This is a genomic window from Agrobacterium sp. SORGH_AS 787, from assembly GCF_030819035.1.
Taxonomy (GTDB): domain Bacteria; phylum Pseudomonadota; class Alphaproteobacteria; order Rhizobiales; family Rhizobiaceae; genus Agrobacterium; species Agrobacterium larrymoorei_B.
This window is the reverse complement of the sequence record NZ_JAUTBG010000002.1, coordinates 170,076-280,111: the sequence shown is the minus strand read 5'-3', so window position 1 is coordinate 280,111 and position 110,036 is coordinate 170,076. Positions and strand designations below refer to the sequence as shown.

The following is a 110,036-nucleotide window of genomic DNA, read 5'->3' as shown; positions in this document are numbered from 1 at the left end:
ACGAAGAGGTCAAGCTTATGGCCGTCCGTGTTGACGATTTCGAGCGCATGCAGGCCAGCGACCGAACGCTGTTGCGCTGGAAACAACTGCTTCGCTTTATCCTTGCCCTCACGCGCTAAGACCTGTGCTGCCTTTGGAACCTCGGCATCGAGGCGGCGGCGTAGTGAGCGCTCGGAGGCGATCGGTTCAAGCTTCTGATCCTGGGCAATCATCATCATGCGGCGGTAGCAGCTGCTGAAAGATGGACGCTCGGGACGAAGGAAATCCGATTTCAGGATGTTCCACGCGTCTGGATGACATGCGCCGATCTCGGCAACTTCGCCATCAGCGCTGGAGGAGAAGGAAGGGGCAAGCGCTGCAAGCCAGTCCTGACGGGAATGGCCGTCCGTGAGCTTGCGCCACTCATAGAAGGTTGCGGGAGCGATATCGGCTTTGCGAGTGACGTGCGCTACGGCGTCCTTCATGCTGATGTTGGACGCGCGCAAATCCTCGACATCCAGAAGCACTTTAAGGCGAGCTTTGCAGATCTCTTTATGGGCGGTCGAAAGGGCTTCAAACCGCTGCCAAAGCATCTTTGAGGCCTTCGAGCGGCGGTTATCGTCCGGCACTTCCGTGTTCAAAAACACGAGCTTCGCCTGCGCTGAAGGCGGCAGGAATGAAAAGTGATATTCAAACCCGCCGCCGAGCCCGACACGCTGTCGAGCGTGCGGAGTAGAACGAACGCCAGAACGGGCAATGAATTGCTCAATCCCTTGGCGAGTGCCGGGGACGCCCGGCAAAGCCGCCTGCGCCAGTTCGGCAGATGTGAACCACTCTTTCTTCATTTGCGACCCCGCCGAATGGTGACAGGTGTCGCCTGTAGAACCTTGAGTTCCTGCGCGAGAAGCCGTTGCTCCTGACGTATACGGGCGATCTCTGCCAGGCGCGCTTCGTCGCCTTCGAGGAGCAGCAAGCCGTCATCGGAAACGACGACATCCCAAAGCCACGGCGCGCTGGTGGCGCGGACGAAGGCCTTGAACCTCGGCATGCTGATATCGTGGGTGGTTTTGCTCTCTGCCGTGTAGGCGTCGAGCGCGGCTTTCGAAACCTTGTCGAGCCCGAGATAAAGCGCCATCCGCGCCGCGATCGTGTCGCGGTCGAAAGGGCATTCGCGGATGGCTCGGGCCATTTCTCGTTTCAGGTTCGACCGGAAGCGATCGAGATCAAGTGTTTCCGAAGCCGTGCGCGTCGGGAAGACTGCCTGATTGAAGAAATCCATTTGCTTGGGGTGGCGTTTCATGCGGCCTCCTCGCGGATCGCCTTCATGAGAGCGTCGGGCTTGTCAGACATGCCGATCTGTTGAAGGAAGGCGTCGCGTGTTTCCTCGCTCGCCTCGTCCCAGGCGGCGATAAGATTGGAATAGATGGTTGATTGAGATTTTGGCGCGACCGTCGGAACGATCGCTGGCGGTTTCGTGAAACTCAGAGCCAGCTTGACGTCCGGGTTCACCTGGAGCGTCTTCGCGACCTTGATCTGATCTTCCGGTGGCAGTTTTGCGAGTTGGAGTAGCTGAGATTGATCGTTCTCGGCTGTGGTCCCGCGAACCGCTTGGCGTAGCTGAGGATCGAGATTTTTCCCGATGCGTGATACGAGCTTGTAGGTTTCTGCACCAAAGCCAAAGCGCTCTTGAACCTTCTCTGCCAGGGAGCGGCCCTTAGCGAAAATTGGGTAATCGTTACCCTTTTCAGCCGCGTATCTGCCTTTCGTTATCTTGCCGTGCTTCTCTTCCCAAAGCTCACGGTACTTCATGACGAAGATCGCGCGATCAAGCGCGTTCAAATCGTTGCGATAAAGGTTTTCAGAGATCTCCAGCAGCTGCGCCTCGACGCCGTCAGCCTTGACGACAATGGCGTCGATCTCGGTCCAGCCGAGCAGCTTGGCGGCAGTCGTGCGATAACCACCGGCCACGAGCGTGAAGGGCGTACCCTTTTTGGCGGGGGTGCGGCGGATCATGATCGGGCTGATCTGCCCATGTTCGGACATCGAGGCGGCAATGGCCTCGGCATAATCATTATCGATCGGGCGCAGGCGCTCGCCGATGAAGATTTCGGAAATGGTGGCGCGGACGAACTCAGCCATTACGCCGCGCCCCGCTCTTCGGCCGCTTCGTGCAGCGCAGCCATGAAATTGTCTTTAGCGCGGGCGCCGATGCGCTCGTAAGCGCGGTCGAAAAGCGTTTCAAAGCGGCGCTCTTCGACAGTGCGAACCGCCTGCATGACCGTCCAGCGCGCTACGCTGAGCAGCGCGACGAGGCGACGACGCGGTACGCCGAAATCGATATGAAGCACATAGATTGCCACCTGCCGCGCCAGTTTGGCGTCAAACATGTCTGCGGGCGGATTGATGACGTGACGAAGGGGAAGATGGTTGAAGTGGGCGCGGCTGGCGCGAAAACTCGCCGAGATCATCGCCTGCAGTCGTTCTTCTTCGGAATATGGGTTGATCATAAATTCACTGGCTCTGCTGCTGGAAGAAGATGTTGGGGTGATGCCGGGGCGAACTGGAGGGGATGGCTCGTCCCGGCATCTGGCATCGCTCCCTGGGGGCGCGAAGCGATGTTCTCAATCGGCTGCGGGAGGCGGACGCCGCGCCAGTGAGCGGCAAAGCGCGGGCTGCATATCCATGGTCAGGACATCGAGCAGGTGGTGCAGCTGTTCGTCCGTGGCCCGATCGATAAGAATGGCGTGGGCCGCATCGATTGCATTCGAAAGCGAGTTACTGAAAAAGCCCGGCCCATCGGCTTCGAGCAGCTGCCGCAACGCCTCCGCGACGATCGTGTCCTCTGTCATCAAAGACAACGGGCTGTAACCGGCCGCAAGTTTCGCCTCGAATAGACGGTCTGCCGCTTCGACGATGGCGCGGGCATGTTTCAGCCCGTCGAGATCGGACGCGGTATTATCGACTGCGAGGCCCACGCCCATGGGCTGCTTCACTACACTCGGTCTGGTCTTGCGGCTATCGACTGCGGCGGCAACGATCGCTTCCGAGAAGTGCGGCCGCTCGATCAATCCATTCTTGACGCGGGCATACCAGTCTTCGAACTCCGCGTGCGTCGGGCCTTCAATGTCCTTAGAGCGAAGCGTGTTGTTGAACTGCGTAAACGCCTCTTTCAGCGTCCAGGCCTTGTCGACGATGTTGTCGAAAGTTGCGAGGACAGCAGCTTTGCCGCGCGGTGGAACGCGGTCAAAAAACGGAACGACGGCATGATTGAGAACAGCATTCATTGATGGGCTCCAATGCGGTTGATGAGGAGGAAAAGGGCGGCCGAAACGCCTGCGAACGCAGGTACAAAAATCAGCAGTGCTTCGGCCCACCGGCACAGCGAACACCGCGCCGGAATGAAAATTGGGGTGGTAAATTTGGCATCACGTTTGGTCATTGTGCGCGCCCGGCCGATCAGCGATGGTCGGGGTGTGGCGCGGATCGGAGATTGGGTCTGACAGCCGGGACGGTCGAACGGTCTTGCACTCAGGTGCGGTAGGCTAGGGTCCAAACCCAATCAAATTGTTGATGAGATTGGCTATCTATGATTCACTGCCTGTAGAAGCAGGAGTGTTTGACCATGGCGGGCGAATTTTGGCTTGATGACGAACAGTGGGCAGTGATTTCGCCGCTGCTTCCGACCAACCAACCCGGCGCTCATCGTACTGATGATCGCCGGGTTATCAGCGGCATCATCCACGTCTTGCGATCCGGTTGCCGCTGGCAGGATTGTCCATCCTGCTACGGGCCTTCGACAACGATCTATAATCGCTTCCATCGCTGGTCTGCAAAAGGGATATGGCGGCGACTGTTTGAGTCTCTGGTGCAAACGACCGATCGCGACATCCATATGATCGATAGCACAACCGCAAAGGCACACCGTTCTGCCGCTGGTGGAAAAGGGGGGCGGATGCCGAAGCAATTGGTCGATCGAGAGGCGGCAGATCGACAAAAGTCCATGCTGTTGTCGATGGTTGTGGCCGTCCAGTCGCGTTGCGAATAACGCCTGGGCAACGTGGTGATGCACCCATTGCCATCCCGCTCCTTGATCCCCTGCCTCCGACACGTCTGTGCGCCGCAGATACGGCTTACGACAGCGACGCCTTACGCAGCTTCCTGACAGCACGCGGCACGCAACCAGTCATCCCAAACAATCCAACCCGAAAGAGGATCAGACCGTTCGACCCGGTCGCCTACCGAAGACGGAATATAATCGAGCGGACATTCTGCCGTCTCAAGGACTGGAGACGTGTCGCGACGCGATACGACAAGCTCATGATAAACTTCGAGGCAACGTGCTACATTGCAGCGATCGTCACATGGTGGATCAATTGAGTCTGGAGCCTAGAGCAGCGATCGCGATCCGTGCCACGCATTATGCGGCGTCCTGATGAGAGGATTCGCGGCTAGCAGCGCGTCGCTGTTCCATGGTCGGGAGGCGTGCGTAATTTTCAGGCGGCTGCGGAGTTTTCCGTGTCCCATCCGAAAAGTAACGGCTGCGCCAAAGGAGGTGGGGGCGGGTTTTGAGAGCGGCGGCTATAGCTCGCTCACCTTTAGTGTTGGGCTCTAAGAGCGTCCTGCCCGCAATGCCGGTCGGCAGGCCGTACATCCTATCCACATCCCTGAGCGTTAATCCTGCATCAAAGAGGCGATCTTTGATGCGTTTTACTTCCTTGAGGCGTAGCTTCGCCATTGCCGTTGACGACCCGGTGTCACGGTGCATATTTGGTCCTTAAAGTTGAGGGGAAGGCTGGCAGGCCTTCTTTTTTGATAAACGCAAATTCTTTATCTAAAGAAAGAGGTATCGCAAAATATGGTGATTTACAATGGGTCAATCGCAAATAATTGCGTTATCTCGCGATGAGCTTGGAGTTTGATTATCCGAACGTCATCGAACGTATTTTGACGTTCAAAAAGGACGACGAAACCGAGGGGCAATTCGCGACGCGTCTGGGAATTTCAGCAAACACCTGGACTGCCTACAAGCAGGCCAAGCGATCATTCGGTCTCCACGAAATCGCAAAAATTTGCGATGAGTTAGGCGCTGATGTCCATTGGGTTCTTTTCGGACATTACTCCACGCAAGTGATCGATAAGGCGATAAATTCCGGGCTGATAATAGCCGACCTAGTGATGCTGCCTATGTACGATGTTCAAGCCTCGCTGGGGAACGGCCTAATTCCGGTGGAATCCTTGCCTTCTAGTGAAGTGGGATTCCAACGGCAGTTCCTGTATAATATTGGCGGCAGCCCTGATCATTGTTACCTGTTGGAGGCGCGTGGGGACTCAATGTGGCCGACAATCCCAGATGGCGCGATTCTAATTGCCGACAGGTCTCAAACGGAAGTAGATGACGGTCGGATTTACCACTTCAATGTCAACGATAGAGTTGTCGTCAAGCGAGCAAGATGGCGCATGGACGGGAGGTTATACCTCACATCTGACAACGTCGCCGCTGGCTATCAAGACGAGAGCTTCGCCGTTGATCGAGTTGATGATCTTGTTGTAGGGGGCCGCATAATTTTTGTCGGTCATGCTCCGCTACCCATGATGTCGCGTCTCTGAGGTCGCTGATGGAGCAAATTATATCAGCGTGGAGCTTCCTGGGGGATTTGAAGCCAGCTCAAGCGACAATCGTCGGTAACGCTGTCGGTGTTTTTCTCGGCTTTTTCTCGCTGGTGGCCGGCGCATTAATAAATGCGAGCCTCAACAGAAGGCGGGATCGATACCTGCATGAGTTCGAGCAACTGAACGTGCTAAGAGCGATTGTCATTGAGCATGCGCAAATTTCCACCATTCTGCGCAAGCAAACCCAGAGGCTCCGGGATTTCAACGGGACAGACGATTTTGTGACGGTGTTGAACCCGTCGTCGTTAACGATAGTGCAACAGAACAATCTTTCAAAATTACAGAGTTTTACCGGGAACTACCATCGGGCCAATCACCACATTCTATTACGGGCTGAAAGAGCATGAACATAACGTCCAGGCTAACGACATGGAATTGGTCGCTAATGCTGACGGAACGTTCAAATCGATAAGCCTTCATCGGTCAAAAATTCCAGACATGATTAGGCTCAACGAGAAGTTAGATCGTCATCTCGGCGACGGTCTGGCTTCGTTGTATCCGGTTCTTGTGGAACTGGAGAGTCGCTTCGGTACAAAGCTCAAAAAGCCATTTCAGTTGGTAGAGTAGCGGCTAGGGAGCCGCAGAGGCCGCTTGCAGGTGCATGCGGCGGCGATCTCCCTGCTATCGTTTTGATTATTCAGTAGAAATTAAGTTTTCATTGGCACATGCAACACGCTTGCATGTTGGAATTGGTAAAATAATCATCGAGACGCCGCTCTTCTCCCCCTGCAGAGAACAACGACCATTTTCCAAATCCCTTGATTTCAAGGGTTTGAAGGGTTCTTAAACGGTAGCGGAGGGGCTTTCGAAGGGCTCTTGAGGAAACCGCGCTTTGATCGCAAAATTTGCCATCGGGCAGCTCTTCAGCGCATTGATCGTGTCAAATTCGGTTCTGGTGGCTCCCGTTTGAACAGCCGATTTTCCCTTTGTTTTCAACGGCTCTCACCAATTCCCGGCTGTTCCCACATATTCCCATAAATTCCGGTACGTGGTGTCAGCCTACATTCGGTTTGATCATACGACTTTTGGGCCGCTAGTATATTCCAAGATCAAACCAGCAGCGATACTTGCGAATGCATATAATGCGCGGAATATTTCATCTTGGCCGCCTCGTTTTGCGCACAAATTTCGTTGATAGTGTCGTTTTAATGAAATCGACACTTCACCGGTGGCAATTACAAATGTTAGTGTTCCCTTAAATTGCCCGTATAGGCATTACTGCCTAGGATATGTGCAAGCGGTCTGCGCGTCCTGGGTTCGGCGGGCTGTGATCTGGATTTGGAGTGGGAAATGGATTGCCTGTTGGGCAGGGACCCAAGTGAGGTCGGTTATCATACGTGGGACATCATCGAGAACCGGTTGTCGCTCGATCGCGTCTGCGCAGCGCTTTGCGGCGTGCCTGAGGTGGAGGCGGCGGAGGGGCTTCCGATCGAGGTCTTTCTGATGAAGATCGACCCTGTCAACCGAGAGCGTGTGGCAAAGGCGATCCATGACAGCCTTCTCTACGGCAATTTCTATCAGGAAGAATATCCCGTTGAATATGAGCCGGGCCGATTCAGGCTCATACGTGTCGGCGGACGGCTGATTTACGACCGGGACGGTGTGCCGTTCAGGGGGATCGGCTGGATGGTGGATGTCAGTCCTGAGAAGGTGCTCGGCGAGGGTGTGACCCGCCAGTAAGGCGACTTGCCCACAAATAAACGGGCCGCGCGTTGCGCAGCCCGTTGTCGACGATAATTCTATTGGGTCGGACTACCAACCCTGGCGACCGTACCAGCTGTCGACGTCACCCTTAACGCGATCCTTTTCGACGCCGTAGCGCTCCTGAATCTTGCCTTCCAGCTGGTCGCGCTTGCCTGCGATCTGGTCCAGATCATCGTCAGTGAGCTTGCCCCACTGCTCCTTGATCTTACCCTTGACCTGCTTCCAGTTACCTTCAACGCGGTTCCAGTCCATGGTGGTGTCTCCTCTATTATGTTGTGTTAATATAACGGCGGCATGACACTGTGGTTCCAATAAATGAGTGATTGATAATTCGTTAAAATCTGATTCGACATCTGATTCGATCGGGTGTAGAAATTAACTGTTCACAGAAATTAACATCGTTTGTCAGCATGTTACGGGAGGATGAGCCTTGTCCTACGCGGCATTTCAGCGAGTCGGCGGCCAGTTGTCGCCCCAGCAGGTCACAGATCTGCAGACTATCTTTGACGGTGTTTGTTTCGAATGCTTGGAGGATCGCAGCAGTCAGGTGGCGAATGAGTGCGCCGCCGTGCTGATCAGAAGCGCCCAGCGCGGCATTCTTGATCACGACATGCTTCGGGACATCGGCCGAGCAGTTTTGCGGCGGCACTAGTCAATTCAACCGATATGAGGCAGCGCCCGGTCTTGGCCGGGCGCTTTGTCGTTTTAAGGCATCGTCCGCGCAAACTTGTGCGGCGGTCTTGCGATAGGGGTACGTCGTAAAACAGACGGCTAAAGCGCAGCGATTCAATCTGAAAGATCGTATGAGGCTTTAAAAATTTGTCGCGATCTTTCAGATTCGCTCACACGCTTTAGGTCCTTGTTTTATCGCATGTCGTTATCGCAAAACTGCTGCACACTTTCGCTTGGACCGTGCTTTAGGCCTTTTCCTGCACGTGGGCTTCGAGGAACCAGAGCGACTTGTCGAGATCGCGAGATGCGGCGGTGAAGATATCCGCCGTGCTGGCATCGCCCGCCTCATCCGCCTCATCGATCGACTTGCGCACGAGATTGGCGACATCGCCATAGCGCTCGATCAGTTCTGCCAGGTGATCCTGAATCTTGTAGATATCGGTCGGATACGCCTTGAGCTTGGTGGTGGAGGAGACCGCCTGAAGGCTGCCGAGCGCGGTGCCGCCAAGCTGGACGGCGCGCTCTGCGATGATGTCGGTGTGGTTGTCGATCAGCTTGCGGAAGCTGTCGAGAAGCTCATGTACGGCGATGAATTGCGGACCCTTGAGGTTCCAGTGCGCCTGCTTGGTGAGGAGTGCCAGATCGATCATCGAAGCCAGTGCCTCGTTCAAAAGCCCGATCACCGTGGACTTGGTGTTGGAGGGCAGGTCGTTTCTGGTCTTGTGCGTCTTCATCTTCTTCTCCTGGACAGTCACGGCCGTGCGCCGCTTCTCGTGTTCAGGAGAGGAACGGGTAGCGGCCTATGATGTTCCTCCAGCTTCGGGGGGCGCTGTAAAAATTGTCCGGGGAGGTGCGGGCAGTCATTGCTCCGGGTAGTCGCTGATAATCTCCCGCCTCAGCAAGGTGAGCGAACGATCAGGCTCGATGCGGTAGGTTTCCAGTGCGAGGCGCCCGTCACCCGTACGAAAACTGTGGCTCATGGTGGAGCCGGCGGGCGCTTTGGTCAGCTTGGTGTGTGGTTGCCCACCATAGGTGATGCTGCCAGGAATAGGTTCGACGCCAGCGCTGGCCGAAGTGCAGGAGGCGAGGGCAAGGACGATAAGGAGGCTGAGTTTTCGCATGTTGGCTCCGAGGATATCACAGAAGCAATAGATGAGTGTCTAACTCAGACTTATCCTCCTCTGTTCCCCGCCAGCCATGCTGCGCTCTTTCACATCTGCGCGCAAAGCCTGATGTTCTGTTTAATATGGTTTTCGCAAACCGGTGACGACGATCGCACGTGAAGCAAAAAAGCCCCGCATCACTGATGGATGCGAGGCTTTTCGCCTTGGGAGGCATTTCTACGTCTGTTTAGTCTTCATTCGCGGCAAGCTGCGTCAGTACCTGGCCGCGGCCGCGAATGCGCATGATCAGCGGAACGATGAAGGCGGCGGCTGCCACGAGGAAGAGGCCGACGGCGATGGGCGAGGTGAAGAGAACGCTCGGATCACCCTGGCCGATGGCCAGCGCACGGCGCAGCTGCTGTTCGGCAAGTGGGCCGAGGATGAGGCCGACGACGGCCGGCGCGATCGGATAGCCGAAGATGCGCATGATATAGCCGAGGATACCGAAGGCGAGCAGCATGCCGAGTTCGAAGACCGATGGGTTTGCGCCAATCGTGCCGAGCGTCGCAAACAGCAGAATGCCGGCATAAAGCCATGGCTTCGGGATGGTCAGCAGCTTCACCCACAAGCCGATCAGCGGCAGGTTGAGAACCAGCAGCATGAGGTTGGCAATGAAGAGGCTGGCGATCAGGCCCCAGACGAGCTGCGGATTGGTGGCAAACAGCAGTGGACCGGGCTGCAGGCCATATTGCTGGAAACCGGCCAGCATGATCGCAGCGGTTGCCGTGGTGGGCAGGCCAAGCGTCAGAAGCGGAACAAGCGTACCGGCAGCCGAGGCATTGTTGGCCGCTTCCGGACCGGCAACGCCTTCGATGGCGCCTTCGCCGAACTCTTCCGGATATTTGGTCAGCTTTTTCTCCGTCGCATAGGAGAGAAATGTGCCGATCTCCGCACCACCGGCAGGCATCGCGCCGATCGGGAAGCCGATCAGCGTGCCGCGCAGCCAGGCCTTCCAGGAGCGAGCCCAGTCCTGTGCGCTCATCCAGATGGAGCCCTTGACCGCTTCGATCTTGTCCTGGCCGGTCTGGCCCTGTGCAACGATAAACAGCGTCTCGCCAATCGCGAACATGGCGACCGCTAGCGTGGTGACTTCGACGCCGTCGAGAAGGTCCGGGACGCCGAAGCTCATGCGGGTCTGGCCGGTCAGCTGATCGATGCCGATAATGGCAAGCGTGAAGCCAATGAAGAGCGAGGTGAGGCCGCGCAGCGCCGAATCGCCGAAGGCGGACGATACGGTGACGAAGGCGAGAACCATCAGCGCGAAATATTCACGCGGGCCAAAGACCAGTGCCAGCTTGACGATGTAAGGCGCAACGAAGGCAAGCGCGATCGTGGCGATCAGACCGGCAACGAAGGAGCCGATGGCGGCGGTGGCAAGTGCGGGGCCACCACGTCCCTTGCGGGCCATCTTGTTGCCTTCGAGTGCCGTGACGATCGAGGCGCTTTCGCCGGGCGTGTTCAAAAGGATCGAGGTGGTCGAGCCGCCATACATGCCGCCATAATAGATACCGGCAAACATGATGAGCGAGCCGGCAGGGTCGAGCCTGTATGTGACGGGCAGAAGCAGCGCGACCGTCAGCGCCGGGCCGATGCCGGGCAGCACGCCGACGGCCGTGCCCAGCGTCACGCCGATCAGCGCGTAGAGCAGGTTCATCGGTTGGGCTGCAACCTCAAGACCGTGCAGAAGGAATTCGAATGTGCTCATGGACAGATGTCCCCCTGTCGGGCGAGGCTGCTCCGGCTCAATGCGCCCGCGTCCTCAGACCCCAACTCATGTTGTTCTTTAAAGCCGAGATCAGATGAAAAGCTGCTCGAACGGGCCAGCCGGAAGAGAGAGCTGCAACAGCCGCGCAAAGATGAACCACACAACGAAGCTGATCGCGATACCGAGCGGGATCGAATAATGAAGCTTCTTCTTGCCGAAGGCGCGTGCGGTGAAGGCAAACAGCAGGCCGGTGGCAATGGAAAAACCCGCAACTTTCAACAACAGCATCTGTGCGGCAAGGCCCGCAACGACCCAAACGACAGGGCCGACTTCCTGATGGTCGCGTTCGGGAAAATCCCCGCGCCAGGCTTCGATGGCCGTCCAGATTGCCAGACCGATAAGACAGAAGCCGATGGCGTAAGGCACGGTTGCCGGGCCGACCGGCGAATAGCCGGTGACGCTGGCCAGACGACCGGAATCCCAGAAGATGACGGCGGCGATGGCGACCAGCGCCACTGCGATGAGGAGCGCCGCCCAATCAGGGCGGCGTTTTGGTGTTTGTGAGGGGGTGATACCCTGGCTCATTTTACAAGTCCGATGTCTTTGAGAATGGTTTCGGTGGACGCCGTGTCCTTGTCGAGCTGCGCCTTGAACGCATCACCGGCGAGATAGGTATCCATCCAGCCCTTGGTCTTCAGCGTTTCCTGCCACTTGGCGGATTTCACCAGCTTCTCGATATCGGCATTGACGGCCTTTTCCTGCTCCGGCGTCAGGCCGGGAGGGGCGGCAACCATGCGCCAGTTCTGCACGACCACGTCGAGGCCGCTTTCCTTCAGCGTCGGTGCGTCGACGCCTTCCAGCTTCTGTTCGCTGGAGACGGCGAGAAGACGAAGCGTTCCAGCCTTCACCTGGCTTTCGAATTCGCCATAGCTGGAAATGCCGGCGGTCACCTGCGCGCCGAGGATGGAGGCAAGCGCTTCGCCGCCGCCGGAATAGGCGATATAGTTGATCTTGGTCGGGTCGATGCCCGCTGCCTTGGCAATCAGGCCAGCCGTGATGTGGTCGGTGCCGCCAGCCGAACCGCCGCCCCAGGAAACGCTGCCCGGATCCTTTTTCAGCTGCGCGATCAGATCATTGATGTTCTGGATCGGCGAAGAGGCGGGAACCACGACAGCTTCATATTCGCCGGTCAGGCGGGCAATCGGGGTGACCTCCTTGAGCGTAACGGGCGCCTTGTTGGTGAGGATGGCACCCACCATGACGTAACCGCCGACGATCAGCGCATTGGGGTTGCCCTTCTGCTGGCTTGCGAACTGCGCGAGACCGATCGTGCCGCCAGCGCCTGGAACGTTTTGAACCTGCACGCTCTTGGAAATGCCTTCTTCCTGCAGAACCGTCTGCAGCGAGCGGGCCGTCTGGTCCCAGCCGCCGCCCGGATTGGCAGGCGCGATGATGGTATAATCAGCGGCTGCTGCAGGAAGAGCGATGGCGCCAGCCAGAAGCGAGGCGAGGAAAAAATGCTTCAACGTAAGTCCTCCTTGAATGCCATTCGGCATTGTTGCGATATGACAACGGAAGGAGCACGCAAAGCGACCGACATGGCGCGAAGACGCTGCCAGTTGAACGGTATGATGCGATGAGACTTTCCTCCCGCTTCTCCGGCCGCCTCCACGGCATGAAGAAGAATTGCAGAGCACCACACAAAGCTGTCATCTAACTGACGCGGTGTGAGGGTTGCGGCGTTTATCGGCTGTTAATTTTTACGAGAGGGTGTTTTGCCAGTGCCTGCAGTCCCTTCGGCTGCTCACATTCGGTATTGCACTGCCTCACGACATAGAAGTTCTTTGGTGCACTGTGTAAAACCTATCTAAATTTCCAGCGTTGTGGCGTCGATGAACGTCAGCAACATCGGTTGGGACAGTCCTATGATCGAGGGCGAAAACCTATCGTTCGTCATCCTCGCCCTTGAGGCGAGGATCCATAAGGCTTTGACGCTAGTGGAAAACGTGGATCCTCGGCTCAAGGCCGAGGATGACGGGGAGGAGGGGTCCCTCATCATCGCGAGGTCGTGTGCGAGGGAACCCCCAAACTCACATGAGAGAGTACACGGCCGAGGAATCATTTGAGCCATGTCCTGCCCTGTGATGATCCCAGGCCAGGTCCGCGGACGAGATTGATGGCGGCGATAGTGGTTGGTTACTGAGACCGCAACGCCTCGTTCCAGCGCTCTATAATCCGGGCGCGCTTGACCTGATCGAGATAGACCATCAGGCCGGGGCTGACGGGGACGGGGCGCAATTGGGCGCCGTGGATGGCCTGCATGGTGTTGGCGGTGTTTTCGCCGGCCACTTCCGGGCTGACGGCGGGGATTTGCAGTTGGCGCGCCATGATCGTCTGGCCTTCCTTCGACATGAAGAACTGCAGATAGCGGCGGCCAAGCTCGGGGTTGGCGGCGGCCTGCGGCACGAGGCCGATGCGCGACATGACGACGGTATAGTCGCTTGGCAGCATGATGCCGACATCCGGGTGGCGGGCGGCCCAATCTGCGGCGTAGGAACCAAGGATGTTATACCCCAAGACGAAGCGGCCATCGGAGATGCGCTCCAGAATCGCGGAGCTGGTGGAATAGACTTTTACGCCCGCAGCACCCATGGCCTTGATGACATTCCAGATGTCGCCGAACTGCTCCTGATCGCGCGACATGAAGAGAAAGCCGACGCCCGAGCGCTCTATGTCATAGGTGGCGATGCGGCCGTGTACGTCCTTGGCGTGGCGCTCGAGATAGTCGACGAACTCGGCGCGGCTTGCCGGTGGCTTCTCGTTGACGAAGCTCGGCTTGTGATAGACGAAAACGGCGGGCTCGAAGGTCAGCGCGTAGGCGGTATTGCGCCAGTTGGCCCATGCGGGCCAGAGCGCGCTGCCGGGCAGGTCGGAGCGTTGGGCATAGCCGTCATTGCTCAGCTTCACCTGCAAATCCATGGCGGAGGAGAAGGCGAAATCGGCGGTCTTCCTGCCACTATCGGTCTCCTCCACGATGCGGTCGTAGATCTCGCCGGTCAGCATATCCTCATAGGAAACGGCGACATCCGGGTTGGCGCGCTGGAAACCCTCGATCATCGGGGTGGCGAGCGGTTCATCGAGCGAGGAATAGACCACCAGCGTCTGAGCATCCTTCTTGCCAGAAAGTGCGGGAAAGAGCATCGGCTGCGCGTGCGAGACGGCGCTGCCGAGAAGGACAAGACAAAGAGCTAGGGTGATACGCATGGGCGTGATCATGCAGCAGGCCGTTGTCCTTCACAAGCGGGCTTCATAAGCGATCCTTTGAGAACGGCATTCACAAGTGCGAACGACTTCGCTAGAGCGCCGTGCGTCCTATTGGACGCACAAAGGACGCTCTATCTTCTTTGATCTACGCATCGTGCTTTCCGAAAATCGATTCCGATTTTCGGGCCGATGCTGTAACGTCCTGACGCGAGGGGGATTTCACGTTTGCGCATTCTGCTGGTGGAGGACAATCAGGTTCTGTCGGAAGGACTGTCGGCGCTATTGCGCGGCAGTGGCTATGCCGTGGATGTGGTGTCGGATGGCAATTCCGCGGATGCCGCGATTGCGGCGGAGAATTTCGACCTCGTCATCCTCGATCTGAACCTGCCGGAAAAGGATGGCATCGACGTGCTGCGTTCGATGCGCGCGCGCCAGGACAAGGCCGCCGTGCTGATCCTCACCGCCCGCGGCACGCCGGAGGAAAAGGTGAGGGGGCTCGACCTCGGCGCTGACGATTACATGATCAAGCCCTTCGATATTGCCGAGTTCGAGGCGCGGGTGCGCGTGCTTTTGCGCCGCAATGCGGGCCTACGCTCCTCTCTCGTCAGTTTCGGCAATGTCTCCTTCGATCTCACATCGCGCACTTTTTCCGCAGGCGGTCATCCGCTCGATCTGCCGGCGCGCGAAGTGGCGCTGCTGGAGGTTCTGTTCATGCGGGCGGGCAAGGTGGTGGCGAAGGAAGCCATCGTCCAGTCGCTGACGGGCTTTGACGACGAGCTTTCCGGCAATGCCATCGAGCAATATGTCAGCCGTCTGCGCAAGCGGCTTGCGCCCCACGGGCTGACGGTGAAGACCGCGCGCGGCATCGGCTACTATCTCGAAAGGCTGGCCGAGGCTGCCGAATGAGGAAGGTCGCCTATTCGCTTCGGCGCAGGCTTCTCGGCTGGCTGCTGGTCTCGACCGCGATCATCGGCTGCGTGGCGTTGGCGGATACCTATCGCGAGGCGATCAACACCGCCAACATCGTCTCCGACCGGGTGCTCTCCGGCTCGGCGCTGGCGATCGCTGAACGCGTGGTGGTGGCGGAAGACGGCACGCTGGAAGTCGATATTCCCTATGTCGCGCTGGAAATGCTGACCTCTGCTGCGCAGGATCGCGTTTTCTACCGGGTCGATGGGCCGAACGGGCAATTCTTGACCGGCTATCAGAACCTTCCCACGGTGAGCGGTCTGCAAGGCGACAGCCCGCGTTTTCAGGACGCGGTGTTTCGTGGAGAGCCGATCCGCGTTGCGGCCCTGCGCCGCTTTGCCTCCACCGGCATCAATTCCGTGCCCTTTACTGTCACAGTGGCGGAAACCACCATCGCCCGCAGCCGGCTTGCCCGCGCCATCATCCTGCGCTCGGCACTGCGCCTGCTGCTGATGATCCTGGGTGCCGCGGCGATCGTCTGGGTGGCGGTGACCCTGTCGCTGCGCCCGCTCTACCGCTTGAGCGAGGCGATTGGCGAGCGAAGCCCCGACGATCTGCATCCGATCCGGCAATCCGTGCCGGTCGAGGTCGAGAACCTCGTCGAAACCGTGAACTCTTTCATGGTGCGGCTGCAATCGGCGCTCGACGCGCTGCGGCATTTCACCGGCAATGCCAGCCACCAGTTGCGCACGCCGCTTGCCATCATTCGCACGCAGCTGGCGCTTGCTGCCCGCGCCCAGACGCTGGAAGAGGCCAAGGCGGCAGCAAAGAAGGGCGACGCCTCCGTTGCCCATGCCGAGCATATTCTGGCGCAGCTTCTGCGCATGGCCAATATCGATGCCGCAGGGTCCGGCGAAAAGCAGAGCCTCGTTGCCGTCGATCTCGTCTCGCTCGCCCAATCGGTGACGGCGGATTTCGTGCCGAGCGCGGCAGAAGCCGATATCGATCTCGGTTTCGAGGAGGTGGACGCGGCGACCGTCCAGGCTGAACCGCTGCTGCTTCGAGAACTTCTCGGCAACCTCATCAGCAATGCGATTGCCTATGCCGGACGCGGCTCGGAAATTACCGTGCGGGTGCTTAAGGTCGACGGCAGGGCTTGTCTTGAGGTTGAGGATAATGGCATCGGCATCCCAGCGGAAAAGCGCGCCATCGTGCGCCAGCGCTTTGCGCGTGGTGAGGGGAATGTGGCGCCGGGGGCTGGGCTGGGGCTAGCGATCGTCGAGGAAATCGCAACGCTTTTCAAGGCGGCGCTTGTTCTCGAAGATGGTGCGGGTGGACGCGGGCTGAAGGCGTCGATCCGGTTCTGATCGATCAAAACGAAAGGGCAGGGCAGCGCATCGCCACCCTGCCACATCCAAAGGCTTAATCGTTCATCTTGTCGATGAGCTGCATCATGATGTCGGCGCAAGCCTTCATCGGCTCATCATCGGCGCATTTGACGTCGATCTTGGTCTCACCGCTCTCGATGCGGAAATGCGCACCCTTGGAGGGCGGCGGCGGGGGAGGCATGTGGCCACGTGGGCCGTCCGGGCCTGGACCGTCTGGACCGGGGCCGCGCTCCATAGGACCACGAGGGCCTGGCGGCGGCGGCGGAGCGTCGGGCTTTGCCATTCCATCGGCCGGCGGTGCCGGTGGAGGCGGCGGTGGTGGCTGCTGGGCGAAAGCGGTTCCGGCCGCGATGAACACTGCGGCGCCGGCGATAATCAGCTTTTTCATGAGGAAGCCTCTTGGTTGGACTGCGCAACAGAAACGGCGCGGAGCGTCGTCAGTTGCTTATGATCCAAAATTAATTTTGGCTTCCCCGGGATGTCGCTGCCTAAGCCGCGGCATCGGTCTGCGTTTTAGCGACCAAAGAGAGCCTGTAGCCCAAAGCATCGGCCACCTTGCTAATGGTGCCGAGTTCTGGATTCCCTTCTCCGCTCAACGCCTTGTAGAGTGTCTGCCGGGACAGGCCGGTCTGCTTGGACAGATCGGTCATGCCCTTGGCGCGGGCGACGACGCCCAAGGCATAAGCAATCTCTGCCGCGTCGCCGCTCTCGGTGGCGTCAGCGAGATAAGCGGCAATTGCCTCTTCGCTATCGAGATAACGTGCTGCGTCGAACTCACGAGTTTCCACAGCCATGGCCTACTCCTTCAACGCCTTGGCAAGTGCCTTGGCTTGTGAAATGTCCCGGCTCTGCGAGCTCTTATCTCCACCGCAGAGCAACACGATAATGAGCTTACCCTCCTGAATGAAATAGACCCGGTAGCCGGGACCGTAATCGATCCTCAGCTCACTGACGCCCTCGCCAACCGGCTTGACATCTCCGGGATTGCCCCGCTGGAGCCTATCGACCCGCCGGACAATTCGCGCTCGCGCCTGAACGTCTTTAAGCTTGGTCAGCCAGTTCGAGAACTCCATTGTTTCGCGAACGGTAAACATCTGAAGTGTAAACTATGGTTGTCTATTTGTCAAAGATTGATGGTGGGCGGAACGTTATCCCATCCGCTCGGACGCATAGGAGCCTGGGCTTGGCGGGAAGACGACGGTGCGGTTGCCGTTGATGAAGGTGCGGTGGTGGATGTGGGCGTGGATGGCACGCGCCAGAACCTGGCTTTCCACATCGCGGCCGAGCGAGACGTAATCGTCTGCCGATTGGGCGTGGGTGATGCGCACGGTGTCCTGCTCGATGATCGGACCTTCGTCGAGATCGGCGGTGACGTAATGGGCGGTGGCGCCAATCAGCTTCACGCCGCGCTCATAGGCCTGCTTGTAGGGGTTGGCGCCCTTGAAGCTTGGCAGGAAGGAGTGGTGAATGTTGATGATCTTGCCGGACATCTTGCGGCACATGTCGTCGGAGAGAACCTGCATATAGCGCGCCAGAACCACGAGTTCGGTGCCGGTGCTTTCGATCAGGTCGTTCAGCTGCGCTTCCGCCTTCGGTTTATTTTCCTTCGTCACCTTGATGTGGTGGAAGGGAATGTCGTGGTTGACGACAACCTTCTGGTAATCGAAGTGGTTGGAGACGACGCCGACGATATCGATCGGCAGCGCGCCGATCTTCCAGCGATAGAGCAGATCGTTGAGACAATGACCGAAACGCGACACCATCAGCAGCGTCTTGGTGCGCTCGCCATCACTGAAGATTTCAGCCTCCATCTTGAAGCGCTCGGCAACCGGCTTGAAGCCTTCCTTGATGTCTGAAAGCGACACGCCTTCTTCCGAGATGAAGGAGACGCGCATGAAGAACTTGCCGGTTTCGAGGTCGTCGAATTGCGAAGAGTCGACGATGTTGCAACCCTTGTCCGCGAGATAACCCGAGATGGCGGCGACGATGCCGCGTGTGGATTTGCAAGCTACGGTCAATACATAGGTCGTCATCTGGTCTTACCCCTCGCGATCTTCTTGGTGCCTAATAGCGCAAACGTGCCTGGGCGCAAGTCCTCCACCGCACTGCTTCTGCGCTTCAGATCAATGTGTTGAATTCATACGGCAGAGGAAGGGCGGGGAACATGCCGGGAGCGACATCGGATGTTCAAAGCAGGAGTGCGGATAGGGCTGCCGCGATGCTATCATTCGGCAGCCCGGGCTTCATCACCGTCAGGCGCGAAAGCTGTCGCGCAATGCCTCGAAGCGGGCGACCTGAGGGGCGAGCAGCTCCTTCTGCGCGTCGCGGCGCACGAAGATCTTGAACATGGCGCTGCCGCCCGCATTCATGAACCAGACCGAGAGCGAACGGCGTCCGTGGAATGTGCGATCGACAAAGGCAATGGAGACGCAAGCCTCCTTCTTGATATGCCCGCCAATGGGGCTATCGCCGTGGATGTTGAACCAGCCATGACCCTCGCTGCCTTCCGGCAGGGTGCCTGCCACTTCGAAGACGATATCCGGCGTCTGGACGATCATCAGGATTTCGCCCCAGCTGCGAAGCTCGTCCCAGATGGCGTTGAAGCTTTCGGCGGGCGCCGGGATGGCGGCACCGGGCGGCAGGATCGCCAGAATTTCGGCAGGGGTCACCTCAGCCTTGCCGGCAATGGCTTCCACGACACCGTCGGGTTTTTCGGCCAGCGCCGCTTCCGCGCGTCTGCGTCGCTCACTGGCCTCGTCTGTCATAACAGCGTTCATCGTCATGCAGCGACCGAGCGGGTCTCGCCGTTCTTGTCTTCATGGATGATCACGTCGAAGCCTTCGAAATGCGGGCCGGAGAGATATTCGACCTTGCCGCGATTGTTGCCGGCATTGGCATGGGCCGCGCGGAACTGTTCGGAGCGCGTCCAGGCGGTGAAATCGTCCTTCGTCGCCCAGACGGTATGCGAGGCGTAGAGCGTGTGATCCTCAGCGCTCGGGCCTTTCAGCATGTGAAATTCAAGGTAGCCCGGCATCTCGCTCAGATGGCGCTTGCGCTCGCGCCAGATGGTCTCAAAGGCCTCTTCATAGCCCGGGACAACGCGGAAGCGGTTCATAGCGATAAACATTTGGGTCTCCATTAAGTGGTATGTGCTGCTCAGGATATTGAGCGAGTGCAAAAATGAAAAGGGCAAAATCAAAAAGATAACGCCGATACTCCACTTTATCGGATTGTGCGTATTTTAAAGATGTGTAAATAACTCAACTTATGTGCGGCAGTCCTGCCGCGCCGTTCGATAGCAGGGTTATCACATGCCGGTTTCAATCCGTTACGCTCTCCTTGGTCTTGTTTTACCAGCGCTTGTCGCCCTTACGCCGCTTCAAGCGACGGCTTCGGACAAGGGCAATCCGGAGGCCAAACGGATTGTGGCCGTGGGTGGCACGATTACGGAAATTCTCTATGCGCTGGGTGCGGGTGACCGCGTGATTGCCCGCGATTCCACCAGCACCTATCCCATCGAGGCGACCTCCAAGCCGGATGTCGGCTATATGCGGGCGCTGTCTTCCGAGGGCGTTCTGGCACAGAAGCCGGATTTGATCCTTTCCGAAGACGGTGCCGGACCGCCGGATGTCATCGGCATCTTGAAAGCCAGCGAAGTGCCGATGGTGACGGTGGATACGCCACCCGACGCCAGGGCCATCGCAAAGAAGATCGAAGACGTTGGGGCGGCGGTCGGTCTGGAAGACAAGGCGAAGGTGCTGGCCGACAAGGTCGATGCCGATCTTGCTGCCCTTTCCAAGGATGTTGCCGCCGTCGGAGACAAGAAGAAGCGGGTGCTTTTCGTGCTGTCCATGGCGGGCGGGCGCATCATGGCGGCGGGCAAGGAGACCGAAGCGGCGGCGATCATCGAGCTTGCAGGCGGTGTCAATGCAGCACCCGAGATCACCGGCTACAAGCCGCTGACAGATGAGGCGGTGATTGCCGCAGCACCCGATGTCATTCTCACCATGCAGCGCGGCAACCATGCGGCAAAGCCAGAGGACGTCTTTGCGCTGCCCGCCTTCCAGTCCACACCTGCCGCTGCGGCGAAGGCCCTGATCAGCATGGACGGGCTTTATCTGATCGGCTTTGGCCCGCGCACGCCAGACGCCGGTCGTGAACTGGCATCGAAGCTTTATCCGGAGATCGTCAAGCCGTGAGCGCCGTGGCGATGAATGCAGCCGCGGGGCGGGTGCCGGGCGATCGATCCCGCAAGGGTCTGCTCACACTCGTCGCGCTTTGCATCATTCTGTTTCTCGCCTGTCTCGTATCGCTTTCAAGCGGCCCAACCGGGGTCGGGCTTCATGAGCTTTGGCTCTACTTCACCGGCGGTGCAGCCACGATGGAGGCGCGCGATCGCGTCATTTTGGAGGCCGTGCGCCTGCCGCGGACGGGGCTCGGTTTGATGATCGGCGCGGCACTTGCCGTCTCCGGCGCCATGATGCAGGGGCTGTTTCGCAATCCGCTGGCCGATCCCGGCCTTGTCGGCGTTACCTCGGGTGCCGCGCTTTTCGCTGTTGCCGCACTGGCGCTGGGTGGCGGGCTTCTTGCGCCGCTTTCGGTTTTTCTCGGCGTGCACTTCCTGCCGGTCATGGCTTTTGCCGGAGGGCTGATCAACACTTTCCTGCTTTACCTCATCGCCACACGAAACGGGGCGACCTCGACGACGGTGTTAATCTTGGCCGGTATCGCGGTGGCTGCCTTGAGCGGTGCGCTGACCGGCCTGATGATCTTCCTGGCGGATGACCGGGCGTTGCGTGACATCACCTTCTGGAGCCTTGGCTCGCTCGGCGGAGCCACCTCCACCAAGGTGCTGGCGACGCTGCCTTTCGTGCTGGCGATCCTTGCCAGCATTCCCTTCGTCTCCAAGGGGCTGGATGCGCTGATCCTTGGCGATGCTGCCGCCTTTCACATGGGCATTCCCGTGCAAAGGCTGAAGCGCATCGTTATCGTCGTGGTGGCGGCCGCCTGCGGCGCGAGTGTCGCCGCGGCTGGCTCTATCGGCTTTGTCGGCATCGTTGTGCCGCATCTGCTGCGCCTCGTCATCGGCTCGTCGCATCGCTTCCTGTTGCCGTCCTCGGCGATTGGCGGGGCGGCACTTCTGCTGCTCGCGGACAGTTTTGCCCGCACGGTTGCCGCACCCGCTGAACTGCCGATCGGGGTGGTGATGGCGCTGATCGGGGCGCCGGTCTTCCTCTTTCTGCTGCTTGGCAGGAACGGTCTTGGGCTGAGGAGCGCGACATGATCTCGGCACGCAATATCACCGTTACGCGCGGCGAGCGGCATCTGATCCATGACGTGTCGATCAGCCTTGCGCCCGGTACCTTCAGTGTCATCATCGGCCCCAATGGTGCGGGCAAATCGACGCTGATGAAAGTGGTGTGCGGCGAGCTGAAGCCGGACCGGGGCAGCGTGGCCTATGGCACTATCGACCTCTCGGTCTTTTCGCCCGTGCAGCTCGCCCGCCTTCGCGCCGTCCTGCCGCAAAGCACGGTGCTGGCCTTTCCCTTCACCGCGCTTGAAATCGTGCGGATGGGCGCCGTCGCACAAGGCTCGCGCGCGCCTGATGAACAGGCACGCCGTGCACTTGCCAAAGTGGGCTTGAGCGGCTTCGAGGGGCGGGCTTACAACATGCTGTCCGGCGGAGAACAGCAGCGGGTGCAGTTTGCCCGCGCGCTTGCGCAGGTTCCTTATCCGGTGGAGAACGGCGAAAGCCGCGTGCTGCTTCTGGACGAGCCGACCTCCAGCCTCGACCTCGGTCACCAGATTTCCGTCTTGGAAACGGCCAGAGACTTTGTTGCGGCTGGCGGTACGGTGCTGGCTATCCTCCACGATCTCAATCTCGCGGCAGAGTTCGCCGATCAACTTATCGTCATGCACCGAGGGGCTGTGACCGCTTGCGGATCGGCGCTCGAGACCATCAATGACGAGACGATTGCACGCGTCTATGGCGTGGGGGGCGCGGTGGGGCGTCTGCCGGCCGATCATATCGCCTATGTGCTGCCGCAGGCGCGGCATCGCTAGGCCGCGGCTTCACTCCTGGGGCGGCGATGGACGCGTGACGACGAAGGTCCCGGCGCCAATCATCACGAGTGCGACGATCAGCATCTGAAGAGCGGGCGGTGCCAAGATGACGATGTAAATCAGGTAACTCATTGTCATCAAAGAGACTGCGGCGATCTTGGCGCGCCGCGGAATGGCGCCGTGTTCGCGCCAGTTGCGCAGGGATTTGCCGAAGCGTGGGTGGTTCAGCAGCCAGGCTTCCAGCCGGGGTGATGATTTGGAAAAGCACCAGAGCGCCACCAGCAGAAACGGCGTCGTCGGCAAGATGGGCAGAAACGCGCCGACCACGCCGGTGGCGACCATCAGACAGCCGAGACAGAGATAAAAAATGCGCATATCTGCGGGTAACACGGGCGTGCCACCCTGACAAAGGAAAAGCGTGCCTGAGCCGCGTTCTGCGCCAAGGGGTTGAAATATCGGTGTTACCGCTTTATCTGGCTGCCGAAATGCCGGGGTACAACCGGCACAACAGGATGAAGGAAAATACGATGGCGAAGTTGATCCACTCGATGGTCCGTGTGCTGGACGAAAAACGTTCGGTGGATTTTTACAAACAGGCTTTTGATCTCAACGTTGCGGAGCGCTTCGAGTTCGAGACCTTTACGCTGATCTACCTCAGCAATCCCGAAGGCGATTTCGAGCTGGAATTGACGGTCAACAAGGGCCGCGAAGTGCCTTACGCGCTGGGAGATGGCTATGGCCATATTGCCGTCAGCGTCGAAGATGTGGATTCCGAGCATGCGCGCCTGACCGAACTCGGCCTTTCGGTTGGCAAGATCATCGAGGCGGATTACAAAGGCATGCCATTCGCCAAGTACTTCTTCATCTGTGATCCGGATGGCTACAAGATTGAAGTGCTGCAGCGGGGCAACCGCTTCAAGTAAGCAACTTACAGAGGACGGCTCACCATGGCAGAGGCTGGCGTAAAACTCGAAGAGAGCTGGAAACAGGCGCTTTCGGGTGAATTCGACAGCCAATATATGCAGAAGCTCAAAGGCTTCCTGCTGGCCGAAAAGGAAGCCGGCAAACAGATCTTTCCCAAGGGGCCGGAGTATTTCCGCGCGCTCGATCTGACCCCGCTCAACGAGGTCAAGGTCGTCATCCTGGGGCAGGACCCGTATCATGGTCCGGGCCAGGCGCATGGTCTCTGCTTTTCCGTGCGCCCCGGCGTGCGCATCCCGCCCTCGCTCGTCAATATCTACAAGGAACTGCAAAGCGATCTCGGCGTCCATCCAGTCAAGCATGGCTTTCTGGAAAGCTGGGCGAAGCAGGGCGTTCTGCTTCTCAACAGCGTCCTGACGGTGGAGCAGGCGCGTGCCGCCTCGCATCAGGGGCAGGGTTGGGAGACGTTCACCGATGCCGTCATTCGCGCCGTCAACGAGCAATGCGACCATGTCGTCTTTCTGCTCTGGGGCTCCTACGCGCAGAAGAAGGCGTCCTTCGTTGACCAGCGCAAACATCTGGTGCTGAAATCGGCCCACCCATCGCCGCTCTCCGCCCATAATGGCTTCTTCGGCAACCACCATTTCTCAAAGGCCAACGCCTTCCTCGTCTCGCATGGACGAGACCCGATCGACTGGCAGTTGCCGGAGGAGGTGTAAGCGCTGTGCTCATCAAGGGTCATGAAGAAACCCGCAGCGCTGAATAAGCACCTGCGGGTTCCGACGCGACCGTCCGATCGGTCTCAGCCTTTAACGTCAATCACCTGACGACATTGATCTCGGCGACACCATCTACCACCACGCCGTCCTTGTATGAGTTGCGGACTATAACCTTGTCACTGCCGATAAAACCCTTTTTCGAGGTGTAGTAAGCGGAGGTCCCTTGCACGTCTTTTCCGGTGCATTTTGCATAGGTCCCATGGAATCTCCCGTCTATCTTCTCGTGGACGATGTCGACGGTGCCGTGTTGAGGCGCCTGAAGAATGCGCAGTTCCGGAATGACGCGAGCGCTGCAATCTCCCTTCACGGCCACTGCCCAATCGATTTTGGTGCGCTCTCCGCTAAGGGCGTTCTTCTTATAAGTGACTTGCTTGATGCCTTCGGCATTCGTCGTCACACAGCTCGATACTGCAGTGGTAATAAGTATTGCGGCAGAAATTTTGACAAGGATTTTGTTCATGGTGGTTGTCCAACCGAGGAATTTACACGCGAAATCTAGAATTGCCGGTAGTACAGTCAAATTAAATTTCGTTTAGAATTGCGCATGTATTTCAGTTACTTGAGATGTAACGAGAATAGGCTTGCATCGAGCCATTTGAGTGATTCAGTCAAGCTATTGACAACAGGCAGGCAGTCCAAAACTGTTCGCAGAAAAAGCACGATCCGTTCTGATTGTTCACTCTATGCGCCAAGGCCAATCTGCACCATCTTCAGCCCATCACACACGGGATGCGCTTCTGAGATGAAGCCCCGTTGAACCACAAGGGGTTTATCATGTTGAACCAGATCAAGGGCCTGCACCACGTCACCTCCATGGCTGCGAGTGCTTCCGGTAACAACCGTTTCTTCACCGATACGCTGGGCCTGCGCCGCGTGAAGCAGACCGTCAACTTCGATGCGCCGGATGTCTATCACCTCTATTATGGCGATGAGGTCGGTTCGCCGGGCTCGGTCATGACCTATTTCCCCTTTCCGCATATCGCCCGCGGCCGGCCGGGGACCGGGGAAGTCGGCACCACGCTGTTTTCCGTGCCGGAAGGCTCACTCGGCTACTGGCAGGATCGTCTTTCCAAAGCGAATGTCGAAGGACTGAAGGCGGATGAAGCCTTCGGCAACAAGCGCCTGCATTTTGCCGGTCCGGATGGGGATGGCTTTGCACTGGTTGAAGTCAAGGATGACAGCCGTGTGCAGTTTACCGGCAATGGTGTGGGTCAGGATCAGGCGATCCATGGTTTCCAGGGCGCCTCGCTACGGTTGCGTGACGAAGGTGCGACGGCAGAGCTTTTGAAGTTCATGGGCTATCAGGAGATTGACCGGCAGGATGGCGTTACTCGTCTCGGCATTCCCGGCGGCAATGGTGCGGATGTCATCGATATCGAGACCATGCCGAATATTTCCGGTGCCCGTCTTGGCGCCGGCTCCGTCCACCACATCGCCTTTGCCGTCGAAAACCGCGCCAAGCAGTTGGAAGTCCGCAAAGCGCTGATGGACACGGGCTATCAGGTGACACCGGTTATCGACCGTGATTACTTCTGGGCGATCTATTTCCGTACGCCGGGTGGTGTGCTGTTTGAGATTGCCACCAACGAACCCGGCTTCGACCGTGACGAAGACACCGCGCATCTGGGTGAGACGCTGCAACTGCCGGAGCAGCACAAGCATTTGCGGCCGTTCCTTGAGCAGCATCTTGAGCCGCTCGATGGTTCGGTAAAGGCTTGAACGTCAGGCGAGCGAGGCTGGCTCCAACGCCGGCCTCGTAGAGGATTTCAGGAGTACGAGATGAGCACCGACAGTTACATTCATAAGCTGCGCGCCGGCACGCCCGGCCAGACGGCATTCTTTGTCTTCCATGGCACCGGCGGCGACGAGAACCAGTTCTTCGATTTCGCCTCACGGCTTTTGCCGAATGCGAGCGTGATTTCGCCGCGCGGCGATGTTTCGGAACATGGTGCCGCGCGCTTCTTCCGCCGCAAGGCCGAAGGCGTCTACGATCTCGACGATCTCGACCGGGCGACCCGCCGGATGGCCGACTTTGTCGTGGCACACCGTGATGCGCATCAGGCGGGGAAGGTGATCGGGCTCGGCTTTTCCAACGGCGCGAATATTCTCGCCAATGTCCTAATCGAGTTTCCTGACCTCTTCGATGCGGCGGCCCTCATGCACCCGCTCATTCCCTTCCCACCGAAAGCTGCACCTGCGCCGCCATCGCGTCGGGTTCTGGTCACTGCCGGAGAGCGCGACCCGATTTGCCCGGTGCCGATGACCAAGGCTTTCGCCGATTATCTCAAAGCACAAGGCGGTGAGGTTACGGGAGAGTGGCACCCTGGCGGGCATGAGATTCGGTCAAATGAAATCGACGCGGTGCGGACGTTTTTGACGCCCTATATGTGAGGAATAGAGTGCGCGGCGGCCGAGCGCATTTCGGCTCAGCCGCGGCTTCTTCTCAATACCCACACTGCCGAAGCTGCGCCTCATAGCGGATCGCCATATTGGCGGAGCGGCGTGCGGCTTTCTGGATGGCCGCGTTGTTGCGCCACACACCATTGGCATAGCCGCCATGGCCGGAATAATAGGCGAGATAGAGATTATAGGGGTCGTTCAGAGCAATGCCGTTCTGGCGGTTGCTGGTGGAGTGATACCAGCCGACGAAATGGATGGCGTCGGTGAAGTCGGTGCGGCTGGCGCTCCAGCGGCCGGTCTCGCGGCGATAGCGGTCCCATGTGCCGTCCAGCGCCTGGGCATAGCCATAGGCTGTGGATTGACGCTTCCACGGAATAAAGCCGAAGAGCTTGGTGCGGGGCGGGCGGGCATAGGGCTGGAAGCTCGATTCCGTATAGATCGTCGCCATCATCACCGGTACCGGCACGCCGAACTCGCGCTGTGCCGCCTCGGCATCCTTGCGCCAGTTGTTGAACATGCCGTTCCGTTGCTGAAAAATCGCGCAGGCATTGGTGATCTGCGACGGGGCGGTCGCACAGCCAGCCAGAACGATCAAAAGAAAAAGGGCGACAAAAACGCTACGCATCGCGGAAACCTTTCGTTCCGCTCATTAGTAAATCGTAAATCTTAATGCTCGGTTTTGAGACAGGGTTAATTCAAATGCGATCTGTTAAGGATCGGTTAACCCCTTAGATGCGGCCCATGGCGGACGCCATCTGGTAGAGCGCGAGACCGGATGCGGTGCCGGCATTCAGGCTATCAAGCTGCGGCGACTGGGCGATGCGCGCCGAATGGAAGCGCGAGAGCACGGCAGGTGGCAGGCCTTCGCCTTCGGTGCCGATCACGAGCGCCATGCGCGGCGAGGGCGGGATTTGTCGGATTTCCGTTTTACCCGCTGGCGAGAGGCTCCAGATCTCGAAGCCTTCGTTTGCCAGTGCTTCCAGCATGGAGAGCGCGTCGCCGCCGCGATGATAGGGCACCGACAGGACGGAGCCGACCGACACGCGCAGCGCCTTGCGGTAGAGCGGATCGCAGGAGGTGGCGTCCAGAAACACAGCGTCGGCCATGAAGGCTGCGGCATTGCGAAACATTGCACCCATATTGTCGTGATTGGAAAGGCCGCAGCCTGCAACCACCAGCGAGGCTTCCGGCAGGCTGGCAATGGTCTGCGCCCTATCGCGGCTTCCCACCCGTGCGCCGAGCGCCAAGATGCCGCGATGCAGGTGAAAGCCGACGATGGTGTCCAGCACCTCGGCCTCAGCGACATAGACCGGCACGTCTGCCGGAAAATCGCAGAGGATATCCAACACACCGGCGAGCCGGTTCTTGAGGATCAGGATGCATTCGGCGCGGAAATCGCCGCGCGCCTTGTGGGCTGCCGCCAGCATGCGCAGCACCACCGTGCCTTCGACGATGAACTTGCCGTGCCTGCCGGTCAGGTCGCGCTCCTTGATATCGCGGAAGGCGGCGATCCGGGGATCGTCCGCTTGCTCTATCGCAATCGGAGCCAAGCCATTGGGCAGGGCAGGCAGATCATTGCGCATCGATGGTGATGTCCGCGACGAAGCGGCGTGTCTGGACGTTGAAGACCAGCGCCTTGCGCGTTCCATTGGCGAGGCGGCCGTAGAACAGCATGTCGCCATTGGCGAAGGAGACGTTCTCGATGGTGAAGCCCTGCGGCAGGCTGGCGGTTGCTGAAACCGGCTGATCGGACGGCACCTGCATGGACTGGTTTGTCGCAGGTGTTGCCGTCTTTGACGGCCCCATCGCCTTGTAGACAACCGCGCCGAAGACAGCCATAAGGCTGATAAACATTACCAAGCCCGACACGATCTGCAAACGGATCATCTTGCGGCGAACTTTTTCCATGGCCGGGTCTAGCGGCTTGTCGTCCTGTTCGTCTTGCTCGATCTGCGTCATCGGGGTCCTTGGAAGTCTCGGATTGATCGGAAAATAAGAATGAACGACCCCTTTAAACAAGGCGAAGACGCAAGGAAAGTCCTGATTGCTGGCGAGGATGCCGAAGGACGTCTCGATTCCTGGCTTGCAGCCGAAGTCGGGGGCGATCTTTCCCGCAGCCGTCTCAAGGCGCTGATCGAGCAGGGCGCCGTCTTCGTCAACGGTGCCGCCGTCACCGAGCCGAAGAAGAAGATCCGCGTCGGAGACCGCATCGAGATTACCATGCCTGAGCCGGAAGATCCCGAGCCCAAGGGCGAAGATATTCCTCTCGAGGTGGAATATGAGGATGACGACCTGATCGTGCTTCTCAAGCCCGCCGGTCTCGTGGTGCATCCGGGAGCGGGCAACTGGACGGGCACGCTGGTCAACGCGCTGATCCACCATTGCGGCGACAGTCTCTCCGGCATTGGCGGCGTCAAGCGTCCGGGCATCGTTCACCGGCTGGACAAGGAAACCAGCGGCGTGATGGTGGTCGCCAAGAATGACAATGCCCATCGGCATCTGGCAGCGCAATTTGCCGACCATGGCCGCACCGGCCCGCTGGAGCGCGCCTATAAGGCAATCGTCTGGGGACGTCCGAAGAGCCTGCGCGGCACCATCGATGCCGCTTTGGGCCGCAGCACGGACCGTACGAAGCGCGCCGTCAAGCGTGAGGATGCCGACGATGCGCGCGAAGCAATCACCCATTATGAAGTGGTGGAGCGCTATCACGAAAAGCCGGATGCAACCTCGCTTGCCTCCATGGTGGAATGCCAATTGGAAACCGGGCGCACGCACCAGATCCGCGTTCACATGGCCCATATCGGCCACCCGCTGATCGGCGATCCCGAATATGGCGCGGCCTTCCGCACCAAGGCGAACCTTCTGTCGGAACCGGCCAAGACGGTGGTCAATCGCTTCCCGCGCCAGGCGCTGCACGCCTATCTGCTGGTCTTCGAACATCCCCGCACGGGCGAGGTCATGGAGTTCGAAACGGATATGCCGGACGACATGGCAGCCTTGGCGGATGCGCTGCGGGCCTGAGGCCGCAGCGCCTGCGACAATTTTGCGCTTGAGCGGCGCGATTTTTTTCGGAACGATTTCCGCCGAGATCGGTTTTTTCAACGTCCCATGATGAGGTATTATTGGTCGATATGAGAGTGTCGCGTTTCCTTGAAACGTGACATCCGTATACATATTTAAGACATGGCTTGAAGCGGGGTCGGAAATGAACCGCGACAAGGTTCGCCTTAGGTTTGGGAACCGCGCCAGGAAAAAACATAAAGGGGGTGCTTTATGGCCCGCAATAGTTTGCCATCGATTACGGCTGGTGAAGCCGGTCTGAACCGATATCTCGACGAAATTCGCAAGTTCCCGATGCTGGAACCGCAGGAAGAATACATGCTTGGCAAGCGCTATGCCGAGCATGGCGATAGAGACGCTGCTCACAAGCTCGTCACCAGCCACCTTCGCCTCGTTGCCAAGATCGCCATGGGTTACCGTGGTTACGGTCTGCCGATCGGTGAAGTCGTGTCGGAAGGCAATGTCGGCTTGATGCAGGCGGTGAAGAAGTTCGATCCGGATCGTGGCTTCCGTCTGGCGACCTATGCCATGTGGTGGATTAAGGCGTCGATACAGGAATATATCCTGCGCTCGTGGTCCCTTGTGAAAATGGGGACCACCGCCAACCAGAAGCGTCTGTTCTTCAACCTGCGTCGTCTGAAAGGTCGTCTTCAGGCGATCGATGACGGCGATCTGAAGGCCGAACACGTCAAGGAAATCGCGACGAAGCTGCAGGTGTCCGAGGAAGAAGTCATCTCGATGAACCGCCGCCTGTCTGGCGACGCGTCGCTGAATGCGCCGATCAAGGCGTCCGAAGGCGAATCCGGCCAGTGGCAGGATTGGCTGGTAGACGACCAGGAAAGCCAGGAAGCGGTGCTGATCGAGCAGGACGAGCTGGAAACCCGCCGTCGCATGCTTTCCAAGGCGCTGGGTGTCCTGAACGATCGTGAGCGCCGCATCTTCGAGGCACGCCGTCTGGCGGAAGATCCGGTGACGCTGGAAGAACTGTCAACCGAGTTCGACATCAGCCGCGAGCGCGTTCGCCAGATCGAAGTCCGCGCTTTCGAAAAGGTGCAGGACGCCGTGCAGAAGGAAGCCGAAGAGGCTGCCAAGGCCTTGCGCGTCGTCGACGCTTAATCCACACGTCATTCTCCCACGTAAAAGCCCCGGTGAACATCTTCACCGGGGCTTTTCATTTTGGTCGATTTGTCCGAAGCGCTTACTGGCCCGTGGTCGGCGATGCCGCCATCCATTCGCGCAGTGCCGTCTCGAACGCAGCCTTGCCGTCAGCGCCCTTCTGAAGGGTCAGAAGCGCGCGGCGCCCGTTGCGGTAGGAGACGGGGATGTCGATCCAGTCGCGGGTCCGCAGCAGTTCCAGATTGGTCTTGCGTGCGTCCGGGAAGTCGTTCAGCGCGATCATGTGGAAATCGTCGGTGATCTTTGCCGGAACAGCGATGAGCGCGTTGCCGCGGTCCTGTTCGGTGGACTTCATGGCGATGCGCTGCACACTGTCGATCGCGCCACCTTCGAAGCCAGGCGAGACCGAGAAGACGATCTCGACCAGATGGCTTGCGGGAAGCGACGGGTCGGTATTGCGCTTGAAGGTAATGAGCGCGCTCAAGCCACGGCCAGGAATATTGATCTGGCCCTGGACTTCTGGAGAAGGCTTGCCAGCATCATCCGTTTCGTTCTGCAACGTCCAGGAAACCTTGCCTTCGATCGCAGTCGGTACCGTCTGGCCAAGCACTTCCTCATAAAGGAACATGCGGTCGCCGGTTGCGGCAGCAGGGGCTGCGGTCTGCTGTGCGACAGGCTGGTTGCCGGCAGCAGCGGGTGCCGCGGTGGCGGTGTTCTGGGCTGAAGGCGCCTCGTTCTGCTGATAGACCGATTGGCCCTCTGCCGTCACAGGCTGGCCGTTGGCGCCAGGGCCTGGACCTTCGTCCTTCTCCGTACCATCGGCGAGAAGCCGCTGGGTGAACTTCGTGCCAGTGACAGAGCCGTCATCGGCAGGGCGTGTTGCTGCAGGCGTTCCCGTTGATGCCTGGCCCTGTGCCGGGGTCTGGCCGTTGGTTGCAGGCTGTGTGGCAGTGGCTCCGCCATTGGCAGGCGCCGACGCCGTCTGCGACGTTCCGCCGGAGGATGTATCAGTCGAGGTGCCGGTTTTGGCCGAGTTGACCAGACCACCGACCATGTCGTTCAGTGCCTCGCGGTTCGTCCACGCGGCATAACCACCGCCTGCAAGCACCACGAGAAGGCCGAGGCCAAGAACCATGCCGGCGTAATTGCGCTTCGGTTTCTTCTTCGTCGCATAGGCGGCGGCGGGAATGCCGGCGCCTGTGAAGCCGCTGTCGAGATTGCCATTGGCCGTCTTGTCGGAGCGGTCGTTTGATCCGCCATCATAGCCGATCAGCTCTTCGAGATCGTCCCAGGGGGTGCGTTCCTTGTCGTCCTTCGTGGCACTCGCCGCAAAAGGATCCTCGTCTGCGCGGGGCAGAGAAGGCGAGGTCTTCGGCGGCAGATCGAGCGCAGTGTCCTGAAAATAGGACGAGAAATCGTCGACCGGGGCCGGGGCTTTGCCAGCACCGGTGACCTGCGGCGTTCCCGACGGGTCGCGATGGGCATCATGCTCGTCGAAAGCATAATGCGCGTCGTCGGATACCGGGCGGTTTTCAGGCTCTACGCTGACATTGCCATAATAATTGGACTGGCCGTCGAAGCCCGCCGTGTAGGGAAGCGGTGCGTTCTCACGCAGCACGGTTTCAGTGCTGAAGGGCTCCGCCTCACGCGGCTCTTCGCGCGTATAATCGTGCTGATGGGTCTCCTCATGACGGTCATCGTCATGAGCAACCTCTTCATGGTGATAGGCGGCATGCAACTGACCATCATGCGAATGGTCTTCGACCTCAGTCTCTTCGCGCTCCCATGGGGCAGGCTCGAGATGGCTGTCCTGGCCGACCCAGTTGCGGTGCGCGTGGTCTTCCTCGGCGGCGGGCTCATGACGCGCCTCGAGGCCATGGTGCTCGTCTTGATGCTCATGAGCATAGGCCGGAGCCTCATGCTGATACGTTTCCGGTTCCTGATGCGTCTCAGCTGTCTCGTAGGACACCGGGCGCTGGTAAAGCTCAGCGTGTTCTGCCGGCTCCTCGGCGCGATAGGCTACCTCTTCGGCAGGCTCAGCCTGATAGGCGGGCTCGCGCTCTTCGTGCCGTTGACCATCGTCATGCGCGGCATAGGTCTCGTGCTGTTCAGGCTCGGGGTGATCGTCGTGATGTGCGGGTTCTGCGTCATCCCGATGCTCATCGGCGTAGCGCTGCTCTTGCGCGACGCTTTCTTCATAATAGGGCGACGACACGTCTTCGGGCGCAGGCGTCGCATAAGCGGCGGCTGCGCCTTCGTCTTCGTCCTCCAATGCGGGAAGTGCTTCGGAATACTCACCCTCGACCTCGGCAATCGCGGTGTCGAGCTTCATGATCTGCCGCTGGAGCATTTCTTCCGGCGGGCGCGGCTTCATGTTTTCAAGCTGGCGCACGACAGCGCTGCGTGCCTTGTCGTACACCTTGGCCCGGTTTTCGGGAGTATTGTTCGCCAAGCCATCCACGGCCTTGCGAATGACTGCTACAAAATCCGCCATAAGCACTTTCTCGTCGGAACCGGTAAAATGCCGGCCCGATATGGGTTATGAAGACTGATTGCCGAGAACATTAGTCCTCAAACGGGTCAGTCACAAGTATGGTGTCGTCACGCTCCGGGCTGGTGGACAGGAGTGCCACGGGCGCGCCGATCAGTTCCTCGACCTGACGCACATATTTGATCGCCTGGGCAGGCAGGTCCGCCCACTTGCGGGCGCCGACGGTCGATTCCTTCCACCCCTCAAGGGTGATGTAGATCGGCTCGACGCGGGCCTGTGCGCCCTGGCTTGCCGGAAGGTGATCGATCTCCTGGCCGTCCAGCTTGTAGCCGACGCAGATCTTCAGTTCGTCCAGGCCGTCCAGAACGTCGAGCTTGGTCAGCGCAATGCCGGTGATGCCGTTGGTGGCGACCGACTGGCGCACCAGTGCCGCATCGAACCAGCCGCAGCGGCGCTTGCGGCCCGTGACGGTGCCGAATTCATGACCCTTCTCGCCGAGGAACTGGCCGATCTCGTCATGCAGTTCGGTCGGGAAGGGGCCTTCACCGACGCGCGTCGTATAGGCCTTGGTGATGCCGAGAATGTAGCCGAGCGAGCCCGGACCCATGCCGGAACCGGCAGCAGCCTGGCCAGCCACCGTGTTGGATGACGTCACATAGGGATAGGTGCCGTGGTCGATATCGAGAAGCGAGCCTTGCGCGCCTTCGAACAGGATGCGGGCGCCGGCGCGGCGCTTCTTGTCGAGCAGCAGCCAGACGGTTTCGCTGAAGGGAAGAATGCGATCGGCAATCGACGTCAGTTCTTCCATGATCGTTTCATGCGATACTTCGGCAGCGCCGAAACCGCGACGAAGGGCATTGTGGTGGGTCAGAATGCGATCGACTTTGGCCGACAGCGCTTCGCGGTCTTCAAGGTCCATGACGCGGATGGCGCGGCGGCCGACCTTGTCTTCATAGGCCGGACCGATGCCGCGGCGGGTGGTGCCGATCTTGGTGCCGCTGTTGGAGGCTGCGTCTTCGCGCATGCCGTCCAGTTCGCGGTGCAGAGACAGGATGAGCGTGGCATTATCGGCGATGCGCAGGTTCTCCGCCGTCACCTTGACGCCCTGGGCTTCCAGGCGGCCCATTTCCGCAATCAGTGCGTGAGGATCGACCACCACGCCGTTGCCGATGACAGCAAGCTTGCCGGGACGAACGACGCCGGACGGGAGCAGGGACAGCTTGTAGCTGACGCCATCAATGACAAGGGTATGACCGGCATTGTGCCCACCCTGATAGCGCACGACCACGTCGGCGCGCTCGGAGAGCCAGTCAACAATCTTACCCTTGCCTTCGTCGCCCCACTGCGAGCCGACCACGACTACATTCGTCATTTCTTGCTTTCCTGCTCATGGCGCCGGGGCGCCCCTAACTCAAACCCGCAAATCTATACTGCGTTGTTTTGCGGAAAGCGACCCTGTTTATGCAGCGGAATTTTGCTTTTGTAGGATAATTGTGCCCATCCTATGGCTGAAAAGCGTGCAACTGCTCTTGCGAAGACGTCAGGGCGAGTGCAGAAATCGGGCACGTCTTCGAATGAAAGTTCTGCGCCCGTGCTCTCCAGAGCCTATCTCGTCCTGACCATCGCCGCATTGTGCTGGGGCGGAAATGCCGTCGCGGGCAAGCTTGCGGTGGGCCATATCAGCCCGATGGTGCTGACGTTTCTGCGCTGGGTGGTGGCGGTGGCGATCATCGTCTCGATCTCTTTGCCGCAACTGGTCCGCGACTGGCCGGTGGTCAAAAAGCGGCTGCCCTATTTCTTAACACTTGGTACGGTTGGATACACGTGTTTCAACGCGGCCCTCTACACGGCGCTGAAATACACAACCGCCATCAATGCAGCGGTCATCCAGGCGGTGATCCCGGCGGTGATCTTCGTCTTCAACTTCGCGCTCTTCCGCACCAAGGTTCTCGCCGTTCAGATCATCGGCTTCATCCTGACCATCTTCGGTGTTGCGCTTCTCGCCTCCCGCGGCGATCTGATGTCGCTCATCCGGCTGGAGTTCAATCCAGGCGATGCGATCATGCTGCTCGCGGTGCTGGCCTATGCGATCTATACCGTCATCCTGCGGTGGAAGCCGGCGGTGGACTGGCGCACGCTGATGGCCATTCCGGCGATGGCCGCCCTGCTTACCTCGATACCGCTGATGGGATGGGAAGTCTTGAGCGAACAGGCGATCTGGCCCGAAGCGAAGGGCTGGGCGATCGTTCTCTATACGGCGCTCTTCCCCTCGCTCGTGGCGCAGATCTTCTTCATCAAGGGCGTGGAGGAGATCGGTCCGAACCGCGCCGGGCTCTTCATCAACCTCATTCCCGTTTTTGGCACATTTCTATCGGTGATGATCATCGGCGAGACGCTGCATCTCTACCAGATCGTCGCGCTGTTGCTCGCGCTTGGCGGCATTGCGGTTGCCGAACGAAAAAAGCCGCCTGTCGTGTAAGCCACAGGGGCGCAACGACGGGCGGCAGTCGGTCATGAATCTCTTGGAATGGTCTAGCGCAGCTTTTCGAACTGGTCGAAGCGCTGGAAGTAGAAATCGAGCGAGGCGATCGCGGCTTTGCGTTCAATGTCCACTTGCTCGCTCTCTCTGATCGAAGGGGCCGATGCGATGAGATTGTGCTCGATCATGGCAAAGCTTCTGGCGAGACCGCCGGGGCCTGCCGCATCGGCGTGGCTTGCGATGGATGCGATAACGATGCCGCACAGCGCGGCTGCGAAAAGCTTCTTCAACATGTCTAACCCCGTTTCGTGGCCGGCTTGCCCGCCGGTTTCTTTTGCGCTTCGGTTACCGGACCGGTTTTTCTTTTGTTGTCCGGCCTCTGTTGAAGACGACATTACGAGCCAAAATTTTCGGGGCGTTTAAATCGATCGGTACAATTTTATCGGTCTTTAGTTTTAATGCCGTCCATCGCATTTTTTCCGGCGAGCCTCACCAGGGAACGTCACGTCCTTCCCGGTCGAGATAGCGAAGACCGGGCTTTCCCTGCTGTGCGAGAAGCGTGGTGACGATCTGCGGTACGGTTTCTTCCATGCCGAAGGGCGCGGCGGGGCCGCCGAGTCCGGTGCGAATCCAGCCGGGCGCCATCAGCACCAGGGCGCGAGGATCGTTTGCATGGCGAGCTGCGTAGCTGCGCATATACTGGTTCAGCGCAGCCTTCGATCCGCGATAGACCTCATGACCGCCATTCGTGTTGTTGGAAATGCTGCCCTGCCCGGATGACATGACGCCGATCAGACCGGCCTGTGTCACGCAATCCTGCAGGCCTTCGACCACTCGCATGGGACTGAGCGCATTCGTGACCATCACGCGGATGAATTCATCCGTCGACACCTCCGCGATGGTCTCGTCCTGATCGGTGTTGGCCGTACCAGCGTTGACGAAGAGGATGTCGATTTCTTTTCCCGCCAGCCGATCACGCAACGAGGCGATCTCCTCCGGCCTCGTGATATCGAGTTGGGCAATTTCGACACGGCCCGGATGTGCGTTGGCAAGGTCGTGCAGCAAGGTTCGATCAGGCCCGCGCACCGTTCCGATCACATGCCAGCCGCGTCGCAAAAATTCCGCCGCCATCGCATGGCCGAGGCCGCGCGATGCGCCGACGATGAGAGTGGTTCTCGTTGTTTGGTTTACATGGTTCGGGGTCATGATCTCGCCTTTCCGTGTTTATGTCGGAAGTCATCATCCTCCTCACTCATCAGATGCGCCAGACGCACAGGATGCAAACTATTATTGCATAAGACGCTATGCATCTGTCGGGTATCGGATAGAATGTTTCGATGGACACCATCGACCTCAATCTTTTGCCGGCACTGGATGCGCTTCTGGCTGAAGGCAGTGTAACGGCGGCGGCGCGACGGCTTGGCCTCAGCTCGTCCGCCATGAGCCGGACGCTTGCCCGCTTGCGTGCCGCGACCGGCGATCCCCTGCTCGTGCGGGCAGGCCGGGGGCTGGTGCCAACGCCACGGGCCATTGCGCTGCGTGAGCGCGTTCATGTGCTGGCGCGCGATGTGCGCGACGTTCTCAGCCCGCAGGACGCCACCCTCGATCTCGCCACGCTGGAGCGGACCTTCACGATCAGGGCCAATGAAGGGTTCATTGCCTTGTTTTCCGCTCCCTTGGTCGCGGCGGTGATTGCGACCGCCCCGCATGTGCGCCTGTGCTTTGCCCCGAAGCCCGCTAAAGAAGCGGGACCGCTCCGGGACGGAACGATCGACCTGGAGATTGGAGTGCTGGGCGACTTTGCGCCCGAGGTTCGAACACATCTTCTCTTTCGCGACCGCTTCATTGGCGTTGCGCGAAAGGGGCATGCATTGCTCTCCGCACCGGTGACGCCGGAGCGGTATGCCGCTGTCCGGCATGTCGTTGTGTCCCGACGCGGCCAATTCACCGGACCGGTCGATGATGCTCTTGAGACGCTTGGCCTCACCCGCGAGATCGTTGCCCTGGTGCCGGGCTTCCCGGATGCCTTGCGGATTGCACGGCAGTCCGATCTGGTTGCGCTGGTGACGCAATCCTGCCTGTCCGATCCACGGTTTGAAGAGGGGTTTGTAAGCTTCCCGTTACCGGTGGAAACGCCGGAGATCGCCGTCGTCGCGCTCTGGCATCCCCGCATGGAAGCCGATCCGGCGCATCGCTGGCTGCGCGAAACGGTCATTGCCCTATGCCGGTCCTTCACACCCGCGTTAAAACAGGAGGACGATGGCGGCTAAAGCATGTCGCGCAAAAGTGTGCAGCGGTTTTGCGATAACGACATGCGACAACAAGGACCTAAAGCGTATGAGCGAATCTGAAAGATCGCGACACGCTTAAGAGCGCCGTCGTCCTATCGGACGCACAAAGGACGCTCTATCTTCTTTGATCTACGCATCGCGCATTCCGAAAATCGATTCCGATTTTGGGCCGATGCTGTAGGCAAAATCTGGGAAGCCACATCCGCCACAACAAAAGCGACAGGAAGCTCACATGATCGTCCAAGCCTGCATCAACGGAGCCCGTCCCGCCGGCTACCATCCGAATTTGCCCCTGGCGGTCGATGCCATGGTCCGCGATGGTATCGCCTCGATCGAGGCGGGGGCGGCCGAACTGCACATCCACCCGCGTGACGACGCAGGCCGTGAGAGCCTTTCGGCCGTCGATCACACGATCCGTGCCATGCGCCGCGCCTGCCCAGGCACGCTGATCGGCGTTTCCACGGGCGCATGGATCGAAGCGGAGCCGGCGACCACGCGGGCGCGCATCGCGGCTTGGGGTGAGCGGCCGGATTATGCATCGATCAATCTTTCCGAACCGGATGCCCCTGCGGTGATGGCGCTTCTCGACAGCATCGGTGTCGGCATCGAAGCCGGCCTTGCGACGATCGCCGACGCGGAGCGGCTCGTCTCATTGCCGGATCGTCCGCCCCTGTTCCGGGTGCTGATCGAAATCGAAGAACAGGATATCAACCAAGCCGACGAGATCGCCGATGGCATTGCGCAGGTGCTGGCGGACGCGGGGCTGTCCCGGCCAATCCTGCTGCACGGCTTCGACGCGACCGTCTGGCATTTCGTGCGGCGCGCGCGCGAGCGACGCTGGTCGACAAGGGTCGGATTGGAAGACGGCCTGTCGAAGCCGGATGGCTCCTTGTCCAGCGGGAACGCCGATCTGGTCGCCGCGGCTGTGGCAATATTTGCGGCGAACGGATGTGTCAGATGATCCTTCACGGCGGGTCGCGTTGGCGGGGCGAGGGGCGTTAGGGCAGCGAGATATCTCACCGAAGCTGACTGGCCAGCTCCTCGTTCGCCAGTCGGGTCAGCGCGCATAATTCCGCCGCGCTCGCTCCGTCGCGTGCCTGCACCGACATGCCCTGGATGATCGCGCCGATGAAGCGGGCAAGGGCTGCGGGATCGGCAGTGGGCTTCAATTCGCCGTCGGCCTTCGCGCGTTCCAACCGCTCGCGGAGGCGGGCGATCGTCGCCTCGCGCCGGGCCGCGACCAATCGCGCAACGGGATCGTTCTCCACCGCGCAGCCAAGCACCGCAGTCGAGATCATGCAGCCGGGGGGATGCGCCGGATCGGCAAAGCCCTTCGCCTGCGCTTCCAGCCACGCGCACAATGTGCCGATCACGTCCGGCGCGGCAAGATCCTCCTCCGTCAGCGTCGCGAAAGCATCGCCATACCAGCCGAGCGCGTCACGATAGAGATCTGCCTTCGAGCCGAAGGCAGCATAGAGGCTTTGCGGCGTGATCCCCATCGCTGCCGTCAGATCGACGATTGACGCCCCTTCGTAGCCGAGCCGCCAGAATGTTTCACCCGCCTTGGCCAGGACCTCGGCGCGGTCGAAGGCCGGCGGACGGCCACGACGACGAACAGGGGCCTCACTGTTGTTCGCTTCAGTATTTTTCACATCGTTCACTCTAGAAATATCCTGGGCAGTGTTTATTATGGAGCGATCATGGTGATAATATAGGAGCATCCTCGATGAGTCATCCTGCTTCTCTCAAAACCCGGATCGACGCTGCCATCGGCCGCGCCATCACCGATAATCGTCTCGTCGGCGCGGTCGTGCTCGTCGCTGAGGACGGTGAGATCACTTGCAGCCACACAGCAGGTTTTCTGGACCGGGAGGCGGGCACGCCGATGCGGGAAGATGCGATCTTCCGCTTCGCCTCGGTGTCCAAGCCGTTGGTGACGGTAGCGGCTTTGCGCCTTGCCGCGCTTGGTACGATCGCGCTCGACCAGCCCGTTACGCGCTGGCTGCCGGCGTTTCGCCCTGCACTGCCGGACGGATCACGGCCCGATATCACCCTGCATCATCTCCTGACGCATTCGTCAGGTCTCAGTTACCGCTTTCTCGAACCGGAGGGCAGCGCCTACCACCTGCTCGACGTGTCCGACGGTCTCGACCAGCCGGGCCGTGCGATGGACGACAATCTTCGCCGTCTGGCGCAGGCGCCGTTGGCTTTCGCGCCGGGCACCGCGTGGCGCTATTCGCTCGGCATCGATGTGATCGGCGCGGTGCTGGAAGCAGCCAGCGGGCAGACGCTCGATGCGATCGTTCGTGACGAAGTGACCGGCCCGTTGGGTCTGGCGGATACCGGCTTCAGCGTCACCGATGATAGGAGGCTGGCGACACCCTATGCAGATGGCGCCGATGGCCCGGTGCGCATGGATGGCACGATCACCGTACCGTTGCCGCCGCAGGCCGGCGAGGGCGCCATCTCCTTCGCCCCGGATCGCATCTTCGACCCCGCTTCCTTCCGTTCGGGTGGCGCCGGCATGGCCGGGACGGCGCGCGATCTGCTGACCTTCCTCGAAGCCATCCGCACGTCCTTAACGGAACGAGGCGGACCGATCCTGCCACGAGAAGTGGTCGCCACGATGATGCGCGATCACGTCGGCCCACAGGCGGAGACGCAGGGGCCCGGCTGGGGCTTCGGCTATGGCGGCGCAGTGCTCATCGATCCCGCTGCGACCGGTACGCCGCAGGCGGTGGGCACGCTGCAATGGGGCGGCGCGTACGGGCATAACTGGTTCATCGACCCGGCCAATCGGCTATCGGTCGTGCTGCTCACCAACACCGCTTTTGAGGGCATGGCAGGGCAAGTCGTTATCGATGTCCGGGACGCCGTCTATGGCTGAGGCTTCGTGTTTTGCCGCTACAGGCGCTCGCCCTTCGCTACAGCGCAGAAATCGGTCTTATGATCACCCGGCGCGGCGCGCCATCAGCTCGCTGGCACGGTTTGCAAGGCTTTGGCGGTCACCGGCGCTTTCGGCATTGGCGATGAGGGCCGGAATGGGAGAGCTTTCGCCCTCCTGCGCGGCAGTGAGCGCGATCATGCGTGCAGCAATCTGACTGATCTCGTTGCGGATCGCCTCATCATGGGTGTCGCCCTTGATATTCAACAGCCGCTCGGTCAGCGCCGTGCCTTGATTGCGGATGTCCTCGATCTCGCGCGTGAGCCGTTCCGGTGGTTCCGCAGTGGTTTCAGGCTGGGTAAGAGGGGCGGGGACAATGCTCACCGCATCCTTGGTGTCTTCCTTGCCGCTCACGCGTTCCTTCAGGCGGGCGATCTCCTGGGCGCGGCGCTCCAGCAGCATTTCGCTATCGGCATTGCGGGCCATTTCCTTCGCGAGCTGATCTTCAAGGCGGGCGATCTTGCGGCTTTCGCGGTTCATATGCTGGGCGGTTTCCCGCGCTTTGGCGGCGGCTTCTTCCAACTGCCGGGTGATGTCCTCACGTTCCTTGCGCCAGGAGATGGCCTTGTTCTTGGCCTGCTCCACTTCCAGATCGCGGGCCGACAGCGCGATTTTGAGATCGTCAAGCTCGCGGGAAATGGCATTGACGCGCTTGGTGAGGTTGGAGATTTCCTGGGTGCGGGCAATCGCCGTTTCTTCGGCGTCGTTGAGCTTTGTCGTCAGCCGGGCGACGGCATCCTCATGACGGCGGGCCTTGGCACGCAGGTCGCCAGCCTCCAACGTCATCTGCTCAAGTTGCAGTTTCAGCTCGCGGGTTTCGGCGAGAAGCCGTCCGGCATCGCCCTGGGCGGCTTCATTCTTGAACTTCAGCGCCAGAGCCTTTTCCCGCTCGGCGTCCAGTTCCTGACGGGTGCGGGCGTTTTCCGCCGCATAAAGCGCACGCGCCATATCCTTTTGCGCGCGCACTTCCTGCGGGCTCATCGGCATCGTCGCACGCAGTCTCTTTTCGGTGTAGGAGACGATGCGCCGGTGGATCGCTGGGGCGATCAATGAAACCAGCAGAATTGCGCAGAGAAAACCAAGGCCGAAGATAAGGGCGTACTCAATCACGCGTGGTCGTCTCCACAGGAAGCGCCAAGGGTCGAGTACCCAGATTGGCAGCTCATTTCATCGTCGCGGCGCAGACTGTCATGGCAATCTTGCGCCAGGCGGTCATCGCCTTACACGCTAAAGCGCCGTGTGTCCTATTGGACGCACAAAGGACGCTTTACCTTTTTGAAGCTACGCATCGTGCTTTCCGAAAATCGATTCCGATTTTCGGGCCGATGCTGTAGTCGCGTTAGAGGACTTTAATGCAAAAAGGAGCGGTTGACGAATCAGAAAGGATTCCATGTGGGCTGCGGGGTGAGCTTCAGATAGCCGACATTGATGCCGAGGCGCGCGCCGATGCCGGTACGGATCGGAGCAATTGTGACGTCGCTGTTCTTCAGCACCGTCATGCCAACGCCGGCGACGATGAAGGCGGAGCCGCTGACGCCGCCATAACGACGATAGAGCGCATTGACGGAGGGCAGGTTGTAGACGAGCATCATGGCGCGCGTGCCCTGGCCGCCGTAATCGAGACCGAGCGATGGGCCCTGCCAGAAGACCGGATGCTGACCGGCATTCTTCGTATAAAGCGTGCCTTCGCCATAGGTGAGGCCCGCAACGAAGGCGCCGGAGCCTTCCTGGCCGAGAATATAACCATTCGGCAGACCATATTGCTGGAATGCGCGTTCCACGACCTTCGCAAGGCCGCCCGTCGTCTCGCCGAAGAAGCCGTGACCGGCATCGACAATTTCCTGGATGGTGTATTGATCGCTGCTTTGTGCCGATGCCTGCGCAGCCGACAAAGACAGGCTCGCAAGGATCACGAAAATCTTTACCAGTCCGAGGCGTGCGATGGTGCGGAGTTCGTTAAGTCGCATCGTCAGTTCCGTCCGTCTGTTTGTTACCATTGCCGTGTTAAGACATTTGGCATTTTGAGACCATGATATTAACAATCGGTTTACCAAATATGGTGTCATTATGGCTTAGAGCGTTTCCTTGCTAAATGGAATCGGTCCTGCGGAGCACGTTTTCGACAGGACGCATTTATTTAACAAGGAAAAGCTCATAGAGCGCCGGGCGTTCCTTCGGGTGCACTCAGGACGCTCTAACGCTTTTCGAGTCTACGCATCGTGCTTTCCGACTATCGATTTTGGTTTGGGGCCGATGCTTTAGCAATTTTGACAGGGTCCGCGCTCTATCCGCGCAGGAGAAAATGTATGACGGCAAAATTCAAAATCTCGCTCTCCGGCCCGGATCTGGCGGCACTGCTGTGCAGCCGCGTGTGCCACGACGTCATTTCGCCGGTCGGCGCCATCAATAATGGTCTCGAACTTCTCGATGAAGGCGGCACCGATGCCGATGCGCTGGACCTGATCCGCACCTCGGCGCTGAATGCCTCCGTACGGCTGAAGTTTGCACGCCTTGCCTTCGGTGCCTCCGGTTCGGCCGGCGCATCGATCGACACGGGCGAAGCCGAAAAGGCTGCGAAGGATTTTGCCGCTGCGGAAAAGAAGGTGGAAGTCACCTGGTCCGGTCCACGCGCCATCGTCGCCAAGAACCGCGTCAAGCTGCTGCTGAACCTCTTCCTCGTTGCCTATGGCGCGATCCCGCGCGGCGGCAATGCGGATATCGTGCTCGAGAACCCGGATGGCGATGCTCGCTTCGAAATCACCGTCAAGGGCCGCATGATGCGCGTGCCTGCAAAGTTCGCGGCAATCGCCGAGGGTACGGAAGAAGAGGCGATCGACGCCCATTCCGTCCAGCCTTACTACACGCTGCTTCTGGCCGAAGAAGCCGGCATGAAGATCGAATACAAAGTGCACGAAGACCGCGTGGTCTTCACGGCTTCCATGGCCGAGGCTGCCGAAGCGGCCTGATTGGATTGATGGTGGGCTGCCGTGGAGGTGGCCCATTTTTCGTGCCGAGTAGAATAATGGCGGGCAGGCTCCGGGGCAATCGTCCCCCGTCGCCCACCTCAGGTGCCGCTTAGACGGCTTGTCAAAACCGCTTTACCATCACCTCGTTGGCATAGGTTGGTCGCCGATCCGAAACGCGGTCTGACCGTTGCGGGTAAATCCCAGACGTTCATAGAAGATGATGGCGTCTTTATTTTCGCTGTTCACCGCAAGCCACACGCCCTTGCGCCCACGCTCCGGGCAGAGCTTAAACGCTTCCATAAGAAGCCGTTTACCGATGCCTTTGCCCTTGTGCCGCGGCTGAACATAGAGCGTTGCGACTTCTGTCTCCGGGCCGTTTTCGATAGGGGCGGGGCTTTTGACCGTCACGCGCACGAAGCCGTCAATGCCGTCGCTATTGTCTGACACCAGGATGATCTCATTCTCATCATCGGTGAGCGCTTCGAATTTCTGCGTGGTGAAGGCCGAAAGGGCGTAATCGGCAAAGAATTTCGACACGCCGTTCCTGAGATACGTGCCGATCCAGACTTCGATGGAGAGTGCCGCAAGGCTAGAGGCGTCGTTTTTCAAGGCTTTGCGAATCGTCATGACACTCTCTTTTTCTGCGGAAGCGGTGTGCCGGACAAAACAAAACCCGCCGTTTGCGCGGCGGGTTTGTCATGACAACCATGCTTGGGAGGCATGTCGAGGAGATAATCAGGCGGTCTCGAGATATTCGGTGTTGCCATCCGGCTCGCGAAGCACGTAGCCGCGGCCCCAGACGGTTTCGATGTAGTTCGCGCCGCCTGCTGCGTTTGCCAGCTTCTTGCGCAGCTTGCAGATGAACACGTCGATGATTTTCAGTTCAGGCTCGTCCATGCCGCCATAGAGGTGGTTGAGGAACATTTCCTTGGTGAGCGTGGTACCCTTGCGGAGCGACAGCAGCTCCAGCATCTGGTATTCCTTGCCCGTCAGGTGAACGCGCTGGCCGCCGACTTCGACAGTCTTGGCATCTAGGTTGACGATCAGCTCGCCGGTGGCGATGACCGACTGGGCGTGGCCCTTCGAACGGCGCACAATGGCGTGAATGCGGGCAACCAGCTCATCCTTGTGGAATGGCTTGGTCATGTAATCGTCGGCGCCGAAGCCGAGACCGCGCACCTTGTCTTCGATGCCGGCCATGCCCGACAGAATAAGGATCGGCGTTTTGACCTTCGAGAGACGCAGCGTTCTCAGGACCTCGTAACCGGACATATCCGGGAGGTTGAGATCGAGAAGGATAATATCGTAATCGTAGAGCTTTCCAAGATCCACGCCTTCCTCACCGAGGTCGGTCGTATAGACGTTGAAACTTTCCGACTTCAACATCAGCTCAATGCTCTGAGCCGTTGCGCTGTCGTCTTCAATAAGTAGAACCCGCATAATTATCCCCTTTGCCGCCCGCGGTTGGTAAATGAATGCCGTTTGCGCGATGCGGATCCAGACGTTGCCTGATTTGCAGGCTGCCACCAAATGGTTAACAAATTCTTCTCTCCTTTGGCAAGGTATGCAGAACTTATTAAATAATTCGGGCACTCTGCTGTTTTTGAACGTGAATCCATCATCGCCAAACATGAACCAATAGGTGAGGAAAACCCCCTAAGTGATTCAATCGACTCTTGCATTGTCGTGCCCAGTGGTTTTTTGGGCTTGGCATTTACCGACCCTTAAATGATCCGCCTTATCATTAACGATGCCCGTAAATGAAAAGTTAACAGCGCAGTTTTTTTATTAATGGCGGGTAACTTTTAAGAATCATTCCGGCACAGCCGGAGTGGCGGGTTGGTTCCTGTTTGAACCGGGGTCTCGCTATCCAGGAGTATTGAGTATGAAGTCGCGTGACAGCCTAGTTCGCCTGAAAGAATTTCAGGTCAACGAAAAACGTCGTCAGTTGCAGCAGTTGCAGTCGATGATGTCCGAATTCGAACGGATGGCCAAGGAATTGGTCCATCAGATCTCCCTCGAAGAAAGCAAGTCCGGGATTACAGATCCCAGCCATTTCGCCTATCCGACCTTTGCCAAGGCAGCACGCCAGCGTGCCGACAATCTGCAGGTTTCGATCCGCGAGTTGAAGATGCAGCAGGAAGCCGCCGAGGCTTCTCTGGAAGAAGTGCAGGCCGAGTATGACAAGGCCGCAGCACTGGAACACCGCGATACCGCGGTCCGCGCCCGCGCCTGACGCTCTTGCGTTAATGAAGGCGATTTGAACCTGACGTCATTGACGGCGGCCAGCTGATCAGGAGGCTGCTTTCAATGACGCTGTTTTTTGTCTGAAAAATTGCGATCCGCCTGGCCGATGCCGGGCGGATTTTTTTATGATGTCTTTTTGATTGCGATTGAGGCCGCATAAAGAAGGGGCTGGAGGCGTATTCGTCCCGCCGAAAATAGAGAGCAGCGATCGCTTGCTCCGAATTCCAAGACGGTCTGAATTTCGCGACGAGCGACGCCTACGAAGGGTCTTGGGGCAAGGGGGGAATCCCTTGGTGGAAGGCGGAAACCTCCCGGATGTCATCAATAGAGCGGATGACGTGAAAGGCGAGGTTCAACGCCGTCACCGTGTCGTGCTGAAAAGCAAAAACGGCGTCACACCTTCCCGTATCGACGGGATGGGATGACGCCGGATCTGGCATGGCAGGGCGCAACGAGGGCGCACATGCCGGAACGTTTAGTGGCGGTACTGCTGAATGCGCGTGGTGCGCAGGCCTGCGAGGCCGTGATCTGCAATCGACGACTGCCAGGACAGGAACTCTTCCACTGTCAGCGTATAGCGCTCACAGGCTTCTTCCAGGCTCAAAAGCCCGCCGCGCACGGCGGCAACGACTTCGGCCTTTCGGCGGATGACCCAGCGACGGGTGTCGGCTGGTGGCAGATCGGCAATCGTCAGGGGGCTGCCATCGGGACCGATGACATATTTAACTCGCGGGCGTATCATTTCGGTCATTGGACACTCTACACAAACTCAAGACCATATGCTGGGCACTTTAGGGGCGTACCTTTAAAAAATACCTAAGCGCACAGAGATAATTTGTTAATAATTTGAATGATTTCGCTGGGTTTGTTCGTGCTTTGCGGCACATTAGCCCAAGCCCAAAATGGGCGCTTTGGCGCCCAGTAAAGCGTGTGAAAATTTTTGCTGGAAGGGTTTGCAAGCGGTCACAGCGGACTTTCGCGGGGCCTGCGCGTCCAGGCGAGGGCGTGCTTTCGCCATACTGTGCTCTACCGCCAGCCGCTGGCGTTCGTTATGGCGGCTGATGCTATCGGTGGAACGTCCAAAGCGTGGTGCGATGTTTCAGATTCGCTGCTCACGCTTACGTTTTTTGTTTATCGCAAAACCGCTGCACAGTTTTGCGCGACAGGCTTCAGGGTGCGCGCCGAAACGCTCGCTTCCATGGAAATAGGCTCAGCGATTATCGCGGTGGAGCGCCCCAGGCAATGAAGTCGGGGTTGGCGAGCATGTCATCATTGCTGTGGTCGATTTCGTAGCGCAGCGGCAAGCCCGCCATATCGAGCGTGATGCCGCCTGCGGCCCGCAAGACGGCGTCGCCCGCGGCGGTGTCCCACATCATGGTGCGGCTGAAGCGGGGGTAAAACGTCGGCAGCACCTTCCGCCAGCATGCAGAATTTCAGCGACGAGCCGATGGAGATGCTGTCGATCAACCCGTTTTCCGTCACGAAGGCTTCGGTCTTTGGGGTGCAATGGGAGCGACTGATGACGGCAACGGGCATGGGCGGTTTGGCGCGACAGCGAATGGAGTGGTTCGACAGATGCTCGAATTCTCCGGAAATGAAGAGCTTGCGCGCCGTCTCCCTTTCGCCGGTCCATGCCACCCCGAGGGCTGGGGCATAGACGATGCCAAGCATCGGTACGCCCTTTCGGATCAATGCAATGTTGACGGTGAAATCCTGCTTGTCCGAAATGAATTCCTTGGTACCGTCCAGCGGATCGACGAGGAAAAAGTCGCCGTCGATCTCGGGCACATGGCCGGTCGTGGCGGACTCTTCGGCAATAACCGGGATATCGGGGAAGTCACGCGAGAGGGCCGATAGAATGACCTCTTCGGCGCGCTCATCCGCTTCGGTGACGGGAGAGCAGTCATTCTTGTAGGTCACATGCGGGCCGGCGGCGTGAACCGCCATGATTTCCTTGCCGGCGCTCAAAGCCGCCGCAATCAGACTTTCCAGCATTTCCATTCCTTCAGAACCCGCGAGCCCGCAGCCCTTCTGCTGCAAGGTTTCCTGCAAGCACGAGACGCGATCAGGTGAAGTTTGGTTACGCCTGATGAGGGCGCCGGTCAAATATATCTATTTGGGAATGAAACGCGTGCGTCCGGCGATTAAATTTTCGGGCTTAACTGCCGCTTTCATAATCTTTTTGATGCCGATTGCAGCAATCGGCGCGTTAACATTAAAATTTGTGCATATTTCTCCCTTTTTGGCTTCACATTTTTACCGAACGCGCTAAGGGTTTGCGTCAAGAGGGACAATAAAGACAATGAGAGCCCTCAGTAAGCAACATAAACGAGGTACGTTCCGCATCGAGAACGCGCCCAGGGGAAAAATATGGAGTATTTTATCCAACAGCTCATCAACGGGCTGACTCTTGGATCGATCTACGGCCTTATCGCTATTGGCTACACGATGGTCTACGGTATCATCGGCATGATCAACTTCGCTCACGGCGATATTTTCATGCTGGGCGGCTTCGCCGCTCTGATCGTCTTTCTCATTCTCACATCCTTCATCGCAGGCATTCCAGTCGCCATTCTTCTGTTGGTGATGATGGTCGTTGCCATGCTGGTGACGGGGCTGTGGAACTGGGCGATCGAGCGCGTGGCCTATCGTCCGCTGCGCGGCTCATTCCGCCTTGCGCCGCTGATCACGGCGATTGGCATGTCGATCGTGCTGTCGAACTTCATTCAGGTGACGCAGGGCCCGCGCAACAAGCCGATCCCGCCCATGGTCACCGATACGTACCATTTCGGTGCGATCACCATTTCGCTGAAGCAGCTTCTCATCGTGGCCATAACCTCGGTGCTGCTGTTCGCCTTCTGGTACATCGTCAACAAGACACCGCTTGGCCGTGCACAGCGCGCCACCGAGCAGGACCGCAAGATGGCGGCGCTGCTTGGCGTCGACGTCGACCGGACGATTTCGGTGACCTTCGTCATGGGTGCAGCGCTCGCCGCCGTCGCCGGTACGATGTACCTGATGTATTACGGCGTGGCCTCGTTCAATGACGGCTTCATCCCCGGCGTGAAGGCTTTCACGGCTGCGGTTCTGGGCGGTATCGGCTCGCTTCCGGGTGCCGTTCTTGGCGGTCTTTTGATCGGTCTTATCGAGTCGCTCTGGTCGGCCTATTTCTCCATCGCCTACAAGGACGTGGCCGCCTTCGGTATTCTGGCTTTCGTGCTGATATTCAAGCCGACTGGCATTCTCGGCCGTCCGGAAGTCGAGAAGGTTTAAGCACATGGCAAACATTCCTTCTGACAACACCGCCGAGCAGGACGTCATGGCAAAAGCGGTGAAGGAAGCCATTATCGCTGGCTTCGTTTCCTTCGGCATGTTCCTGCTATATGTCGGCATCGTCACCTATCAGGATATCAACAATCAGCTGGTCTGGGGTACGCGCTGGGGGCTCCTGGCGATCTTCGTCGCTGTTGCCGCCATCGGCCGTTTCGTCGTGGTCGGTGTCATCGAGCCGCATCTCGACCGCCGTAAGCTGGCAAAATCCAAGGCAGGCATTCTGGAAATCTCCGAGGAAAAGAACTTTTTCCACAAGCATTTCCTGAAGATTGCCCTGGTCTTCCTGCTGCTCTATCCGATGATCGCCGTCTATTTCAGAGGCGCTCAGGGTTCGCTGATCTTCGTCGACAATTTTGGCATCCAGATCCTTATCTACGTGATGCTTGCCTGGGGTCTGAACATCGTCGTTGGTCTGGCAGGTCTGCTCGATCTCGGCTATGTCGCCTTCTATGCGGTCGGCGCCTATTCCTATGCGCTATTGTCCAGCTATTTCGGCCTGTCCTTCTGGGTGCTTCTGCCGCTTGCCGGCATCCTTGCCGCCTTCTGGGGTATTATCCTCGGCTTTCCGGTGCTGCGCCTGCGCGGTGACTATCTTGCCATCGTGACGCTCGCTTTCGGTGAAATCATCCGACTTGTTCTATTGAACTGGACCGATGTCACCCGAGGAACCTTCGGTATTTCCGGAATTGCCAAGGCATCGGTCTTCGGTATCTGGTCTTTCGATGTCGGTGCGCCGAACAACTTCGCCAAGGTTTTCGGCCTGCCGATGTCGTCGGGTTACTACAAGATCTTCCTCTTCTACGTGATCCTGCTTCTGTGCATGCTGACGGCCTACGTCACCATCAAGCTGCGCCGCATGCCGATCGGTCGTGCATGGGAAGCGTTGCGTGAGGACGAGATCGCATGCCGCTCGCTCGGCATCGATACGGTCAAGACCAAGCTCACCGCCTTTGCAACGGGCGCGATGTTCGGCGGTTTTGCCGGCTCGTTCTTTGCCGCACGTCAGGGCTTTGTTTCCCCGGAAAGCTTCGTCTTCCTGGAATCGGCCGTCATCCTCGCCATCGTCGTTCTTGGTGGCATGGGCTCGCTGACCGGTATCGCGATTGCTGCCGTGGTGATGGTTGGAGGTACCGAGCTTCTGCGCGAAATGGAATTCCTGAAGAAGATCTTCGGTCCGGACTTCACGCCAGAGCTTTACCGCATGCTGCTCTTCGGTCTTGCCATGGTCATCGTCATGCTGTTCAAGCCCCGCGGCTTCGTCGGCTCGCGCGAACCCACGGCCTTCCTGAAAAAACGCAAGTCTGTCTCCGGCAGCTTCACCAAGGAAGGTCACGGCTGATGGCTTCCGGAAACACTGCGATGAACAAGAATACCATCCTGAAGGTCGAACATCTGTCGATGCGCTTCGGCGGCCTGATGGCGATCAACGACCTCTCTTTCGATGTGAAACGCGGCGATATCACCGCGCTGATCGGTCCGAATGGCGCGGGCAAGACCACCGTGTTCAACTGCATCACCGGCTTCTACAAGCCGACGATGGGCATGATCACCATGGTGCGCAGCAATGGCGAGGAGCATCTGCTCGAGCGTCTGCCGGACTTCGAAGTGACCAAGAAGGCCAAGGTCGCCCGCACCTTCCAGAATATCCGGCTGTTTTCAGGCCTCACGGTTCTGGAAAATCTGCTGGTGGCGCAACACAACAGGCTGATGAAGGCATCCGGCTACACGATCCTCGGCCTGCTCGGTCTTCCGGCCTATACGCATGCGGCGGAAGCATCGATCGAAAAGGCCAAGTACTGGCTGGAGAAGGCCGATCTCATCGATCGTGCCGACGATCCGGCGGGCGATCTTTCCTATGGCGCGCAGCGGCGTCTGGAAATTGCCCGTGCCATGTGTACCGAGCCTGAGCTTCTCTGCCTCGACGAACCGGCTGCCGGTCTCAATCCGAAGGAGTCGCTGGCGCTCAACACCCTTCTGCGTGGCATTCGCGACGAGGGCACCTCGCTGCTTCTGATCGAACATGACATGTCGGTCGTTATGGAAATCTCCGACCACGTCATCGTGCTCGAATATGGGCAGAAGATTTCCGACGGCACGCCCGATCATGTGAAGAACGATCCCAAGGTCATCGCCGCTTATCTGGGTGTCGAGGACGATGAAGTGGAAGAAGTGATTGCAGAAGAACTCCACGGGGGAGCAGTCTGATGTCTGAAGCTCTCCTGAAAATTCAGGGCGTCGAAACCTATTACGGCAATATCCGCGCTCTCGCTGGCGTGGATGTGGAAGTGAGAAAGGGCGAGATCGTCTCGCTCATCGGCGCCAATGGTGCAGGCAAGTCGACGCTGATGATGACGATTTGCGGCGCGCCACAGGCGCGTAATGGCGAAGTCATCTTCGACGGCGAGGATATTACACGCCTGCCGACGCATATGATTGCCCGCAAGCGCATTGCCCAGTCCCCCGAGGGCCGCCGTATTTTCCCGCGCATGTCTGTGCTGGAAAACCTGCAGATGGGTGCCAATCTCGACAACCTGAAATACTTCAAGGAAGATGTCGAGAAGGTCTTCACGATGTTTCCGCGCTTGAAGGAGCGCCAGAGCCAGCGCGGCGGCACGCTTTCTGGCGGCGAGCAGCAGATGCTCTCCATCGGCCGTGCGCTGATGTCACGTCCGAAACTCCTGCTCCTCGACGAGCCGTCTCTCGGTCTGGCGCCCTTGATCGTCAAGGGCATTTTCGAGGCGATCAAGAAGCTCAACCAGGAAGAGGGGCTGACTGTCTTCCTCGTAGAGCAGAATGCTTTTGCGGCCCTGAAGCTTTCTGACCGCGCCTATGTGATGGTCAATGGCAAGGTGACGATGAGCGGTTCCGGCAAGGAGCTTCTCGCCAATCCCGAGGTGCGGGCAGCCTATCTCGAAGGCGGCCGCCACTGACGATGAGAGGGTGCGGGGATCGTCGATCCCCGTCCTTCGACAAGGTGCAAAAGTTTTTATCATTTTGTGCCGTTGCCCATGAAAAAATGCTTGCTTTCGAAGGCGTTGGGCGCAAATCTGCTGAGAGCCTGTCAGACTGCATAGCCGGTTTGGTGGATCAAAAAACAACAATAAAGCTTGCCGGAAAACGGTTGAGCGAAAACAGAACACAGGGTCGTTCGCGTTTCGTTGGCGGCGCTGATTGGGGAAAAGATGCAGGGCCTTTTTTTCGAAACCGATAGTGGCGTTCGCTATATCTTGCGTGGCCTCGTCGTTCTTCTCGGCTTCTGGACTGCCTGGCGCACGGGCAAGTCCGTTGCCGATGGCTGGGGTCAATATCCGCAGGTGGTGATTTACTCGCTTCTGCTGGGGTGCGTCATGCGCTTTTTGCATTACGCGCTTTTTGCCGGCCCCTTGTTGAACGGCTTCTACTACCTGATCGATGTCGTGGTTCTGTTGGCCTTTGCAACGGCCGGCTTCCGCATCCGTCGGACCAGCCAGATGGTCGATAACTACTACTGGCTCTACGATCGGACATCGGCATTTTCCTATAAGAAGAAAGATTGACAGACGGGTTTTTCTGAAATCAGAATTCCCTCCTGAGAGGAACAGCCTGGACAGATAATTTGGGTGCTGGACAGGTCGAGAAAACCAACCCAATCAAAGGAACTGGGAGTAACATAATGAAGAAGTCTCTTCTTTCCGCAGTTGCGCTGACCGCCATGGTCGCGTTCAGCGGTTCGGCATGGGCTGATGTCGTCATCGGCGTCGGTGGTCCGTTGACTGGCCCGAACGCCGCTTTCGGCGCTCAGCTCCAGAAGGGCGCAGAACAGGCCGCAGCGGATATCAATGCTGCTGGCGGCATCAATGGCGAGAAGATCAAGATCGTTCTCGGCGACGACGTGTCTGACCCCAAGCAGGGTATCTCGGTCGCCAACAAGTTCGCAGCTGATGGCGTCAAGTTCGTCGTCGGCCACTTCAACTCCGGCGTTTCCATTCCGGCGTCTGAAGTCTACGCCGAAAACGGCATTCTCGAAGTCACGCCTGCCGCAACCAACCCGAAGTTCACCGAACGCGGCCTGTGGAACACCTTCCGCACCTGCGGCCGTGACGACCAGCAGGGCGGCATTGCCGGCAAGTATCTTGCCGACCACTTCAAGGACGCCAAGATCGCCATCATTCACGACAAGACGCCTTACGGTCAGGGCCTTGCCGATGAAACCAAGAAGGCTGCCAACGCCGCTGGCGTCAAGGAAGCCATCTATGAAGGCGTGAATGTCGGCGACAAGGACTTCTCCGCCCTCATCGCCAAGATGAAGGAAGCCGGCGTTTCCGTTATTTACTGGGGTGGTCTCCACACCGAAGCCGGCCTGATCATCCGTCAGGCGAAGGATCAGGGCCTCAAGGCAACGCTCGTTTCCGGTGACGGCATCGTCTCCAACGAACTGGCTTCTATTGCTGGCGACGCCGTTGAAGGCACGCTGAACACCTTCGGTCCTGACCCGACCCTGCGTCCTGACAACAAGGACCTCGTTGCGAAGTTCAAGGCTGCGGGCTTCAACCCTGAAGCTTACACGCTCTACTCCTACGCAGCCGTTCAGACGATTGCCGAAGGTGCAAAGGCTGCTGGCTCTACGGATCCGCAGGCCGTTGCTGAAGCGCTGAAGAAGGGGACGTTCAAGACCGTTCTCGGCGATATCTCCTTCGACGAAAAGGGCGACCCGAAGCTTCCCGGCTACGTCATGTACGAATGGAAGAAGGGTCCGGACGGCCAGTACAGCTACTTCCAGCAGGGCATGTAAGCCGCTCTGTAAATTCGAGATTGATGAAGCCCGGCAGCGATGCCGGGCTTTTATATTTTTAAGGCTTCGTCGGGATATGACCAAGGTGCTGATGATGGTCCCTCATTGAAAGACCAACGCCAATGCATGGTCCACGCAAAAGCGTGGATCGGTTTGCGATAACGACATGCGATCAAACGAAGACCTAAAGCGCGGGGAGCAAATCTGAAAGATCGTGACACGTTTTGGCCCCGCTGATTGGGGGTGAATGGCGCGTCAAGAAATCCCTGTCGAGTTCTTTCAATCACAATAAATTAGAAAAATGTGATATTCGGCGGAACTGCTTGCGATGCGCCACGTTTTCTGCGGCCTCAGTTCAGGAGTTTATCAATGAAGAAGCTTGTTGTTTCCGCAGTCCTCGCCGCCGCGTCGTTCTTCTCGGTTACCGCACCATCCTACGCCGAAACCGTCACCGTGACGACGAGCCAGCGTGTCATGCGCGAGCATGTCCGCGAAGAATATCGCCCGCGTCACTACCGTCATGCTCCGCGCGATTGCTTCGTCAAAAAGGAACGCATCCGCCGCCATGGTGAGATCATCGTCCGCAAGACCCGCGTCTGTCGTTAACGGTATTGCCTGTTCTCCCTTCCGATAGTTGTCGGAGGGGAGGGCAGGTTTAGAGATGCCCTCATGAGACGGTTCCGCTTTTTGGTTTTCGGCTGTTGAGGGATGTGAGTTGGGGATGGCTACCTCCTCTGTCCTGCCGGACATTTCACCCTCAAGAGGGGAGATCGGCGATGAGCGCCCACTCAGTTTGAACTTCGACTTTGAAAACGTTCTGGATGTTGGCCTCGTCTCGGTTCACAGGGGCTTCTCTTTCTCATGTGCCTTGCGTGCACTGAAGCGCCCTCAGCACAAATTCCACCCGGTCCTCAATGCCGGACTTCGGTAGAATGACGACGTCATATCCGAGCTCGTCGTAATCGCGGCGCAGCCGCTCGTACTCCTCTACCGCATCTTGAAAGCCGTGGCGGCGTTCGTTGTCGGTTACGTAGATTTCGGGCCAAGGGGGTGTGAGGAAGACGATCTTGGCGTAGCGAAATTCATTGCGCAGCCGATCGTACCAGTCGTCGTCGCCCAGTTGGCGAAGCGCGGAGGCGGCGTCGATCAGGCTGCGGTCGAAGATAGAGAAGTCTGATTTTTCGCGAGCGGCTGCATAGTCCTGTTCTGCAATCGCGACCGCCTCGTGTAGGAAGGCTTTGCGGTCGACCCATGGGAGGGCCGTTTCTCCTGATTTCAGCTGTTGTTCGACGACGCGTCGGCCCGGTTCTTCCACCGTGGCGCAACCACGTTTTGAAAGTTCTGAGAGCAGTGTGGATTTTCCGCCGCCGGAGCAGCCGGACAGGATGACGAGCTTCTCCATATATTGATCCTGGTTGGAGTGGGAAAAGGTGCGCCTGTGCCTTCCACGACGCGAGGGCGCAGCGGGGCGTGACATGCTGGTTGAGCGCAAGAGCTCGACGCTCAGGTTTGGTCTGTCTGGGGAGGGATTGAGAGACCTAGATCGTTTCCGTTCAACACGGAAACGATCTAACGCTTGCGCGTCTCAGCTATCGTGCAGCACATGCGCCGCCTTCACTGCGGCCGAGGCGCGGTTTTCGACGCCGAGTTTGACGTAGATCTGTTCCAGATGCTTGTTCACCGTTCGCGCCGAGAGGCCTAGAATCTCGCCGATGTCGCGGTTGGATTTGCCTTTGGCGATCCAGACCAGCACTTCCGATTCCCGCGTTGTCAGGGAGAAGCGGTCACGCAACAAGGCCTCACCAGACTTCTCGTTGGTTGTCGTCAGACGGAAGAGATATTCGTCGGCGCCGACTGCGCCCAGAAACGTGAAGTGCAGCGAGGGGCGTTCCGCCTGGGTAATGACGAGCGGTGTGTCACGCGTGGTGGTCTGCGCCATCCACTCGCCGATGGTGCGGGAGACGATGTCGAGGCCATCATTGCTACCGGTTGCAGCGTTGATGAGGCGGGTTGCCTGCGGGGTGGACCAGAGGATCGTTCCGTCGGCGCGCACGGCCAGAAGATGCCGCCCGGCTGCATCCAGTGCCACGCGTGCGCTTTGCGCCGAGCGGGCATTGGAGAGGTGGACGCGAAGCCTGGCGCGCAGCTCGTCAATATTGATAGGCTTACTGAGGTAGTCCACACCACCGCATTCCAGTGCGCGCACCACGTGTTCGGTCTCGGTCAGCCCGGTCATGAAGATCACCGGCACCTGCGCGACGGCGGCATTGGCCTTCAGGCGCAGGCAGGTCTCGAAGCCGTCGAGCCCCGGCATAACGGCATCGAGAAGGACGAGGTCGGGTGTGACGCGCTCGACGATGTTGAGCGCCGCCTGGCCAGAGGTTGCGATCAGCACCGAGAAGCCGGACTGTTCCAGCGCTTCGGTCAAGAAGCCGAGCGCTTCCGGGCTGTCATCCACCAGAAGGACGATATCGCGCGGCTGCAATGACCTATTCATCCGTGCCCGTCCTCGTGTTGAAACTATGAAGATAATCGGCGTAACCGGTGAGATCGAAGGCGCGCACGAAGCGTCGAGCCTCTTCGGTAAAGGCCAGATTTTCTGGTTGTGCGGCGAGAGAATCGAGCTTCGCCTCAATGCCGCGAATGTAACCGATTTCGCCGAGCGCTAGCAAATCCTGGAGATGGGCTGGAGCGGGCGCTTTTACGGCGCCGGGGTCCGGCTCTTTTGCAGACAGGTCGACTGGCGGCAAGTCTGTGTCATAGACCCATTGCAGCCCGAGATGTACGGCGAGCCGGTCACAGAGCTTGCGGATATCGACGGGCTTTACCAGCGCATCATTATGACCGTCCGTATCGGCACCGATGATGGCGGTATCGCCGATATTGGCAGAGAGCATGATGATGGGGGCGGTTTGCCCGGCATTGCGCAGCTTTTCGACCAACTGCCAGCCGTTCATGCCAGGCATGGAAATATCGATGAGGAAGGCATCCGGCTGCATCGCCTCGATCAGCGCCAGGCAATCCGGTCCGCTTTGTGCCGTCAGCACGACGAAATCGAGCGGGGAGAGGACCTCCATCATCAGATCGCGGTGATCCTCATTGTCATCGACGACAACGATTGTGCGGCGTGGTCCGGCATAGGAAACGATCTTCTTTTCCGGCGCGAGTGCCGTGCTAGGCCTGTCGACCGAGGAGAGCATCAGCCGCACCCGGAAGGTCGAGCCGACGTCCTTCTGGCTTTCGACAGAAATCTCGCCACCCAGCGTATTGGTGAGAAGCTGGGTGATGGTGAGGCCAAGGCCAAGCCCTGGCATGGGCTTGATGATTTCAGCCTCGCCACGCTGGAAGGGCTCGTAAATGCGGGCGAGATCCTTTTCCGCAATGCCGCGCCCGGTATCGGTGACGGTGAAGGTGGCGACCTGACTGCGATAGGTGACATCGAAGCCGACGGTCCCCTCGTCGGTAAACTTGATGGCATTGGAGAGCAGATTGACGAGGATTTGCCGCAGGCGCTTTTCGTCGCTGCGCACATATTGCGGCACGCCTCTGGCGCGCTCGTGGCGGAAGGCCAGCCCCTTGGCCTGCGCCTGCGGGCGGAACATATCGACGATCTGGTCGAGGAAATCCTGAATGTTGATCTCGTTCGACTGAACCTGCAACCTGCCTGCTTCGATCTTGGAAATATCCAATAGGCCATCGATCAGGCCTGAGAGGTGATCGGCGGAGCGGCGGATGACCTTGATGGCGGATTGGCGAGGCGCAGGAATGGTTTCATCCCGCTCGAGGATCTGGGCGTAGCCGAGTACGGCATTCAGCGGGGTACGCAATTCGTGGCTGAGCCCCACCACATAGCGGCTCTTGGCGCGGTTGGCGGCTTCTGCCGTTTCCTTGGCATATTGGAGGGCCGCGTCGGTCTTCTGGTGGGCGGCGATTTCCTTCAGCAAAAGCGTGTTCTGTCGCGAGGATTCCTCCTCCGCCACGACCCGGCTGTCATGGGCGAGCACGAGGAACCAGCAGACGATTCCGGCGATGACGGCAAAGACGAAGAAGACGATGAGAATGGTGCGATTGACGACGTCTGCGGTCGCTGGCGTGCCGGTGCCAACCTGATGGGCGATCAGCCCCAGAATACCGCCGATCGCTGCAACGGCCAGCGCTGAGAAGATCGCATAACGGCCGAGCCTTGAGGCGAGCTTCGCAACCAGCTGTTCCGGCAGGAAGGTCTTTGCCACCTGGGCCGTCTGGTAGTTCAGCCGGGCTTTCGGTTTGCACATATCGTGGCAGCGGCTGTCCAGAGAACAGCAGAGCGAACAGATCGGACCGGCATAGGCCGGGCACCATGCCATGTCTTCCGGCTCAAACGGATGCTCGCAGATGGAGCAGGTGATGCTGGAGAGTTCCTTCCACTTCTGGCGCGGCTTGCGTGCCAGATAGAATTTTCCCTTCGTACCCCAGGCGATCAGCGGCGAGGCGATGAAAGCGACGACCAGGGTGATATAGGGCGCAAGCGACGCAGCGAGCGTGCCGAACAGACCGAAATGGGCGGTAAGCGCAATCGTTGCGGAGAGCGCCATGGCACCGACGCCGACGGGATTGATATCGTAAAGATGCGCCCGCTTGAACTCGATGCCGGGAGGGGCAAGGCCAAGCGGCTTGTTGATGAAGAGATCGGCGGAGATGGTGCAGAGCCATGCCATGGCGACGATGGAAAAGATGCCGAGCGTTTCTTCCAGCAGCCGATAGATGCCAAGCTCCATCAGGAGAAGCGCAATGGCGACATTGAAGACCAGCCAGACGACGCGGCCTGGATGGCTGTGGGTGAGGCGGGAAAAGAAGTTCGACCACGCGAGAGAGCCCGCATAGGCATTCATCACATTGATCTTGAGCTGCGAGACCACGACGAATGTGACCATCAGGACGAGAGCCGCATTCTGGTTGGGGATCATATAGCCGAAGGCGGTGAGGTACATCTGCGCCGGATCGGCGGCGCTGCCCACGGGCACGCCGGAAGAGAGCGTCAGCACAACCAGGAAGGAACCGGCGAGCAGTTTTGGAACGCCGACGAGAACCCAGCCAGCACCGGCGAGAAAAACGCCGAGCTTGTGACGAAGCTTGCTTTGGCCTTCTGCCGGCAGGAAGCGCAAGAAGTCCACCTGTTCGCCGATCTGTGACATCAGCGCCAGGATGACGGCAGAGGCCGCACCGAACTCGATGAGGTCGAAGGGGGCGGTGTCTCCGGGTGGCGCTGGCGCGTGGTGGATGCCGGAGAATGCCAACCATAGATCGAATTTCTGCCAGTCCATCAGCGCGATGAAGAGGAATGGCAGGACGTTGAGGACGATCCAGAAGGGCTGCGTCAGGATCTGAAACTTGCTGATCAGGCGCACGCCATGGGTGACGAGCGGAATGACCATGACCGCCGAGACGATGTAGCCGATCCATAGCGGAATGCCGAGCGCCAGCTCCAGCGCGCCGGACATGATCGATGCCTCGATGGCAAAGAGCATGAAGGTGAAGGCGGCGTAGATCAGCGATGTGATGGTGGAGCCGATATAGCCGAAGCTTGCGCCGCGCGTCAGAAGATCGATATCGACGCCGTGGCGGATGGCATAGCGGCTGATCGGCAGGCCGACGAGCAGCATCGCAACAGCGGCCGCGACGATGGCGAAGAAGGCGTTGGTGGTGCCGTAGGAAAGCGTGATTGCGCCGCCGATAGCTTCCAGCGCCAGAAAGGAAATCGCGCCGATGGCGGTATGGGAAATGCGGCTGGAGGAGAATTGCCGGGCGCTCTTGGCGGTAAATCGCAGCGCGTAGTCTTCCAGCGTCTGGTTCGCGACCCAGCGGTTATATTCGCGTCTGACGGGGATGATGCGTTGCCGTGCGGCCATGCCAGTGTTTCACAGCCTCCACTTATGCGTCTTGCGACCTTGCAGGCGCTTTGTCCGCCAACGGCAGACGGAAAAATGGCGTCGCCCGGATCGAGCGACGCCATTTCTTTTTAGATTAGGCAGCAGCCGACTTTGCCGTCGGGACTTCTGCGATCGTCTTCAGCACGACGGAAGCGATCTGGTAAGGGCAGCCCTGGGAGTTCGGACGACGGTCTTCGAGGTAACCACGATAGCCGTTGTTGACGAAGGAGTGCGGAACGCGGATAGACGCGCCACGGTCTGCAACGCCGTAGGAGAACTTGTTCCAAGGAGCGGTTTCGTGCTTGCCGGTCAGGCGCAGATGGTTGTCCGGACCGTAAACGTCGATGTGCTCTTTCCAGTTCTTTTCGAAGGCAGCCATGAGGGCTTCGAAATATTCCTTGCCGCCAACTTCACGCATGAACTTGGTGGAGAAGTTGCAGTGCATGCCAGAGCCGTTCCAGTCGGTGTCGCCGAGCGGCTTGCAATGGAATTCGACATCGATGCCGTACTTTTCGCAAAGACGCAGAAGCAGGTAGCGAGCGATCCAGATCTGGTCGGCGGCGCGCTTGGAGCCCTTGCCGAATACCTGGAATTCCCACTGGCCCTTGGCCACTTCGGCGTTGATGCCTTCGTGGTTGATGCCTGCTTCGAGGCAAAGGTCCAGATGCTCTTCGACGATTTCGCGAGCGATCGAGCCGACATTCTTGTAGCCGACGCCGGTGTAGTACGGGCCCTGCGGAGCGGGGTAGCCCTGCTCAGGGAAGCCGAGCGGGCGGCCGTTTTCGTAGAAGAAGTATTCCTGCTCGAAACCGAACCATGCATCTTCGTCGTCGAGGATGGTTGCGCGGCTGTTGGACGAGTGCGGCGTGACGCCATCCGGCATCATGACTTCGCACATGACCAGCGCGCCGTTGGTGCGGGCAGGGTCAGGGTAGATGGCGACTGGCTTCAGAACGCAGTCGGAGCTGTGGCCTTCGGCCTGCATGGTGGAGGAGCCGTCGAAGCCCCAAAGCGGAAGCTGCTCGAGTGTCGGGAATTCGTCGAATTCCTTGATCTGCGTCTTGCCGCGCAGGTTTGCTACCGGCTTGTAACCATCCAGCCAGATGTACTCGAGTTTGAACTTAGTCATTACGAACCTCTCATGGGTTAAGATGCGAAGCCTTGATTGTTTTCGTCCGGTTACCGGTGGAAAACGCTCTCGCTTTCAAGGGCTGCCGATAGATATGCATGCCGCGTGCCAATTTGCGCGGGCTCTCGAATCGGCACTTCATTTTTTTCTTTCGAAGTTGCTGCCGAACCGGTTGGTACGGAAAATTCCGCCTTTCGGCGTGATGGAGGTTTTTCCCGAAATTTTAGAATTATGAAGGCTTTATGAAGCGAAATGGGCTGATTTTCTGCCGAAACTATGAGCGAAGATGTCGTTCTGAATGTTTTTTCAGCCAAAAGCGTGAATTTTGAGTGATTAGCTGCATAAAGACTATTCGATTAACGGACGCGCAATTGATGTGCCTAAAAAATAGTCTTTATGATATTTTTTTAAGCGAATGGGGTGAATTTCGGCTTTCAATCGGCTATAGTCCGGAACGAAGCATGGTGCTGAAGTGTTTGATTGAAAGAAACGAGGCCGTCATGAGAACCGAACCCAATTTTGAAAGTGCTAAGATCTACCAGTTCCCCGTTGGAGGCCGCGCAGGCTACCGAGGCTTTCGCAAGGATGCGTCGGTTCAGTCCATGCAGGAATATGCTCCGCGCGTCGACTTCGATAGCTGGTACCACCAGGAAGCGATCACCGAGGACGAGAAACCCCATAACTGAGGTTTCTCACGCTACCGTTTATCCGTCGGCTGACCTTGCATTGGCCTTCCTGACTTCCATGTGCTGATTTCGCCACCCCACCTACGTCAAACGACGTATACGGTTTCGCCTCGCCAAGCCCGATAGTCCCCTCCAGCAGCGGAAAAATGCCGCTGAGGCCTTGCTCCCAAGGCTTAAACACGAAGAGGGGTTCTTCCGATGACTTTCAGAAAGACGCTCACGGGCGCGCTGCTTGGCGCCATTTTGTCCACCACCGCATTCCACGGCGCATTTGCCGCTGACGACACGATCAAGATCGGCGTGCTGCACTCGCTCTCCGGCACCATGGCGATTTCGGAAACGACGCTGAAAGACGCCATGCTGATGCTCATCGACGAGCAGAACAAGAAGGGTGGCGTTCTCGGCAAGAAGCTTGAAGCCGTCGTCGTCGATCCGGCCTCCGATTGGCCGCTCTTTGCCGAAAAGGCGCGCCAGCTGATCAGCCAGGACAAGGTTGCCGCCGTGTTCGGTTGCTGGACCTCGTCTTCCCGTAAGTCGGTTCTGCCGGTTTTCGAAGAGTTGAACTCCATCCTCTTCTACCCGGTCCAGTATGAAGGCGAAGAGTCCTCGCGCAACATCTTCTACACCGGTGCTGCACCGAACCAGCAGGCAATCCCCGCTGTCGATTATCTTGCCAACACCGAAGGCGTCGAGCGCTGGGTTCTGGCCGGTACGGACTATGTCTATCCGCAGACCACCAACAAGATCCTGAAGGCCTACTTGATGTCGAAGGGCGTCAAGGAAGAGGACATCATGATCAACTACACGCCATTCGGCCATTCCGACTGGCAGACGATCGTCTCCGACATCAAGAAGTTCGGCTCTGCGGGTAAGAAGACCGCCGTCGTTTCCACCATCAATGGTGACGCGAACGTTCCCTTCTACAAGGAACTGGCAAACCAGGGCGTGAAGGCCGAAGACATTCCGGTCGTTGCCTTCTCCGTCGGTGAAGAAGAGCTTGCCGGTCTCGATACCGCGCCTCTCGTCGGCCACCTTGCCGCCTGGAACTATTTCCAGTCCGTCGATACTCCGGTCAATGCGGAGTTCATCAAGGAATGGCATGCCTTCACCAAGAACGACAAGCGCGTGACCAACGACCCGATGGAAGCTGCCTATATCGGCTTCAACGCCTGGGTTAAGGCGGTAGAGGCTGCCGGCACGACGGATACCGACAAGGTTCTGGACAGCATCATCGGCGTTTCGGTGCCGAACCTCTCCGGCGGCTACGCGACCGTCATGCCGAACCACCACATCACCAAGCCGGTGCTGATCGGTGAAATCCAGGCCGACGGCCAGTTCCAGATCGTCCAGCAGACCGCGCAGGTCGTGGGCGATGAGTGGTCCGATTACCTGCCGGACTCCAAGGACCTGATCTCCGATTGGCGCAAGCCAATGTCCTGCGGCAACTTCAACGTTGCGACCGGCAAGTGCGGCGGCAAGGGCATGTGATTGGGTAATTGGTTGCGGCCCGCCGATCATGCGGGCCGCGATCTGCCTGTATACTCTGTGTCATCCTCCGGTCTTTGGAATGATGATGACCGGGAGTGATCCCGCACCCACTGCCGTCATCCTCGGGCCTGACCCGAGGATCCACTGCCCTCCTTTGTTCTTCTCGCCGTTGACGCTCGTCGATGCCGTGATGGATCCTCGGGTCAAGCCCGAGGATGACGTCGAGAGGGGGAGGGGTCTGAGAACAGTTGTTCTCACTTCTGATTTCCGCCTGCAGTCATTTCTCCGCAGGCATCCAAGGGGGACTTGGGACCATGTTTGTTCGACTGTTGGCCGTGATCGGCCTGTTGTTCAGCCTGACGGCTTCGGCCTTTGCCCAGCAGGGCGATGCAAAGCCGTTGATCGATGCGCTGGGCAAGGCCGATTTCAAGCAGGCTGAAGCGCTGATCGGGCAGATCGCTGCGACCGGCGACGCGCGTGTCGTGCCTGCACTGGAAGCGCTTGCGGCTGGCGAGCTTTATGTTCGCAAGGCCGATAGCCTGGTGTTTCTCACCAAGCCCGCCGGCGATAATCTGACCCTGATCGATCCGGTGACGGGTGAGGCGGTCGGTGATGCGCCGAAGGCTGCGGTCACGAAGATCAAGGTCAACAATACGTTGCGCCGTGTTACCCGCGCAGCGCTTGGCGGTCTGACATTGCTGAGCCCCGATCGCGGCGTGCGGCTTGCTGCGGCGGATGCCGTCTTGAAAGCGCCGAGCGCTGAAAATCTCGGGCTTCTAGAAGCCGCTCTGGCGAAAGAAACCGATGCCCAGGTTCGCGCCCGCATGGAAGAGGCGCGTGCGGTGTCGGTCCTTAGTTCCGATCGCTCCGTCGAAGACAAGCGCAGTGCCATCGACACCATCAAGACCATCGGCGGGCGGGATGCGATCAGCATTCTGATGGCTGCGTCTTCGTCTGTCGATGCCAGTCTGAAACCGGACATCGATGCGGCGATCGCTCACATCCAGTCCTCGCTGGCGCTGTGGGATGCGGCGCAGAACATCTGGTACGGCCTGTCGCTCGGCTCGGTGCTGCTGCTTGCGGCCATCGGCCTTGCCATCACCTTCGGCGTGATGGGTATCATCAACATGGCGCATGGCGAGATGGTGATGATCGGCGCCTATGCCACCTTCATCGTGCAGGATATCATTCGCAGCCACTTCCCAGGTCTGTTCGACTGGTCGCTCGCTATTGCACTGCCCGTCGCTTTTCTGGCTACCGGCTTTGTCGGTCTCGTCATCGAGCGCGGTGTCATTCGCTTTCTCTATGGCCGTCCGCTGGAAACGCTGCTTGCCACCTGGGGCATTTCGCTGATCCTGCAACAGGGCGTTCGCTCCATTTTCGGGCCGACCAACCGAGAGGTCGGCAGCCCAAGCTGGATGTCCGGCTCCTTCAGCATCGGTTATCTGAATTTCACCTGGAACCGCGTCTGGATCGTCTGTTTCTCTCTGTCGGTGTTCTTCGCTCTGCTTCTGCTTCTGAAGCGCTCGTCCTTCGGCCTGCAGATGCGCGCCGTGACCCAGAACCGGCGCATGGCCTCTTCCATGGGTATCCGCACGCCCTGGGTCGATGCCTTCACCTTTGCGCTGGGGTCCGGCGTTGCCGGTCTTGCCGGTGTCGCCCTCAGCCAGATCGACAATGTGTCGCCCAATCTCGGACAGAGCTACATCATCGACAGCTTCATGGTCGTGGTCTTTGGCGGTGTCGGCAATCTCTGGGGAACGCTGGTCGGGGCGCTGTCGCTCGGTGTTCTCAACAAATTCCTCGAGCCCACCGTTGGCGCCGTTCTCGGCAAGATCCTCGTGCTCGTCCTCATCATCCTGTTCATCCAGAAGCGGCCACGCGGTCTCTTCGCACTCAAGGGAAGGGCGATCGAAGCATGATTACCGGCTTTCTCCTTCGCGCTCTCGACCGCCGCATCTCGATTGCCATCGGCTTCATTCTGGCCGTGGCGCTCATCATTCCCGCACTGAACCTGCTCTTGCCACCCAGCAACCCGCTGCATGTACCAACCTATATGATGTCGATGCTCGGCAAGTATCTGGCCTATGCGTTGCTCGCGCTGGCGCTCGATCTTGTCTGGGGCTATTGCGGCATTCTCTCGCTCGGCCACGGCGCCTTCTTCGCGCTCGGCGGCTATGCCATGGGCATGTATCTGATGCGCCAGATCGGCTCACGCGGCGTCTATGGCGATCCGGTGCTGCCCGATTTCATGGTCTTCCTCAACTGGAAAGAGCTGCCCTGGTTCTGGCACGGCTTCGACATGTTCTGGTTCGCCATGCTGATGGTGCTGGTGGTGCCCGGTCTGCTGGCCTTCATCTTCGGCTGGTTCGCCTTTCGCTCACGCGTCAACGGTGTCTATCTGTCGATCATCACCCAGGCGATGACCTATGCGTTGCTGCTCGCCTTCTTCCGCAACGACATGGGCTTTGGCGGCAATAACGGCCTCACAGACTTCAAGGACATTCTCGGCTTTTCCGTTCAGGCGGATGGCACACGTGCGGTGCTCTTTGCCATGACCGCCCTGATGCTGGCACTGTCCCTGATGATTGCGTCCGGTATCGTCAATTCCAAGTTCGGCAAGGTACTGGTGGGTGTGCGCGATGCCGAAAGCCGTGTTCGCTTCCTCGGCTTTCGCGTTGAAAACATCAAGCTCTTCACCTTCGTCGTCTCTGCGATGATGGCGGGCATTGCCGGTGCGCTCTTCGTGCCCCAGGTGGGCATCATCAATCCGGGCGAATTCGCGCCTGCCAACTCCATCGAGGTGGTCGTCTGGACGGCGGTCGGCGGTCGCGGCACGTTGATCGGCCCGATCATCGGCGCGCTGCTGGTCAATGGCGGCAAGAGCTATTTTACCGGCGCTTTTCCTGAATTCTGGCTCTTTGCGCTGGGTGGCCTCTTCATCGCTGTGACGCTGTTCTTCCCCAAGGGCATCGTTGGCACCATCCAGCACACCATGGCGGGCCGTCGCGGCAAGGGTGCGACACCGAAGGACAATCCGGCAAAGCCCGGCAATGACGATGCGGTCGCGCATCAGGCAGCGGAGTGAGGCGGTTATGAACACAGTTTCCGATACGAGAGCCAAAAGCCTTCTCTATCTCGACGGCGTTTCCGTCTCCTTCGATGGCTTCAGGGCGCTGAACTCTCTTTCCTTCGTTGTTGAGCCCGGCGAACTACGCGCCATCATCGGCCCGAATGGCGCGGGCAAGACGACGATGATGGATATCATCACCGGCAAGACGCGGCCCGACAGTGGCACGGTGCTGTTCGAAGACCAGATCGATCTGACGAAAAAGGATGAGGCGGACATCGCCCAGCTCGGCATCGGTCGTAAATTCCAGAAGCCGACGGTGTTCGAAAGCCATACGGTCTGGGACAATCTGGAACTGGCGCTGAACCGCAAGCGCGGCGTTTTCGCCACCTTGTTCTATCGCCTGACGGCGGAAGACAAGGCACGCATAGAAGAAATCCTCGCAACCGTCCGCCTCGGCCACCGCCGGGACGATCTGGCGGCGAACCTCTCGCACGGCCAGAAGCAGTGGCTGGAAATCGGCATGTTGCTGGCTCAGGAGCCGAAGCTTCTTCTGGTGGATGAACCGGTGGCGGGCATGACGGACGCCGAAACGGCGGAGACGGCGGTGCTGTTGAAGGAAATCGCCAAGACCCGTTCCGTTGTGGTGGTGGAGCACGACATGGGCTTTATCCGCGAGCTTGGCGTCAAGGTGACATGCCTTGCCGAAGGCTCCGTGCTGGCCGAGGGATCGATCGACTTCGTCTCGAACGATCCGAAGGTCATTGAGAATTATCTGGGGCGGTGAACATGCTAAGCGTCGAAAACATCAATCTTCACTATGGTGCGGCGCAGGCTTTGCGTGGCATCTCGCTCAATGCCGAGATGGGCAAGATCACCTGCGTGCTGGGGCGTAACGGGGTGGGCAAGAGTTCGCTGTTGCGTGCGGTCACCGGGCAGCACGCCATTAGCGGTGGCTCGATCACCTTTGGGGGCGAAAGCCTCAATGGTCTGGCGCCCTATCAGCGGGCCAAGCGCGGGGTCGGCTATGTGCCGCAGGGGCGTGAAATCTTCCCGTTGCTGACGGTGCAGGAAAATCTGGAGAGCGGCTATGCGCCGTTGCCGCGCAAGGAGCGGTTTATTCCAGACGATATTTTCAGCCTGTTTCCGGTGCTGCAAAGCATGTTGTCACGCCGCGGCGGCGATCTTTCCGGCGGGCAGCAGCAGCAGCTGGCGATCGGTCGGGCACTCGTAACGCGTCCGAAGATCCTCGTTCTGGACGAGCCGACCGAAGGCATTCAGCCGTCGATCATCAAGGACATCGGTCGGGCGATCAAATATCTGCGGGACTCCACCGGCATGGCGATCCTGCTGGTCGAGCAGTATCTGGATTTTTGCCGCGAGCTTGCCGACTATGTCTACATCATGGATCGCGGCGAGGTCGTTCATCAGGGTGCGGCGGAAACGCTGGATACGCCGGAAGCGCGCCGGCACCTGACAGTATAACTGCACCGGATTTACTCACGCCGTAATAAAAACCCCGTGATAAAGTGAACAGCCATGCGCTGAGACATGGCTTTCATGCAGGTTTTTACGTTTCATTCATCAAAGTCCTGTGTTATTGGCAACATGAATGCTGCATGCAAGACACACCCGAGGGGTCATCTGCACGCCGCGACCGTCGATCCCTTACATTCCGCGAATTTTCCGGCATCTTGTCGGAGAACTGTGCCAATAAAGGCGTGCCGATGAATTTGACTGTTGCTGGCCGGACATTCCGGCTTCCATTTCCTGCCAAGACATTGTTCGCAGGTTTTGCCATTCTCACAAGCATGAGCGCCGCTGCATCGGCATCGATGTGCGGTGAGGCTGTAACGCCGGGTCGGCACGCGTTTTCGCTCATGTCACAAGGGTCAGAACGCGAGGGCGTCTATTTCGTTCCATCCTCTTATGATGGATCGAAGCTGGTGCCGGTGGTTTTTGATTTTCATGGCAGCAACAGCAACCCGAACGGCCAGCTCGACCGTAGCGGTTGGGACAAGGTTGCCGAACGCGCAGGCGTCGTGGTCGTGGCACTGCAGGGCAGTCTCGATGGTGAGTTGCCGGGCACCCATGCCTGGAACGTGCCGGGCGTGACGACCCGGCCGGGCGGGCTGGATGAGGTCTCTTTCATCCGCGATGCGGTTTCCATGGTGAAATCCAAATTCTGCGTCGATGAAGAGCGCTTCTATGGCTCCGGCTATTCCGGTGGCGGGCGCATGCTTTCTCAATATCTGTGCAGCGGTAGCAATGATTTTGCCGCGGCAGGCTTCGTCGCGTCGCTGCGCGCGGGCGTTCCGGTGGAAGCCGAAGGCCGTTGGCGGCCGGATATGGCAAGCTGCACACCGGCCAAGCCCATGTCGATCATCGCTTTTGCTGGCACGAAAGATCCAGCCAACCCCTATCAGGGTGGCGGCAAGCCCTACTGGCAGTATGGCGGCGAGACGGCGCTGAAGCGGTGGGCGGAGCTCGATGGTTGCAAGGGTGCCGTGAAGAGCAAGTCTCTCGGCAACTTCACCTTCAATTCCTACGATGTCTGCAAGAGCGGTTCACGCATCCATTCTTATGTGATCGACGCCTGGGATCATGCCTGGCCGCGCGCCACGATGAAATCCGAAGTCATTGCTGCCTCTGCCGTTTTGACCCGCAAACCCGGCGGCGACGTGACACCGAAGGCGCAGCCTGCGGTCGACCGCAAGACATCAGGTGATGAGAGTGCAAGACAGGTTGATGCCGCCGAAAGAATGTGGGATTTCTTCCAGAATACGGAAGGGCAGATGGTTGTCGACGCAACGTCGAAGACGGATTGCTCTGTGAAAGCGGTTTCCGCATCCGCGAAGCCCTCGGAGACGACGTGCAGCCAGTCCTTGAAAGCATCAGCCAACCCCGTCCGCAACGCGCCCGTGGCCGAGGACGCATTGTAACCAAAGCGCTTGATGGGCGCAGCCGTCTGGACGAATTGTTTCAGGAAGGCTGCGCCAAGATCAGGCTCCCCGACACCTTTTCCAATGAAATGGAAGCCATTCTCATCAATTCCTCCGGCGGTTTGACCGGCGGGGACGAGGTGGAATGGCAGGCGCATGCGAAGGCGGGAACCAGCCTCGTGGTGACGACGCAGGCCTGCGAGAAGGTCTACAAGGCCGCCGCCGGGACTGCGAACGTATCCGTTCGTATCACGGCGGAAGAAAACACCCGCCTGCATTGGCTTCCCCAGGAAACCATACTCTTCGACCGCGCTTCGCTGACGCGCAGGCTGGAGGCGGATCTCAATGCCTCGTCCGAGTTTCTCGCCGTCGAGGCGGTGCTGCTTGGCCGTCAGGCCATGGGCGAAGCGATGGAGGAGGGGCTGTTTCGTGACCGTTGGCGTATTCGTCACGGCGGCAAGCTCGTTCATGCGGAAGAGCTTTTTCTCGATGGCCGGATTGCCGATCTGACGCAGCATTCTTCCGTTCTCGCAGGCCGGGTTGCCTTCGCCACCATCCTCTATATCGGCCCGCTGGCCGAAGCGCTATTGCCTAAAATCAGGGCGTTTGCCAGAGAAAGCGGCGGCGCTAGTGAGTGGCAAGGCAAGCTCGTGGTGCGACTGTCCGCGCCGGACGGATTCTCCCTGAGAAAAATGCTTTTTCCCATCATTTCGCTCTTGCGCAACGGCGCGCCAGTGCCGAAAGTCTGGAATCTGTGAAGCGTGTGCAGCGCCCTGAAACTGGATGAGTATCCGGCTTAAGTTGCTGCATAGGCAGGATGATTTTGAGCGTACCTTTCAAACCCTGAAGGACGCTCGGCTGGAATGGGACGACGATGAACCTTACTCCCCGGGAAAAAGACAAGCTCCTGATCTCCATGGCGGCCATGGTGGCGCGTCGACGGCTCGAACGCGGCGTGAAACTCAATTACCCCGAGGCGATCGCGCTCATCACCGACTATGTGGTGGAAGGGGCGCGTGACGGCCGCGCCGTTGCCGAACTGATGGAAGCGGGCGCCCATGTCATTTCGCGCGATCAGGTCATGGAAGGCATCGCCGAGATGATCCATGACGTGCAGGTGGAAGCCACGTTCCCGGACGGCACCAAGCTCGTCACCGTTCATGAGCCGATTAGGTGATCTACCGGAAGGGCTTTGTCGATGAGCGCTGATGATCAACCTTCAGGTAGCAGAACGCCTCTCCAAGTGCGTGCAAGTGCCGACGTTCGTTATCAATACCTTCTAGAAGAGATGAAGGCAGCACGTACAAGAATCGATGAAGAAATTCGAACGATGAACCAGTTCGAAATTCTCAGTATGGTAGCGGTCGGTTTAATATATTGGCTCGTCTTAAGCGCTGAGAGCTTAAGGCCGCTTGCTTTAGCTTTGTCAGCCTTCTTTCCGGTCTTGATAAGTGGCTACGGCATATTTCGCTATCGAGCTCATGCTCACGTGATCAAGGTGCATGAAGCATATATTAAGATTCACATAGAGCGAAAAATATTTGGCAGGACAAGTCTAAGTGGACTTGTAAAGTACTATGACCGGAAAAAGACAGGTAATTTGAAAACTGCAAGATTCACCTTTTGGATCGTAGCGTTTTGCATTTCTTTGAGCCTATTTGTAGTGTGTTTGGTTGCGCCCGAAATGGTGCGAAAAATGGATAACCAAGTCAAATACACAACTGAAACCCATACAGTGGAAGCACGACCATGATACCAGGTGAGATCATTGCTGCCGAGGGCACGATAGAGCTCAATGCCGGCCAGCCGACCGTGACCATCGAGGTTGCCAATTCCGGTGACCGTCCGGTTCAGGTGGGCAGTCATTATCATTTCTTCGAGACCAATGCGGGGCTGATCTTCGAACGCGACAAGGCCCGCGGCATGCGGCTGGATATTCCGGCGGGTACGGCCGTGCGTTTCGAGCCGGGGCAGAAGCGCGAAGTGACGCTGGTGCCATTGTCGGGCAAGCGCGAGGTTTATGGGTTTCGCCAGCAGGTGATGGGAAAGTTGTGATGTTGAGGCCAATCTCCTCCGGCGTCTTTGCCTCTGTTCTTCTGGCCGCGGTGCTTGCGGCGAGTGGTCCAGCCTTCACGCAGGAGAGCAAGGCAAATTGTGCCGACCCGCAGACGCAGATGGAGATGACCCAGTGCGCGGGAGAGGATTACGACAAGGCCGACAAGGAATTGAACACGCAATATCGGAAGCTGCGCGCAATTCTGGTCGAACGTGACAAGGCAGCTGACGACCACAGCAAGGGTGCCGAAGAGGCACTCATTGCTGCCCAAAGTGCATGGATAGTCTTCCGCGATGCCAATTGCGACTTCGAGGGTTTCCAGGCGCGGGCGGGCACCATGGAGCCACAACCGGTTCTTTCCTGCCTTGCAGCGATGAGCCGGGCGCGGACCAACGACCTGCGCAAATGGACGGAAAGTTTCTGAAGACCATGAGCCGCCGGATCGTGATCGTTGGAAATGGGGAAATACCGCAGGGCGTGGCCGATTGGATCGACACTGCCGATGTCATTATTCGTTTCAATGATTGCCGCTCGCTCGGCGCAGGCGGCAGCCGGACCGACGTCGTCGCGGTTTGCAACACCGGACGGCCCGGTCGGCGGATGATCGAGGATCGCTCCTGGCGCGAAAGCCCGGGGGTCAAGGCGGCATCGGCGATCTGGTCGGTTCGCGACCCCGTCAAGTTCAGAGAGATGGAAGAGGATATCCATCGTCATTGGCCGGAGCTCGAGGATTTTTGTGTCGACTACAGTGCCGAGTTTGCCGCAATCGCCTCGGAGACCGGCAAAACCCATCTCGTCATTAGCCGCCAGGTGCATGAGTGGCTGGATGAGGAACTGAAAGGCCTGTCCCCTGAGCCTTATGTATGTCCAAGCACAGGGCTCTTCGCCATTCGCTACATGCTTGACGCTATTGGCGAAAAGGACGAACTCACCATTGCCGGTTTTTGCCATAAAGGTTGGAGCGGCCACCCCTTTTCTGTCGAAAAACAACTGGTTGACGCGCTTGTCACGCAGGGCAAGCTAAAACGACTGTCTTCCTTATCGAATTTCTCCGTCTCCGAAGGAGCCTGAACCATGTCCTACAAGATTTCCCGTGCCGCCTATGCCAGCATGTTCGGCCCGACCACCGGCGACAAGGTGCGCCTTGCGGACACGGAGCTCTTCATCGAAATCGAAAAGGATTTCACCACCTATGGCGAAGAGGTGAAGTTCGGCGGCGGCAAAGTCATTCGCGATGGCATGGGCCAGAGCCAGGCGACGCGTGCGGAAGGCGCTGTCGATACCGTCATCACCAATGCGGTGATTGTCGATCATTCGGGCATCTACAAGGCCGATGTGGGCCTGAAGGACGGGCGCATCCACGCAATCGGCAAGGCGGGCAATCCGGATACGCAGCCGGGTGTGACAATCATCGTCGGCCCTTCGACCGAAGCCATTGCAGGTGAGGGCAAGATCCTGACCGCTGGCGGTATGGACGCCCATATCCATTATATCTGCCCACAGCAGATCGAAGAAGCGCTGATGAGCGGCGTCACCTGCATGCTCGGCGGCGGTTCCGGCCCGGCGCATGGAACGCTCGCCACCACCTGCACCGGCGCATGGCATATCGAGCGGATGATCGAAAGCTTCGATGGATTTCCGATGAATCTGGCGCTCGCCGGGAAGGGCAATGCCTCGCTGCCGAAGCCGCTCGAAGAAATGATCCTGGCGGGTGCATCCTCGCTGAAGCTGCATGAGGACTGGGGTACGACACCGGCTGCCATCGACAACTGCCTGACGGTCGCGGACGCCTTCGACGTGCAGGTGATGATCCATACAGATACGCTGAACGAAAGCGGCTTCGTGGAAGACACGGTGGCCGCCATCAAGGGCCGCACCATCCATGCCTTCCATACGGAAGGGGCGGGCGGTGGTCACGCGCCGGATATCATCAAGGTCTGCGGCAACCCCAATGTCATTCCGTCCTCCACCAATCCGACGCGGCCCTACACGGTCAATACGCTGGCGGAACATCTCGACATGCTGATGGTCTGCCATCACCTGTCGCCCTCGATCCCTGAAGACATCGCCTTTGCCGAGAGCCGTATCCGCAAGGAAACGATTGCGGCGGAAGATATTCTGCACGACATCGGCGCCTTCTCAATCATTTCTTCCGATAGCCAGGCTATGGGCCGCGTCGGCGAAGTGGCGATCCGCACGTGGCAGACGGCGGACAAGATGAAGCGTCAGCGTGGTCGCCTGAAGGACGAAAAGGGCGAGAACGACAATTTCCGTGTGCGCCGCTACATCGCCAAATACACGATCAATCCGGCGATTGCCCATGGCGTCAGCCACGAGATCGGCTCGGTCGAAGTCGGCAAGCGTGCCGACCTCGTGCTATGGTCCCCAGCTTTCTTCGGCGTGAAGCCGGAAATGGTACTGCTGGGCGGTTCTATCGCGGCAGCCCCCATGGGCGACCCGAATGCCTCGATCCCCACCCCGCAGCCTATGCATTACCGCCCGATGTTTGCGGCCTACGGCAAGCTTCGCACCAACTCCTCCGTTACCTTCGTCTCGCAGGCCTCGCTCGATGGTGGGCTTGCGCAGCGCCTCGGCGTCGCCAAGAAGCTGGTGGCGGTGAAGAATGTCCGTGGCGGCATCTCGAAGGCCTCCATGATCCACAACACGCTGACGCCGCATATCGAGGTGGACCCGGAAACCTACGAAGTCCGCGCCGACGGCGAGTTGCTGACCTGCGAACCGGCGACGGTTCTGCCCATGGCACAGCGCTACTTCCTGTTCTGATATCGGGCTTTCGAAACTATCCGCATAGCTGCGCGATCGCCGCCTTAGCGCCGTCTCCGCTCTGTCGGCGGATCGGCCAGGGGCGGACGCGTTTGAAGTGATGCATTTAGCTTTTCCGGTACTGACGTCAGTTACGATAACTCATCTAGCCAAATGAAGCGGGCGCCGTCCGAAGACGACGCCCGCGTTCAATATGGCATCGGTTGCAGACCCCTGGTGAGGGTCTTTTAGTCTTCGATGATCTCGCTCTGCTTGCTGGTGTCTCGCATGAACAGATAGACGATGAGCGACACGCCGATCATGGCGGTGACGTACCAGTAGAAGCCCTGTTCCCAACCGGCGCTCTTGAAGCGTAGTGCAACGAACTCGGCAGTGCCGCCGAAGAGCGTGTTGGCGAGCGCGTAAGGCAGGGCGACACCCAGTGCGCGGATATGGGCGGGGAAAAGCTCCGCTTTGACCACGGCATTGATCGAGGTGTAGCCCGTGACAATGACAAGGGCGGCCATGACCAGCAATCCGGCGGTGAGCGGGTCCTTCGTCTGTTCCAGAGCCGAGAAGATCGGATAGGTGCAGAGGACGCCCAGCACACCGAATGTGATCATCAGAGGCTTGCGGCCGATCTTGTCGGACAATCCGCCAGCGATGGGCTGCAGCAGCATGAAGATGAAGAGTGTGACGGCGTTGATTTCGCTGGCAACCTCGCGGGAGAAACCGGAGGTGTTGACCAGGAATTTCTGCATGTAAATGGAGTAGGCATAGAAGGCCAAGGTACCGCCTGCTGTCAGCAGCATGACGAGTGCGGTCTCTTTCGGATGCTTGGTCAGCAACTGCCAGAAGCCAGACTTCGGCTTGCCTTCAGCCTTGGCGTTCTTGAAGCTTTCGGTTTCCGCAAGACCGCGACGCAGCCAGAAGACGACGATGGCGAGAGCCGCACCGACGAAGAACGGGATGCGCCAGCCCCAGGCGTTGAGGGCTTCCGTGCTCATGACGTTCTGTAGAATGATCAGGACGGCGATGGCCAGAAGCTGGCCCGAGATCAGGGTCACGTATTGGAAGGAGGAGAAGAAGCCGCGGCGTTCCTTGCCGGCCATTTCGGAGAGATAGGTGGCAGAGGCGCCGTATTCGCCGCCGACGGAGAGACCCTGCAGGAGACGGGCGATGACCAGAAGCGTAGGGGCGAGAACGCCAATCGTGTTGTAGTCAGGCGTCAGGGCGATGATCAGCGAGCCCAGGCACATCAGGGTCACTGAAAGCGCCAGTCCGGACTTGCGGCCACGACGGTCAGCATAAAGACCCATGATCCACGCGCCGACGGGACGCATGACGAAGCCGACGGCAAAGACGGCGGCAGAATTGAGAAGCTGTGCGGTCTGATCGCCTGCGGGAAAGAAGTGCGGCGCGAAGTAAAGCGCGAATGCGGCGTAGACGTACCAGTCGAACCATTCGACGAGGTTGCCCGTCGAACCGCCGATAATCGATTTCAGGCGGTGCTTTCGGTCTGGAGACTGCGCGACGGCTCCCTGGGTGATGGCATTTCCGGTCTCGATCAACACACTCGGACCCTCCCTTGGTCAAGTTTCACAAAGACACCCGGTGCCTGTTCAGGCAGGGGCAAGATCGTGACGCGCGGCTTGAGCTTGGGGTCTTCCCTCTAAGTAACCAGCAAGCGTTCCGCGGAAAGCGTCCTCGCTGATCAGCACATGGCCGTTGATTGCAAAGCTTTTGGGCCATCCTCCCGACGGCGCGTCCTCTTCATGCAATTTGCTGAGGGCAGGTGGTCGTGTGAAGGATTTACTGATTCTCCTCTAAGTTATTGAAATTGATGTTCTTATCCACTTTTTCAGAGAGTTTCATGCGAAATCTGTGCTGATTCTTGCATGGTGTTTTGATTGATTGTGCAATATCCTGCACAGATGTTTCCAAAACCCCGCCTACAGATCTTACTGCTATTGCTGCTCGTAGGAGCCACCATCACTCTTGTTTGGAGCGGAGCGTCTTTCTGGTCCCGCCGGCAAGCGGCGGAACAACTGGTGGAGGAGGCTGAATTGCTGGTGCGTCAGCACAGCCTGTTGATCGACAGCGAGCTTGCCCGTGTCCGCCTGATGCCGATCGTTCTTGGTGAATATGGTGATCTGGTCGATGTCCTCTCGACCAGGAACCCGGAGACGGCGGCGCGGCTTAGCGAGAAATTCGGTTCGCTGGTGCAGGAGACGGGAGCCTCCTATATCTATCTGATCAATCGCGCTGGCGTTGCCGTGGCCGCCTCCAATGCCGGTGATGACAGAAGTTTCGTCGGGCAGGATTTCGGTTTCCGACCCTATTTCACCGGCGCGATGCGGGACGGTGAGGCGGAGTATTATGGTGCCGGCTTGCTCACCCACCAGGCAGGCTTGTTTCTGGCACGGCGGGTTGGTCAAAGCGATGCCGCGTCCGGTGTCGTCGTCGTGAAGTTCGAGTTCGGCGCGCTTTCTGCCATCTGGGCCGGAGATCCAGGGCGCACGTTGATCGTCGATGCCAACGGCATCGTTCTGGCGGCACCCGATCAGGACCAGATTTTGACGACGCTGACGCCCTTGCCGACCGCGGTTCGCAGCCGGATCGATGCGATCAGCCAGTATGGCGACGCAAAGTTGGAACCGGGCAACTATCGCTTTGCAGGCCCCAATCGTATCGAGACGGTTCAGGGCGCTGATATGGTCTATGCCGCACTTCCCATTGCCGGAACGGATCTTCGCATCCTGCATCTTCTCGACACGCGGCCAGCACGCATCGCTGCGGACCGGCGGGCGGCGCTTGCCACGCTTGCCATCCTGCCGCTTCTGCTTCTCGCCGGTTTCGGCGTATGGTGGCAGGCCGATCGTGCGGCACGGCGCGCTGCCGAGCGACGTAACCTCGAGGCGGCAGTTGCTCAACGAACGGCACAGCTACGTGAGGAAATGGGATATCGAGCGATCGCTGACCAGCGTTATCGAGAAGCGCGCGAGGAGCTGGCGCAGGCCAATCGGCTTGCCTCCGTCGGCTCCATTACCGCTGGGCTCATGCATGAGATCAATCAGCCGGTTGCCACCATTCGCACCCTTTCGGAAAATGCGCTTCACCATCTTGCGGCCAATCGCAGCGAGCGGGTTCGCGATAGTCTCGGCACGATGATTGCGATGACGGAGCGGATCGGCACGCTGACGCAGGAAATGCGCGGTTTCGCGAAGAAGGGCGAAGGGCGGATCGTTGAAGAACCTCTGGATGGCATTATCGCTGGCGCAATGTTGTTGATGGAAGACCGGATCGCCAAGGCGGGCATCCGCCTGACCCTGCCGCCAAGCGGTCAACCGCGTGTGCTTGGCAAGCGTGTGCCGCTCGAACAGGTTCTGGTCAATCTCTTACAGAACGCCATGGACGCACTGGAGGGACGGCCCGATCCGGAGATTGCGATCACTGTGGAGCGCGAGAACGCGTCGATCTGCCTGACGGTTGCCGATAACGGCGCCGGCATCGATCCGCAGCTCGGCAAGCAAGTTTTCGAGCCCTTCGTTACCGGCAAGCCCAATGGTCTTGGGCTTGGTCTTGGCATCGCCCAGGACATCATGAAGGATCTCGGCGGTTCTCTTACCATCACGGCGTCGGCGCTTGGGGGCGCGGCGTTTATCGTGACCATGAGGGCAGCATGACGCAGAACGTACCGGAGAAGATCTTGCTCGTCGAAGACAATGTCGCCTTCCGCGCAGCATTGGCCGACAGCTTCGCCATTGCCGGCTTGGAGGTGGAGGTGCATGATGATGGCAAATCGGCGCTTGCCAGCCTCTCCACCACGCTGCCCGGTGTCGTCGTTACCGATCTGCGCATGCCGCACCTTGATGGCAACGACCTGTTCGATGCCATTCTGGCCCGTGATCGCGAACTGCCGGTCATCCTGATGACGGGGCATGGCGATATCGCCATGGCAGTCGCAGCCCTGAAACGGGGCGCCTTCGATTTCGTGGCAAAGCCCTTCATGACCGACCATCTGATCGCCTCGGTTCGGCGCGCGTTGGAAACCCGCCGTCTCGTGGTGGACAATCGCAGACTGCGCCAGGCGGCATTGGAGGCGGAACGCACATCGCCGCTGCTCGGCCAGACACCTGTGATGGTGCAGTTGCGGGATTTGATCGAGCGGGTCGGCCCAACGGATGTCAATGTCCTGATCGAAGGCGAGACGGGGACTGGCAAGGAATTGATTGCCAGGCTCTTGCACCAGGGAAGCCCGCGGCGCGCGCGCCCCTTCATCCGCATCGACTGTGCGTCGATCTCCGATACGATGGTTGACGAGACACTGTTCGGCACGCGCCTGCGTCGGGGGCTGATAGCGGAGGCTCACCGGGGAACGCTGTTCTTGGATGGGGCAGAGACCATGTCTCCGCTGATGCAGGGTCGGATGCTGGGCGTGGCGGAAAGCCGGGAGATGCTCAATCCGAGTGGCGGGACGACACCCGTCGACGTCAGGATCCTCAGCACCCTCACGAGAAAACATCTCTCCGGTGACGACGAAAAGGCAGGCTTGCGCAAGGATCTGCTTTATCACCTCGAGACCGTCCGCATCGGTGTACCGCCACTGCGCCAAAGGCAGGGGGACATCGCTATTCTGTTTCATGTGTTCCTGGAGGATGCAGCGCGGCGTCACGGGCTTCCCAGTCCGCAGATCGATGCCGAGATCGAGGCCTTTCTGCTCAGCAATGAGTGGCCGGGCAATGTCCGAGAGTTGCGCAACTATGCTACCCAGGTTGCGCTTGGTCTGGCCCCGCCGCACCGCCCCGCCTCGACGCGGTTGGGTCTGGTCGAGCAGATGGACGCTTTCGAGACGAGCGTTCTGACCCAGGCACTCCAGAGCCATGGCGGAGACGCAACCGCCGTCGCGGAGGCTTTGAAGCTTCCCCGGCGAAGCCTTTACGCCCGGTTACAGCGCCTTGGCATTTTGCCATCGTCTTTCCGAAAGCCACGTGAGGAAAGCTAGAGCATCTCCAGCCGAAGCGTGATCGCTTCGGCGTCTGGCAAGGCAGCGAGAACAAGAACTTGGAGCATTCCAGTGACCACGGGATCACCGGAATGCTCTAGGATTGTCGTGCTCACCTTTTACTTGCGGCGATGCTGTCCAAAACTCTCGGCCGCGCCTCACAGTATACGGAATCTGGGGATAACCGAAACTTAACCCAGATTGATAGCAAGCGCGGCGGAAGTGCTGTCTGAGGGCATTTTTGCGAGAATTTTTCGGATCATTCCTGCGGCTTCGTCGTTCATGCCCGTGAGGAATTGCTAACTTAAGATCATCCTTGTTTAAGTGCGTCTATAGATATTTTCAAAGTATCTAATATGAGTAAAGCTAGCTTAAACTTTTACTTGTTTTATTGTCGGTGTCGCAACCTTTTCTGCTTATCGGTTGCCTTATGGAGGTAAGAGGCTGATGGCTGACGGGTTCGCAAAGTTTATCTCTCTCGACATGAGTCTCAGCGATCCAGGCAAGGGGCAGACGCTGCAAAGTTTTGCGCTGAAAATGGTGTTTATCTCCATATCCTTGTCCATCCTTATCAGTCTGGCGGTCATTCTGCTCGGCTCCACGCTGGAGCTTCTTCCCGTTCCGCTTGCGGAGGCTGTGTCCTACAGCATCGCCATGGGCTGGATCGTCGGCGGTCTGGTGGCCGGAATTCTCTGCAAGGTTCTTGCCAAGGCAATCCGCCAGTTGCGTGAATCGCAGGCGGAGTTCGAGCGGCTGAGCCGGACCGATACGCTATCGGGGCTTGCCAATCGCCGCGCCTTCAACCAGGTGTTCGAAGATATCCAGAGCAATGCGTCGCTCGCGATCTTCGATCTCGATCGCTTCAAGTCGATCAACGACAATTTCGGCCACAGTGCCGGTGATCTGGTGATAAAACGCGTTGCTCGGGCAATCGAGGATGTGTTCGGTGATTTTCACTGTGTCGCGAGGCTCGGTGGCGAAGAATTCGGCGTGATCGTTTGTGGCGGAGACCGCAAGGATCGCGTCGCGCTGATCGAAATGGCGCGCGTCCGCGTTGCCTGTCTGTCCGTCAATTTCGAGGGCAATCTTTTGCAGACCACGGTTTCCGTCGGCATTGCCGAGATCGAGCCTTCGCGCTCGAAACACGATACCTTCGCCTTGGCCGACAAGGCGCTCTATACCGCCAAGGCCGCGGGGCGCAACCGTCTTTGCCACAGTGATGACGCCTTTGCGCGCATGGAGCGCAATGAGACGCTCAGCATGGCTCTCCAAGTGGCCTCTTGAAGCAATCAGGCTTGGAGGTCGTCGTCATTTATGAGGTGCATTCCTGCTGGCCGCTGGCTTGCAATCCCTCGTTCCATCCGGCAAGACTCGATGCTTGAAGCATTTCAGTCAGGCCGGAAACTCCATGTTACGTGTTCAATCCTATCTCCCCGCAGGCACACCAGCCGATGAGCCGAGCGGCTATGTCACCCTTGCCCATGATCAGAGACATTTGCGGCGCAAGCTCTTGCATCTCCAGAATGACGAGATGGTCATGCTGGACTTGAAGGAAGCCGTACTGTTTGCCCATGGCGATCTGCTCGTCGTCGAAAATGGCGATCTGGTGGAAGTGCGCGCGGCCAATGAGAAGCTGTTCGAGATCACTGCAAAGAGCCCGCTGCATCTGATCGAGCTTGCCTGGCATCTCGGCAATCGCCACCTGTCGGCCCAGATCGAAGAGGGTCGCATCCTCATTCTGCGCGATCACGTCATTCGCGCCATGCTCGAGGGGCTGGGTGCAACGGTGCGGGATGTGGAAGAGCCTTTCCAACCGGCTCGTGGCGCCTATCACGCGCATGGTGGTCATTCGCATGATCACGGGCATCACCACCACCATCATGATTGACGCATGACACAGAGACGCAATGTCGACAGCCTGCTCAGACTGCTGGCCTGGATGTCGCCCGCCTTTCCGGTCGGCGCCTTTTCCTATTCCGGCGGGCTTGAAAGCGCTGTCGCTGATCGCCGGGTTACCAATGCTGCGGGCTTGAGCGACTGGATTGGTCTCTCGCTCGAGCGTGGCACGTTGTGGAACGATGCGGTGATGCTGAGCGAGGCGTGGAACGGCTTTGCCGATGACGCTGTGCTGAATGAAATCGCCGAACTGTCGCGCGCTCTTGCGGGCTCGGCGGAGCGCTATCGCGAGACGGTTCTCCTGGGCGATGCCTTTGTGGATGCCGCACGCGCCTGGCCGTCCCCTGTCTTCGGCAGATTGCCTGTCTCGCCGACCTATCCGGTTGCGGTCGGTGCGGTTGCCGCGGCGCATGAGATTGCGCTGGAGGATGTTCTTGCCGCCTATCTGCATTCCGGCCTGTCGCAACTGATTTCCGCTGGTATACGGCTTGGCGTCGCGGGGCAGAAGGATGGTGTGGCGATCCTGGCAAGGCTGGAGGAGGCGGTAGCGGAGGTTGCAACACGCGCTTCCACCGCCACGCTCGATGATCTCGGATCGGCCACCATCATTGCCGATACGGCACCCATGCGCCATGAGGTGCAGGGAACGCGGCTCTTCCGCTCCTGACCATTTTCCATCTACTTTACTGTTGATGGGGCAGGCGTGAGACCGCTATGGTCGAGGAAACATATCCAGAAGGGAAGCAGGCATGAAATCGGGAAATGGGCCGCTCAGAGTTGGTATCGGCGGGCCTGTCGGTTCCGGCAAGACGGCATTGACGGAAAAGCTGTGCAAGGCGATGAGCTCGGAATTCTCCGTCGCCGTGGTCACCAATGACATCTACACCAAGGAAGATGCTGAAGCGCTGGTGCGCATGCAGGCGCTGCCATCGGAGCGCATCGTTGGCGTGGAGACCGGTGGCTGCCCGCATACCGCGATCCGCGAAGATGCGACGATCAATCTTCAAGCCATTGCCGGTTTGAACGAGCGCTTCCCCGATCTCGACGTCGTGTTCATCGAATCCGGTGGCGACAATCTCGCTGCCACCTTCTCTCCCGATCTTGCGGATATCACCATCTATGTGATCTCCGTCTGCCAGGGCGAGGAAATCCCGCGCAAGGGCGGGCCAGGCATCACCCGCTCCGACCTTCTTGTGATCAACAAGAAGGATCTGGCACCTTACGTCGGCGCCGATCTGGATGTGATGGACAGCGATGCCACCCGCATGCGCAAGGACATGCCGTTCTTCTTCACCGACATGAAACGCGGCGACGGCATCGACCGCATCGTCGGCTTTTTGAAGCAGCAGGGCGGCTTGTAAAAGCAATAGTCTGTAGAAGACAGGTGGGCAGGAGGTCAGTGACCAAAGGCCGAAGCTTGGAGTTTTCCAGACCGGAGCAGGTGTTGGAGGGTGTACGCGACCGACCGTGCATCGTCCAACGCGTCATGTCCCTGTAATTCCGGGTGTCTCAGACCATAATAATCGGCCAGTTTATTGCTTGGAGTCCGGCTCAAATCTTCCACCGGCATCCCAGCGGCAAGCAGAAGCTTAACCGCATTGTCGAACCGCGGTGCGGGTATGGCTGGTGGAATACCTTCGACGTAACAACTGATTGCGATCATGTTCAGTTCGTCTTTTCCCCATGACCAAAACTTTGCGCCCTCTGAAAATTGGTCGAGAGCGATCAACGCCGCTTGTAATGACTTACCCTGTTGGTTGATTTGCTCGCCGGTGATGCCTGTTAGCTCCGTGAAGTAAGGATCAATCTCGTAAAGATTCCCAGTCCTATCGCGGGGTTGTATATAGACTTTGAATGTTTCCAAGATTGGGAAATCATCTTCTATCCCAATTTTTGCCGCACCAATTTGCGCAATCACGGGGTCGGGGTCGATAGCAGCACACCAGAAACGGCTTTGTGAGCCGCGGATGCAAAGGAACTCGCAGTCAAAAACTATTGCTGTCTTCATTCAACCCTCCTCTCAATGTCTCTTGAGCAAGACTACTTGAGTTTGGAAAGCTGGCAATATCCTTACTTTTCCTCGCGAGCAGCTGCTGTTCGCCAACTCACGGCACTGTCAAAGCCTGTTCAGGGCCGCCGGGTCGTCGACATGGATCACACGGCCGCGCACACTGACGCCGCGGCTTTTCAGGGTGGAGAAGGCGCGGGACAGCGCTTCGGGTGCAAGGCCGAGTTTGCCGGCCAGAACGCTTTTCTGAAACGGCAAACGCAGAGAATATGCGCCATTCTCTGTCGGCGCCTGCGTCACTAGATAATGGGCCACGCGCTGAGGTGCTGTCTGCAACCGGTCATTGGCCACGCAGTCCATGACTTTCAGATTGTTTTTCGACAGCGTCTCGATCACGGCGCGGGCAACAGTGGGGTCGGCCTCGAGCATTGCCCTGATCCGCGACAGTTCCAGCCTTGCCAGCAGGCAGCATTCCGTCGTTTGGGCGCTGTAGCGGTGGTTACCCACCTCAAAGATCATGCAGTCATTGAAGGTTTCGCCGGTTGAGCAGATGCGGATATCGGCCTCACGGCCATCGCGGCTGGTGCGGAACAGGCGAACATGACCGCTCAGCACGTAGTAGAGATATTCCGCCGCACCGGCCTCGGTGAAGAGCATGTGGCGAGCGGGAAGCGTCAAAAGCGAGGCGGCGTCGACGACCGACCGCGCCGATGTCTCGCTCATGGAAGACAGAAGGTCACTGCGAATGAGAAGGGCTTCGTCCCTGTTGTTTAGTTTCTCGATCTTGCTCACGCTCATCCCCCAAGAACATAACCGTCTTCGCTTATCCCTCGCCCGGTCGATTTGGAGAGGGGCGAAGCGTCGGCCATGGATGTTGTCATGGGGCGAGGATAGCCGGTTCTACACAGGCTAAATTGATTTCGATCAAACTTTGGCGAAATTTGAGGGGTGTCGAGTTGAGCAGGGAACCCGGTGAATGCGCTTCACCGGGTTGAAGCCCATTGTTGCAAGACGTGATTTACTCCGCAGCGAGCGGCGGAAGCCGAAGCACGTTGTCGGATTTTCCGTTGCGGTTATCCTTTGGCGCGTTTTTCTCCACCGCTGCGATACGCTCTTCCATGGAGGCGATGGCCTGGCTGTTTTCCCGCGCGACGTTCGACAGTTCTTCCGACGACAGGATCGGATGCTCTTCCTCTTTCTTGCCGACAAAGCGGCCGAAGAGGTGGGACAGCAGACGCGATAGATCGTCCATGATCAGGAAGAAAGCCGGGACGACGATCAGCGATAGAACCGTCGAGACGATGATGCCACCGATCACCGCGATTGCCATCGGTGCACGGAAAGAGCCGCCTTCGCCGACACCAAGAGCCGAGGGCAGCATGCCGGCCGACATGGCGATCGACGTCATGATGATCGGGCGGGCGCGCTTGCGACCGGCCTCCACCATGGCGTGGACGCGCTCCATGCCGTGGCGGCGCATCTCGATGGCGAAATCGACGAGCAGGATGGCGTTCTTGGTGACGATACCCATCAGCATCAGAATGCCGATGAGAACCGGCATGGAGAGCGCGTTCTGCGTAACGATCAGCGCCACGGCCACGCCGCCAATGGCAAGCGGCAGCGAGAAGAGAATGGTGAAGGGCTGGATCACGTCCTTGAAGAGCAGGATAAGAACGACGAGCACCAGCAACAGGCCGAGCAGCATGGCGTTGACGAAGCCTTGCTGCATTTCACCCTGCACCTTGGCATCGCCGCTTTCCGCCAGGCGGACCGATGGCGGAAGCTTTGTTTCTTCGACGATCCGTTTGAACTCATTCGTCGAGGTATCGAGTGCAGTACCGAAGGGAACGTCGGAGCCGATGGCGACAACGCGGTTGCGGTCGTTGCGCTTGATGGAGCTCGGGCCTTCCGAATAGTCGATATCAGCCACGCTGTAGAGTGGCACGGTTGCCCCGGAAGCAGTCTTGATCTTCAGCGCGCGGATGGCGGCCAGATCGCGCCGCACGTCGAGCGAGGTCTGGACGCGGATCGGGATCTGCCGGTCATCCAGCGAAATCTTCGTCAGCTGTGCGTCGATATCGCCGATGGTGGCAACACGCACCGTTTGCGAAATCTGCTGCGGGGTGATGCCGAGGCGGGCGATCTCATCCTTGCGCGGGCGGATCTGCAGTTCTGGGCGTGGCAGAGCGCCTTCCGAGCTGACATTGGCAAGGATTGGAGACGCGCGCAGACGCGATTCCAGAATGCCGACAGCCTGGTTCAGGTCTTCCTCATTGGAGGAGAGGAAGTTGAATGCGAGCTCGCGCTCTGCGCGGTCGTTGAGCTTGATGATGCGGACATCGGGAATGCCGTGAACGCTGGCGAAGATGTCTCGCTCCACATCCCATTGCGGCCGCGTTCTGCCATTGTCTTCGACTTTGGGAAGATGCGGACCGATCAGCGGAATGGAGCCGAGCCCGTCATTGACGAGCGTCTTCAGCAGCGAGTGATCGATCTTTTTCAGGATGACGCGCACTGTCGCACGGCGCAGTTCGAGATCGCCCTTGGGAGACGCACCGCCGAGAATGAAGACACTTTCCACGCCATCGATGCCCTTGATCGCATTATTGATCTTGGCGGTCGTGGCGTCCGTCTCGTCCAGAGTCGCATTCGGCGGAAGCTCGATCGACAATACCACGCGTGATGAATCATCCGGCGGCAGGAAGCTGCCGGGCACCTGGGCAAGCAGTATCAGCGAGGCGATAAGGAAACCGATTGCGCCAAGCAAGGTGAGATAGCGTGCCCACCATTTGCTCGTGGTGGCCGTCACCATCCGCGTATAGGTCTTCATCAGGCGACCGTCATTGTCGTGATGATCGTCGACCGCATCGTCGGCGCGCATCAGATAGGCGGCCATTAGCGGCGTGATCAGACGCGCCACCATCAGCGAGAAGAAGACGGAGAAGGCAACCGTCAGGCCGAACTGGATGAAGTACTGGCCGGGAATGCCGGGCATGAAAGAGACCGGCACGAAGACGGCGATGATGGTGAAGCTGGTGGCGATTACCGCAAGGCCGATTTCATCGGCGGCTTCCAGCGCTGCGCGATAGGGTGTCTTGCCCATCTTGATGTGCCGCGAGATGTTTTCCACCTCCACGATCGCATCATCGACGAGAATACCGGTTGCCAGCGTCAGAGCCAGGAAGCTGACGAGGTTGAGCGAGAAGCCGAGCAGATCCATCACCCAGAAGGTGGGGATGGCCGAAAGCGGCAGTGCCACCGCGGCAATCAACGTGGCACGCCAGTTGCGCAGGAAGAGCAGCACGACGATGACGGCAAGGATCGAGCCTTCCATCAGCGTGTGAAGGGCTGCCTCATAGTTTCCATAGGTGAAGTAGACCGAGTCATCCACCATCTGGATGGCGACATCCGGATGGTTGGCACGGACCTTATCGAGGTTCTGCGCCACGGTTTCGGCAACGGTGACTTCGCTTGCGCCCTTGGCGCGGAAGACGGCGAAGGTGACGGCCGGATTGCCGTTGAAGCGCGAGAAGGACTTCGGCTCTTCATAGGTGTCGGTCACCCTGCCGAGTTCCGACAGTTTGACGAAGTTGCCGTTGGGTAGCGCGATGGTGGTGTTGGAAAGCTCCGCCACACTGCGGGCATCGCCCAGCGTACGGATGGTCTGTTCGTTGCCGCCCACCTGGCCGCGACCGGAACCGAGATCGATATTGGTGCCGCGCAGCTGGTTGTTCACCTCGGCTGCGGTAATGCCATAGGCGTCGAGCTTCGACGGGTTGAGCGACACACGCACTTCACGGTCCGCACCGCCATAGCGGTCGATCTTGCCGACGCCCGGCTGGCCCTGGAGTGCGCGCTTGATGGTGTCATCCACAAACCAGGAGAGCTCTTCCAGCGTCATGTTCGGCGAGGAGACCGCAAAGGTCTGGATCGCCTGACCTTCAACGTCGATCTTGCTGACGACGGGCTCTTCGATGCCGGCGGGAAGATTGGAGCGGATCTTGTCGATCGCGTCCTTGGTGTCCTGCACGGCCTCTTCGGTCGGTTTTTCGATGCGGAAAAGAACGGTCGTCAGCGACTGGCCGTCGGTGACGGTGGACTGGATTTCATCGATGCCGCTGATCGAGGCGACGGCATCTTCGACTTCCTTCGTCACCTGCGCTTCGAGTTCGGAAGGCGAGGCGCCGCTCTGCGTCACCGTGATAGCAACCACGGGAACGTCGATATTGGGGAAGCGGGTGATCGGAAGGTCGTAAAAGGCCTTGATGCCGAGAAACAGCAGCAGCGCGAAGGCAAGCAGCGGCGCAATCGGATTGCGGATGGACCATGCGGAGAAGTTCATGGCTGTGCCTTCGCTTTAGTTCGAGGCCGCGGCGGCTGCCGGAACCGGGTTGATCTTGTCACCGTCGCGGACGAAAGCGCCTGCCTTCTCCACGACCTTGTCGCCGAGCGACAGGCCCTGTTTGATTTCCACGAAGCCGGAATCCTGAATGCCGGTCTCGATCTTCACCTGCCTGATGACGCCGTTGTCGACTTTGCGCGAGGTGGAGCCCTCGCGCCCGGAGGTGACAGCCGACAAGGGCAGGGCGAGCGCATTGGCGGATGCAACGACGATCTCGGCATTGGCGTACATGCCAGCGCGCGCCGGGCTGCCCGCTGGAAGCACGATGTGGACCGCACCAAGGCGCGTGGTTGGATCGACCGTAGGCGAGACGATACGCACGGTGCCCTCGATCTTCTGGCCGCCACCGGCCACCGTCAGGCGCGCCTTCTGGCCGACCTCGACCTTTTGAATATCCGTCTCCGACAGGTCGGCGACGAGTTCGATCGCGCCGTCCTTGATGACGGTAAAGAGGGGATTGCCCGAACCGCTGGCAATGGCGCCGATGCGGGCGTTCTTGGCGGAAATGACGCCAGCAACAGGCGTCTTGACGCCGGTGCGGGCAAGTTTCAGATCGATATCTTCGATCTGCGCATCCACCACCTTGATGTCGGCTTCACCGACGGTGACGGTCTGCTTGGCGGCCTCAACACGCGCCTTTGCGACATCTGCGGCGGCGGCCGTCTGTTCGACTTGGGAGACGGAGCCGGAGCCGGACTGGCCAAGGCGAGCGGCGCGATCCTTCTGGCGCACGGCGTCATCCAGATTGGCCTGGGCTTCGATCACCTGCGCCTTGCTCTGCGCAACGGCGGCTTGGGCTTTCGCCTTGTTGGCCTCCAGCTGGCTCTTCTGCAAAAGCAGGCTGTCGCGGGAAAGCTCGGCGAGAACCGCACCCGCCTCGACCTTGTCGCCGACATCGACATTAAGCTTGTCGACAGCAAGGCCCTCGACCTGCGGCTGCACATAAATCTCATCCACAGGGCGAATGGTGCCGGTGGCAATGACGCGGTCCACGAGATCACGCTTTGCCACCTCCGTCACAACGATGGCGGGCAAATTGTTGCGGCTTGCCTGCGCAGGCTCACCCTCCGCCCAGGCGACCGTTGGAAGAGCCGGGCCGAGAAGAAGAAAGGCAGTAAAACCTGCAATCGGTGCGATGCGCTGCATATATGTGTCCGTCCCAAGTGGGTCGCGCGATAGTCATACGCCGTTGGCGGCGCCGGTTATCTTAGGCGACAAGTCCATGCGATAGTCGTTAGACTCTTCTACGATATTAGCCTCCATCCGGTTTTAGCCAACCGCGATGTCGACGATATTGCGCGCCAGCGTGTCCAGTCCCCCTGACGCAAGCTCTGTAAAGCTCTGCTGGAAGGAATGTAAATGCGGTATCGTTCGTTTTCAATCCGTCTAACAGGCGGCCCCGCTATACATTTATGAATAACAGCGGCGCGGAATGATGGATCGTTCGAGGGCTGAAATCGCCGACTGCGAAGCGTTTTTCTCTGGAAAAACGTCTTCGTGAGGAAAACATGACGCTAATCATCAACTTTATTCTTTACTCTAAAACTCATCTTTAATATCGTGCGCTCCAACGACCGGCAGAGGGCCGGGGTCAATGGCAAGGTGAGGCATGGCGCGGAAAGAGAAAAAGAAGGCAGTTCGGGGCAAGCAGGATGACCGCTCTCAATCGCCAGACACGTCCGTCCAGCAACAGGCACCCGCCGGTCCGAAAAGCTTTCTCTATGTCGGCGGGCGCGATTGCCAGGTGGCGCATCTGCGCCAGATCGCCAGCAACTTCGATGCCGAGTTGATCCACCATGATGGGGGCCTGCGCGAAGCCGTGTCCCGCATCGACACGCTGCTGCCTTCGGTCGATTGCGTCTTCTGCCCTATCGACTGTATCAGCCATGACGCGTGCCTTCGCGTCAAATCCGGCTGCAAGAAGTTCGGCAAGACGTTTATCCCCTTGAGGAATGGCAGCAAGTCCAGCCTTGAACGCGCGCTGCAAACGATGAACGAGCGCGGTGCGAATTAAGAGATGATGCGGCCCCGGATGACGTCTGCGGGTACCTCCACTATCGATAAGTCGTTGAAATCGTGGATCCTCGGGTCAAGCCCGAGGATGACGCAGGAGAGGTCTGAGGCTTATTGTGCCTACCTCCATGTGGCGAAACATAGTTTCTACAACGCGTTCTTCCGGATCACATCGCTCAGCCAGTGATAGGACGCCTTCGGAATACGCTGAAGTGTCGGATAGTCCACATAGACCAGGCCGAAGCGTTTCGAATAACCGCGACCCCATTCGAAATTGTCCATCAACGACCAGGCGAAATAGCCTTTGATATCGTGGCCTTCTTCCAGCGCGTCGAGAAGAACGTTCAGGTAGCCTTCGAAATAGGCGATACGATCCTTGTCGATGACCTTGCGATCCGGGCCAAGCGCGTCGGGATAGGATGCGCCGTTTTCGGTGATGTAGATGGTCGGCTTGTTGTAGCGCTCGCTGGTATCGCGGATCTGCTCGAGGAAGGCTTGCGGATCGACAACCCAGTTGACATCGGTGAGCGGACCCATGCCGGTGGGTGGGGCGGTCTCGGCGACGCCGAAGGTGGTGTTCTTGTTGGGGCCGACGAAGACGGGATTGTAGTGGTTGAGGCCGAAGAAATCCATCTTCTGGCTGATATCGGCCATATCGTCGCCAAGGATCAGCGGCTCCATTTCCTTGGCGATCGGCTCTGGATAGGTGCCGAGCCAGAGCGGATCGACGGTTACGCGGCGCCACAGGCAGTCGCCCAGAATGCGGGCTTCCTCGTGAGCGGCATCGTCATAATGCGGACGCACCGGACCAAGCGAGACGATGTTGCCGACCTCTGCCCTGGGCGCTTCTGCGCGAACCGCCCTGACCGAATAACCGTGGGCGAGGTTCAGCATGTGAATGGCCTTCAGGCTGTCCTCATAGGACTGCTTGCCTGGCGCGTGACGGCCGACATTATAGGCGACCCAGGGAATGACGTTTGGTTCGTTGATTGGGGCAAAGCGTTTGACTCGGTCGCCAAAATGGCGGGCAATCGTCGCGGCGTAGTCGGCGAAAATCTTCGGCGTTTCGCGTGAGCGCCAGCCGCCCTTTTCTTCCACCGCTACGGGCATGTCCCAGTGGTGCAGGCAAATCCACGGTTCGATGCCTTCATGCAAGAGAAGGTCGATGACGCGGTCGTAGAAATCGAGACCGCGCTGGTTCACCTGACCGGAGCCTTGCGGAAAGATCCGCGGCCATGCGGTCGACAGGCGATAGGCGCCCACGCCGAGACCGCTCATCAGGCCGATATCTTCCGGATAGCGGTGGTAATGGTCGCAGGCGATGTCGGCGGTCTCGCCATTGGTGGTGCGGCCCGGCGTGTGGGCATAGACATCCCAGACACTCTGGCCGCGGCCATCCTTGTTGACGGCGCCTTCGGTCTGGAAGGCGGAGGCGGCGACGCCCCAGAGAAAGTCCTTGGGAAAAGAACGCGTCATGACAGATGCTCGTTATCGATGAAGGGTGCTGTGAGGATGCCCCGCGGATCAGCGCGGGGCACCCATGGGGTCACGATCCGGGAGGATCACTTGCTGGTGCTGACATTCCAGAAGTAGGGCCATGGCGAAGGCTTGAAGTCTTTCAAGGTTTTCTTTTTCGCGCTCAGCGCATTGAAATCGCCCACCTTGTAGACCGGCGCGTCTTCGTAGAAGACCTTCTGGATTTCGGCGAAGAGGACCTTGCGCTTTTCCGGGTCGGATTCTGCAATGAAGGGTGCGACCGCTGCGGCCTTTTCTGGTGTCGACCACCAGCCAGGATAGCTGTCGGACATCCAGCCGTTGAGGACCGGCTCCGGCGGGAACGGGCCGTGCGTGATGAAGATGTCCCATAGTTTCGGATCAGCGCGACGGGTGGTCAGTGTTGCCCAATCGAAGACGCCGAGTTCGACCTTGAAGCCCGCGGCCTTCAGATATTCGGCAGCGACCTGCGCCATCTTGTAATGGAATTCATATTGGCGGCTGGTCAGGATGCGGATCGGCTTTTCGCCGTCGTATCCGGCCTTCTTGGCCATGGCCGCTGCAGCTTCGGGATTGCCGTCGCCGTAGCGCGCGATACCTTCTTCAGTGTGCCAGATATAGCCCTTCGGATAGAGCGCGCCATCGACGGCGAAGAATTCCGGATTGCCGAATGCAGCAAGCAGCATGTCTTCGGGGTTCAAGGCTTCCTGGATGGCGTGGCGCATCTCCTTGTTCGCCAACACACCTTCCTTGGTATTCATGACGAGAACCGGCGCACCATAGGGCTTCAATACCACTGGTTCCGATGCGGTCGACGCCTTCAGGCGATCGAAGGTTTCAGGTGCAAGCGAGTCGGCGTAATCGAACTGACCGGAAACTGCGCCCTCAAGGCGGGTATTGGCATCGGGTACGGGCACGAAGCGGATTTCATCGAGGATGGCCTTGCGGGCGCCGCCAAAGCCGTTCGGCGCTTCAGAAAGCGATTGGTAGCCATCGAAACGGACGAGCTGGATATATTGGTCGGCCTTGCGCTCTTTCAGCATGTAGGGACCGGTACCGATGATCTTCGTCAGCGGGTCTTCGGCAAGGTTTGCCTTCGGCATGATGACGGCGGCGGAGTTGTTGAAGGCCAGCAGCGACAGCAGCGGCGCATAAGGCTTGTTCAGCACGATCTGGATGGCATCGTCGCCCTTGGCTGTGATGGCGCTGATATAGGGAGCGACCTGCTTTCCGCGCGATGCGATCTTGGTCCAGCGCTCCAGCGAGGCGACGACATCGGCGGATGTCATGGTGGAGCCGTCGTGAAACTTGATGCCCTTGCGCAAGGTGATGTCATAGGTCTTGCCGTCGGCGGATACGGTTGGCATCGCTGCGGCCAGAAGTGGAATGGGCGTCCACTCAGCATCGAATGTGAAAAGAGTCTCGAAAACATGCTGGGTGATCATACCGACCACGTCGGCCGTCGAGGCCATCGGGTCGAGCGTCGGCGGCTCGCCGATGGTGGCCACGTCGATGACGCCGCTGGCAAAAGACGGAGTAGAGATGGCAGGCAATAACAGCAAGGAGGCTGCAAGCAAAGTGCGTTTAAGCATGACGTTCCCTCTTATTAATCCGTAGTAATGGAATATGAGTTCTTATTGCGTCATACTGTAGCGGGATGAGAGGCGTTGTCAAATGCGTTTGCGCGCAAAAAATCGCATGGGGCGGAGTTGGCTGGATCTCATGAAGATCGACGCGAGGCGACACGTGTCTGATGGCGATCACGCGACGAAACCTTATCCTTACCGTAGAAGCCGATCGCTGCCCGGTCCTACGCGGCACCAAACAGGCCAGCGGTGCGCCGAAGCTTGTCCAGGTCCTCTTCAATCATGGATGTTGCTTCGGCACGCTTGATTGCGCTTTTTGAATGTTGAGCCGCAATGCGTTTGAACTCGGGGTGACGGAAACCGGATAGGGTGATGAACGCCTTCTGCAATCGAATACCCACCTCGAGAATAGCAGCGCCATCTCGGGCCAGCGGAATGAAGAGATCATCGAAGAAATCTTCGAGCCTGATGGGTGCGACATGCAGCCTCGGATATTGCACATCGCTTTCATCGGAATGTTCATCCCAGACGGTCAGCACACGGATGTATCTGGATATCAGGTCGATGGCAGTGCCGGAATCGTTGATGGCCTGCGACAATGACCTGGACGCGATTTCGGCCAGAACCGCGGCACCGAAACGGGGATCCTGATCGAAGGAGCGGACATCCCCGATCGTAAACGCCGATGCTATCCGCTTTTGCACCTCTTCATCGACATCGCCAACGATCCAGGCGAGGGGGATGTTCGGGGCAACCAGCTTGCCGGCTATCGCCACCACTGCGATGTCCACGTCGAACTCTTCCGAAATTTGCCCCAGCACGCCTCCATCCACATGCTGGACGTAGCCGACCTTTGACTGGTGCACAGGCGTGTTCGACGCACTCAGCCTCGGATCGTTCTCCTCCAGCCTTTTTCCACCCAGGTACGGGCTTTTCATCCAAGACCGAAGGGCTTCTATGGTCGCCTTTTCAACGCGCTCCGTCGTTTCCGTAACACGCCCGAGGCGTGACAGATGATCGATCCACCGAAGCAGGGTGACGATGATGAGAATGATGACGCCGATCGTGACCACGAAAAGGATGACGCGGCCTTGGTCTCCATAGGCTCCGGTCGCGAGCGCGATAATGCCGACGAGGCTGAAGAGGAACGAGCCGACGAAGGTGGCCAGGACGTTTTGTGTCGTGCTGTCTTCCATCACGAGCTTGGTGGCCCGCGGCGTGACATTGTTGGTTGCGGCCGAGTAGGCGGCGACCATCGTGCTCAATGAGAAAGTGGTGACCGTCAGCATGCTCGAAGCGATGATGCCGAGGATCTTATCGACAGCCTCGGCTCCGATCTTCGCCGGAAGGTCTGCTGGAATGTAAGAGGAGAAGGCGACGGCGAGAAGTGCGGTCACCACCCCTCCAACCGAGAACAGTGTGGCTCTGAACCATATTCGCCGCACGATCTGGTTGAGCCACCACTGCCATTTCGATGTCATATAACCCCCGCTTCATTGCAAGCCGATCGTCCATAATCGCTGACGATACGGCCTCACCGATATTCTTCGCCAGAGCGATAACGGTGTCACGCCAATGGCGTTCCGTACTTCGCGCTTACGGTCACGCCGCGCTGGACGGGTGAGACGGGTTTTACTGTGGATCAGATAAAATTGGCGTGTCGGCGGACATGGTCGCTAAAGCATTGATTTTGGAGCGCAGTATCAGTCTCTCGCAGATGGAAAAAAAGCCGAGGCTGCCAGCGTCAGCCAGCCAAAGATCATACCGAGACCGCCCGCGGGGGCGGCCATGGGAAAGAGGCTTTCGCCGGTGAAATGCTTGGAGACGAGATCGCCGGCAAAAAGCGCGGTTCCAAGGCCCAGCAGAAGGGCCGAGGGTAGGGCGGTCTTGATGCGCGCCCAACCGAGATGAAGACCGAGAAGGACCGGCGCATGGGCAAGACACATGGCAGAGGCGTTACCGAGCATCAAGGTAGCACCCGTATGGGTGGCCGCGGCAGCGAGTGCGACGCCGGATGCGCCCAGCACGCTGCTGAGAAACAGTGTTCCGGCTTTCAAGATCCTCTGGTTCATGACTGAGCCTCGTCCTGATTTTGCATGTGAAAGGCCAGTTTTTCCACCGGAGCCCAAATGATCTCGCGCAGCTTCGGGTTTTCGATCGTCTCGTCCATGGCGCGGCGGAAGCAGAGCAGCCACTCATCGCGTTCCTTGGCGCCGATCGGTGCGACGAAGTGGCGGCGGCGGAGCATGGGGTGGCCGTATTTCTCCACATAGACCGGTGGCCCGCCGAGATAGCCGGTGAGATAATCGTAGAACTTGCTTTCGCTGCGGGAAAGATCGGCCGGATGGATGGCGCGGCAATTGGCGGCTTCCGGCAGCGTGTCCATCAATTGATAGAAGCGGCGCGTGAGCGCCCGCACGGTGGCGTCCCCACCGATGGCTTCATAGAGAGTGATCGTATCGTCTGCCACGCCTGAGCCGTCTCCGTTCGCTTCGCTTTTGGCGCGTCCTCAAGGAAAGTGCAAATGGAAAGGCCGGGATGCGGCAATTTGTGCTGCCGCATCCTGATGATCGTCAGATACGATCAGCCGAAATTGCGGATCAGGTCGAGGCCCTGATTCAGCAGCGCATTGGCCTCGTCTTCATTGGCGGCTTCTACATAGCAGCGCATTTCCGGGGCATTGCCGGAGGGGCGGAAGTGGATGGTGTTGCCGTTGGTGAGTGCCACCCGCAGGCCGTCGATATCGCTTGTGGACTGGACCGCGCCGACTGGCTCGAGGAACGCTTCGAGATTGCTGCGCGAGGCACGCAGATGCTCCATCAGAGCCGAGCTCTTCTCCTGGGCGAAATCCTGCAGGCGGTCGGCGGCTGCGACAGGCAGCGAGTAGGCGGCGGCAACCTCGGAGAGCGTTTTTCCTTCGCTTGCCTTCAGTTGCAGCGTCGCGAGGATCGGCAGGAAGCAGTCGCGGGTGGGAAGCGGCGCGATCTGCTTGCCATGCAGGGTAAAGGGCGTTGCCGTCAGGAAGCCGCCATTGGCCTCGAAGCCGACCACGTGATCGCTGCCTTCCGACAGTGCATCGGCCATGCCGGCGATGACGAAGGGCGAGCCCACCTTTGTGCGCACCACCTTGAACTTACCCGCCGCCTCGATGCCGGAATTGGATGTAACGGGTGTGACGACGACGCTCGCCTTGAGGAAGTTCGAGGTGATGAGACCGATGAGATCGCCACGCAGCGGCGTGCCGGTTTCATCGGCAAGCAAAGGCCGGTCGCCATCGCCATCGGCAGACACGATTGCATCGAGGCCATGCTCCGGCGCCCAGGCTTTCAGCTTCTCCAGCGTCTCGGGCGAGACGGCTTCGGTATCGACGGGGATGAAGCTTTCCGAGCGGCCGAGTGCCACGACTTCGGCGCCGTAATGCGCCAGCACGTCGACAAAGAGATCGCGCGCCACGGTGCTGTGCTGATAGACGCCGATCTTCAGGCCTTTCAGCGCATTGTTACGCAGCAGACCGATATTGCGCTCGTAAAAGAGTTCGGTGGCCTGCGCTCCGCGGTCTTCGGCCGTGCCTTCTTCAACTGTCAGCGCGTCCTGCTTCAGGCTTGCGGCCAGATCGGCAATCGCGGTCTCGTCCTGCTTGTCGATTTCGCCATCCGGGCGGTAGAACTTGATGCCGTTGCGGTCTGCGGGAATGTGAGAGCCGGTGATCATCAGCGCCGCTGCCTTGAGAGACAGGCCATAGAGCGCGAGAGCCGGGGTAGGAAGTGCGCCGCAATCGAGCGGTCTGAGGCCGGCAGCCTTCAGCGCGCCGATGCAGCTTGCGGCAATCGCCGGGCTCGAATCGCGAAAATCCTGGCCGATGAGGATCGGGTCGCCTTGCTGGGCCAATCCGGAGTTTAGAAGATGATGGGCGAAGGCTGTGGCATAAAGGGCGGACGCCTTGCCCTTCAGATCTTCCGACAGGCCGCGCAGACCGCTCGTTCCAAACTTCAAACTCATCTCAAAAAAGCTCCTTGTTCCAAAATCGATTTGCAGCCCGAGAGGCGGGCTTACATGTTTTCTAACCCGGAACATGCGGCATTGATCCCGGTCTGTCATCAGGAAAGACGGTATTGCGTTAACGTCAAAGAGGTGTCGATCCCCTGCCAATGGCTGCATATGGTGGCTTTTGCAGGCCTTTTTGCTTACAGACTTTTTCTGGCACTGCTCCATATCGGCGTATTGCTTCCAAGGGATGACAAAGTGATGGACACTGTATCGATCGACAACCGCGGCGATTTTGGCCTGTGGGCCATTGAGCGCGCCAAGGAGATCATCGCCGTCGAGGCCTCGGCGCTGGCGATCGCCTCACGCGATGGCAAGGAAGAGGAGATCCGCGATGCGGCGAATGCGCTGGGTGCGGCCATCTCCGCAGCGCTTCTGGAGGTCTATGACGGGCTGGTGCCGGAGGAGTGATCCGCACCGCGAATGCCTGAGTAGCGCAGCGCGATGAAGGCGGTGAGGCAGGCAACCGCGAAGGCGTTGAGGTTGAGGAGCTTACTTAGATCTTCGGCGCTCCAGACATGCAACGCGTCGCCGATGAGGTAGCGTGTCGTCAGAAAGCCGACAAAGACGAAGCCCGTCAGGCCGATCTGCCAGAGCTTTTCGCCTGCCCGGAAAGACAGTGCCACCAGCATGATGCAGGCGGCGAAGAACAGCTCCGTGCCCGATCCCGTACCGAAGAGTTTGGTTTCGAACACCGTGTCGATGGTGCCGATGACCGGAAGCGCAATCCTTGCCGCGAGCGCCGAGCGCCTGGCGATGAAAGGGATGGCGAAAAAGAAGGGCATGGACAGCACGCTGAGCCATGCCGCCCCGACGCCATTGCCGACGACCCACCAGATCGTAGGCGGGTAGAAGGGTTTGTTGGCGACGATGACCCAGGCGACGGTGACGGTCGCTGCCGTCAACGCGTCCTGTGTCGCGCTTTCGCCCTTGCCGGTCATTTGCCGGCCGGTTTCAGCAGATAGTGGCCAACGCCCCAGACATCGCCCTTGTCATGACCGAACAGGCCTGCGGTGGCGAGAAAGAACAGTCTCCAGCGGCGGTGCCAGAGAGTGGCGTCCTTGCCGTAAACGCGCTGGAGGATCGGCGTGATCTTGTCCGACTCCCGGTCGAAATTGGCAAGCCAGTCCATGGCGGTGCGGCGGTAATGCGTGCCGGACCAGCGCCATTCGGCTTCCACCGCGTAAACATCCTGGAAGCGGTGGGGCAGGTCGTGCGCCGGCATGATGCCGCCGGTGAAGAAGTGATGCGCGATCCAATCGGCAGGGTCGTTCGGGTCGAAGCGGTAGGAGCGGTTCTTGTGGGTGAAGACGTGGATGAACAGCCTGCCATCCGCCTTCAGCCAGCCACTGGTGCGCTCAAACAGGGCGCGCCAGTTGGACATGTGCTCGAACATTTCCACCGAGACGATGCGGTCATAGGTGCCGGATGGGGAAAAGTCGTTCATATCCGCCGTGATGACGGTGAGATTGGAGAGGCCCTGGCGCTCTGCCTCACCGACGATATAGGTGCGCTGCGATGAGGAATTCGAGACCGAGGTAATACGGGCATTGGGAAACTGCCGCGCCAGATAAAGCGACAGCGAACCCCAGCCGCAGCCAAGCTCCAGAATGTCCATTCCATCATTGATATCGGCGTGCTTGACGGTTTCAGCCAGTGCCGCGGTTTCTGCATCGGCGAGCGTGCTGGAATCGCCCAGGTAATAGCAGCAGGAATATTTTCGCTGCGGCCCAAGCACCAGCGAGAAGAACTCGGCCGGCACTTCGTAATGCTGGCGGTTGGCTTCATCGGTGTGGGTTGCGACCGGGAAATCCGCCATGTCGCGGGCAAAGGCCGCTTCTGTGCTCTCCGGCACTTTCTCCAGCCGGCGCTTGGTGCGGTTGCAGAGAAAGTCGATGCCGGTCAGCGTCAGGCTGTCGGAAAGCGGTGCCTTTTCAGCTGCGTTGATGGCGAATGCCAACATGTTCATGTCATGCCTCCTCTTTGCGTGGACCGGGGAAAAATGCGTTGACGCGGCGCTGAAGTGCGCGGAATTTTTCGCCGCGCGAACGCAGCATGTGGTCTTCCAGCGGCGGAATGCCCGACGCATGGACGAGTAGCCAGTACATCAAGACAGGTGCCAGAAGCGCTGCCCAGGCAAAAGGTGAGGGGCCTGTCAGCGCCAGCAGCGGCCATGAGCACCAATAGAGCCACTCGAAGAAATAGTTGGGGTGACGGGAATAGCGCCAAAGGCCTTCTTCGCAGACTTCGGTCTTGGCTTCCGGCTTCTTGCGAAAGCGCGCCAGCTGCCGATCCGAAAGCGCTTCGCCTGCAATGGCCAAAAGACCGATGACGACGGCGATGAGATCCAGCGAGCGCGGAAAGGTGGCAGTGTTGAAAGCGGCCAGATAGATGGCAAGGACAAGGATGAACCCGGCAAGCGCCTGGATCTGCAGGAACAGGAAGAGACGTTTGGAGGCGTTATCGCCCCATTCCTCGACAAGCTTGGCGTAACGCGGATCTTCACCCCCGCCTTTTGTGCGAGAGCCGATATGGCTGCCAAGCCGGATGGACCAGACGGCCACGAGCAGGAAGGCTGCAAGCCTGCGCTCCGGCGTGCCATCGGCAATGATGATGGCGACGATCCCGCCAATGCCGACGGCAAAGGACCAGATCGTATCGATCCAGCCGCTGGCGCCGGTTCGGCGTTGCACAGCCCAGGCTGCCATCATGGCAAGCGACAGGCCAAGGGCAATCAGAAACAGGAAGAGGACATCCATAGGAAGGTTCTTTCCGTGATCAGCATGATAAGTCTGCCAAATCTACGGAGGATGAGGGGGCGCGGTTTCCTGGCAAAAGAAAAAAATTTCTCCGATGATTTCTTGTGATCCGAAATCATAGCCGGCGCGTTGTTGTCGTCATCACGTCGCGCAGACAGCCTATTGTTGGAGGATTTCCGCATGAAAACGGTTCTTAGACTGTCCATCCTCGCCCTTGCTTTGAGCGGCGGCAGTGCATTTGCAGATACGATCGAAGGGCAGTGGGCGCGCGGCGATGGCAATGCCAAGGTCCAGATCGCGCCATGCGGCTCCGATATCTGCGCGGTCAATACCTGGATCAAGCCGGGCACGCCGAAGGAAAAGACCGGCGACAAGCTGGTGATGAGCATCAAGCCGACATCCAACGGCGAATATTCCGGCACTGCTTTCGACCCGCAGCGCGACTTGACCTACAAGCTGACGGTCTCTGTGAAAGGCAACAGCATGACGACAAAGGGCTGCGTTCTCGCCGGCATTATCTGCAAGGGCGTCAACTGGACGCGCATCAAGTGATCCTAACGCAACGGGTGCGAAGGCGATAAGCCGTTTGCATCCAGACTTGCTCAAAACAGCGGGAATTTTCATGAAACGGTTCGTCATCGCCTATATCGCAACCATGGTCTTTTTCCTGGCCATCGATGCGGTATGGCTCAGCACCATGGCGGACCTGCTCTATCGCCCGCTTCTGGGTGATCTTCTGGCGCCGCAGTTCCGCCTTGTGCCCGCCATTCTCTTCTATCTTATCTATTGTGCGGCCTTGACCTTCTTTGCCGTTCTTCCCGGTCTGGACCAGCGCCGTTTGGTGGTGGCGCTGCGCAACGGCGCATTCTTCGGCTTTGCCGCCTATGGCACCTATGATCTCACCAACCAGGCGACGCTGGTGACCTGGCCGACCACACTTACCATTGCCGATCTCATCTGGGGATCGGTTCTTTCCGCGGCGACGGCGTTCTGTTCCTGCTGGCTGACTGGAAAGCTGAATGGACGTTCCGCCCATTAAGGACCCGGCCATTTCCGTCTTGCGTATCGAGATGGCCGGGTTCAAGACGCGATACTGTTTCTTTTCTCAGGACGATCATGCCCAACAGTTTTCTGCCGATGCTCGGAACGGTTCTCGCCATGAGCATGATGACGCCTGCGGTTGCTGCATCGGATAGCCCGAGCAAGGGCGAGGCAAGGGTGGATGTCGGCGGCTACAAGCTGAACAGCATCCTTCTGCCCGCCGGAAAGAAGGCCGATCTGCCGCCGATCGTCTTCATCCATGGCGCCAGTACCAGCCTTTACGATCCGCTCTATGCCTTCCGCGAGCCACTGGAAGGACGCGCCACCTTGCTCTTCGTCGACCGGCCCGGGCACGGTCTTTCCGATATCGGGCCGAAGGACAATATCCTGCCGGATGCACAGGCCGATGCAATAGCCCAAGTGATGAAGAAGCGCGGCATTCGCAAGGCGATCATCGTCGGCCATTCCTTCGGCGGCGCGATCACAGCGGCCTTCGCGCTGCGTCACAAGGACATGGTCGAAGGGCTCGTGTTTCTCTCTCCGGCGCTCTACCCATGGCCGGGCGGTATCAGTTGGTATTATGATGCGGCGCGCGCGCCCGTAACGGGACTGTTCTTCAGCACACTGATTGCCCCGCCTGCGGGACTGTTCGCCCTGAATGGGGCGGTGAAGGGTGTTTTCGCTCCGAACCCTATGCCGTCCGATTATGTCTCGAAGACCAAGGCTTACCGTGCGTTGCGCCCTGTTGCCTTTCGTCACAACGCCCAGGAAGTGGGCGCGCTGAACGGCTGGGCAAAAGACGCTTATCCAAATTACCGGCAGATCAAGACAAAGACGATCATCATCGCCGGAGACAAGGACAGTGTGGTTTCCACCGAGATCCACTCCAAGCATCTTGCCCGGGACGTGCCGGGGGCCGAACTCGTTATCGTCCACAATCTCGGTCACAAGTCGGATTATGTGGCGCGTGATCTTGCCGTCGCAGCGATCGAGAAAATCGCCGGAAAGCCCCGCAATCTGAAGTCGATCGCGAAGACGCTCGAAAGCAAGATTGCGAGCGATAAATAGCGAGCGCTTCCGAAGAAGAACGCGGCATTCAAAGATGCGATGCAGGAGCGAGCTTGCCGCTATCCTGATCCTGAGCTATGCACCAATCCAATAATTCAAGGATTGTTGAAGTATGGACGAGCGCCAGGCGCTTTCATCTTTTGCGGCACTGGCCCAGCAAACCCGGCTCGCTATTGTGCGCGCTCTGGTCGTTGCGGGTCGGGAAGGGCTGGCGGCGGGCAAGATTGCCGAACGGATGGGGGTTTCGGCCACCAATGTTTCCTTCCACCTGAAAGAGCTGGAACGGTCCGGACTGATCAGCCAGCAACGGGTCTCGCGCTCGATCGTCTATCGCGCCAGCTATGAGACGCTGGCCGAGCTCGTGACCTTCCTGATGGAAGACTGCTGCGCTGGCCATTCCGCAATCCGGGCGAACGTTGCGTCGTCCGAGGATCGTTATAACGCTGCTGAAAGAGTGAACGTCGTTGGATAAGTCTCGCATTCCGGCCTCTGTCGTTTCAGCACTCGGCCTGACGCAGATCGTGGGGTATGGCACGCTCTATTACAGCTTCAGTATCCTGGCTCCCGGCATGGCGCGGGATCTGGGGCTTTCGCTGGCGCAAGTCTTCGGGGTCTTCTCCGTCTCCCTTTTTATCGGCGGACTGTCGGCAATCTACATCGGCAGGCAGATGGACCGGCTGGGTGCTGCAACCATCATGGCGGCCGGTTCAGGACTGGCGGCGTTGATGCTGGTGCTGTGCGCTGCCGCACCTTCGGTCGCGACCTTCGCCATTGCCATCATCCTGCTCGAGGTCTCGTCCGGCATGGTGCAATACCAGGCGGCCTTCGCCACGCTGGTGGAGAGCGATGCCCATAGCGCGCCCCGCAGCATCACCTATCTGACGCTGATCGGCGGCTTCGCCTCGACGATCTTCTGGCCGATCTCCAGCGCGCTTGCCAGCCATCTTTCCTGGCGTGAAATCTATCTCGTCTTTGCCGCGCTCAACCTTCTTATCTGCATGCCGCTGCATGTCTGGATCAGGAGCCTCAGCAAGACGGCGCGTGGTTTACCCGTTCGCCCGAGAACGACTGTCGTGGGTGCGGTGCCGCCGCATATGCGCCAGCGGACCATGCTCATCGTCTCTGTCGCCTTCGCGCTTTTGGGATTTACGCTTTCCGCCATGCTGGTGCATATGGTGCCCTTGCTGGGATCGATCGGGCTGGGTGCCGCCGCCGTCGTGATCGGTTCTCTTTTCGGCCCGGCGCAGGTTCTCAGCCGTCTGATCAACATGGTGTTTGGAAAGCGCCTGTTGCCGCCGGGCCTTGCCGTCTTGTCCGCGGTGCTGATCGTATCCGGCGTGGCGATGCTGCTGCTGAGCAGACATTGGCTGCCCGGTGCGGTGGCCTTTGCCATCTGTCTCGGGCTCGGTTCCGGCATCAACAGCATCGCCCAAGGGAGCCTGCCGCTTTATCTCGCCGGCTCGGAAGGATATGGCGCGATGACCGGCAAACTGACCGCGGCGCGGCTTGCGGTTGGCGCTGTCGCGCCATTTGCTTTTGCTGCGGCCATGGAGCATGTGGGCCTAAGCTTTGCCCTTGCGGCAAATGCCGGACTTGGCGCAATCAGCATTGCAGCCTTTATCCTCGTTGCGCGGTCATGCCGCGCTCAGGCGGCGTGAAGCGTGTTGCGCGAAAGCCCGCACCGGCTTTGCGATAACGACGACGTGGACAATGCAGGTCACAGAACTTCAGGCTTGACCGGATCAAGCTGCCGGCTTTGCAATACGGGAAGGCTCAGACGATGCGCCTTCCTGCCTGATCGAGAACCTTTTCTCCGTCTTCCTTGGTGAAGGCACCTTTGTGGCTATCAGGGAGAATATCGAGCACCACTTCCGACGGGCGGCACAGCCGCGTGCCGAGCGGCGTGCTGACGAAGGGCCGGTTGATGAGGATCGGCTCGCGCATCATCGCCTCCAGCAACTGATCATCACTGAGCGCTGGGTCATCCAGCCCAAGCTCCGTGTAAGGCGTACCCTTCTCCCGGATCGCCTCACGGACAGTCATTCCGGCATCGGCAATCATCGCCTTCAACTCTCGGAGTGACGGTGGAGTTTTGAGATATTCGATGACGGTGGGTTCGATGCCGGCGTTGCGGATCATGGCGAGTGTGTTGCGGGAGGTGCCGCAGGCGGGGTTGTGGTAGATGGTGGCTTGCATCTGAACTCCAAATTTAAGTCGCTTCGAATTCCGTTAAAGCAGCTTTTGTAGAGCTTGCCATGCCTCCAGACCAAGCATTCTATCCGCCTCATCGTTGCCGCCATGGGCGTGTAGTTTTGATCGTGGTGTCGTCTCGCCGGGAAAAAGAACGCGATGACCGGCCTCTTGATTGAAAATCAAAGTAGCGTGTTTTCCATGCGTCCGCCTCGATTCAAGGAGATGGCTAGCAAAAACATCAGACGGCCAGAGCGCATCATCACCACCCGCTACAAGGATAATGTCTGCAGATGAGGTTTCGATCGCAATTCGGGCGCGTTTTGAGGCTTCCGGATTGCTTGTGAGGCATCGCAAAAAGAAGGATCGGTAAGATACAAGACCGTCTCGGTATTCATTCGTCCAGCTGGTATCAGCCGGAACGAACTCGATTGGAGCGCCGCCGAACGACCACGACGAACGTTCAGGCCAGGCGATCCCATCGATGCCCGAGCCGATGTTTCCCCAGACCACAGAAGTTGGGCTGATGGCGACGACTGCATTAACTCGCTCGTCGACGATGGAGGTTAGCAAAGCGGCTTCAGCGCCTTTGGATGTTCCGATGAAGACTATCCGCCTGCATCCTCGGGAGATCATAAGGTCTGTTGCACGGACAAAGGTCTCGAGTTCTACTTCACATATTCCAGCAGGCTGGTTCTCTCCTCCGAACCACTGCAATGCGAGGGCGTTTGTGCCAGCTTCTGCAAATAATCTAGCCCGTCCTGTGTCGATTCTTCCGCTTGAACCGGCAAGTATGATGACGCCGGTTTCGCGATCACTCACTCCGCCAACAAATGTGCCTCTGACCTCGCCGGTCAGTTGCTCTATATCGTGACCGGTCATCCTTACCTCGGGTCAAGGATCCAACTAATCGGACAATACGCCGTTGAGACAAGAGATATCAATTGCCGAAGGCGGTTGATGCGGTTCGACCACTCGTTTGCTATGTGGCTTCGTGTTATCGGATTTACGCCAGCTTGACCCCTTAATTCTCAATCAAATTCGCAACCGGCGCAGCGAGCGAGAACACCAGTCCCTCCGTGTTGAAATCTATCTGGCTCGTGCCTCCCAGATAGGAAGAGAGCGCCTTGTCGATCATTCTTGATCCAAAGCCACGACGGGTCGGCTCAAAGACTTCGGGGCCGCCGGTTTCTTTCCAGGTGAGATCGAGGGTGGGGCGTTCGGCGTCGTCGTTGAGTTTCCAGGTAAGCGAGACAATGCCGGTGTCGTTGGAGAGCGCGCCGTATTTGAAGGCGTTGGTGGCGAGTTCGTGGAAGGCGAGGGTGAGGGCGAGTGAGCATTTCGCCGAAAGATCGATCTCGGGGCCGTCGATAAGAACGCGGCCTGCGCTGTGCTCGGCAACGACGGCTTCGGCCAGTGTGCGCAGTTGCGTCGGGTTGTGGTGGGCGTTGATGAGGATTTCGTGCCCGCGGCTGAGCGCGCCCAGGCGCGAGAGGAAGGTTGGTTTGGCAATCGCCATATCCGCATCGTCTTTCAACGTTTGCGAGGCGACGGCCTGTACGAGGGCGAGGATATTCTTGATGCGGTGCGCAAGCTCGTTGCGCAACAGGATCTGTTCATCCTCGAAGGCCTTCAAGGCGGTGATGTCTCTCGAAATGGAAAGGATGCTTTCAACGGTACCTCGCTCATCGAAAAGCGGAGAAACCTTCACATCCCAGTAACGCGGCGTGCCCTTTGCCGTATTGGCGAAGCCGGTGAAGCGGGCCGAGCGTCCAGCACGCGCTTCATCCAGCGCGGCGACCGCATCAGCATTACCCTGGCCCTGCCAGAAGTCCGGCCAGGGGCAGCCCTGGAACTGGGAGAAATTGTCCACCTCCATCACCCGCTGGCCGCCTTCGCTCATGAATTGCAGGGACCCGTCAAGTCCTATGACTTTGATGCAGTCGTCCGAAGCTGCGAGGGCCGCGGTGATAAAGCGAGAGCTATTGGGGCCATCCAGCACTGGAAATTACCTTGAGTAAAATGCGGGTCTGCAAGAAATACAGGTCAATTCAATACCATAACTATTTAAGGCGCAACAGAAGAAGAAGTTCCGATCAATACTTCGTTAATGACGTTACGTGAGTTCTGTCGGTCTGGGTCTTCAGCCGTAGGGATTGAGTCTGGTCAATTTGCGGGGGTGGCGCTGAGCCAGCGCTCAGTGGCCGTGCATTATGGATGGCACCCCGTGTGATCACAGACGCCTGTTCCACAGGCGATCATGAAGCATCATGCCAATGAGCATGGCGACGACAAAGAGAACGACCTGTGGCGCGCTGCCGGTGAGGGATGCCACGGAGAGGGACGCGATGGCGGGGCCTGGGCAAAAACCGCCGAGCCCCCAGCCCAGACCGAAGAGGGCCGAGCCGATGATGAGCGGCGCATCGATCTTCTGGTTTGCCGGCAGGTGAAACCTGTCGTCCAGCACGGGGTGCTCCATGCGCTTTGCTACCCGCACACCGATAAAGGCAATGAGGACGGCGCCGCCGAGGACGAAAGCGAGGCTCGGGTCCCAATGGCCGAAGACATCCAGAAAGGCTTGGACGCGGGCAGGGTTCAACATGCCGGAAAGTGACAGGCCGAGGCCGAAGATCAGGCCGGATGCGAGTGCTGCGGAGAACTGAGGGATCGAGCGGTTCATAATCCGACGCCCCGTAGGATTGCGACGGCGATAATGCCCGTTGCAAGAAACGTCGCGACCGCCGCCATGGAGCGGGGAGACAGCCGCGCGAGCCCCAGCACGCCGTGGCCGCTGGTGCAGCCGGAGCCCATGCGCGAGCCAAAGCCGACCAGCAACCCAGCGACGATGATGATGGGCCAGGGCGTGGTGATCTCGATTTGCGGCCAGCCAACGAAGAGAGAAAGATAGGCAATCGGCCCGAGCAGCAGGCCCAGCACGAAGGCGAGGTTGGTGGAAAGCCCGACGCCTTGGGCGAGGCGTCCGACAATGCCGCTGATGCCGGCAATGCGACCGTTGAGAAGAAGCAGCGTGACGGCAGAGGCACCGATCAACAGGCCGCCGGCGAGAGAGGCGAGATAGGGGCTCATGGTGCCTCCCTCACGCAGAAGATGTCATAGAGCGCGGCAACCAGTTGGGCGGCCTTCTCCTCCGTCAGCCGGTAGAAAATCTGCTTTCCCTCGCGCCTGGTATCGACGATGCCGGAGCCTCTCAGCACGGTGAGGTGCTGGGAGAGATGCGGCTGGTGCAGATCGAGCCGCCCCTCCAGATCCCCGACGGAGAATTCCCCCTCGACCAGGGTGCAGACAATCATCAGGCGCGCGGGGTGCGACAGGGTTTTCAACAGGTTGGCAACCTCTGCGGCGCGGTCTGCCATTTCGGCGGGCGAGAGCGCCAGGTCCTTCGGTAGAACGGTCATTCCCAAACCGCTCCCTGCAAGGCATCCAGCGGGAACTTGAGATAGCGTTTGCCGTTCGCTTCCGGTTCCGGCAGGCGGCCACCGCAAATATTCACCTGCAGCGCATGCAGCATGAGCTTCGGCATGGGGAGCGTCTTGTCGCGCTTGGTCCGAAGCGTAACGAAATCCTGCCTGCTGACGCCTGCAATATGCGGGTTGGATGCTTTTTGTTCAGCCACCGTGCTTTCCCATCGCGGGGGGCGGCCATTCGGCTGGTAGTCGTGGCCGGTGAAGAGCCGTATCTCATCCGGCAGGGCCAGAATATCTTGAATGGAGTGCCAGAGGGTATCCGCATCTCCGCCGGGAAAATCGGCGCGCGCTGTTCCGCCATCCGGCATGAACAGCGTATCGTGGATGAAGGCCGCGTCGCCGATGACATAGGTGATCGAGGCGAGCGTGTGTCCCGGAGAGAAGAGAATCCGCGCATCGAGCGAGCCGATCTTGAACGTCTCGCCATGGGCAAACAGGTGGTCCCATTGCGACCCGTCGGTCGCAAGGTCCGGCCAGTTGTAGATATTCTTCCACAGCGCCTGGACGTCCACGACGCGCTCACCGATTGCGGTGCGGGCACCTGTCTTATGTTTCAGATAGTGCGCGGCAGAGAAATGATCGGCATGCGGATGCGTGTCGAGAATCCATTCGACCGTGAGACCTTGGGCACGCACATAATCGAGGATCGCATCGGCATTGATGGTGGCTGTGGCGCCGGACGGCTCGTCGAAATCCAACACCGGATCGATGATGGCGCATTTGCCGGATTCAGGATCGGAGACCACATATTGAATGCTGGAGGTGCGGGCGTCGAAGAAGCCCTTCACCTGTGGCCGCCGGGAGGTGTGGCGGGCTAGCCAGGTCTCTGCGCCACTCGTATCGAAGCCATGCTCGCGACCGAAGGCAACGACATCGGCTGCTTTCATTCGCCCATCCAGAACTTCGCCGATCACGTAAAGGCTGAGCGAACGGGTGCCGCCTTTGCAATGGGCAAAAACCGGACCATCGGATTGGCGCATGGCATCCTGAAAGGCCCGCACATCCGCCTCGGTGATGGTGTTCATCGTCACCGGAATGTGGGCATAGGCCAGACCATTTTGGCCGGCTGCCTGCGCCTCAACCTTCGTGCCGGGCTGAGCCGTATCTTCACCATCCGGGCGATTGTTGATGAATGTCGTGAAGCCTTGAGCGCGAAGGGTCTCGATCTCTTCGATACTGGGTTGGGTAGAGACCGAGAGTTTGTCGGAGATTTTGGTGAGCGGCATGGCTGCCTCCATCCTCATTCATTATATATTATTTTATAATGTATAATGAGGTGCGGCACAAGAGCCCTGTCGTGTCCATCGTGTGGCTGTTCACGACAAAGACCGGTCCCACCTGCCTGAAGCTTTGGAAAGCGGGCAGAGCAACAGAGGTGCCGTAGAGCTCACCTCCATCGCTCCCGCCCATTGTCCTGAAGGCCTGCTCAGAAATCCGAGCGCCGCGTGTATAGAATGATCCGGATCATCGCCGCTTTTAGTACTTCGGAATTGATGATGGCTTTCGGTCGAACGTTTCCGTCGTGCCGTCCGGTCTGGTCAACGTCCAGGAACCACTGAGATTTTGCGAGAGCCGTCCCTCACTGTTGCCGTCGCGGGTGACGGAATATCCGCCTCCGAGATTCTGCTCGAGTTCGTAGGTGCTTCCATCTTTCTTGAAGCATCGCGAGGCGTTCATCCCGCACTCGGCGAAGGCGCTGTTTGCTGCAATCACCATGATGGAAGATAGGATAAGTCGCTTCATAGGTTCGATCCTTTCGCAATTGGCGTTCATTTGGAAGTGACAACGATTTGAACTGTGTTGGACTGTCGCCGCAGGATTCGCCCGGATGACGAGGCCATCCGAAATCTCATCGTATTTTTGAGCTGGCGTCGCTGCTTTCGCATCTCGCATATTCTGCCGCGTCGCTGGCAAAGTCCTTCGCCGCATCGGCGGCATCGGCTGCGTCCTCTGCATATTCCATCAGGGCGCGCATATAGGTCGCGACGTCGTTCTTGTAGGAGCGCATGTCATAGTCCGAACAATTGGAATAAAGCACGCAAGAGGGCTGCGAAATCTTGGAGGGCGCCCTGGGAATGCGGACATCGCTGGAAGGCTCGGAACAGGCCAGTGCCAGTGTGGGAGCGATCATGAAAACCGTACAAAGAAATGAGACGCGTCGCATGCTGGAGACCTCCGTTTGCGTGGCTGATAAGAATGCTGATGTCAGGGTCGAGGCGTCGCGCGGAGACGTGCGGTCTTCGTCGATCCATCGCACCGAACTCGGCATCGTTTTGGCCGATCATCATTAATGACTGCGGGTTAAATGCCTCGGTGGACAGATGACCTAAGCTTTCCGTCCTGCCATGTGCCGGTCGTCCTGTGTCGGGTCCGTCTAACTCTGAGAGTCTTTGCTAATCTCTTCATTTCGATCCCTTCTTTGCGGGTGTCGGTTACGACCGTTTTTGGCTGACTGGCCGCGATCGGTGCGAAGGTTTGCCTTAGCCTCAGCAGCCGCTATCCTGTTTGCGGAAGACCCCACCAGAGCGGTGGATCCTTCTTCCCAGCGATCACTTCGCACATGTGGGCAAGATGATCTTCGAAAGGCGATCTGCTTCGTTTATGGCCGCTTCCACCCTCAATCGCGAGATAGATGCCCGAAGACGAAATGGTTGCCGGTTTGGTTGCCGCATCTGTCGCATCGCAAC

General features: G+C 58.9%; 120 protein-coding genes and 1 pseudogene (2 of these 121 cut by a window edge). 56 read left to right on the top strand and 65 right to left on the bottom strand.

The features are described from left to right. From QE435_RS10820 to QE435_RS10795, 6 genes are all read right to left on the bottom strand, one after another. A protein-coding gene (locus QE435_RS10820; protein WP_349041355.1) for a transposase domain-containing protein crosses the window boundary here: on the bottom strand, positions 1-824 show its 5' portion. Its footprint begins 1,201 nt before the window's first position; the window shows 824 of its 2,025 coding nt (coding positions 1-824); it begins with the start codon at positions 822-824; its stop codon lies beyond the left edge, outside the window. Continuing rightward, positions 821-1,279 (bottom strand): hypothetical protein, encoded by a 459-nt coding sequence (locus tag QE435_RS10815; protein WP_349041354.1) that lies wholly within the window; start codon positions 1,277-1,279, stop codon positions 821-823. Before QE435_RS10815 ends, QE435_RS10820 begins: the two co-directional genes overlap by 4 nt. Next, entirely contained in the window at positions 1,276-2,118 is an 843-nt protein-coding gene (locus QE435_RS10810) for a ParB N-terminal domain-containing protein (protein ID WP_349041353.1), read from the bottom strand. Before QE435_RS10810 ends, QE435_RS10815 begins: the two co-directional genes overlap by 4 nt. Further along, entirely contained in the window at positions 2,118-2,486 is a 369-nt protein-coding gene (locus QE435_RS10805) for a hypothetical protein (RefSeq protein WP_349041352.1), read from the bottom strand. Before QE435_RS10805 ends, QE435_RS10810 begins: the two co-directional genes overlap by 1 nt. Positions 2,487-2,600: 114 nt before the next feature. Further along, positions 2,601-3,263, bottom strand: a complete 663-nt coding sequence (locus tag QE435_RS10800) for a hypothetical protein (protein WP_349041351.1) — start codon at positions 3,261-3,263, stop codon at positions 2,601-2,603. After that, positions 3,260-3,418, bottom strand: coding sequence for a hypothetical protein (locus QE435_RS10795; RefSeq protein WP_349041350.1), 159 nt, complete (start codon positions 3,416-3,418; stop codon positions 3,260-3,262). Before QE435_RS10795 ends, QE435_RS10800 begins: the two co-directional genes overlap by 4 nt. Positions 3,419-3,601: 183 nt before the next feature. On the opposite strand from QE435_RS10795, the gene QE435_RS10790 reads away from it, so the two are divergent. Beyond that, positions 3,602-4,356 (top strand): IS5 family transposase gene (locus QE435_RS10790; RefSeq protein ID WP_349041349.1). Its coding sequence is split into 2 segments (ribosomal slippage): positions 3,602-3,932 and positions 3,932-4,356, totalling 756 coding nucleotides; the frame shifts between segments, so codons are not numbered across the junction. A gap of 40 nt (positions 4,357-4,396) precedes the next feature. Here QE435_RS10790 and QE435_RS10785 read toward each other — a convergent pair. Continuing rightward, complete coding sequence (locus QE435_RS10785) at positions 4,397-4,714, bottom strand: helix-turn-helix domain-containing protein (RefSeq protein WP_349042841.1); 318 nt, start codon at positions 4,712-4,714, stop codon at positions 4,397-4,399. A gap of 167 nt (positions 4,715-4,881) precedes the next feature. Here QE435_RS10785 and QE435_RS10780 point away from each other — a divergent pair, with 167 nt between their 5' ends. The 3 genes from QE435_RS10780 (at position 4,882) to QE435_RS10770 (ending at position 7,329) form a co-directional block, all read left to right on the top strand. Then, the gene (locus QE435_RS10780; RefSeq protein ID WP_349041348.1) at positions 4,882-5,586 is read left to right on the top strand and encodes a LexA family transcriptional regulator; all 705 of its coding nucleotides are present in this window, start codon (positions 4,882-4,884) and stop codon (positions 5,584-5,586) included. A gap of 8 nt (positions 5,587-5,594) precedes the next feature. Further along, positions 5,595-5,996: a hypothetical protein gene (locus QE435_RS10775; protein ID WP_349041347.1), complete on the top strand. Its 402-nt coding sequence runs from the start codon at positions 5,595-5,597 to the stop codon at positions 5,994-5,996. Positions 5,997-6,939: 943 nt separating this feature from the next. Further along, complete coding sequence (locus tag QE435_RS10770; protein WP_306934089.1) at positions 6,940-7,329, top strand: PAS domain S-box protein; 390 nt, start codon at positions 6,940-6,942, stop codon at positions 7,327-7,329. Positions 7,330-7,401: 72 nt separating this feature from the next. On the opposite strand, the gene QE435_RS10765 is transcribed toward QE435_RS10770, so the two are convergent. From QE435_RS10765 to QE435_RS10730, 8 genes are all read right to left on the bottom strand, one after another. Then, positions 7,402-7,605 carry a CsbD family protein gene (locus QE435_RS10765; protein WP_349041346.1) on the bottom strand — a complete coding sequence of 68 codons (204 nt, stop codon included), beginning with the start codon at positions 7,603-7,605 and terminating at the stop codon, positions 7,402-7,404. Positions 7,606-7,687: 82 nt separating this feature from the next. Then, positions 7,688-7,960: a hypothetical protein gene (locus QE435_RS10760; RefSeq protein WP_349041345.1), complete on the bottom strand. Its 273-nt coding sequence runs from the start codon at positions 7,958-7,960 to the stop codon at positions 7,688-7,690. Positions 7,961-8,270: 310 nt separating this feature from the next. Next, the gene (gene dps / locus QE435_RS10755) at positions 8,271-8,780 is read right to left on the bottom strand and encodes a DNA starvation/stationary phase protection protein Dps (RefSeq protein WP_309771629.1); all 510 of its coding nucleotides are present in this window, start codon (positions 8,778-8,780) and stop codon (positions 8,271-8,273) included. Between the two features lie 105 nt (positions 8,781-8,885). Beyond that, the gene (locus QE435_RS10750; protein WP_309771628.1) at positions 8,886-9,146 is read right to left on the bottom strand and encodes a hypothetical protein; all 261 of its coding nucleotides are present in this window, start codon (positions 9,144-9,146) and stop codon (positions 8,886-8,888) included. Between the two features lie 229 nt (positions 9,147-9,375). Continuing rightward, positions 9,376-10,893, bottom strand: coding sequence for a tripartite tricarboxylate transporter permease (locus QE435_RS10745; protein ID WP_349041344.1), 1,518 nt, complete (start codon positions 10,891-10,893; stop codon positions 9,376-9,378). 90 nt (positions 10,894-10,983) lie between these two features. Beyond that, a complete protein-coding gene (locus QE435_RS10740; protein WP_306934078.1) occupies positions 10,984-11,478 on the bottom strand; it encodes a tripartite tricarboxylate transporter TctB family protein in 495 nt (164 codons plus the stop codon). Further along, entirely contained in the window at positions 11,475-12,419 is a 945-nt protein-coding gene (locus QE435_RS10735) for a tripartite tricarboxylate transporter substrate binding protein (protein WP_306934076.1), read from the bottom strand. Before QE435_RS10735 ends, QE435_RS10740 begins: the two co-directional genes overlap by 4 nt. A 670-nt stretch (positions 12,420-13,089) precedes the next feature. After that, complete coding sequence (locus QE435_RS10730; protein WP_309771626.1) at positions 13,090-14,157, bottom strand: ABC transporter substrate-binding protein; 1,068 nt, start codon at positions 14,155-14,157, stop codon at positions 13,090-13,092. A gap of 225 nt (positions 14,158-14,382) precedes the next feature. On the opposite strand from QE435_RS10730, the gene QE435_RS10725 reads away from it, so the two are divergent. Both QE435_RS10725 and QE435_RS10720 read left to right on the top strand, forming a co-directional pair. Further along, positions 14,383-15,063, top strand: coding sequence for a response regulator transcription factor (locus QE435_RS10725; RefSeq protein WP_062425152.1), 681 nt, complete (start codon positions 14,383-14,385; stop codon positions 15,061-15,063). Next, the gene (locus tag QE435_RS10720) at positions 15,060-16,433 is read left to right on the top strand and encodes a sensor histidine kinase (RefSeq protein WP_349041343.1); all 1,374 of its coding nucleotides are present in this window, start codon (positions 15,060-15,062) and stop codon (positions 16,431-16,433) included. Before QE435_RS10725 ends, QE435_RS10720 begins: the two co-directional genes overlap by 4 nt. A gap of 55 nt (positions 16,434-16,488) precedes the next feature. Here QE435_RS10720 and QE435_RS10715 read toward each other — a convergent pair whose 3' ends face one another. From QE435_RS10715 to QE435_RS10690, 6 genes are all read right to left on the bottom strand, one after another. Then, complete coding sequence (locus QE435_RS10715; protein WP_349041342.1) at positions 16,489-16,842, bottom strand: hypothetical protein; 354 nt, start codon at positions 16,840-16,842, stop codon at positions 16,489-16,491. Positions 16,843-16,942: 100 nt separating this feature from the next. Continuing rightward, on the bottom strand, positions 16,943-17,248 hold the full coding sequence (locus QE435_RS10710) for an addiction module antidote protein (RefSeq protein ID WP_349041341.1): 306 nt from the start codon (positions 17,246-17,248) through the stop codon (positions 16,943-16,945). Between the two features lie 3 nt (positions 17,249-17,251). Further along, positions 17,252-17,548: a type II toxin-antitoxin system RelE/ParE family toxin gene (locus QE435_RS10705; RefSeq protein ID WP_349041340.1), complete on the bottom strand. Its 297-nt coding sequence runs from the start codon at positions 17,546-17,548 to the stop codon at positions 17,252-17,254. 54 nt (positions 17,549-17,602) lie between these two features. Beyond that, complete coding sequence (gene purU, locus QE435_RS10700; RefSeq protein WP_112520849.1) at positions 17,603-18,487, bottom strand: formyltetrahydrofolate deformylase; 885 nt, start codon at positions 18,485-18,487, stop codon at positions 17,603-17,605. Between the two features lie 219 nt (positions 18,488-18,706). Next, positions 18,707-19,237: a heme utilization cystosolic carrier protein HutX gene (gene hutX, locus QE435_RS10695; RefSeq protein WP_349041339.1), complete on the bottom strand. Its 531-nt coding sequence runs from the start codon at positions 19,235-19,237 to the stop codon at positions 18,707-18,709. Further along, positions 19,234-19,581, bottom strand: coding sequence for an antibiotic biosynthesis monooxygenase (locus QE435_RS10690; RefSeq protein ID WP_113180716.1), 348 nt, complete (start codon positions 19,579-19,581; stop codon positions 19,234-19,236). Before QE435_RS10690 ends, hutX begins: the two co-directional genes overlap by 4 nt. Before the next feature lie 184 nt (positions 19,582-19,765). Here QE435_RS10690 and QE435_RS10685 point away from each other — a divergent pair, with 184 nt between their 5' ends. Genes QE435_RS10685 through QE435_RS10675 form a run of 3 tightly spaced genes read left to right on the top strand, consistent with a single transcriptional unit; the run spans position 19,766 to position 22,517 of the window. Continuing rightward, complete coding sequence (locus QE435_RS10685) at positions 19,766-20,653, top strand: ABC transporter substrate-binding protein (protein WP_349041338.1); 888 nt, start codon at positions 19,766-19,768, stop codon at positions 20,651-20,653. Next, positions 20,650-21,738 (top strand): iron ABC transporter permease, encoded by a 1,089-nt coding sequence (locus QE435_RS10680; RefSeq protein ID WP_349041337.1) that lies wholly within the window; start codon positions 20,650-20,652, stop codon positions 21,736-21,738. The genes QE435_RS10685 and QE435_RS10680 overlap by 4 nt, the downstream gene beginning before the upstream one ends. Next, on the top strand, positions 21,735-22,517 hold the full coding sequence (locus tag QE435_RS10675) for a heme ABC transporter ATP-binding protein (RefSeq protein ID WP_349041336.1): 783 nt from the start codon (positions 21,735-21,737) through the stop codon (positions 22,515-22,517). The genes QE435_RS10680 and QE435_RS10675 overlap by 4 nt, the downstream gene beginning before the upstream one ends. Before the next feature lie 9 nt (positions 22,518-22,526). Here QE435_RS10675 and QE435_RS10670 read toward each other — a convergent pair whose 3' ends face one another. Then, positions 22,527-22,892, bottom strand: a complete 366-nt coding sequence (locus QE435_RS10670) for a YbaN family protein (RefSeq protein ID WP_349042840.1) — start codon at positions 22,890-22,892, stop codon at positions 22,527-22,529. Between the two features lie 152 nt (positions 22,893-23,044). Here QE435_RS10670 and QE435_RS10665 point away from each other — a divergent pair, with 152 nt between their 5' ends. Both QE435_RS10665 and ung read left to right on the top strand, forming a co-directional pair. Next, positions 23,045-23,440, top strand: coding sequence for a VOC family protein (locus QE435_RS10665; RefSeq protein ID WP_349041335.1), 396 nt, complete (start codon positions 23,045-23,047; stop codon positions 23,438-23,440). Positions 23,441-23,464: 24 nt separating this feature from the next. After that, positions 23,465-24,157: a uracil-DNA glycosylase gene (gene ung, locus QE435_RS10660; RefSeq protein WP_309771618.1), complete on the top strand. Its 693-nt coding sequence runs from the start codon at positions 23,465-23,467 to the stop codon at positions 24,155-24,157. 100 nt (positions 24,158-24,257) lie between these two features. On the opposite strand, the gene QE435_RS10655 is transcribed toward ung, so the two are convergent. Next, positions 24,258-24,677 carry a hypothetical protein gene (locus QE435_RS10655; protein ID WP_349041334.1) on the bottom strand — a complete coding sequence of 140 codons (420 nt, stop codon included), beginning with the start codon at positions 24,675-24,677 and terminating at the stop codon, positions 24,258-24,260. A gap of 314 nt (positions 24,678-24,991) precedes the next feature. On the opposite strand from QE435_RS10655, the gene QE435_RS10650 reads away from it, so the two are divergent. Next, the gene (locus QE435_RS10650; protein ID WP_349041333.1) at positions 24,992-25,936 is read left to right on the top strand and encodes a VOC family protein; all 945 of its coding nucleotides are present in this window, start codon (positions 24,992-24,994) and stop codon (positions 25,934-25,936) included. 60 nt (positions 25,937-25,996) lie between these two features. After that, on the top strand, positions 25,997-26,608 hold the full coding sequence (locus QE435_RS10645) for an alpha/beta hydrolase (RefSeq protein WP_349041332.1): 612 nt from the start codon (positions 25,997-25,999) through the stop codon (positions 26,606-26,608). A gap of 52 nt (positions 26,609-26,660) precedes the next feature. Here QE435_RS10645 and QE435_RS10640 read toward each other — a convergent pair whose 3' ends face one another. The 3 genes from QE435_RS10640 to QE435_RS10630 form a co-directional block, all read right to left on the bottom strand. After that, positions 26,661-27,242: a transglycosylase SLT domain-containing protein gene (locus QE435_RS10640; RefSeq protein ID WP_309771616.1), complete on the bottom strand. Its 582-nt coding sequence runs from the start codon at positions 27,240-27,242 to the stop codon at positions 26,661-26,663. Positions 27,243-27,345: 103 nt separating this feature from the next. After that, positions 27,346-28,200: an RNA methyltransferase gene (locus QE435_RS10635; protein ID WP_349041331.1), complete on the bottom strand. Its 855-nt coding sequence runs from the start codon at positions 28,198-28,200 to the stop codon at positions 27,346-27,348. Then, positions 28,190-28,576: a hypothetical protein gene (locus tag QE435_RS10630; RefSeq protein ID WP_349041330.1), complete on the bottom strand. Its 387-nt coding sequence runs from the start codon at positions 28,574-28,576 to the stop codon at positions 28,190-28,192. Before QE435_RS10630 ends, QE435_RS10635 begins: the two co-directional genes overlap by 11 nt. A gap of 39 nt (positions 28,577-28,615) precedes the next feature. Here QE435_RS10630 and QE435_RS10625 point away from each other — a divergent pair, with 39 nt between their 5' ends. Both QE435_RS10625 and rpoH read left to right on the top strand, forming a co-directional pair. Continuing rightward, entirely contained in the window at positions 28,616-29,638 is a 1,023-nt protein-coding gene (locus tag QE435_RS10625) for an RluA family pseudouridine synthase (protein WP_349041329.1), read from the top strand. Positions 29,639-29,890: 252 nt separating this feature from the next. After that, a complete protein-coding gene (gene rpoH, locus QE435_RS10620) occupies positions 29,891-30,793 on the top strand; it encodes an RNA polymerase sigma factor RpoH (RefSeq protein ID WP_309771611.1) in 903 nt (300 codons plus the stop codon). Positions 30,794-30,875: 82 nt separating this feature from the next. Here rpoH and QE435_RS10615 read toward each other — a convergent pair whose 3' ends face one another. Together QE435_RS10615 and QE435_RS10610 are read right to left on the bottom strand one after the other, a co-directional pair. Beyond that, the gene (locus tag QE435_RS10615) at positions 30,876-33,287 is read right to left on the bottom strand and encodes a hypothetical protein (RefSeq protein ID WP_349041328.1); all 2,412 of its coding nucleotides are present in this window, start codon (positions 33,285-33,287) and stop codon (positions 30,876-30,878) included. A gap of 70 nt (positions 33,288-33,357) precedes the next feature. Beyond that, complete coding sequence (locus QE435_RS10610) at positions 33,358-34,656, bottom strand: adenylosuccinate synthase (RefSeq protein WP_306934041.1); 1,299 nt, start codon at positions 34,654-34,656, stop codon at positions 33,358-33,360. Positions 34,657-34,875: 219 nt separating this feature from the next. On the opposite strand from QE435_RS10610, the gene QE435_RS10605 reads away from it, so the two are divergent. Beyond that, positions 34,876-35,763, top strand: a complete 888-nt coding sequence (locus QE435_RS10605; RefSeq protein WP_349042839.1) for a DMT family transporter — start codon at positions 34,876-34,878, stop codon at positions 35,761-35,763. A gap of 53 nt (positions 35,764-35,816) precedes the next feature. Here QE435_RS10605 and QE435_RS10600 read toward each other — a convergent pair whose 3' ends face one another. Continuing rightward, entirely contained in the window at positions 35,817-36,056 is a 240-nt protein-coding gene (locus tag QE435_RS10600; protein WP_306934040.1) for a hypothetical protein, read from the bottom strand. Positions 36,057-36,252: 196 nt separating this feature from the next. Continuing rightward, on the bottom strand, positions 36,253-36,969 hold the full coding sequence (locus QE435_RS10595; protein ID WP_349041327.1) for an SDR family NAD(P)-dependent oxidoreductase: 717 nt from the start codon (positions 36,967-36,969) through the stop codon (positions 36,253-36,255). Positions 36,970-37,100: 131 nt separating this feature from the next. On the opposite strand from QE435_RS10595, the gene QE435_RS10590 reads away from it, so the two are divergent. Then, positions 37,101-38,033: a LysR family transcriptional regulator gene (locus tag QE435_RS10590; protein ID WP_349041326.1), complete on the top strand. Its 933-nt coding sequence runs from the start codon at positions 37,101-37,103 to the stop codon at positions 38,031-38,033. A 253-nt stretch (positions 38,034-38,286) separates the two neighbouring features. After that, on the top strand, positions 38,287-39,015 hold the full coding sequence (locus QE435_RS10585) for a 3-keto-5-aminohexanoate cleavage protein (protein WP_349041325.1): 729 nt from the start codon (positions 38,287-38,289) through the stop codon (positions 39,013-39,015). A 55-nt stretch (positions 39,016-39,070) separates the two neighbouring features. Here the strand turns inward: QE435_RS10585 and QE435_RS10580 are convergent, their stop codons facing one another. Beyond that, positions 39,071-39,715, bottom strand: a complete 645-nt coding sequence (locus QE435_RS10580) for a TetR/AcrR family transcriptional regulator (protein WP_349041324.1) — start codon at positions 39,713-39,715, stop codon at positions 39,071-39,073. 65 nt (positions 39,716-39,780) lie between these two features. Here QE435_RS10580 and QE435_RS10575 point away from each other — a divergent pair, with 65 nt between their 5' ends. After that, the gene (locus QE435_RS10575; RefSeq protein ID WP_349041323.1) at positions 39,781-40,941 is read left to right on the top strand and encodes a serine hydrolase domain-containing protein; all 1,161 of its coding nucleotides are present in this window, start codon (positions 39,781-39,783) and stop codon (positions 40,939-40,941) included. 63 nt (positions 40,942-41,004) lie between these two features. Here QE435_RS10575 and QE435_RS10570 read toward each other — a convergent pair whose 3' ends face one another. Together QE435_RS10570 and QE435_RS10565 are read right to left on the bottom strand one after the other, a co-directional pair. Further along, entirely contained in the window at positions 41,005-42,108 is a 1,104-nt protein-coding gene (locus tag QE435_RS10570; protein ID WP_349041322.1) for a hypothetical protein, read from the bottom strand. Positions 42,109-42,374: 266 nt separating this feature from the next. Continuing rightward, the gene (locus QE435_RS10565; protein WP_306934887.1) at positions 42,375-42,971 is read right to left on the bottom strand and encodes an EipA family protein; all 597 of its coding nucleotides are present in this window, start codon (positions 42,969-42,971) and stop codon (positions 42,375-42,377) included. A 333-nt stretch (positions 42,972-43,304) separates the two neighbouring features. On the opposite strand from QE435_RS10565, the gene QE435_RS10560 reads away from it, so the two are divergent. Continuing rightward, positions 43,305-43,964 carry a histidine phosphotransferase family protein gene (locus QE435_RS10560; RefSeq protein ID WP_306934024.1) on the top strand — a complete coding sequence of 220 codons (660 nt, stop codon included), beginning with the start codon at positions 43,305-43,307 and terminating at the stop codon, positions 43,962-43,964. A gap of 138 nt (positions 43,965-44,102) precedes the next feature. Here the strand turns inward: QE435_RS10560 and QE435_RS10555 are convergent, their stop codons facing one another. Then, positions 44,103-44,591, bottom strand: a complete 489-nt coding sequence (locus QE435_RS10555; protein ID WP_349041321.1) for a GNAT family N-acetyltransferase — start codon at positions 44,589-44,591, stop codon at positions 44,103-44,105. 108 nt (positions 44,592-44,699) lie between these two features. Further along, positions 44,700-45,404, bottom strand: a complete 705-nt coding sequence (gene ctrA / locus QE435_RS10550) for a cell cycle two-component system response regulator CtrA (RefSeq protein ID WP_306934020.1) — start codon at positions 45,402-45,404, stop codon at positions 44,700-44,702. Positions 45,405-45,849: 445 nt separating this feature from the next. Here ctrA and QE435_RS10545 point away from each other — a divergent pair, with 445 nt between their 5' ends. Beyond that, complete coding sequence (locus QE435_RS10545; RefSeq protein WP_306934018.1) at positions 45,850-46,200, top strand: flagellar export protein FliJ; 351 nt, start codon at positions 45,850-45,852, stop codon at positions 46,198-46,200. Between the two features lie 486 nt (positions 46,201-46,686). On the opposite strand, the gene QE435_RS10540 is transcribed toward QE435_RS10545, so the two are convergent. Beyond that, a complete protein-coding gene (locus tag QE435_RS10540) occupies positions 46,687-46,962 on the bottom strand; it encodes a DUF1153 domain-containing protein (protein ID WP_062426213.1) in 276 nt (91 codons plus the stop codon). A gap of 300 nt (positions 46,963-47,262) precedes the next feature. On the opposite strand from QE435_RS10540, the gene QE435_RS10535 reads away from it, so the two are divergent. Next, positions 47,263-47,457 carry a hypothetical protein gene (locus tag QE435_RS10535; protein WP_349042943.1) on the top strand — a complete coding sequence of 65 codons (195 nt, stop codon included), beginning with the start codon at positions 47,263-47,265 and terminating at the stop codon, positions 47,455-47,457. Here QE435_RS10535 and cysQ read toward each other — a convergent pair. Continuing rightward, positions 47,429-48,206: pseudogene (gene cysQ / locus QE435_RS10530) on the bottom strand (3'(2'),5'-bisphosphate nucleotidase CysQ). The gene QE435_RS10535 and the pseudogene cysQ sit on opposite strands and share 29 nt — an antisense overlap. A 375-nt stretch (positions 48,207-48,581) precedes the next feature. Here cysQ and QE435_RS10525 point away from each other — a divergent pair. The 7 genes from QE435_RS10525 to QE435_RS10495 all read left to right on the top strand — a co-directional run bounded on the left by QE435_RS10525 (position 48,582) and on the right by QE435_RS10495 (position 54,921). Continuing rightward, positions 48,582-49,484, top strand: a complete 903-nt coding sequence (locus QE435_RS10525; protein ID WP_306934013.1) for a branched-chain amino acid ABC transporter permease LivH — start codon at positions 48,582-48,584, stop codon at positions 49,482-49,484. A gap of 4 nt (positions 49,485-49,488) precedes the next feature. Beyond that, positions 49,489-50,883: a high-affinity branched-chain amino acid ABC transporter permease LivM gene (livM, locus tag QE435_RS10520; protein ID WP_309771599.1), complete on the top strand. Its 1,395-nt coding sequence runs from the start codon at positions 49,489-49,491 to the stop codon at positions 50,881-50,883. Next, positions 50,883-51,749, top strand: coding sequence for an ABC transporter ATP-binding protein (locus QE435_RS10515; RefSeq protein ID WP_306934012.1), 867 nt, complete (start codon positions 50,883-50,885; stop codon positions 51,747-51,749). The genes livM and QE435_RS10515 overlap by 1 nt, the downstream gene beginning before the upstream one ends. Continuing rightward, positions 51,746-52,474, top strand: a complete 729-nt coding sequence (locus QE435_RS10510; RefSeq protein WP_309773049.1) for an ABC transporter ATP-binding protein — start codon at positions 51,746-51,748, stop codon at positions 52,472-52,474. Before QE435_RS10515 ends, QE435_RS10510 begins: the two co-directional genes overlap by 4 nt. A gap of 252 nt (positions 52,475-52,726) precedes the next feature. Further along, positions 52,727-53,080 (top strand): DUF6867 family protein, encoded by a 354-nt coding sequence (locus QE435_RS10505; protein WP_113327328.1) that lies wholly within the window; start codon positions 52,727-52,729, stop codon positions 53,078-53,080. A 116-nt stretch (positions 53,081-53,196) separates the two neighbouring features. After that, positions 53,197-54,315: a branched-chain amino acid ABC transporter substrate-binding protein gene (locus QE435_RS10500; RefSeq protein WP_306934010.1), complete on the top strand. Its 1,119-nt coding sequence runs from the start codon at positions 53,197-53,199 to the stop codon at positions 54,313-54,315. 369 nt (positions 54,316-54,684) lie between these two features. Further along, on the top strand, positions 54,685-54,921 hold the full coding sequence (locus tag QE435_RS10495; RefSeq protein ID WP_306934008.1) for a hypothetical protein: 237 nt from the start codon (positions 54,685-54,687) through the stop codon (positions 54,919-54,921). 253 nt (positions 54,922-55,174) lie between these two features. Here QE435_RS10495 and QE435_RS10490 read toward each other — a convergent pair whose 3' ends face one another. The 4 genes from QE435_RS10490 to QE435_RS10475 form a co-directional block, all read right to left on the bottom strand. Beyond that, positions 55,175-55,717, bottom strand: a complete 543-nt coding sequence (locus QE435_RS10490) for an AAA family ATPase (protein WP_349041320.1) — start codon at positions 55,715-55,717, stop codon at positions 55,175-55,177. 183 nt (positions 55,718-55,900) lie between these two features. Further along, positions 55,901-56,812, bottom strand: a complete 912-nt coding sequence (locus QE435_RS10485; RefSeq protein WP_349041319.1) for a response regulator transcription factor — start codon at positions 56,810-56,812, stop codon at positions 55,901-55,903. Then, the gene (locus QE435_RS10480; protein WP_349041318.1) at positions 56,805-60,203 is read right to left on the bottom strand and encodes an ATP-binding protein; all 3,399 of its coding nucleotides are present in this window, start codon (positions 60,201-60,203) and stop codon (positions 56,805-56,807) included. Before QE435_RS10480 ends, QE435_RS10485 begins: the two co-directional genes overlap by 8 nt. Positions 60,204-60,318: 115 nt before the next feature. Beyond that, positions 60,319-61,353, bottom strand: coding sequence for a glutamine synthetase beta-grasp domain-containing protein (locus QE435_RS10475; protein ID WP_306934003.1), 1,035 nt, complete (start codon positions 61,351-61,353; stop codon positions 60,319-60,321). Between the two features lie 500 nt (positions 61,354-61,853). Between QE435_RS10475 and QE435_RS10470 the strand changes: the two genes are divergently transcribed. The 14 genes from QE435_RS10470 (at position 61,854) to ureC (ending at position 74,379) form a co-directional block, all read left to right on the top strand. Continuing rightward, positions 61,854-62,039: a DUF2735 domain-containing protein gene (locus tag QE435_RS10470; RefSeq protein WP_306934002.1), complete on the top strand. Its 186-nt coding sequence runs from the start codon at positions 61,854-61,856 to the stop codon at positions 62,037-62,039. Between the two features lie 198 nt (positions 62,040-62,237). After that, positions 62,238-63,527, top strand: a complete 1,290-nt coding sequence (gene urtA / locus QE435_RS10465; protein ID WP_306934001.1) for an urea ABC transporter substrate-binding protein — start codon at positions 62,238-62,240, stop codon at positions 63,525-63,527. A 314-nt stretch (positions 63,528-63,841) separates the two neighbouring features. Continuing rightward, positions 63,842-65,449, top strand: a complete 1,608-nt coding sequence (gene urtB / locus QE435_RS10460) for an urea ABC transporter permease subunit UrtB (RefSeq protein WP_349041317.1) — start codon at positions 63,842-63,844, stop codon at positions 65,447-65,449. Continuing rightward, on the top strand, positions 65,446-66,615 hold the full coding sequence (gene urtC / locus QE435_RS10455) for an urea ABC transporter permease subunit UrtC (protein ID WP_349041316.1): 1,170 nt from the start codon (positions 65,446-65,448) through the stop codon (positions 66,613-66,615). Before urtB ends, urtC begins: the two co-directional genes overlap by 4 nt. A 7-nt stretch (positions 66,616-66,622) precedes the next feature. Beyond that, a complete protein-coding gene (gene urtD, locus QE435_RS10450) occupies positions 66,623-67,384 on the top strand; it encodes an urea ABC transporter ATP-binding protein UrtD (protein ID WP_062426613.1) in 762 nt (253 codons plus the stop codon). Positions 67,385-67,386: 2 nt separating this feature from the next. After that, positions 67,387-68,082, top strand: a complete 696-nt coding sequence (urtE, locus tag QE435_RS10445; protein ID WP_062598804.1) for an urea ABC transporter ATP-binding subunit UrtE — start codon at positions 67,387-67,389, stop codon at positions 68,080-68,082. Between the two features lie 242 nt (positions 68,083-68,324). Then, on the top strand, positions 68,325-69,539 hold the full coding sequence (locus QE435_RS10440) for a polyhydroxybutyrate depolymerase (protein ID WP_349041315.1): 1,215 nt from the start codon (positions 68,325-68,327) through the stop codon (positions 69,537-69,539). After that, positions 69,470-70,297 (top strand): urease accessory protein UreD, encoded by an 828-nt coding sequence (locus QE435_RS10435; protein ID WP_349041314.1) that lies wholly within the window; start codon positions 69,470-69,472, stop codon positions 70,295-70,297. The genes QE435_RS10440 and QE435_RS10435 overlap by 70 nt, the downstream gene beginning before the upstream one ends. Before the next feature lie 116 nt (positions 70,298-70,413). Then, on the top strand, positions 70,414-70,716 hold the full coding sequence (locus QE435_RS10430) for an urease subunit gamma (protein ID WP_062426232.1): 303 nt from the start codon (positions 70,414-70,416) through the stop codon (positions 70,714-70,716). Positions 70,717-70,737: 21 nt separating this feature from the next. After that, positions 70,738-71,292 (top strand): hypothetical protein, encoded by a 555-nt coding sequence (locus QE435_RS10425; RefSeq protein ID WP_130979282.1) that lies wholly within the window; start codon positions 70,738-70,740, stop codon positions 71,290-71,292. After that, a complete protein-coding gene (locus tag QE435_RS10420; RefSeq protein ID WP_062439962.1) occupies positions 71,289-71,594 on the top strand; it encodes an urease subunit beta in 306 nt (101 codons plus the stop codon). The genes QE435_RS10425 and QE435_RS10420 overlap by 4 nt, the downstream gene beginning before the upstream one ends. Beyond that, on the top strand, positions 71,594-72,019 hold the full coding sequence (locus QE435_RS10415; protein ID WP_349041313.1) for a lysozyme inhibitor LprI family protein: 426 nt from the start codon (positions 71,594-71,596) through the stop codon (positions 72,017-72,019). Before QE435_RS10420 ends, QE435_RS10415 begins: the two co-directional genes overlap by 1 nt. Positions 72,020-72,024: 5 nt before the next feature. Continuing rightward, positions 72,025-72,666, top strand: coding sequence for a Urease operon accessory protein (locus QE435_RS10410; RefSeq protein ID WP_349042838.1), 642 nt, complete (start codon positions 72,025-72,027; stop codon positions 72,664-72,666). 3 nt (positions 72,667-72,669) lie between these two features. Beyond that, positions 72,670-74,379, top strand: a complete 1,710-nt coding sequence (gene ureC / locus QE435_RS10405; RefSeq protein ID WP_306933996.1) for an urease subunit alpha — start codon at positions 72,670-72,672, stop codon at positions 74,377-74,379. Between the two features lie 227 nt (positions 74,380-74,606). Here the strand turns inward: ureC and QE435_RS10400 are convergent, their stop codons facing one another. Beyond that, positions 74,607-75,926, bottom strand: coding sequence for an MFS transporter (locus QE435_RS10400; protein ID WP_349042837.1), 1,320 nt, complete (start codon positions 75,924-75,926; stop codon positions 74,607-74,609). 366 nt (positions 75,927-76,292) lie between these two features. Here QE435_RS10400 and QE435_RS10395 point away from each other — a divergent pair, with 366 nt between their 5' ends. The 6 genes from QE435_RS10395 (at position 76,293) to ureG (ending at position 82,620) form a co-directional block, all read left to right on the top strand. Continuing rightward, positions 76,293-78,044 carry an ATP-binding protein gene (locus QE435_RS10395; protein ID WP_349042836.1) on the top strand — a complete coding sequence of 584 codons (1,752 nt, stop codon included), beginning with the start codon at positions 76,293-76,295 and terminating at the stop codon, positions 78,042-78,044. Then, the gene (locus QE435_RS10390) at positions 78,041-79,363 is read left to right on the top strand and encodes a sigma-54 dependent transcriptional regulator (RefSeq protein WP_349041312.1); all 1,323 of its coding nucleotides are present in this window, start codon (positions 78,041-78,043) and stop codon (positions 79,361-79,363) included. Before QE435_RS10395 ends, QE435_RS10390 begins: the two co-directional genes overlap by 4 nt. A 447-nt stretch (positions 79,364-79,810) precedes the next feature. Then, positions 79,811-80,647, top strand: coding sequence for a GGDEF domain-containing protein (locus tag QE435_RS10385; protein WP_349041311.1), 837 nt, complete (start codon positions 79,811-79,813; stop codon positions 80,645-80,647). Between the two features lie 124 nt (positions 80,648-80,771). After that, the gene (gene ureE / locus QE435_RS10380) at positions 80,772-81,251 is read left to right on the top strand and encodes an urease accessory protein UreE (protein WP_306933989.1); all 480 of its coding nucleotides are present in this window, start codon (positions 80,772-80,774) and stop codon (positions 81,249-81,251) included. Between the two features lie 3 nt (positions 81,252-81,254). Then, on the top strand, positions 81,255-81,926 hold the full coding sequence (locus QE435_RS10375) for an urease accessory protein UreF (RefSeq protein ID WP_349041310.1): 672 nt from the start codon (positions 81,255-81,257) through the stop codon (positions 81,924-81,926). Between the two features lie 82 nt (positions 81,927-82,008). Beyond that, positions 82,009-82,620 carry an urease accessory protein UreG gene (gene ureG / locus QE435_RS10370; protein WP_349041309.1) on the top strand — a complete coding sequence of 204 codons (612 nt, stop codon included), beginning with the start codon at positions 82,009-82,011 and terminating at the stop codon, positions 82,618-82,620. Between the two features lie 35 nt (positions 82,621-82,655). Here ureG and QE435_RS10365 read toward each other — a convergent pair whose 3' ends face one another. The 4 genes from QE435_RS10365 to QE435_RS10350 form a co-directional block, all read right to left on the bottom strand. Next, positions 82,656-83,267 carry a 3'-5' exonuclease gene (locus QE435_RS10365; RefSeq protein ID WP_349041308.1) on the bottom strand — a complete coding sequence of 204 codons (612 nt, stop codon included), beginning with the start codon at positions 83,265-83,267 and terminating at the stop codon, positions 82,656-82,658. Between the two features lie 108 nt (positions 83,268-83,375). After that, entirely contained in the window at positions 83,376-84,065 is a 690-nt protein-coding gene (locus QE435_RS10360; RefSeq protein ID WP_349041307.1) for a cyclic nucleotide-binding domain-containing protein, read from the bottom strand. Between the two features lie 220 nt (positions 84,066-84,285). Further along, positions 84,286-87,609 (bottom strand): efflux RND transporter permease subunit, encoded by a 3,324-nt coding sequence (locus QE435_RS10355; protein WP_349041306.1) that lies wholly within the window; start codon positions 87,607-87,609, stop codon positions 84,286-84,288. A 15-nt stretch (positions 87,610-87,624) separates the two neighbouring features. Further along, a complete protein-coding gene (locus tag QE435_RS10350) occupies positions 87,625-88,815 on the bottom strand; it encodes an efflux RND transporter periplasmic adaptor subunit (protein ID WP_349041305.1) in 1,191 nt (396 codons plus the stop codon). A 463-nt stretch (positions 88,816-89,278) separates the two neighbouring features. Here QE435_RS10350 and QE435_RS10345 point away from each other — a divergent pair, with 463 nt between their 5' ends. After that, on the top strand, positions 89,279-89,683 hold the full coding sequence (locus tag QE435_RS10345) for a DUF2325 domain-containing protein (protein WP_306933978.1): 405 nt from the start codon (positions 89,279-89,281) through the stop codon (positions 89,681-89,683). A 146-nt stretch (positions 89,684-89,829) separates the two neighbouring features. Here the strand turns inward: QE435_RS10345 and QE435_RS10340 are convergent, their stop codons facing one another. The 6 genes from QE435_RS10340 to QE435_RS10315 all read right to left on the bottom strand — a co-directional run bounded on the left by QE435_RS10340 (position 89,830) and on the right by QE435_RS10315 (position 96,761). Further along, positions 89,830-91,158, bottom strand: a complete 1,329-nt coding sequence (locus tag QE435_RS10340) for a GH1 family beta-glucosidase (RefSeq protein WP_349041304.1) — start codon at positions 91,156-91,158, stop codon at positions 89,830-89,832. 86 nt (positions 91,159-91,244) lie between these two features. Beyond that, positions 91,245-92,768 (bottom strand): ABC transporter substrate-binding protein, encoded by a 1,524-nt coding sequence (locus QE435_RS10335; RefSeq protein ID WP_349041303.1) that lies wholly within the window; start codon positions 92,766-92,768, stop codon positions 91,245-91,247. A gap of 218 nt (positions 92,769-92,986) precedes the next feature. Then, positions 92,987-94,243 (bottom strand): DUF2254 domain-containing protein, encoded by a 1,257-nt coding sequence (locus tag QE435_RS10330; protein ID WP_349041302.1) that lies wholly within the window; start codon positions 94,241-94,243, stop codon positions 92,987-92,989. 222 nt (positions 94,244-94,465) lie between these two features. After that, positions 94,466-94,834, bottom strand: coding sequence for a DUF423 domain-containing protein (locus tag QE435_RS10325; protein ID WP_349041301.1), 369 nt, complete (start codon positions 94,832-94,834; stop codon positions 94,466-94,468). Beyond that, complete coding sequence (locus QE435_RS10320) at positions 94,831-95,232, bottom strand: group II truncated hemoglobin (protein ID WP_309771584.1); 402 nt, start codon at positions 95,230-95,232, stop codon at positions 94,831-94,833. The genes QE435_RS10325 and QE435_RS10320 overlap by 4 nt, the downstream gene beginning before the upstream one ends. Positions 95,233-95,345: 113 nt before the next feature. Further along, positions 95,346-96,761: a phosphomannomutase gene (locus tag QE435_RS10315; protein WP_349041300.1), complete on the bottom strand. Its 1,416-nt coding sequence runs from the start codon at positions 96,759-96,761 to the stop codon at positions 95,346-95,348. Positions 96,762-97,007: 246 nt separating this feature from the next. On the opposite strand from QE435_RS10315, the gene QE435_RS10310 reads away from it, so the two are divergent. Beyond that, positions 97,008-97,217: a hypothetical protein gene (locus QE435_RS10310; RefSeq protein WP_306934877.1), complete on the top strand. Its 210-nt coding sequence runs from the start codon at positions 97,008-97,010 to the stop codon at positions 97,215-97,217. On the opposite strand, the gene QE435_RS10305 is transcribed toward QE435_RS10310, so the two are convergent. From QE435_RS10305 to QE435_RS10295, 3 genes are read right to left on the bottom strand one after another with little or no spacing between them, the layout of a single operon-like run. Then, positions 97,190-97,747 (bottom strand): hypothetical protein, encoded by a 558-nt coding sequence (locus QE435_RS10305; RefSeq protein ID WP_349041299.1) that lies wholly within the window; start codon positions 97,745-97,747, stop codon positions 97,190-97,192. The two genes, QE435_RS10310 and QE435_RS10305, sit on opposite strands and share 28 nt — an antisense overlap. Then, positions 97,744-98,775 carry a cyclopropane-fatty-acyl-phospholipid synthase family protein gene (locus QE435_RS10300; protein WP_349041298.1) on the bottom strand — a complete coding sequence of 344 codons (1,032 nt, stop codon included), beginning with the start codon at positions 98,773-98,775 and terminating at the stop codon, positions 97,744-97,746. Before QE435_RS10300 ends, QE435_RS10305 begins: the two co-directional genes overlap by 4 nt. 1 nt (position 98,776) lies before the next feature. After that, positions 98,777-99,565: a DUF1295 domain-containing protein gene (locus QE435_RS10295; RefSeq protein WP_349041297.1), complete on the bottom strand. Its 789-nt coding sequence runs from the start codon at positions 99,563-99,565 to the stop codon at positions 98,777-98,779. Between the two features lie 180 nt (positions 99,566-99,745). Between QE435_RS10295 and QE435_RS10290 the strand changes: the two genes are divergently transcribed. The 5 genes from QE435_RS10290 to arsK all read left to right on the top strand — a co-directional run bounded on the left by QE435_RS10290 (position 99,746) and on the right by arsK (position 103,332). Beyond that, entirely contained in the window at positions 99,746-100,117 is a 372-nt protein-coding gene (locus tag QE435_RS10290; RefSeq protein ID WP_349041296.1) for a DUF2147 domain-containing protein, read from the top strand. A gap of 70 nt (positions 100,118-100,187) precedes the next feature. Continuing rightward, a complete protein-coding gene (locus QE435_RS10285) occupies positions 100,188-100,604 on the top strand; it encodes a DUF2177 family protein (protein ID WP_306933957.1) in 417 nt (138 codons plus the stop codon). Between the two features lie 77 nt (positions 100,605-100,681). Further along, positions 100,682-101,674 carry an alpha/beta hydrolase gene (locus QE435_RS10280; protein WP_349041295.1) on the top strand — a complete coding sequence of 331 codons (993 nt, stop codon included), beginning with the start codon at positions 100,682-100,684 and terminating at the stop codon, positions 101,672-101,674. Between the two features lie 112 nt (positions 101,675-101,786). Further along, complete coding sequence (locus QE435_RS10275) at positions 101,787-102,146, top strand: metalloregulator ArsR/SmtB family transcription factor (RefSeq protein ID WP_349041294.1); 360 nt, start codon at positions 101,787-101,789, stop codon at positions 102,144-102,146. Next, entirely contained in the window at positions 102,139-103,332 is a 1,194-nt protein-coding gene (arsK, locus tag QE435_RS10270; protein ID WP_349041293.1) for an arsenite efflux MFS transporter ArsK, read from the top strand. Before QE435_RS10275 ends, arsK begins: the two co-directional genes overlap by 8 nt. Positions 103,333-103,447: 115 nt before the next feature. Here the strand turns inward: arsK and arsC are convergent, their stop codons facing one another. The 10 genes from arsC to QE435_RS10220 all read right to left on the bottom strand — a co-directional run. Then, entirely contained in the window at positions 103,448-103,870 is a 423-nt protein-coding gene (gene arsC / locus QE435_RS10265; RefSeq protein ID WP_349041292.1) for an arsenate reductase (glutaredoxin), read from the bottom strand. Between the two features lie 33 nt (positions 103,871-103,903). Further along, a complete protein-coding gene (locus tag QE435_RS10260; RefSeq protein WP_349041291.1) occupies positions 103,904-104,746 on the bottom strand; it encodes an acyl-CoA thioester hydrolase/BAAT C-terminal domain-containing protein in 843 nt (280 codons plus the stop codon). 142 nt (positions 104,747-104,888) lie between these two features. Continuing rightward, positions 104,889-105,866: an HWE histidine kinase domain-containing protein gene (locus QE435_RS10255; RefSeq protein WP_349041290.1), complete on the bottom strand. Its 978-nt coding sequence runs from the start codon at positions 105,864-105,866 to the stop codon at positions 104,889-104,891. A 231-nt stretch (positions 105,867-106,097) separates the two neighbouring features. Then, positions 106,098-106,544, bottom strand: coding sequence for a YeeE/YedE family protein (locus QE435_RS10250; protein WP_349041289.1), 447 nt, complete (start codon positions 106,542-106,544; stop codon positions 106,098-106,100). Continuing rightward, entirely contained in the window at positions 106,541-106,951 is a 411-nt protein-coding gene (locus tag QE435_RS10245; protein WP_349041288.1) for a YeeE/YedE family protein, read from the bottom strand. The genes QE435_RS10250 and QE435_RS10245 overlap by 4 nt, the downstream gene beginning before the upstream one ends. Continuing rightward, positions 106,948-107,280, bottom strand: a complete 333-nt coding sequence (gene bigR, locus QE435_RS10240; RefSeq protein WP_349041287.1) for a sulfite-sensing transcriptional repressor BigR — start codon at positions 107,278-107,280, stop codon at positions 106,948-106,950. Before bigR ends, QE435_RS10245 begins: the two co-directional genes overlap by 4 nt. Next, a complete protein-coding gene (blh, locus tag QE435_RS10235; RefSeq protein ID WP_349041286.1) occupies positions 107,277-108,575 on the bottom strand; it encodes a bifunctional sulfur transferase/dioxygenase Blh in 1,299 nt (432 codons plus the stop codon). The genes bigR and blh overlap by 4 nt, the downstream gene beginning before the upstream one ends. 250 nt (positions 108,576-108,825) lie before the next feature. Further along, positions 108,826-109,092 carry a hypothetical protein gene (locus QE435_RS10230; protein WP_349041285.1) on the bottom strand — a complete coding sequence of 89 codons (267 nt, stop codon included), beginning with the start codon at positions 109,090-109,092 and terminating at the stop codon, positions 108,826-108,828. A 106-nt stretch (positions 109,093-109,198) separates the two neighbouring features. Further along, positions 109,199-109,513 (bottom strand): hypothetical protein, encoded by a 315-nt coding sequence (locus QE435_RS10225; RefSeq protein ID WP_349041284.1) that lies wholly within the window; start codon positions 109,511-109,513, stop codon positions 109,199-109,201. A 453-nt stretch (positions 109,514-109,966) separates the two neighbouring features. Continuing rightward, positions 109,967-110,036, bottom strand: partial view of a hypothetical protein gene (locus QE435_RS10220; RefSeq protein ID WP_349041283.1) — the 3' end only. It continues 206 nt past the right edge of the window; 70 of the gene's 276 nt are visible here — the last part of the coding sequence; the start codon falls outside the window, past its right edge; its stop codon occupies positions 109,967-109,969.

What these genes read in the sequence shown, in the direction of transcription:
- QE435_RS10340 (WP_349041304.1), bottom strand. Translation starts at nt 91,158, where the DNA reads ATGACGCGTTCTTTTCCCAAGGACTTTCTCTGGGGCGTCGCCGCCTCC.
- urtE (WP_062598804.1), top strand. Translation starts at nt 67,387, where the DNA reads ATGCTAAGCGTCGAAAACATCAATCTTCACTATGGTGCGGCGCAGGCT.
- QE435_RS10650 (WP_349041333.1), top strand. Translation starts at nt 24,992, where the DNA reads ATGTTGAACCAGATCAAGGGCCTGCACCACGTCACCTCCATGGCTGCG.
- ctrA (WP_306934020.1), bottom strand. Translation starts at nt 45,404, where the DNA reads ATGCGGGTTCTACTTATTGAAGACGACAGCGCAACGGCTCAGAGCATT.
- QE435_RS10485 (WP_349041319.1), bottom strand. Translation starts at nt 56,812, where the DNA reads ATGAATAGGTCATTGCAGCCGCGCGATATCGTCCTTCTGGTGGATGAC.
- QE435_RS10430 (WP_062426232.1), top strand. Translation starts at nt 70,414, where the DNA reads ATGAACCTTACTCCCCGGGAAAAAGACAAGCTCCTGATCTCCATGGCG.
- QE435_RS10290 (WP_349041296.1), top strand. Translation starts at nt 99,746, where the DNA reads ATGAAAACGGTTCTTAGACTGTCCATCCTCGCCCTTGCTTTGAGCGGC.
- QE435_RS10365 (WP_349041308.1), bottom strand. Translation starts at nt 83,267, where the DNA reads ATGAAGACAGCAATAGTTTTTGACTGCGAGTTCCTTTGCATCCGCGGC.
- QE435_RS10635 (WP_349041331.1), bottom strand. Translation starts at nt 28,200, where the DNA reads ATGCGCAATGATCTGCCTGCCCTGCCCAATGGCTTGGCTCCGATTGCG.
- QE435_RS10585 (WP_349041325.1), top strand. Translation starts at nt 38,287, where the DNA reads ATGATCGTCCAAGCCTGCATCAACGGAGCCCGTCCCGCCGGCTACCAT.
- QE435_RS10540 (WP_062426213.1), bottom strand. Translation starts at nt 46,962, where the DNA reads ATGACCGAAATGATACGCCCGCGAGTTAAATATGTCATCGGTCCCGAT.
- QE435_RS10555 (WP_349041321.1), bottom strand. Translation starts at nt 44,591, where the DNA reads ATGACGATTCGCAAAGCCTTGAAAAACGACGCCTCTAGCCTTGCGGCA.
- QE435_RS10295 (WP_349041297.1), bottom strand. Translation starts at nt 99,565, where the DNA reads ATGGATGTCCTCTTCCTGTTTCTGATTGCCCTTGGCCTGTCGCTTGCC.
- QE435_RS10355 (WP_349041306.1), bottom strand. Translation starts at nt 87,609, where the DNA reads ATGAACTTCTCCGCATGGTCCATCCGCAATCCGATTGCGCCGCTGCTT.
- QE435_RS10815 (WP_349041354.1), bottom strand. Translation starts at nt 1,279, where the DNA reads ATGAAACGCCACCCCAAGCAAATGGATTTCTTCAATCAGGCAGTCTTC.
- QE435_RS10715 (WP_349041342.1), bottom strand. Translation starts at nt 16,842, where the DNA reads ATGAAAAAGCTGATTATCGCCGGCGCCGCAGTGTTCATCGCGGCCGGA.
- QE435_RS10495 (WP_306934008.1), top strand. Translation starts at nt 54,685, where the DNA reads ATGAAGAAGCTTGTTGTTTCCGCAGTCCTCGCCGCCGCGTCGTTCTTC.
- ureC (WP_306933996.1), top strand. Translation starts at nt 72,670, where the DNA reads ATGTCCTACAAGATTTCCCGTGCCGCCTATGCCAGCATGTTCGGCCCG.
- QE435_RS10250 (WP_349041289.1), bottom strand. Translation starts at nt 106,544, where the DNA reads ATGAACCGCTCGATCCCTCAGTTCTCCGCAGCACTCGCATCCGGCCTG.
- QE435_RS10655 (WP_349041334.1), bottom strand. Translation starts at nt 24,677, where the DNA reads ATGAACAAAATCCTTGTCAAAATTTCTGCCGCAATACTTATTACCACT.
- QE435_RS10360 (WP_349041307.1), bottom strand. Translation starts at nt 84,065, where the DNA reads ATGAGCGTGAGCAAGATCGAGAAACTAAACAACAGGGACGAAGCCCTT.
- QE435_RS10515 (WP_306934012.1), top strand. Translation starts at nt 50,883, where the DNA reads ATGGCTTCCGGAAACACTGCGATGAACAAGAATACCATCCTGAAGGTC.
- QE435_RS10595 (WP_349041327.1), bottom strand. Translation starts at nt 36,969, where the DNA reads ATGACCCCGAACCATGTAAACCAAACAACGAGAACCACTCTCATCGTC.
- QE435_RS10410 (WP_349042838.1), top strand. Translation starts at nt 72,025, where the DNA reads ATGAGCCGCCGGATCGTGATCGTTGGAAATGGGGAAATACCGCAGGGC.
- hutX (WP_349041339.1), bottom strand. Translation starts at nt 19,237, where the DNA reads ATGACGATGAACGCTGTTATGACAGACGAGGCCAGTGAGCGACGCAGA.
- ureG (WP_349041309.1), top strand. Translation starts at nt 82,009, where the DNA reads ATGAAATCGGGAAATGGGCCGCTCAGAGTTGGTATCGGCGGGCCTGTC.
- QE435_RS10805 (WP_349041352.1), bottom strand. Translation starts at nt 2,486, where the DNA reads ATGATCAACCCATATTCCGAAGAAGAACGACTGCAGGCGATGATCTCG.
- bigR (WP_349041287.1), bottom strand. Translation starts at nt 107,280, where the DNA reads ATGACCGTTCTACCGAAGGACCTGGCGCTCTCGCCCGCCGAAATGGCA.
- QE435_RS10670 (WP_349042840.1), bottom strand. Translation starts at nt 22,892, where the DNA reads ATGCGCATTTTTTATCTCTGTCTCGGCTGTCTGATGGTCGCCACCGGC.
- QE435_RS10775 (WP_349041347.1), top strand. Translation starts at nt 5,595, where the DNA reads ATGGAGCAAATTATATCAGCGTGGAGCTTCCTGGGGGATTTGAAGCCA.
- QE435_RS10475 (WP_306934003.1), bottom strand. Translation starts at nt 61,353, where the DNA reads ATGACTAAGTTCAAACTCGAGTACATCTGGCTGGATGGTTACAAGCCG.
- QE435_RS10280 (WP_349041295.1), top strand. Translation starts at nt 100,682, where the DNA reads ATGCCCAACAGTTTTCTGCCGATGCTCGGAACGGTTCTCGCCATGAGC.
- QE435_RS10245 (WP_349041288.1), bottom strand. Translation starts at nt 106,951, where the DNA reads ATGAGCCCCTATCTCGCCTCTCTCGCCGGCGGCCTGTTGATCGGTGCC.
- QE435_RS10395 (WP_349042836.1), top strand. Translation starts at nt 76,293, where the DNA reads ATGTTTCCAAAACCCCGCCTACAGATCTTACTGCTATTGCTGCTCGTA.
- QE435_RS10480 (WP_349041318.1), bottom strand. Translation starts at nt 60,203, where the DNA reads ATGGCCGCACGGCAACGCATCATCCCCGTCAGACGCGAATATAACCGC.
- QE435_RS10325 (WP_349041301.1), bottom strand. Translation starts at nt 94,834, where the DNA reads ATGAACCAGAGGATCTTGAAAGCCGGAACACTGTTTCTCAGCAGCGTG.
- urtA (WP_306934001.1), top strand. Translation starts at nt 62,238, where the DNA reads ATGACTTTCAGAAAGACGCTCACGGGCGCGCTGCTTGGCGCCATTTTG.
- QE435_RS10525 (WP_306934013.1), top strand. Translation starts at nt 48,582, where the DNA reads ATGGAGTATTTTATCCAACAGCTCATCAACGGGCTGACTCTTGGATCG.
- QE435_RS10505 (WP_113327328.1), top strand. Translation starts at nt 52,727, where the DNA reads ATGCAGGGCCTTTTTTTCGAAACCGATAGTGGCGTTCGCTATATCTTG.
- QE435_RS10300 (WP_349041298.1), bottom strand. Translation starts at nt 98,775, where the DNA reads ATGAACATGTTGGCATTCGCCATCAACGCAGCTGAAAAGGCACCGCTT.
- QE435_RS10600 (WP_306934040.1), bottom strand. Translation starts at nt 36,056, where the DNA reads ATGTTGAAGAAGCTTTTCGCAGCCGCGCTGTGCGGCATCGTTATCGCA.
- QE435_RS10800 (WP_349041351.1), bottom strand. Translation starts at nt 3,263, where the DNA reads ATGAATGCTGTTCTCAATCATGCCGTCGTTCCGTTTTTTGACCGCGTT.
- QE435_RS10750 (WP_309771628.1), bottom strand. Translation starts at nt 9,146, where the DNA reads ATGCGAAAACTCAGCCTCCTTATCGTCCTTGCCCTCGCCTCCTGCACT.
- rpoH (WP_309771611.1), top strand. Translation starts at nt 29,891, where the DNA reads ATGGCCCGCAATAGTTTGCCATCGATTACGGCTGGTGAAGCCGGTCTG.
- QE435_RS10330 (WP_349041302.1), bottom strand. Translation starts at nt 94,243, where the DNA reads ATGACATCGAAATGGCAGTGGTGGCTCAACCAGATCGTGCGGCGAATA.
- QE435_RS10795 (WP_349041350.1), bottom strand. Translation starts at nt 3,418, where the DNA reads ATGACCAAACGTGATGCCAAATTTACCACCCCAATTTTCATTCCGGCG.
- QE435_RS10705 (WP_349041340.1), bottom strand. Translation starts at nt 17,548, where the DNA reads ATGTTTACCGTTCGCGAAACAATGGAGTTCTCGAACTGGCTGACCAAG.
- arsC (WP_349041292.1), bottom strand. Translation starts at nt 103,870, where the DNA reads ATGCAAGCCACCATCTACCACAACCCCGCCTGCGGCACCTCCCGCAAC.
- QE435_RS10420 (WP_062439962.1), top strand. Translation starts at nt 71,289, where the DNA reads ATGATACCAGGTGAGATCATTGCTGCCGAGGGCACGATAGAGCTCAAT.
- QE435_RS10225 (WP_349041284.1), bottom strand. Translation starts at nt 109,513, where the DNA reads ATGCGACGCGTCTCATTTCTTTGTACGGTTTTCATGATCGCTCCCACA.
- QE435_RS10275 (WP_349041294.1), top strand. Translation starts at nt 101,787, where the DNA reads ATGGACGAGCGCCAGGCGCTTTCATCTTTTGCGGCACTGGCCCAGCAA.
- ung (WP_309771618.1), top strand. Translation starts at nt 23,465, where the DNA reads ATGGCAGAGGCTGGCGTAAAACTCGAAGAGAGCTGGAAACAGGCGCTT.
- QE435_RS10415 (WP_349041313.1), top strand. Translation starts at nt 71,594, where the DNA reads ATGTTGAGGCCAATCTCCTCCGGCGTCTTTGCCTCTGTTCTTCTGGCC.
- livM (WP_309771599.1), top strand. Translation starts at nt 49,489, where the DNA reads ATGGCAAACATTCCTTCTGACAACACCGCCGAGCAGGACGTCATGGCA.
- QE435_RS10770 (WP_306934089.1), top strand. Translation starts at nt 6,940, where the DNA reads ATGGATTGCCTGTTGGGCAGGGACCCAAGTGAGGTCGGTTATCATACG.
- QE435_RS10665 (WP_349041335.1), top strand. Translation starts at nt 23,045, where the DNA reads ATGGCGAAGTTGATCCACTCGATGGTCCGTGTGCTGGACGAAAAACGT.
- QE435_RS10310 (WP_306934877.1), top strand. Translation starts at nt 97,008, where the DNA reads ATGGACACTGTATCGATCGACAACCGCGGCGATTTTGGCCTGTGGGCC.
- QE435_RS10780 (WP_349041348.1), top strand. Translation starts at nt 4,882, where the DNA reads ATGAGCTTGGAGTTTGATTATCCGAACGTCATCGAACGTATTTTGACG.
- QE435_RS10385 (WP_349041311.1), top strand. Translation starts at nt 79,811, where the DNA reads ATGGCTGACGGGTTCGCAAAGTTTATCTCTCTCGACATGAGTCTCAGC.
- ureE (WP_306933989.1), top strand. Translation starts at nt 80,772, where the DNA reads ATGTTACGTGTTCAATCCTATCTCCCCGCAGGCACACCAGCCGATGAG.
- QE435_RS10375 (WP_349041310.1), top strand. Translation starts at nt 81,255, where the DNA reads ATGACACAGAGACGCAATGTCGACAGCCTGCTCAGACTGCTGGCCTGG.
- QE435_RS10230 (WP_349041285.1), bottom strand. Translation starts at nt 109,092, where the DNA reads ATGAAGCGACTTATCCTATCTTCCATCATGGTGATTGCAGCAAACAGC.
- QE435_RS10500 (WP_306934010.1), top strand. Translation starts at nt 53,197, where the DNA reads ATGAAGAAGTCTCTTCTTTCCGCAGTTGCGCTGACCGCCATGGTCGCG.
- QE435_RS10285 (WP_306933957.1), top strand. Translation starts at nt 100,188, where the DNA reads ATGAAACGGTTCGTCATCGCCTATATCGCAACCATGGTCTTTTTCCTG.
- urtB (WP_349041317.1), top strand. Translation starts at nt 63,842, where the DNA reads ATGTTTGTTCGACTGTTGGCCGTGATCGGCCTGTTGTTCAGCCTGACG.
- QE435_RS10560 (WP_306934024.1), top strand. Translation starts at nt 43,305, where the DNA reads ATGACGGCAAAATTCAAAATCTCGCTCTCCGGCCCGGATCTGGCGGCA.
- QE435_RS10350 (WP_349041305.1), bottom strand. Translation starts at nt 88,815, where the DNA reads ATGCAGCGCATCGCACCGATTGCAGGTTTTACTGCCTTTCTTCTTCTC.
- QE435_RS10305 (WP_349041299.1), bottom strand. Translation starts at nt 97,747, where the DNA reads ATGACCGGCAAGGGCGAAAGCGCGACACAGGACGCGTTGACGGCAGCG.
- QE435_RS10345 (WP_306933978.1), top strand. Translation starts at nt 89,279, where the DNA reads ATGGCGCGGAAAGAGAAAAAGAAGGCAGTTCGGGGCAAGCAGGATGAC.
- QE435_RS10745 (WP_349041344.1), bottom strand. Translation starts at nt 10,893, where the DNA reads ATGAGCACATTCGAATTCCTTCTGCACGGTCTTGAGGTTGCAGCCCAA.
- blh (WP_349041286.1), bottom strand. Translation starts at nt 108,575, where the DNA reads ATGCCGCTCACCAAAATCTCCGACAAACTCTCGGTCTCTACCCAACCC.
- QE435_RS10740 (WP_306934078.1), bottom strand. Translation starts at nt 11,478, where the DNA reads ATGAGCCAGGGTATCACCCCCTCACAAACACCAAAACGCCGCCCTGAT.
- QE435_RS10720 (WP_349041343.1), top strand. Translation starts at nt 15,060, where the DNA reads ATGAGGAAGGTCGCCTATTCGCTTCGGCGCAGGCTTCTCGGCTGGCTG.
- urtD (WP_062426613.1), top strand. Translation starts at nt 66,623, where the DNA reads ATGAACACAGTTTCCGATACGAGAGCCAAAAGCCTTCTCTATCTCGAC.
- QE435_RS10590 (WP_349041326.1), top strand. Translation starts at nt 37,101, where the DNA reads ATGGACACCATCGACCTCAATCTTTTGCCGGCACTGGATGCGCTTCTG.
- QE435_RS10440 (WP_349041315.1), top strand. Translation starts at nt 68,325, where the DNA reads ATGAATTTGACTGTTGCTGGCCGGACATTCCGGCTTCCATTTCCTGCC.
- QE435_RS10315 (WP_349041300.1), bottom strand. Translation starts at nt 96,761, where the DNA reads ATGAGTTTGAAGTTTGGAACGAGCGGTCTGCGCGGCCTGTCGGAAGAT.
- QE435_RS10785 (WP_349042841.1), bottom strand. Translation starts at nt 4,714, where the DNA reads ATGGCGAAGCTACGCCTCAAGGAAGTAAAACGCATCAAAGATCGCCTC.
- QE435_RS10260 (WP_349041291.1), bottom strand. Translation starts at nt 104,746, where the DNA reads ATGACCGGTCACGATATAGAGCAACTGACCGGCGAGGTCAGAGGCACA.
- QE435_RS10470 (WP_306934002.1), top strand. Translation starts at nt 61,854, where the DNA reads ATGAGAACCGAACCCAATTTTGAAAGTGCTAAGATCTACCAGTTCCCC.
- QE435_RS10575 (WP_349041323.1), top strand. Translation starts at nt 39,781, where the DNA reads ATGAGTCATCCTGCTTCTCTCAAAACCCGGATCGACGCTGCCATCGGC.
- QE435_RS10490 (WP_349041320.1), bottom strand. Translation starts at nt 55,717, where the DNA reads ATGGAGAAGCTCGTCATCCTGTCCGGCTGCTCCGGCGGCGGAAAATCC.
- QE435_RS10645 (WP_349041332.1), top strand. Translation starts at nt 25,997, where the DNA reads ATGAGCACCGACAGTTACATTCATAAGCTGCGCGCCGGCACGCCCGGC.
- QE435_RS10810 (WP_349041353.1), bottom strand. Translation starts at nt 2,118, where the DNA reads ATGGCTGAGTTCGTCCGCGCCACCATTTCCGAAATCTTCATCGGCGAG.
- purU (WP_112520849.1), bottom strand. Translation starts at nt 18,487, where the DNA reads ATGACGACCTATGTATTGACCGTAGCTTGCAAATCCACACGCGGCATC.
- QE435_RS10765 (WP_349041346.1), bottom strand. Translation starts at nt 7,605, where the DNA reads ATGGACTGGAACCGCGTTGAAGGTAACTGGAAGCAGGTCAAGGGTAAG.
- QE435_RS10730 (WP_309771626.1), bottom strand. Translation starts at nt 14,157, where the DNA reads ATGCGTATCACCCTAGCTCTTTGTCTTGTCCTTCTCGGCAGCGCCGTC.
- QE435_RS10710 (WP_349041341.1), bottom strand. Translation starts at nt 17,248, where the DNA reads ATGGCTGTGGAAACTCGTGAGTTCGACGCAGCACGTTATCTCGATAGC.
- QE435_RS10535 (WP_349042943.1), top strand. Translation starts at nt 47,263, where the DNA reads ATGGCGGCTGATGCTATCGGTGGAACGTCCAAAGCGTGGTGCGATGTT.
- urtC (WP_349041316.1), top strand. Translation starts at nt 65,446, where the DNA reads ATGATTACCGGCTTTCTCCTTCGCGCTCTCGACCGCCGCATCTCGATT.
- QE435_RS10425 (WP_130979282.1), top strand. Translation starts at nt 70,738, where the DNA reads ATGAGCGCTGATGATCAACCTTCAGGTAGCAGAACGCCTCTCCAAGTG.
- QE435_RS10690 (WP_113180716.1), bottom strand. Translation starts at nt 19,581, where the DNA reads ATGTTTATCGCTATGAACCGCTTCCGCGTTGTCCCGGGCTATGAAGAG.
- QE435_RS10545 (WP_306934018.1), top strand. Translation starts at nt 45,850, where the DNA reads ATGAAGTCGCGTGACAGCCTAGTTCGCCTGAAAGAATTTCAGGTCAAC.
- QE435_RS10615 (WP_349041328.1), bottom strand. Translation starts at nt 33,287, where the DNA reads ATGGCGGATTTTGTAGCAGTCATTCGCAAGGCCGTGGATGGCTTGGCG.
- QE435_RS10675 (WP_349041336.1), top strand. Translation starts at nt 21,735, where the DNA reads ATGATCTCGGCACGCAATATCACCGTTACGCGCGGCGAGCGGCATCTG.
- QE435_RS10640 (WP_309771616.1), bottom strand. Translation starts at nt 27,242, where the DNA reads ATGCGTAGCGTTTTTGTCGCCCTTTTTCTTTTGATCGTTCTGGCTGGC.
- QE435_RS10610 (WP_306934041.1), bottom strand. Translation starts at nt 34,656, where the DNA reads ATGACGAATGTAGTCGTGGTCGGCTCGCAGTGGGGCGACGAAGGCAAG.
- QE435_RS10630 (WP_349041330.1), bottom strand. Translation starts at nt 28,576, where the DNA reads ATGACGCAGATCGAGCAAGACGAACAGGACGACAAGCCGCTAGACCCG.
- QE435_RS10335 (WP_349041303.1), bottom strand. Translation starts at nt 92,768, where the DNA reads ATGCTTAAACGCACTTTGCTTGCAGCCTCCTTGCTGTTATTGCCTGCC.
- QE435_RS10390 (WP_349041312.1), top strand. Translation starts at nt 78,041, where the DNA reads ATGACGCAGAACGTACCGGAGAAGATCTTGCTCGTCGAAGACAATGTC.
- QE435_RS10625 (WP_349041329.1), top strand. Translation starts at nt 28,616, where the DNA reads ATGAACGACCCCTTTAAACAAGGCGAAGACGCAAGGAAAGTCCTGATT.
- QE435_RS10685 (WP_349041338.1), top strand. Translation starts at nt 19,766, where the DNA reads ATGCCGGTTTCAATCCGTTACGCTCTCCTTGGTCTTGTTTTACCAGCG.